We start from the raw sequence: 115,343 nt of genomic DNA on the forward strand, positions 1-115,343 counted from the left end.
TTACTCACCCGTCCGCCGCTCGTCAGCAAAGAAAGCAAGCTTTCTTCCTGTTACCGCTCGACTTGCATGTGTTAGGCCTGCCGCCAGCGTTCAATCTGAGCCATGATCAAACTCTTCAATTAAAAGTGTTTGCTGCTATAAATAGCGGCTCAATGAAAAACTGTGTTGTTCATTACCGAAGTAACGAACGAATTGACTGTGCCAAATCATAAGTAAACTTATCATTTGTATTGGTCACTCAGTATCATTGATAATTCTTTTGTTGACTATCATTTCACGAGTGCCCACACAGATTGCATGGTCAAATTGTTAAAGAACAATACTGACTTACGTTGCCGGCTAGCGCCGCTGTCCGTGTCAGTGAGGTCGCATTATAGAGATATTGATCACATTGGCAATAGTGAAAATGCCATTTTTTCACAAAAAAAGCGCGATAGACCAAATATAAACCAACGAAAACAAAACCCGCTCAAAAAACAGACACGAGTTGTCTCTTTTATCTGTTCTCGACGCCATCAATTCCCTAATGTGCAATCAAGGATTCTCATTTATACCGATTAAGCCGCAACGTTAATTCACCAAACTTGAATCCACTAAATCAGGACGTAAACACAATGCCGAGGTACTTACTTGCGTACTGCTGCGCACACGAAGTTCAGGGGTGAAACACCGTTCACCTTGCGTCTCTGCATGGCACATTTGATCCATCAGCAATTCAACAGCTGAACGCGCCATGTCGCTAATAGGAAAATGCACAGCGGTGACGGCCGGATAAAGACTGGCACACAGATCAATGCTGTCAAAACTGGTGATCGCGATCTGATCTGGTATCGCCACCTCCTGCTCATGGAAGAATTGTACTGCTCCCATCGTCATCTCTTCGCTGCACGAAAATAACGCGGTCATCTCTCGGTTGAACTGATAAAGCTGTTGCGCCGCCACATAGCCACTCTGGCGTTTATAATCCCCCTCGACAGTCAGCAGCGGATCCCGTTCTATCCCTGCCGCCGCTAGGGCCTCTATATAGCCTTGATAACGCAGCACGCTGCTGACCCGGTTCTGAGGTCCTGTAATACAACCTATGTTTGTATGCCCTTGCGCAATCAAATGATTGACGGCTATCTTCCCCGCCAGTTGATGATCAAAGGTCACGCAGCGGGTTTCAAGCCCCGGCACACAACGGTCCAATAACACAAAAGGCGTCGGTTCGGCCGCGAGCGCCCTTAATTCGTCATCACTTAAATGACGGCTATTGAGCACGTACCCCTCACACCGCAGCTCATGAAAACGTCGAATCGCTTCCCTTTCTCCTTCAACACAGTGATGCCCCTGAGCGGTGATCAAAAACTTATTATGATGATCCAACTCCGATTGCACCTTATCCATTAACTCACCAAAAAAGCCGCCCGTATAATAGGTCACCAACAGTCCGGTCATGTTGGTCGAAGCGGTCGCCAATGAACGCGCAATGGCACTGGGGCGGTAGTTCAGTGATGCCATAGCTTGTTCCACCTTACGCCGCGTATCTGAACGAAATGTGCCTTCACCATTAATGATCCTTGATACTGTAGAACGATGGACACCTGCCAAGGCTGCAACATCCTTAATACTCGCCATATTTCTCTCTTCCTTTCGTTCTATACTTCTGGCACTCAACGCCACGGCTGTTTTTTCTCACGGGATTAAGCATAACGGGAGAGTGCAGAATAGTCCGCAATCCGTATCCCGAATTCGTTAAGCTGCGCCATTAAGCGCGTATCCGTTAAAATAGCCCGTTCTTGCGCCCGCTCATGGCTATAGCCACTCATCGCCACTAACCCATCATCCACATAGGCGGGATGACACATCACTTCTAACACATCGACTTCCCCCTGATACTGACGAGCTAATGCGATTACGCCTTCCACACTGAGTTCTCGCCCATAAAAGCGGTCAGTAAAATGGTAACGACACGATGACAACGCCCCACCGACGACGCCTGTACCGCGCAAGGGCACCTGATAATGGCGCGCGATGGCCTGAATGACAGGTAATATCTGCGGGTGAGTATGTGCGTGATGATGACTATCAATATGACTCAATGGCAGACCATGTGCGAGAAATGTCGCTATCTGTGCCATGGCTTCATCGGCAACCTGCCGCTGACAGATATCGGTTTTCTTCATCAATACACTTTTATCGACAAACAGCCCGTTGTCATCAATGAGCGTCGTCGCCCCGTGACTCATCGGGACACCAGCCGTAAAACGCAAATGCACGCCGACCTTCAATTGCGGCGTGGCCGATGCCAGCGCAATGGCGTGTGACTCTGCCGCCATCCCGACCATGAAGGTCGTCGAACGCACCACCCCGGCATCGCATGCATTGATAATTCCACGGTTTATCCCTTCGGTTAATCCAAAATCATCCGCATTAAAAATAATCTGCATGATAGGCCTCCTCTATATAAGAAGCGGGGATCCGACTACCGCCAGATCACCGCATTGCACGATATCAGGGAGAAAGACTACTGACGAAACTGCGGCAGGTAGTCGTGATTGGTTTTCAGGATTTCATCCAGAATCAACTTCGCTCTGGTAATATCGGGCACTAACGGGTTATTAGCGAGCGCCATCAAGCCTTGGTCATAACTCCCATGAACAGCGGCCTCAACCGTCAACTGTTCATAGGCTTTTACTTGGCTGATCAATCCCGTTATCGCCGGACTTAATGCCCCCACTTGTAAAGGCCGTGCCCCCCAACTGCCTATCACGGCACTGCATTCAATCACCGCATCATCCGGCAAACAGGCAACAGTACCGTTGTTACGTACATTCACGACATGAATGGTTTTTAAATCGTTATAAATGGCATCGACCAGATTCAACGAGGCATCCGAATAATACGCCCCTCCCCGCTTTTCAAGTTGCTCTGGCTTCTCTGCCAGATCTTCATTCTGATAAAGATCAAACAACTCTCGCTCTGTGATCATCACTTGCTCAGCACGGGTGCCTTCATTGAAGGAAGCCGCTTTCTCTTCTGCCAGCATGGCATCCGGTTGATAAAAGTAACGGTGATAAGGACAAGGAATGGCGCCCAACGCGTGGAGAAAATCCGGATCCCACGGCTCTTCACTGATGTTTTTCATGGTGTAACTGGCACCATCCCCCACTTTCTCCAGCACCTCAGCCGTAATGTCCTGCCCTTTCAGCCACGCGCGATGCGCCCACACCAGATGGTTTAAGCCCACGCACTCCAGTGACAAGTCTTCCGGCACACAATCCATCATCTCCGCAATCATCATCTTCATGGAGACAGGCACATTGCACAGTCCCATGGTGTTGACCTTCGTATATTTCTGTACCGCTTCCGTCACCAAGCCGGCAGGGTTGGTGAAATTCAGCATCCAGGCATTCGGTGCCAGCGCTTCAATGTCTTTGCAAATATCGAGGATCACCGGGATCGTCCGCAACGCTTTCGCAAACCCACCCGGCCCTGTCGTTTCTTGTCCGATCACATCGTATTTCAGGGGAATACGCTCATCATTGGCGCGGGCTTGTAGCCCTCCAACGCGAAACTGCGTCATCACAAAATCAGCATTTTCAATGGCCGCCCGTCTATCCATCGAGGCGCGAATCACAATATCCGCCCCCGCTTTGTCGACCATTCTGCGGGTCAGGGCTTCGATGATCGCCAACTTTTCTTGCCCGGCTTCAACATCGACAAAATGCATTTCTTTGACCGGAATACGGTCAAGGCGCTTGAGTACCCCTTCCACCAACTCCGGTGTGTAGCTGCTGCCACCGCCAATAATGGCGAGTTTCAGTGACTTTTTTGTCATCATCTCGCCCTCTACTGCGCCTTGTTGTCATACATAGCGACCATTTCACTCACCAATTCATACGCCAAAATGGTGGTCATCAGGTGATCTTGTGCATGCACCATCACCAAGGTCATTTTGACTTTGCCTTCCCCTTGATCTTCTTCAATCAACTGGGTTTGAATCAAATGCGCGCGATTTAAACACGCCTTCGCTTGTGTCAGTCGAGTTTGCGCGTCTGCCTGCTCGTGTTTCTTTGCCAAGGCAAGCGCTTCATAACATAGGCTGCGCGCTTCACCCGCATTCACGATGATTTCCATTACAACAGCTTCTTGATCCATGTCATTTCTCCTTAAATGAAAGCGGGGCAACGGACGTATCCGCTCCCCTGTGAGGTAACGTTATGCGGGCACACCGGTGCCTTGGGGGATGCGTGCTTTTTCTTCCGTTGCCGCCACGCCGGCTTCCTGATCAAGCAGTTGCTTTTCAAACATTTTGAAAAAGGGTAAATAAATAAACAGGTCGAGGATCAACAAGCCCACCACCAAAATGACCGGCGCCAGTGTCCACCCCGCCCCCCACGATGCACCGATCAATGCCGGGGTTGTCCACGGTGTGGTTGCCACACCCATGCCGACAAAGCCCGTATGCACCGCGATATAAGCAATGATGGCGTTGATAACGGGGGCAAACACAAACGGAATAAACAACATCGGATTCAGTACGATCGGCGTACCAAAGATGATCGGTTCATTGATTTGGAAGAAGCCGGGCACCGCACTCATGCGCCCTAAACTGCGCAAGTGTGCAGAACGGCTAAACGCCATTAAAATACACAAGGCTAACGTGGCACCGGAGCCACCAATGAAGATATAAAAGTCCCAGAACGGCTGCGTGAAGATATTCGGGATCGGCTCGCCGGCCACAAACGCATCAATGTTCGCGCCAATATTGGTCAGGAAGATTGGCGATAACAAGCCCACCACAATCGCGGCACCATGGATCCCCGCAAACCACAACAGTTGCGACACGATAAGGGCGCCAATAATGGCCGGTAATGAGTTCGATGCGCTGATCAGCGGCTTAAACATCTGCATCACCGCATCGGGGATCAGCATGTCATGCTGCCCCTGCACAAACAGGCTCAGCGGATAGAGCGTGACAAACACCACAAGCACCGGGATCAGCATTTCAAACGAACGGGCAATGGCAGGGGGGACCTGCTCCGGCATGCGGATCGTAATGTTGTGTTTTTTCAAAAAACGGTATAGTTCAACCGCAAAGAAGGCGCAAAGCACGGCCGTAAATATCCCCGTCCCGCCCATGTGAGCCGTCGGTAAGCCACCCTCGCCGGCTGGCGCGGCCACGAGCAGAAAGCACATCAACGACAAACAGGCACTGGTGATCCCATCCATTTTATAGGCGCGGGCCAAACTGTAGGCCACCCCTAAAGAAACAAATATCGTCATGATGCCCATCGACATATTAAAAGGCATCATGATCGTATCAAAATGCGTTTTCGATAAATCCAACCATGCACGCGCAAAACCGTTTTGGGTATCTTCCGCAAAAGGCGGAAACGCAAAGATCAATATAAAACTACCGACAATAATAAATGGCATTGAAATAATAAAGCCATCACGCATCGCTCTTACATGTTTCTGGGTTCCTATTTTTGCTGCCATGGGGGCGATATTTTTTTCAACAACACCCATGACTTTTTCATAAAAGCTCATATAACTCGTCCTTTTTTAAACAAGCAGTCCCGTTCCGCACAAGTCTGCGCAGATAACTATATTTATCAGAGAGGGGGGAACCCAATAAATATAATCAGGTTCCAGGCGTGATTATTCCGTCATTAATGCAAGCGCCTGCTCAAGCACTTCATCGCCTTTCATCATGCCGTAGGCCATCGGCGAGATAGCATCGACATGTTTCCCGTACGGCAAGGCCACCTTTCGTAACTCTTCTAATTGAAAGCGAACTTGAGGCCCCAGCAGACAGACATCAAACTCTTTAATCGCATCTTCAAACGTACTCACTGACTGCGCCTCAATATGGCATTCCATGCCCCGTTCATCAGCCGCTTTACGCATTCTTTGCACTAACATGCTTGTTGACATACCGGCACTGCAACACAATAAAATCTTCTTCATTTCATTCTCCAGCGTTATTTTTACGTTATTTAGTTCATACACAAAGTGTATATAAATATGAGGCAAACCAAAAGCGCAACCGGTTGCATTAACGTGAGGAATATCTCACCGCAGCAAGAAAATGCGTTTATCGAATATAATAAAAAACAATCAGAATAAATAAATGTTGTTATCAATAACGTAATTATTTCCACGTTTATAGATAGATTACGATCATCGGCACATTGAAATGAAACAAAACATTAAAGATATATTTAGATCGCAAGAACACTCACARTTATCACGATTAGTACTTTTATTTTATTTTTCGACCTCATTGTGCTCACAATGCATGACGGTATTCACTCATTAACAGAGTCATTCTGATGTTATTTTTCTCATGTCATTAAACCTTATTCAATAGCAATATAAATAATTTCACGCGATCATCAGCACGATAAAATAAAAATTCAATAAACTTCAGCGAAAAATATTACCGAGATAAATAAGGGAGAAAGTAGGAATATGAAAGAAGCCTTGTGGATCAAGCAGGGGTGATTGGCGCAGGTCTTTGGACTGGTAATCTGCGTGACAGATCGAACCTTCAGATACAACAAAGCCCCGACTTTCGTCGAGGCTTTATCATTTAAATATGGTGCCCGGGGTCGGACTTGAACCGACACGGTTATTCACCGGCGGATTTTGAATCCGCTGCGTCTACCGATTTCGCCACCCGGGCATGTGCGGCTCATTATACGTATAGAACGATGATGTGCAAGCACTATCCGCAATAATTATAAAATTAAGTTAATCAGTGTCTTGTTCTTCAATCAAGCGGGCTTTACGCAACGCCGCTTCTTCCATAACGGCATTGATTTCTGCCATTAGGCCATCAATATCGGCGTCTTCGTCACTTTCTGCAAACTCTCCCGTTAACACGGTGTCAGGGGTCAACTCTCCGGCTTCGAACAGTGCCCACATTTCTTTCGCGAACTGCGATCCCAAAAGTTCAGACGCATATTGGCCATAGTAATTCGTCATGTTTCTCACATCACGCTCTAGCATCCATTTGGCATTATTGTTCGCAGAGGCATCAACCGCCTGCGGTAAATCGATGATCACCGGACCTTGATCATCCACCAACACGTTAAACTCAGAAAGATCCCCATGTACAATACCGACACAAAGCATGCGCGCCACATACTTTATCATCACGTCATGGTCTTTTAACGCCTGCTCTTTCGTCAGGCTGACATCATTCAAACGCGGGGCCACCGCGCCTTCATTATCAGTGATGAGATCCATCAACAACACCCCATCAAAGCAACCGTAAGGCCTTGGTACACGCACACCGGCTTTCTGTAAGGTCGACAGCGCATCCACTTCCGCTTGCTGCCACACTTTTTCTTGCTCATCTTTACCGAACTTAGAGCCTTTTTCCATTGCGCGTGCGCGACGGCTATTACGCACTTTGCGGCCTTCACGATACGCCACAGCCTGCTTAAAACTACGTTGTTCGATTTCTTTATAGACTTTCGCACAACAGATCTCTCCTCTGCTGCGCACAACATAGACAGAGGCTTCTTTACCACTCATTAATTGGGATAACACTTCGTCAATTAAACCATCATCAACAAGTGGTTGTAGTCGCTGTGGGATTCTCATTGCACCTTCATTCTTTAAATTAACCGTTAAAATCAGCCTCTTTCACTGAATAGATACCCATTTTCGAGTACCGCTCATTGAGAGAATGATTGGATGATACCATCTTTGAGTTAACGCTTTTAACAAACAATAAAGCCGAGTGGAAGAAAGGGGGGACGCTAGATACAACAAAGCCCCGACTTTCGTCGAGGCTTTATCATTTTAATATGGTGCCCGGGGTCGGACTTGAACCGACACGGTTATTCACCGGCGGATTTTGAATCCGCTGCGTCTACCGATTTCGCCACCCGGGCTTATGCGGACGATTATACGTATCCATCGGGCATTCGCAAGCTTTTATCCTTAAGATTTTCCACTGAATTTACCGTTCGCGCAACATTTAACCACAAGCTAAATTTTCGTGTGCATTTTATACGGCCGTGCCACTTAGTACGGCTTGGGGGCTAGCGAAAAGTCCGCCACAACAACCTCGGGAGGACACTCAACCAGTAGGCTTTTTGTTGCGTTGRGACAGAGAAAGGGAGCCATCGACGCGAAGGATAAGGCATCACGATTAATGCCGCGTGTGAAGGAAGCGTAATGATCAAGGTGTAAGGGGACAGCACCCGCATGACCGTGGCGGCTTGCAGACGATACCGTCCTGACACTTGTCGGTAGAGCCGAAAAACATGCGAGAGCTGCAGCGGTGTGGTGAGCTGTAAAGTCACCGTCTGCGCATCCGCCGATAACGTCAACGTATCGGCGTCCACATCCAATGTCACTGTCCCCTGAAAATGAAGCACGGATTCAGTCAAGTGTGCGCCCACGAATACTGATACTGCCATTCACGGTCCACGTGGATTTATCGGACTTCTCCCCCGCCCCACTCGGTACACCGATTTCGACATTGTCAAAATCGTAGGTGAGTTCCGCATGGCGCTCTGTCAGCTTGTCATACAGAGCACCGGCGAGTTCAGGCCAGTTCGTTGTGTTGTCGTTTGCATCCGCCATTCTGTTTCTCCTGTGTGAGAGTCATTCACCTGTTCTACTGGCTGTTGCGGCATCGCGATCACTTTGAGCCATGCGATCCACCTAACAGTCTCCTAACTATAGTCACCGTCACTGGGCTCGCTGCCTTGTAGGCCTCTCATTTACAAGACACTTCCCATTCACCCTAACTCCGGAAGTTGTTACACTGACCCCGCGACCCCCTCACTGATGACGTTTGGAAGATAAAGTGAAAAAGAAACCACAACAGGAAGTGCCTTCCCACAAAGAATACCCGAGCCTTTTCCGCCGCCTTGGCGCCTGGTTCTACGACAGTTTAGTGATTGCCGCCGTCTTAATGCTCGCCGCTGGCGTCGCAACAGGGCTGATGCTATTGCTTGAGCGCGTTGGGCTGGTAGATACCACCGGCTATCTCGATATCAGCGCCTACATGACACAGCACCCCGTCGTCGGCATGATCTACACCGTGTACTTGGCTGTGGTCATCATTGGCTTTTTTGCCTACTTCTGGTGCAAAGGCGGCCAAACGCTGGGCATGCGCGCTTGGAAGCTGCGCCTGCAAAATAAAGACGGCAGTAATATTCGCGTGACACAGGCAATGATCCGCATGGGCACCTCTGCCTTTGGTCTGGGGAACTTGATGGCGCCAATCAGTCAGACTAAACAGTCGTTTCAGGACATCATGGCGGAATGTGAAATGGTCGTTTTGCCCAAAGTGAATTGATACAACGCAGCAAAATGCCAGATGGCAGGATCAAAAAAGGAGCCTTTCGGCTCCTTTTTCATACGGATTTTGCTGTCTCTGCGGGCGCTTACAGCTTCCGTCGCAGCAAATAGAGGGTAATGGCTAAGAACACCATACTTGGCCCTAATGCACCAATAATAGGGTGTAAGCGATACACCATACTCATCGGCCCGAACAGTTCATTGGAAATGTAGAACGCAAAACCAAAGATCACCCCAGACAAGACACGCGCACCCATGGTCACCGAACGCAATGGCCCAAACACGAACGACAACGCCAACAACATCATGACGGCAATCGACACCGGCTGCAGCGCTTTACGCCAAAATGCCAACTCGTAACGGGAGGCATCCTGCTTGGAGGCTTTGAGATAGCTGACGTAGTCATACACCCCCGACAGTGACAATTCTTCCGGTTTCACTGTCACTACCGCCAATTTATCCGGCGTTAATGCGGTTTTCCAAGGCAGCACAGCCACTTTCTCATCCGTCAGCTGCACCTTACCCATGTGAGTAATGGTCACGTCTTTCAGTTGCCAGCCTTTCTCGGCATTGAACTCGGCAGATTCCGCAAACGTGGTTTCAGTGAGGGTATTTTTATCGTCAAACTGCCAGATATTAATGGCATACAGTTCTTTCTGCTCATGGACACGACCAATATAGATAAAATCGTTATTGTCCTTCGCCCATACCCCGCGTTGCACCGATAGCATGTTGCCGCCTGATGTCCAAAAGGCGCGCAATTCACGCGCGGCCTTTTGCGCTTCTGGCGCGCCCCACTGGCCCAGTAGCATCACCATCAGCATCAACGGCACCGCCGTTTTTAATACCGATAAACCGATATCCAACTTAGAAAAACCGGCTGCCTGCATCACCACCAGCTCAGAGCTAGATGCCAGCATACCCAGACCAATCAAGGCCCCCAGTAACACCGCCATCGGGAAAAACATTTCAATGTCACGCGGCACACTCAGTAACACATAAATCAGCGCTTTCCACAGATCGTAGGTGCCATCGCCCACTTTACGTAGCTGCTCTACATACTTAATGATGGCGGATAAACCGACCAAGGTAGAGAGCGTTAACGCCGAGGTCGAGATAATCGTACGGCCAATGTATAAATCCAGAATCTTAAACATTAACCACGTCTCCGCATTTTTTCACGCAACTTACGCGCCGGAAGCGTATCCCACGCATTGAGGCCAACGGCCACCAAGAAAATCACAATATTAATTGACCACAAGCCGATAAATGATGGCAAAGCGCCATCTTCTACCCCTGATTTACCGGCGCTGATCGCCAAGAAGTAGGTCAGGTAGATCAACACTGCCGGCACCAATTTGGCAAAACGGCCCTGACGCGGGTTCACCGCCGACAGCGGTACCACCACCATGGTCAGTAACGGAATACACAACACTAACGACATTCGCCACTGAAACTCGGCTTTCGCCGCTAATTCCGGACGCTTCATCAATTCCAGTGTCGGCATTGCGTCCCAATCACGGCGCTTCTCTCGTACGGCACGCTGGCCAATCAACGCTTGATAATCATCAAACTCGGTGATCGAATAATCCAGACGGGTCGGAATGCCCTCGTAGCGCGCGCCGTTTTTCAGATCCAAGATCTGACGGCCGTCTTTTAGCTCACTAACGTAACCACGATCGGCCACCAGCACACTCGGGCGTAGGGTGTCTTTCGCGGTTAGCTGAGCGACGAAGACCTTCTCTAACCGGGTACCGCTGTCAGTGATATCATTGACAAACACCACACCTTTGCCATCCGGTGCGGCTTGGAACTGGCCTTTTACCAGCAACTCCAACCCCGAATCGGCTTCTACCTTCTCCATCACCTGCTCGGTTTTTTCCACCGACCATGGCGCTAGCCACAACGCATTGAACGCGGCAAAACCCCCAGTAATGAGGGCCAGACACAACGCGGCTTTGATCAGGAATTTGTTGCCAATCCCGGTCGCGTTCATCACGGTGATCTCACTTTCCGCGTACAAACGGCCGAAAGTCAGCAGGATCCCGATATACAAACTGAGTGGCAACATCAGCAATGCCATTGACGGCATATACAACCCTAACAGGGTTGCGATCAGGTCACTGGGGATAGACCCCTCTGTCGCATCCGCTAGAATGCGTATGAATTTCTGACTGATAAAGACAAGAAAAAGAACAAAGAGCACTGCAAATTGGCTTTTTAATGTCTCACGCGTCAAATACCGAACAATAATCACGCTTTAATTACCCATAGAAAACTTGTTTTTTTGCTGGAATCACTATAATTTTTCGGTTAGTTAGTTATTTTTTAATCTTTCGGTTAATTGTTAACCTGCACTTTAATCCTATACCGAATCTGCGGTCCAGCAAGTAAGTGCGGCATTATCTAACATTTAGCTTTAATTGTCTTTATTAGGATGTAGGAGTACGCATGGAGTTCAGTGTCAAAAGTGGTAGTCCCGAAAAACAGCGAAGTGCCTGTATTGTCGTCGGTGTTTTTGAACCACGTCGCCTTTCTCCAATCGCCGAACAACTCGATAAGATCAGCGAGGGCTACATCAGCTCGCTACTGCGTCGTGGCGATCTAGAAGGTAAACCTGGCCAAATGCTGCTGCTTCACCATGTACCAAACGTATTATCAGAGCGTGTATTACTGGTTGGTTGTGGTAAAGAGCGCGAACTGGATGAACGTCAGTATAAACAAATCATCAAGAAAACGATCAGCACCCTGAACGAAACCGGTTCAATGGAAGCGGTCTGCTTCCTGACAGAACTGCACGTGAAGGGCCGCGATACCTACTGGAAAGTCCGTCAGGCTGTAGAAACGACCAAAGACAGCCTCTACACCTTTAATCAGTTTAAGAGCAATAAGCCAGAAACGCGTCGTCCGTTGCGTAAATTGGTGTTCAATGTACCGACCCGTCGTGAACTATCTCTGGGCGAGCGCGCCATTTCTCACGGTCTTGCGGTTGCCTCTGGCGTGAAAGCCGGTAAAGACTTGGGCAACATGCCACCGAACGTTGCAAACCCTGCCTACCTCGCGTCTCAAGCCCGCCGTCTGGCTGACGATTTTGAAACCGTCAGCACCAAGATCATTGGCGAGCAAGAAATGAAAGAACTGGGCATGACCTCTTACTTAGCGGTCGGTCAAGGTTCGAAAAACGAAGCCATGATGTCGGTCATCGAGTACAAAGGCAACCCCGATCCTAACGCGAAGCCTATCGTATTGATCGGTAAAGGCCTAACGTTCGATTCAGGCGGTATCTCTATCAAGCCATCTGCACAGATGGATGAAATGAAATACGACATGTGTGGCGCGGCCACCGTCTTCGGTGCCATGAAGTCACTGGCCAAACTGAACCTGCCAATCAACGTGGTTGGCATCCTGGCTGGCTGTGAAAACATGCCAGGTGGCGGTGCGTACCGTCCGGGCGACATCCTGACCACCATGTCTGGCCAAACGGTTGAAGTGTTAAACACGGATGCAGAAGGTCGCTTGGTATTGTGTGATGCCCTGACGTACGTTGAACGCTTTGAGCCTGACTGCGTGGTTGACGTGGCAACCCTGACTGGCGCCTGTGTAGTGGCATTGGGCCATCACATCAGTGGTTTGCTTTCAAACCACAACCCACTTGCCCACGAGTTGATCAATGCCTCTGAGCAAGCGGGTGACCGTGCATGGCGTCTGCCAATGAACGATGAGTACCAAGAGCAACTGACGAGCCCGTTTGCCGATATGGCGAACTTGGGTAGCCCAGGCGCTGGCACCATCACCGCAGGCTGTTTCTTGGCGCGTTTTGCCAAGAAATACAACTGGGCCCACCTGGACATCGCCGGTACCGCATGGGTCGGTGGCAAAGACAAAACAGCAACGGGCCGTCCGGTTCCATTGCTGGTCCAATTCCTGCTCAACCGTGCTGGCCTAGAGAACCTCGAATAACAATGACAACAAGGGGGCCCATTGGCCCCCTTGTTTTATTGGAGTAATCACAATGACTCATGCTACTTTTTATATTATCGATGAAAAGCATTTGGCCGCAGACAATGACTATGCGTTGCATTTCGCTTGCCATCAAGCAGCCATGAGTTACCGTCAGGGACACAAAGTCTACCTGCTTGCAGAAAGCAAACACCAAGCAGAACAGCTAGATGAGTATTTATGGCAACAGGAACCCGATAACTTCGTGCCACACAATTTGATCGGCGAAGGCCCACGCGGCGGTTCACCGGTTGAAATTGGCTGGCCCGGCTTACGCCACAGTGGGCGGCGCGGCATGCTGATAAATTTGAGCCAAGAGGCACCAAATTTTGCCGTAACCTTCTCACAAGTGGTAGACTTCGTTCCTTGCGATGAAAAACTCAAGCAGTTGGCACGGGAAAGGTATAAGCAGTACCGACAAGCCGGTATTCAGCTTCAGACCGCCGCTGCCCCTGATACGCCCTAATTCCACAAAGATCCTTCTAAGAGCGCTATGGACAAGACATACAACCCAACTTCAATTGAACAGGCGCTATACCAGCGCTGGGAAGAGGCTGGCTACTTCAAGCCTCACGGTGATACCACTAAAGCTGCTTACAGCATTATGATCCCACCACCAAACGTCACAGGCAGCCTGCACATGGGCCACGCGTTCCAGGATACCATCATGGATACCCTGATCCGCTGCGAGCGCATGAAAGGCAAGAACACCCTATGGCAGGTCGGTACTGACCACGCGGGTATCGCAACGCAGATGGTTGTGGAACGTAAAATTGCTGCTGAAGAAGGCAAAACCAAGCACGACTACGGCCGTGATGCGTTCATCGACAAGATCTGGGAATGGAAAGCGGAATCTGGCGGTACGATCACCAAGCAGCTACGTCGCCTTGGCGCATCCGTAGACTGGGAGCGTGAACGCTTCACCATGGATGACGGTCTGTCTAACGCGGTACAAGAAGTGTTTGTACGCTTGTACGAAGACGATCTTATCTACCGTGGTAAGCGCTTGGTTAACTGGGATCCAAAACTGCACACTGCGATCTCTGACCTTGAAGTCGAGAACAAAGACACCAAAGGCCACATGTGGCACTTCCGCTACCCACTCGCTGATGGCGTGAAAACCGCAGACGGTAAAGACTACATCGTGGTAGCCACGACGCGTCCTGAAACCATGCTGGGTGATACCGGTGTGGCTGTTAACCCAGAAGATCCGCGTTACATGGATCTGATCGGTAAAGAAATCATCCTGCCGCTTGTTGGCCGTCGCATCCTTATCGTGGGCGATGAGCACGCGGACATGGAAAAAGGCACAGGTTGTGTAAAAATCACGCCTGCGCACGACTTCAATGACTATGAAGTCGGCAAACGCCACAGCCTACCGATGATCAACATTCTGACGTTTGACGCGAACATCCGCGACACGGCAGAAGTGTTCAACACCAACGGCGAAGCTGCTGACGTATACAGCGCTGAACTGCCTGCACAATTCCACGGTATGGAACGTTTTGCGGCACGTAAAGCGATCGTGGCAGAATTTGACGCTCTGGGTCTACTAGAAGAAATCAAAGATCACGACCTACAGGTACCTTACGGTGACCGTGGTGGCGTGGTGATCGAACCGATGCTGACTGACCAGTGGTACGTACGTACTGCACCGCTAGCAAAAACAGCGGTTGAAGCGGTTGAGAACGGCGACATTCAGTTTGTGCCTAAGCAATACGAAAACATGTACTTCTCTTGGATGCGTGACGTTCAAGACTGGTGTATTTCTCGTCAGCTATGGTGGGGTCACCGCATCCCAGCTTGGTACGACAACGATGGCAACGTCTACGTTGGCCGTACTGAAGAAGAAGTACGTGCAAACAACAACCTTGCCCCTGTTGTCGTACTAAACCAAGACAATGACGTACTGGATACGTGGTTCTCTTCGGCGCTGTGGACGTTCGGTACACAAGGCTGGCCTGAGCAAACTGATGATCTGAAAACCTTCCACCCGTCTGATGTACTGGTTACCGGTTTTGACATCATCTTCTTCTGGGTTGCCCGCATGATCATGATGACCATGCACTTCTGTAAAGATGAAAACGGCAAGCCACAAGTCCCATTCAAGACGGTTTACGTAACGGGCCTGATCCGTGACGAAAACGGCGACAAAATGTCGAAGTCTAAGGGTAACGTTCTTGACCCAATCGACATGATTGACGGTATCGACCTTGAGTCTCTGGTTGAGAAGCGTTGTGGTAACATGATGCAGCCTCAGCTTGCCGCGAAGATTGAGAAGAACACCCGTAAGACATTTGAAGACGGTATCGAACCTTACGGTACGGATGCCCTACGTTTCACCCTAGCAGCGATGGCTTCAACAGGCCGTGACATTAACTGGGACATGAAGCGTCTGGAAGGTTACCGTAACTTCTGTAACAAGCTATGGAATGCTAGCCGTTACGTGATGATGAACGCCGAAGAAAAAGATTGCGGCTTCAACGGTGGCGACATCGAGTACTCACTGGCGGACAAGTGGATCGAGTCTCAGTTTGAATTGACAGCGAAAGCGTTCAACAACCATATCGACAACTTCCGTCTAGATATGGCTGCGAACACCCTGTACGAATTCATCTGGAACCAATTCTGTGACTGGTACCTAGAACTGACGAAGCCAGTACTATGGAAAGGCACAGAAGCGCAACAGCGTGGTACGCGTCGTACATTGATCACTGTGCTTGAGAAGACACTGCGTCTTGCTCACCCTGTGATCCCTTACATCACTGAAACCATCTGGCAGAGCATCAAGCCATTGGTTGACGGTGTGGAAGGCGAGACCATCATGCTGCAGGCGCTGCCTCAGTTTGATGAAGCGAACTTCAACCAAGACGCGCTTGATGACATTGAGTGGGTGAAAGCCTTCATCACTAGCATCCGTAACCTACGTGCTGAATACGACATCAACCCAGGTAAACCACTGGATGTGATGCTAAAAGCAGCCAATGAGAAAGATGCCGCACGTCTTGAAGCGAACAAGCAAGTACTGATGTCTCTGGCGAAGCTAGAATCCGTACGCGTATTGGCGGACGGCGAAGAGACACCTGCATGTGCAACGGCACTTGTGGCGAAATCTGAGCTGATGATCCCAATGGCAGGCTTGATCGACAAAGATGCAGAGCTAGCGCGTCTGGCGAAAGAAATCACCAAAACAGAAGGTGAGATCAAGCGTATCGAAGGCAAGCTAGGCAACGAAGGTTTCGTCGCTAAAGCCCCTGAAATCGTTATCGCAAAAGAACGTGAGAAGCTTGACGGCTACAAAGAAACCTTAGTGAAACTGGCTGAGCAACAAGCGACTATCGCTGCACTGTAAGTCTCACGCGTTTCGTACGCTGACACACACTAAATAAAAAAGGTTGGTCTTCGGGCCAACCTTTTTTGTTTTCTACACTCTGCCCAGCCTTCTCTCACCATCACTTTCTCTGACTTTTCCCCTTTCTCTTTTATGTGTCGTTAACGTCATCTCTCTTCTGTCTGTTTGATAGTTTTCACCTATCAAACTAATCCCTACAACCCACTAGCTTAAATGAGAGTAATTCTCAATAATGTATTCATCGAAACAGGACACACCAACGACACATTCAACCATCGCCTTAAAGGGGACATCATCATGAAAAAGACACTGACCTTTGCTGCACTCCATTTCACCATTGCGTTTAGTGTCGCTTACATGCTGACTGGTGACCTGCTTATCGGTAGCTTGATTGCGATGATTGAGCCTTCCGTTAACACTGTGGCGTTCTATTTCCATGAGAAAGCATGGGCATCCGTTCCTGCATTGAAAGCCCGTCAAACCCAAACCCAATGGAAAACCGCTAGCTTTGCCACCGTCCATTTCACGGTCGCCTTCAGTGTGGTCTACCTATTAACGGGGGATGCCTTTATCGGTGGGGTGATGGCAATGTTAGAACCCGCATTGAACAGTGTGGCTTACTACTTCCACGAGAAAGTCTGGCTGCGTCATAGCAACACAGAACACACTCGCACCGCTGAACACACCGTGCACAATACGACGCCAAACTTCTGTCTACACCAACACGCGTAATACAGTCTGAAAAATAAAAAAGGGAGCCATAACGAAATGGCTCCCCCCCTTTTGGTTTATTCATCACACGATATTAGCGTGCCAGCGCCTCTATCCGCTCTGCTAATCCCGGATGCGTACTCAGCCATTGTGGGATAGTCTCGTCGTCTTCGTCTTCCGCGCTGTCGAGCAAGGCTTGAAACATCGCCTGCATAGGGGCAACGCTGCCGTACAGTTGCTGCATGTGCTCAGCGGCGTACGCATCGGCTTCTTCTTCCGCCGAGCGTGAGAAGCCTTGTGATATAACAAATACCCCCGCCCCACTGAGTGTATCAATCACGCCACCACTCTCTCCGGTGATCGCCATCATCGTGACTGACAACAACGCCGAGCGCACCAAGGCGACCATCACATGCTCATGCTGCACGTGCCCCAACTCGTGCAGTAAGATACCCGCGAGTTGCTCGGGCGTTTCCGCCATGGTGACTAAGCTATCGAGCACAATCACAGTGCCGTCACTCAACGCCATCGCATTCGGTCCCTGATCCCATGAGCGAAACAACAACCGCGGCGGCATCGGGAACGGGCCCAATGCCGCCTGCAAGGCATCAAACTGCGCTAACACGACTTGCTGTTTCTCTACACTCAACGTCGACGGAGACAAAAAGTGGGTATCGAGTGTGTCGAGTACCTGCTCACCCACATGTTGTGTAATGGGGGTAGGCACTACCACGACCAAGGCCCGCGATAGCCACGGGATACCATGGGTAAAAAACGCCACACACAACAGCACCGTGACGACCACACTCACCCCAATCATCGGGGTATGACGCTCTAAGCGGTGTAAGCGACGACCGAAGCTGCCGCGCGTATGCCCCGCAAAAGCGTGAGAGAGTGACGCTGCATCTTCTGGCATGAACAAGGTGCCATCAGGCAAGGTCACCTTCATCGGCACATTGCCCAGCGGCGGACTGATTATGATCTCGTCCATAGGGAGCATTTGCACACGTTCGTCCGACACAAAATGCACCTGCCCATCCGGCAACACGGTCAGTGTTGCCGGCTGTTTTTCAGCACGACAAGGGGGATAACAAATCCCGTGACTGATCATCCAATACCTATATCAAGATCAAAGGCATTGGCCATTTCATCCCCTAGCGCCGAGTCATCGCTATAGTCTTCTCCGTGCGCCGTGAGCTGCGACATATCCCCATACACGGCCGTGGTATCGGCCACATAACGGGCACTGCGTACCATCACCCATGGACGAGCAAAACCCAAAGTGATCACAGCCAAGAAGAAGTTGGTCAAATGCAACCACACCAAGCTGCCTGCCGTCATCCGCGATCCCAAACCGTATGGCGGCTCACCATCAGTGCTGATCTGCGAAAAGACATAATTCCGAATACGCGCATGGACAAACCCGCTGACCACCAGCATCGCCACAAACATGCCGATGTAGATGAAAAAACCAGCGAACATCATGGCGGCAATACCCACTGCCGTCGGATCTGTCGCCAGCAATGGCAAAGACGAGATCCCCACAACAAGGCTGATCACCAGCACCATCAATAGGCTAATCCCCCCGCCTAACAGCCCCGCTAACAAATACGTTTTCACGTATTCTTTGGTCATCAGCACGGCATTAAAGCGGCGATGACCGTAGCAGTAACCGTTAGCAAAATACGACGAGATACGCATACCGACCCACGCATACGCCACAAACGCCAGAGCGGCCACACCCAAGCCAAGCAGTCCGCCAACAATACTCGAAAAACCACTTATCACACGCGACAATGTGGCGCACACAGAAATCACCGCGAACGCAGCGATCGGCCCGCCCAGAAACACGATATAGGCATCTTTCAACGTCCCCACAAAATTAAACCGCACATTGCGGTAGCTCGTCATTCTCGCGTCAAAACGGGTATTGCTGTACACCAACCATGGCATGATGGCCATAAACAGCACAAACAAGATACCGGTCACCGTGGGAGACAACTTGGAAGAAAACAACCAGATCCACACGCACACAATGGCAACGATCCGCCCTTTTAAAATCTGAACCGGATCACCATGGTAATCAAACCGATCACCCGCGAGATCCGTATTGCCATAAAAATACTTCTTCGTGCGCACTTTCGCCCATGCGGAGTAGATCCCCAGCGTCACCACACTCAAAAGAATATTCACTATCCATATGCCAAAAAATTCCCCACCCCGACCATAAAACCGGATCTGATTTTCCATGTTTAACATCCTTGTTAATCTGCCATTTTTATCCTGTGGCATAGCATAATCCACGCCATTCATTGCATATATTTTAACCAAGCGGAGTGCGACTAACTTCACAAGGATTTCGCATTCTTTTCCCGTTGAGATTGACGCCAAAGAAGGGTTCCTTGCATAGTAGGGAAATATTCCTATCACACAGACACGCCCATGGATGCCTCCACCCTGCGTCAACAGTCCCGTTTACTCATTCGTCAGTTGGGCATGCTCGACAGCCAATGCGGGCAAATGGATCTCACCCCTGTCGAAGCACATACGTTAATCGAACTCGGCACGCAGCCTTTTTGTGCTCATGACATGGCAATACAGTTGCGGATCGACCAACCTCGTGCCAGCCGCACACTGGCTATTTTGCTCAATCAGGGCTTAGTCTGCACGGCAGCACACCCGGCCGATCCTCACCGCCAATGCTACCAACTCACGCTGGCTGGCCAGCACAAATTGACGATGCTTCACCAGCAGCTCAATCAGCAAGTTGACGATTTTCTCGATCAATTAGACAGTGATGAAATCACCCAACTGGGTACCAGCCTGAACCTATATATCAAGGCCATGCAAGTTACCAAGGTGCAACAAGGCTATACGTTCCGCCAGCTGACCCCACAAGATAACGCCGCCATGGCAGCAGTGGTACGCCGCGTGTCGGCGGAATTTGGTCTCACACCCGATAAAGGGTATGGCGTGGCCGATCCCACGCTCGATTGCCTCAGTGACGTGTATGCCAGCAACGAGTGTGCCTATTGGGTCATCGAAAAAAATAACCGCATTCTCGGCGGCGGTGGGATCGCCCCGTTGATCGGTGAGCCGGGGGTGTGTGAATTGCAAAAGATGTATTTCCTTCCCGAACTGCGTGGCAAAGGGTTTGCCCGTCGCTTAACCGCCACCGCACTCAAGTTTGCTCGTGCACAAGGCTTTGATGCCTGCTATTTAGAAACCACGGCCTGTTTACACGCGGCGCTGCGCGTCTATGAAGGGATGGGGTTTGCGCCGCTCCCCCACGCGCTAGGCACCACGGGGCACGATGCGTGTGAGATCCGCTTGTTGAAAGCCCTCTAACACCATAACAACGCCATTTTCTCCCCATGAATAGGCACGAATAACAGGCACAAAAAAAGCTGCCAATAGGCAGCTTTTTGCATCGATACGGGAAGATCGTCAAACGGGAAATTACTCCTCGTCGTCCTCATCATCTTCATCTTCGTCTTCATCAGACTCGAAGTACGTACCCCAACCATCGTAGTCGATGTTGTGCTTGTCAGCGAGAGCGATCAGCTTTTCAGCTTGCTCATCAATCACTTCTGCATTCAATGCTGATTCCATTACAGCATCGAAGCACACGATTTTACCGCCACCTTCTTCCGGTAACAGTTCAAGCTCTTCCGCTTCTAATACTTCAAAGCCCATCTTGAAAGCTTCAACTGCCGCAGCTTCTAGCTCTTCAAAGGTATCGGCTGAAAAGTGATGCTCAATCGTGTAAAGGGCATCTGGCTCACTGCCATCTTCAAGCAACGCTTCGATAATCTCGCGCGTTTCTTCCTTCTGCTCTGCAATCAGTTCTGCATAAGACATGGGGTAACTCCAACTGTGGAATAAATTCGATCGCAAATATCGCATGGATTGCCCAGAATTGCCATGTCAATTTTAGCCCTTTTCACACGCATTTATTGCGGCTTACACCGGCTTTTCCTCGCTGCTCCCCGCGCAATATCAATATATACTTGCAATAATAAAGAATAGTTATTCACTTTTTAGCAAAAATACGCTAACAATAGACCATAACATCAACAAACGGCCTTACCCATTGGGACAGATGGCCGTTTGCGAACTAGAGAGACACGATCAAAAAGGATGACATCATGGCTTTTAACCTACGTAACCGTAACTTCCTAAAATTGCTCGACTTCACCCCCCGTGAAATTCATCACTTACTGTCTCTGTCAGCCGAGCTGAAGAAAGCCAAATACAATGGTTATGAGCAACCGCGCCTCACCGGTAAAAACATCGCCCTGATCTTTGAGAAAAGCTCCACCCGCACCCGCTGTGCCTTTGAAGTGGCGGCCTTTGATCAAGGGGCGCGCGTGTCCTACCTCGGCCCCTCGGGTTCCCAGATCGGCCATAAAGAATCCATGAAAGACACCGCTCGCGTACTCGGTCGCATGTACGATGGCATTGAATACCGTGGGTTTGGTCAAGCCGTGGTGGAAGAGCTGGGCGCGTATGCAGGGGTACCGGTGTGGAACGGGCTTACCGATGAATTTCATCCGACCCAAATTCTGGCGGATTTCCTCACCATGCAAGAGCACGGACGAGGCAAGCAACTGCACGACATGACCTTTGCCTACCTTGGCGATGCCCGCAACAACATGGGCAACTCATTAATGGTCGGCGCGGCGAAAATGGGCATGGACATTCGTCTTGTCGCCCCACAAGCCTTCTGGCCGGAGGCCGAACTGGTCGCGCAATGCCAAGCCATCGCCGAAGAAACCGGGGCCAAAATCACTCTGACGGAAAATGTGGAAGAAGGCGTGAAAGGGTGTGACTTCCTCTATACCGATGTGTGGGTCTCGATGGGCGAAGCCAAAGAAGCATGGGATGAACGCATTAACCTGATGCTGCCGTATCAAGTCAACATGGCAATGCTCAAAGCCACCGGTAACCCACAGGTCAAATTCATGCACTGCCTGCCCGCTTTCCACGGCGAAGACACCACCATAGGTAAAGAGCTGGCGCAAACCTACCCCGTATTAGCCAACGGCGTAGAAGTGACGGATGAAGTGATTGAGTCGTCGCACTCGATTGTCTTTGATGAAGCCGAAAACCGCATGCACACCATCAAAGCGGTGATGGTCGCGACGCTCGGTCAGTAAACCAAACCTGGTATGAGGCTGCGTAAGATTTGTCTGCGCAAACGCTTGCGGTAACAAAAAATGGGGGTATAATCCTTCGCAATTTGTCTAAAGAGAAAGAGAAAATGCGCCCATTGGTTATCAACACCTTGATGCTATCTCGTCGCTGCGCGGCGGCGGTGCCATTTTTTGTTTTTCTTATTATTCGTAAAAAGAGCCTCCTTTTCTAAGGAGGCTTTTTTTTGCCTGTCCCCAAGGGGAAAGCAGGCGTGTATCATCATCGTGATTGTAGAGGGAAGAGAAGCCATGGCGAATCCGCTGTTTCAAAAGCACATTATTTCCATCCCGGAGCTAAGCCGTAGTGATCTTGAACTGGTCGTCGAAACGGCCGGCAAGTTAAAAGCCGATCCAAATCCAACACTGTTGAAAAACAAAGTGGTTGCGAGTTGCTTCTTTGAACCATCCACCCGTACCCGTTTGTCGTTTGAAACCGCGGTACAGCGTCTGGGTGGCACCGTGATCGGCTTTGATAGCCCAGGAAACACGTCACTGGCGAACAAAGGTGAAACCCTGTCGGATTCCATTCAGGTGATCTCATCGTATGTGGATGCGTTCGTGATGCGCCACCCTCGTGAAGGGGCGGCACGTTTAGCCTCTGAATTCTCTCACGGTGTACCTGTCGTCAATGCGGGTGACGGTGCAAACCAGCACCCGACACAAACCTTGTTGGATCTGTTCACCATCTACGAAACACAAGGCCGTCTGGATAACCTGAACGTGGCATTTGTTGGCGACCTGAAATACGGCCGTACCGTGCATTCCTTAACTCAGGCCCTGTCGAAATTCAACAACATCACATTTTACTTCATCGCGCCGGAAGCCCTGGCGATGCCAGATTACATCTGCGAAGAATTGGACGAAGCCGGTATCGCTTACAGCCTGCACAGCGACATGGAAGAAGTGATCCCTGAGCTGGATATTCTGTACATGACCCGCGTACAGAAAGAGCGCTTTGATGAATCTGAATACGTACACATGAAAGCGGCCTACATTCTAACCGCCTGCATGCTAACCGACGCCCGTACTAATCTGAAAGTGCTTCACCCGCTGCCGCGTATTGATGAGATCACGGTCGATGTGGATCATACCCCGCATGCCTACTACTTCCAGCAAGCCGGTAACGGGGTATATGCCCGTGAAGCCCTGTTGGCCTTGGTCCTGAACGAAGAACTTTAAGCCGGAGAGACGATACCCATGACAAAAGAAACCCAACTTCAGGTCGAAGCGATCAAAAACGGTACCGTGATCGACCACATTCCGGCAAACATCGGCATCAAAGTGTTGAAGCTGTTCAAAATGCACACCACGCAAGAGCGTGTCACCATTGGTTTGAACCTGCCGTCGTCACTGCAAGGCCGCAAAGATCTGATCAAAATTGAAAACACCTTCATCACTGAAGATCAGGCAAACCAACTGGCTCTGTATGCCCCGAAAGCCACCGTTAACCAGATCGAAAACTACGAAGTGGTAAAGAAACTGGCGTTATCACTACCAAGCCAGATCCGTGCCATTTTCAAGTGCCCGAACAGCAACTGTATCTCACACGGTGAGCCAGTCGACAGCAGCTTTATGGTGATCACCAAGCGTGATGACATTCAGCTTAAGTGTAAATACTGTGAGAAAGTATTCTCACGTGAAGTCGTGACCGAGCACATCTAAGACAAGCGCCAGCAGGCAAGCCTGTCTTAACTAAGCGGTTTTCCGCTTCTTAGCTAAGAAAGCCGACTCAACCTTGAGTCGGCTTTCTTATTCTCATTTCTAACGCGCCTTTCCCCTCCCCCCGCCCACTACCTTGAAAAAGAACCCGCCGTCGAAGGGCTAACGCTCACCACATGACGGCCCGTTGCTTCTTCATCACAACAATAAAAACAAGGTCAGTGGCATGCCGTTTTCTTTCTTTCGCACAATGCGATCTGCTTTTCATGATATTCATCGGGGGACTCGTCCGTTGCGGTCGCCCCTTCCCACCCTGTTACTCGTCAGCAGTGCTTGGCTGTGTGGCTGCATTGCCAGTAACGGCACCATTGAATCGGCGGCGCCGAACAGTGCCAATAAAATGGTGGTGATTGGTGTTCCGCTATTGTTAGGGGGCTTTGGCTCGGCCGTGCCAGTCAATGATCGCTACCTGATCACCGCGAAACATGTCGCCCAACTGTCGTGGGATGTGGGGATCATTTACCACCCGGATTGTGACTTAGCTTTGGTGCCTCGCGTTTCTAACAGCGTGCCGCGCTGGGGGTTGATTTACCCTGACCAATCCGTGAAGCACTTGGGGCATTCGCTGTTGGGTAACAGCATTCGGGGGGAAGGCAAATACTTGCAAGATGTGATTGATACCAACACCCGCTGTCTCTACTCCTTGAGCGATGCACCGGTGATGTCAGGCATGAGCGGTGGGCCTGTTTTCAATGCGGATGGCGAAATCGCCGGGATCACCATCGCCATTGTGCACAACCCCGAAGATTTACGTAACCTGCGCCCGGCCGCCCGTTACAGTCAGTTTCTGCCTGCGCCGCTCATTTTCGATTGGCTGGCGGCCTTAGGCATTGCCCCCAGCGAGGCAAGCCCAGCACTGCGTCAGGCGCAAGTCTCGGAGTATGTAACCCGCTTAAACCGCACCTCTCTCGCGCCAACCATGCCCGCTCAAAGCACACAGGTTCCGTCGGCAACGTCTGCCTCGCGGGCTGAAAGCACTACCCGTGCCGATAGCAACCACGCCAACAATACAGCCCGAACAAGCCATCTGTTTGCCTCGGATAGCCGAGCGTCATCCGCCGACGATGGCTCATCCACCGCTCACGATGCCTCCCTTGATCCTTCATCATCCACAAGCAAAGCATCCCCCCATCTTCACCAACACATGTGGTTCTAACCCCAAAATAGATCAGGCTAACCCACAGGGGTTAACCCATAAAACTGGTGATATATGCTACCAAGGAGAATTTGGCGTCAACAATGCCCTTCCATTGTCGAAATAAAGTGATAAAGATATTGCTTATGAGAGGTTCACACGGTGCCGCTCAGAAAACCCTTTGACCTTGATTGCATTGAGTAGCACACTAGCCTTCTCTGATTTTCAAACCCTGATTTACAAACTCTGATAAAGAAAGGATAAGCAATGACTCAAGTACTTCACACCGAGCAAGCACCTGCCGCAATTGGTCCTTATGTACAAGGTGTTGATCTTGGTAACATGGTACTGACTTCTGGTCAGATCCCAGTGAACCCACAAACGGGTGAAGTGGCTGATGATATCGCCGCGCAAGCACGCCAATCACTTGAAAACGTGAAGGCGGTGGTTGAGTCTTCTGGCCTGAAAGTGGCTGATATTGTAAAAATGACGGTATTCGTGAAAGATCTTAACGACTTCGCGACCGTTAACGAGGTATACGGCGCATTCTTTGATGAGCACAACGCCCCTTACCCTGCACGTTCTTGCGTAGAAGTGTCTCGCCTACCAAAAGACGTGAAAATCGAAATCGAAGCGATCGCTGTTCGCAAATAAGGCTGTTGCCTAACGCGTCCCTCGACCACAAAAAAAGCTGCCCATGGCAGCTTTTTTTATGACGTTTATTTCCGTGTTCGCTATCGCTTAACGCGCCGCCAACACCATCACCAACACTTGCGGAAACCACGCCGTAAACAGTGCAGGCTCTGCCGCCATCGCTTGTTGCAACTCGGCTTGTGGCCACCAGCGGTACGCCATCACTTCATCAGGATTGGGTACCACAGACACCGTCGAAGCGTCTGCCACCAGCACATGATCGAGCTCATGTTCAATCAGATCATTATCCAGCTCTGCCCGATAAATAAAGTGACCCATGTCGGTCAATGTGGTGACACCCGCTATCCCCATTTCTTCAGCTAACCGACGGATCCCCGCCTGCGCCAGCGTTTCATTCTGACGCGGGTGTGAGCAGCACGTATTAGTCCACAACCCGCCGCTATGGTATTTCCCCATCGCACGCTGTTGCAGTAAATATTCCCGTCCTGCGATGCCTTCTCGGTACAGCAACACTGAAAAAGCCAGATGCAGCGCCCCATCACGGTGGGCTTGCATTTTTTCCTGCATGCCCACAGCATGGCCGTGCACATCCACTAAAATTACGTGTTCTTCACTCATGCCTTCTACCACTACCCAATAAAAAAGGACATGCCATGACATGTCCTTATGGTACTTCACTCAGGCAACATCCTGGGCGGAGCGACTCAGTTTGCTGAACGGCTGGCCGCTTCGGCATTCAGTTCATTCAGCTTCTGCTCCATGATGGCACGACTACGGTTGGACAGCTCACGCACATCTTCCTTCGTCATACCTTCCGTTGATAACGGGGGCATGATTTCAACAATCACCACACCGTTATTCCAACGATTAAGTTTAACACCTTCGGTGCTGCTACACACAATCGGAACTACCGGCACTTGCGCACCAATGGCGGCATGGAACGCACCGGTTTTGAACGGCAACAAACCACGGCCGCGAGAGCGTGTGCCTTCAGGGAACATCCACACGGACACGTTGCGTGATTTGATCTTGTCCACGACCTGACCAATGGTACCCACCGCTTTGGTACGGTTTGCACGGTCAATCAAAATGTTACCGGTCAGCCAGTACAACTGACCAAATAACGGCAACCACACCAAGCTTTTCTTACCGACCGTCACGGTACGCGGCATCACCGCCCCTGATACGGTGAACAAGTCAAAGTTGTTTTGGTGGTTAGCGATGTACACACTCGGCCCGACTTTATCGGCACCCGGTGCGTAACGAAATTCCAGCGTGATCCCAAAAATACGGGACATTTTGCTGAACAGACGACCAAACGTATGAACGTGTTTGGGATTACGTGGACTCAGCAGGCAATAGCCACAGCCGAACACGAACATTAAAACGGCAAAAATCGCGACAGCGATCATGCGCAAAATAAAAATCATTGACTACTCCTCGGCGTACAAGCGTTCGCTAGTATACTCACGCAGCGGGAAAAAACACCCTTTATGTCGACAAATAAGACCACCTTGCTCACGCCTGTGATCATCGGTGCAACGTCCCGTCTTCATCGTCATTCCCACCGTGGATAAGAAAGACAAAAGCCCTCTAAAACAGAGGGCTTTGACAGGATCGAAGAACGCCGTTATTCCACGGTCGGCTCTGATGCGTCATCGAGTTCCAAGCGTGTGACGCGCTGCAAACCACGTGGCAACAAGGCCCCGCGTCGGCCGCGTTCACCACGGAAGTTCTCCAAGTCTGACGGCTTGAGACCCAACTTACGCTTACCGGCATGCAACGTAATGTGGCTGCCTTGTGGCAACACCGCCAAGTAAGACAAGAACTCTTCGCGGGCTTTTGATCGCGCCGCCGGAATGTTAATGATCTTGTTCCCTTTACCCTTACCGAGTTGCGGCAAGTCTTTGATCGGGAACAGCAACATACGGCCTTCGTTGGTAATGGCCAGAATTTCATCATTGTCCAAATCGGCAATGCGCTGCGGTGACATCACCGTGGCATTTTCCGGTACCGTCAGCAAGGCTTTACCGTTTTTGTTCTTCGAGACCATGTCGGTCCCTTTACAGATAAAGCCGTAACCCGCATCGGAGCCCATTAGCCACAACTGATCATCTTCTGACATCATGACCTGACGCATGCTGGTACCCGGCGTCAAATTCAAGCGACCGGTGACCGGTTCGCCTTGACTACGTGCTGATGGCAGGCTGTGTGATTCCAGCGCATAACTGCGGCCGTCAGATCCCAAGAAGATCGCCGGCTGATTACTCTTACCGCGTGCGTGGGCCAAATAGTTGTCCCCCGACTTATAGCTCAAGGTCGACGGGTCAACCTCGTGGCCTTTGGCGTGACGAACCCAGCCTTTTTCTGACAATACCACGGTGATCGCTTCTGACGGGATCAACTCGCGCTCTGTCAGGGCTTTGGCTTCTTCACGCTCAACCAATGGCGAACGACGATCATCGCCGTATTTCTCGGCGTCGGCCAAAATTTCTTTCTTGATCAGGGTATTCAAACGACGCTCTGAACCCAGGAGTTTTTCTAGCTGATCACGCTCTTTTGCCAGTTCGTCTTGCTCACCGCGAATTTTAAACTCTTCCAGCTTCGCCAACTGACGCAGCTTGATTTCCAAGATAGCGTCAGCTTGAATGGCGCTCAGGTCAAAACGTGACATCAACTCGGCTTTCGGATCGTCCTCGGTACGGATGATCTCAATCACTTCATCAATGTTCAGGTAAGCGGCCAGCAAACCTTCCAAGATATGCAGACGCGCAGTCACTTTGTCCAAACGGTACTGCAAACGACGGCGAACGGTGTCACGGCGGAACACCAACCATTCGTTCAAGATCTCCACCAAACCTTTCACTTCTGGGCGACCATCCAGGCCCAGCATGTTCAGGTTCACGCGGAAGCTTTTTTCCAGATCCGTCGACGCAAACAGGTGATTCATCAACTGTTCGCTATCAATACGGTTAGAACGCGGGACAATCACGATACGGGTCGGGTTTTCATGATCCGACTCATCACGTAAGTCTTCGACCATTGGCAGCTTTTTCGCGCGCATCTGCGCGGCAATTTGCTCCAACAATTTTGAGCCCGACACTTGATGCGGCAAGGCCGTGATCACGATGTCGCCGTTTTCTTTATGCCATACCGCACGCATGCGAATGCTGCCTCGCCCCGAGCGGTAGACCTTCTTAATGTCCACTTTAGAGGTGATGATTTCGGCTTCTGTCGGGTAGTCTGGTCCCTGGACAAAACCCATTACCTCATCGAGATCGGCTTTCGGGTGTTCAAGCAAATGCACGGCGGCATTGGCCACTTCACGGACATTGTGCGGCGGAATATCCGTCGCCATACCCACGGCAATACCGGTGATACCATTGAGCAAAATGTGCGGCAAACGCGCCGGCATCATTTTTGGCTCTTTCATGGTGCCATCGAAGTTCTGACCCCAATCAACAGTGCCTTGACCCAATTCGTTCAGTAATATTTCCGAAAAACGGGACAAGCGCGATTCGGTATAACGCATTGCGGCGAACGATTTCGGATCATCCGGTGCACCCCAGTTACCCTGACCATCCACCAACGGGTAGCGGTAAGAGAACGGCTGCGCCATCAGTACCATGGCTTCATAACACGCAGAGTCACCGTGTGGGTGGTATTTACCCAACACGTCACCCACGGTACGGGCGGATTTCTTGTATTTCGCAGTTGCTGACAAGCCCAGTTCTGACATCGCATAAATAATACGACGCTGTACTGGCTTGAGGCCATCACCGATAAACGGCAAGGCACGATCCATGATCACGTACATGGAATAATTCAGATAAGCATCTTCGGTAAACTTCCGTAGCGGAAGCTGCTCGACGCCATCCATTGAGACATCAGTCATCGTTGGGTATTCCGTTTCATCTTGCTCGGTGCAGGCCGGCTTATTGCGCCCACCTGCCCATGATTTTGATTGCGATAGACGCACACATCAGGCTGTCACGCAACGCGCGCGTAAACGCGATCACGTGACGTCCCACGGTTACATGTCCGCTTTGTCGCCTTTGCTCTGCAACCAATGACGACGATCTTCTGCGCGCTTTTTGCCCAATAGCATGTCCATCATTTCATTGGTCTGGCTATCGTCATCGATCGTCAACTGCACCAAACGGCGCGTGTTCGGATCCATCGTGGTTTCACGCAGCTGCAGCGGGTTCATTTCACCCAGCCCTTTGAATCGCTGCACGTTCACTTTGCCACGTTTGCCACTCAAGCGCACCAGTACCCCTTCTTTCTCGGCGTCATCCAAGGCGTAATACACCTCTTTGCCCAAGTCGATACGGTACAACGGCGGCATCGCGATATACACGTGACCGGCACGCACCAAGGCTTCAAAGTGCTTCATGAACAAGGCACACAGCAGGGTCGCGATGTGTAGACCATCGGAGTCCGCATCGGCAAGGACACAGATTTTACCGTAGCGCAGGCCGCTCAAATCGTCGCTGTCAGGATCAATCCCCAAGGCCACAGAAATGTCGTGCACTTCTTGTGACGCCAATACCTGATCGGCAGAAACTTCCCACGTGTTCAAGATCTTACCGCGCAACGGCATGATCGCTTGGAACATACGATCACGGGCCTGCTTGGCCGAGCCCCCTGCCGAGTCCCCTTCCACCAAGAAAAGTTCGGTGCGGTTCAAGTCTTGCTGCGAACAGTCCGCCAATTTACCCGGCAGTGCTGGGCCTGAGGCGATTTTCTTACGCACCACTTTTTTGCTGGCACGCAAACGGCGGTGGGCGTTGGCAATACACACCTCGGCCAATTGCTCAGCCAATTGCGGACGCTCGTTCAGCCACAAGCTGAAGGCATCTTTCACTACGCCGGACACAAACGCCGCACACTGGCGCGACGATAAACGTTCTTTGGTCTGACCGGCAAACTGCGGATCCTGCATTTTCACCGACAGCACGTACGCACACCGTTCCCAGATGTCATCGGCCGTCAGTTTCACGCCACGTGGCAACAGGTTACGGAATTCACAGAATTCACGCATCGCATCAAGCAAGCCCTGACGTAAACCGTTGACATGGGTACCGCCTTGCGCGGTTGGGATCAAGTTAACGTAACTCTCACCCACCAACTCGCCCCCTTCCGGCAACCACAACAGCGCCCAATCAGCCGCTTCTGTCTGGCCGCTGAATGCACCGGTGAACGGGTCTTCCGGTAACAGGGTGTAACCTCTGACACCCTCTAACAGGTAGTCTTTCAGGCCATCGTCATAACACCAAGTCAGGGTTTCATTGCTGTTTTTGTCGGTAAAGACAATTTCCAGCCCTGGGCACAGTACGGCTTTGGCTTTCAGGTTGCTCTTTAGGCGTGATACGGAGAATTTCGGGCTGTCAAAGTACTTGGGATCCGGCCAAAAGTGCACACTCGTGCCTTTTGCGCGGCGGCCACAGGTGCCAATGACTTCCAATTCGGAGACTTTATCGCCATGTTCAAAGGCGATTTGATAAATTTGGCCATCGCGTTTTACCGTGACTTCAACACGGGTCGACAGGGCGTTCACGACCGAGATCCCTACCCCGTGCAAACCACCCGAGAACTGGTAGTTTTTGCCCGAGAATTTACCCCCGGCATGCAGTTTACACAGGATCAATTCGACCCCGGACACGCCTTCTTCTGGGTGGATATCAACCGGCATACCCCGGCCATCATCAATCACTTCAAGGGATTGGTCCGTATGGAGAATGACTTCAACTTTACGGGCATGGCCAGCCAAGGCTTCATCGACACTGTTATCGATGACTTCTTGGCCAAGGTGGTTTGGCCGAACCGTGTCGGTATACATACCCGGACGGCGGCGGACTGGCTCAAGGCCATTTAGAACCTCAATGGCTCCAGCGTTATAGCTTTGCTCTGTCATAATTACGGAAAGTACGGAATGTTTTTGTCACAATAGTCAGTAACCCCCACTTGGTTGTCAAGCGAGGGTCGAGAATGCGGCCCACTGTCGTGAGTCGAGCTTGATCAAAAAAGGGCGTTAAAGCCCTAAAAAATCGATGATTTGTGCTGGGTAGCGGTCAAAACCGATAAAACTGTGATCGCCATCAGGTTCAATATTTGACCGGCAAGTCGCGTACTTCTGCACCGCTTGGCGATAGTCTAAGACTTCATCCCCTTCCTGTTGTAACAGCCATAGCTGCTCAGGGTAAGCGATGTGAGTCACGTCAAGTTGGCGCAAGGCATCCATGTGATGCGGGGCTAACCAGTAGCGCTCACCCGTGTACGGGTTTTCCTGCTCACCCAAGTAGTCTTGCAGTAATTCATACGGTTTTACGGCCGGATTCACTAATACCGCCGGCAATTGGTAACGCGCATTAAGCCAGGTGGATAAGTATCCGCCAAGCGAACTGCCGACCAATCCAATGCGGTATTCTCCCGCCAATGACGTCACTAACTCATCCAGAAACGCAGCCGCGTCAGCGGGATAACACGGGATCTGCGGGGCTTCAACCCGAATGTCCGGTCGCACGCGTTGGCAATAGTCGGCCATCAATGTGGCTTTCAGCGACTTCGGTGAGCTGTTAAACCCATGGATATAGAGTAGCAACGGTTTCATTTAATATCCTGCAGCATCAAAATGCGGTGTGAAAGCGTGCCCTTCTAAGCGCTGCACGTGCGTCTCCAACTCGCCATTGGCCTTGAGGGTCAGTAATCGCCAACCGGGGTTTTTCTGATCCAAGGCAAAGTCATGGGAATCGGGCTGGAACTGAATACACGTTGACGGCGTGGCTAACACGCGGACACCCTGATGGTAACGATCCAATTCTTGGTGAATGTGGCCACATAATACGGCGCGCGCCTGCGGGTGGCGCGCCACGACCTGCCAGAATGCGTCGGCATTGTGCAACTGGTGCTGATCGAGCCATGTACTGCCCGCAGGCAACGGATGGTGATGGAGCAACACCACGGCATGGCGTTCAGGGTAACGGGTCAGTACCTCATCCAGCATCGCCAGTTGGCTGTCACTGAGCTCACCGTGCGGCACACCCACCACTTGGCTGTCGAGTAAAATGACCTGCCAATGGTCGCCGGCCAAGACATGATGGCACGGTTTGATTTGCGGTGACGGCAACATCGCCTGCATGCTGGGTTGGTAATCGTGGTTACCCGGCAGCCAGAAACACGGCTGCGACCAGCGTGCGATACCCTCGCTAAAGCGCTGATAGGAGGCCTCGGTGTGATCTTGCGAGATGTCGCCCGTGGCAACGATAGCGTCAAACGGGCATGCACTGGCCGCGATCCCATCCAGCACGGCATGGAAACTGTCTTTTGTCGCGACGCCCAGTAAGCTACCGCCATCATTGGCAAATAAGTGGGTGTCGGTAATTTGAAGTAGCACCACGCTAGCGGGGTCCGCCTGTGGCAGCGTGTAGTTCTGCAAAACGTCAAAAACCTTGTTTATCTAAATTAACATACCGACTGTCTGCTGATCCCGTTCTTAAGACAATAGGCTAACCAATCACCCAGAAAACGATTCACTTGATGTTTTTCGTCTTTCTGATGCATACGTAAATTAGGGTAATCATACCGCGCCTTCAAGCGGGAAGTCTGCTGAGCAGAACACACTTCTGCGACCCTTGCATCATGGTACAAGCGAATCGTCATTTTTGGGATCAGGTAATCAGGAACGATCTCGCCTGTCTCGCTCGTGACCAAATCCAGTGTGATCACCGTGGTATAGCGGGTCGATTCTGTCACAGTCAGGTGATATTCCTGATCCAAGACACGGTAAACGCAGCGATCCCCCACCTGATCGCTCTTTGGCAACAAGGGGAGCAATTTCGCATAATTGGTTTCGTAGAGCCGCATGATACCAGCAAAATCAACAGAGTATCGCTTATTCAATCGTTTTCCTTTGGGGTTGTCTAGGCAGGATTGGCTCCTGCTTGCAAACGTGCATAATTCAATTGCAACCATTGTAGCGCAATGATGGATGCCGCATTTTCAATTTTACCCGATTCGACCCACTGATAGGCTTGATCGCGAGACAGAACGTGCACACGAATGTCTTCGCCTTCTTCTGCTAACCCATGAATACCTTTGGCCGTAGTGCTATCGACCCGACCGACAAAGATATCCAAGGTTTCCGAGCAGCCACCCGAGCTGGACAAGTAACGGGTAATTTTATGCAGCTCACTGACCGTGACACCGGCCTCTTCCACCGCTTCACGGCGCACCACCTCTTCCGAGATCTCATCAGTTTCAATGATGCCCGCCACAATTTCCATCTGCCACGGTGAACACTCAGCCGCCAAGGCACCCACACGGAACTGCTCAACCATCACCACACTGTCGGTGATCGGATCATACGGCAATAATGCCGCGGCATGACCGCGTTCAAACAACTCGCGTGTCATTGGCTCGCTCCAGCCCCCGGCAAACAAGCGATGACGAAAACGGTACTGCGCCATGGTAAAAAAGCCTTGGTACAACGGCGTTATCGACAAAACATCGACATCGTCACGGGTAAACTCTGGATGGGATACGTCTGTGTTCACCATGATTTTCCTCTCATTCCCTGCGAAATATGGGCTTCCTTGCTGGAAGGACGGGTTATTTTTTCATCCCTCTTGCCAAGCAGCAATGATTTAATTCAACATTAGTGACAATTATTATGATTTTATTTAAGTCAATTTCAATGGCCGATCGAGTAGAATTCAATTAGCTGCATTAAAAAGATGTAAATTAAAGTAAAATCGTAAATTGATCAGTTTCTGGCAAGGAAACATACGTTAAACTGACTCCTTGCTCTTAATTTTTATCAGGACCAGGAAAGGCATACATGAAAAAATTGCTTCCGCTTATTGTTAGCGTTGCGCTTGGTGGCTTCAGTCACATGGCACTGGCTGATGATCTCGCCGAAATCTATCAACAAGCCAAACAAAATGACCCTCAACTGTTGCGTTCAGCAGCAGATAAAGATGCGGCTTTTGAAGCCATCAATTCAAGCCGAAGTGCCTTGTTGCCACAGATCAATCTGACTGCCGGTTATAACACCTTTTTCCTTGACGGCGATAATGCACCGGATGGATTCAATGGTGGCGTTAACCTGAGCCAAACACTGTACAACCGCACCAGCTGGATCAATCTAGATATCAGTGAAAAAAGAGCGCGTCAAAGTGATGCCTCTTACGCTGCATCCCAGCAAGGTTTGATCCTACAAGTCGCGGATGCATATTTTGCTGTCCTGCGTGCGACCGATGATTTGGCGTTTGTACGCTCAGAAAAAGCCGCGGTCGGCCGTCAATTAGAGCAAACCAAACAACGTTTTGAAGTCGGCTTGTCAGCGATCACTGACGTGCATGACGCTCAAGCTCAGTATGACAGCGTATTGGCCGATGAAATTTTGGCTGAAAATGCACTGACAAACAGCTACGAAGGCCTGCGTGAAATCACCGGTCAAGAGCATCGCGACCTGAGCATTCTCGACACCAACCGTTTTGCCGCTAGCGCGCCACAAACGCAAGTGGTCGATCTGATCAAAAGTGCTGAGCAACAAAACCTCACTTTGCTAACGTCACGCATTTCACAAGACATTGCGCGCGATAACATCTCCGTTGCTCAGTCGGGTCACCTGCCAACCTTGTCGTTCAATGCAGGCTACAACTACGACGAAAAACAAAATGCGGATGACGGTACCATCAATGCGGGCATCCAGTTAGACCTGCCTGTGTACACCGGTGGCCGTACCACGTCAGAAGTGAAGCAAGCACAATACGCCTATGTGTCGGCGAGTGAAGGCTTGGAAGGCGAATACCGTACCGTTGTGAAAGACGTGCGTGCCTTCTACAACAACATTAACGCGTCTATCGGTGCATTGCGTGCTTACCAACAGTCTGTGGTTTCCGCGAAATCTGCACTGGAAGCAACAGAAGCCGGTTTCGATGTGGGTACCCGTACGATCGTTGATGTACTGGACTCGACCCGTCGTTTGTATGATGCCAACCGTCAGCTTGCCAATGCACGCTACGACTACATCATCAGTCAGCTTCAGCTAAAACAGGCGGTCGGCTCACTGAACGAGCAAGACATTCTGGATGTGAATGCAGGTTTGAAAACCGCCAAGAAATAAGCATTAACACCGTGTCGTGACCCATCACAACGCACAAACAAAAACGCCCTCATCATGAGGGCGTTTTTTTATCGTTAATTTAAGGCGCGCGAGGCTTAACCGCGACCACCGCGGATCGCTTCAATGATTTCAGTGGTTGAACAGCCGTCTTCAAAGTTCAGCACCAACACTTGGCCACCAGCAGCAATCACTTCCTGTCCACCGGCAATATCTTCCGGCTTGTAGTCACCGCCTTTCACGAGAATGCTTGGTAACACTTCACTGATCAAACGCTGTGGGGTGTCTTCGCCAAATGGCACCACCCAATCCACGGCGCCTAACCCGGCCAATACCGCCATACGGCGATCTTCCGGGTTCACCGGACGACCAGGGCCTTTTAGCGCCTGTACAGAGCGGTCAGTGTTCACTGCCACAATCAGGCGGTCGCCCAGTTTTGCCGCTTCATTCAAGTACGCCACATGGCCAGCATGCAAAATGTCGAAGCAGCCATTGGTCATGACGACTTTTTCACCGCGAGCACGTGCCGCACGTACTGCATGCTTAAGTTGGGTTTCGTTGATCACACCAAAACCGCTGTCTTGGCTACCGTGGATCGCTTCGGTCAGTTCAATGGTCGACAAGGTCGATGTACCCAACTTACCGACAACGACGCCTGCAGCGGCATTCGCCAGCTTACACGCATCCGACAATGATTTGCCCGCCGCCAGCGAGGCCGCCAGTACCGAAATCACCGTATCACCGGCACCGGTCACGTCATACACTTCTTTGGCCTGCGTGGGCATGTGCAGCGGCGTGCGATTGCCTTTTTGCAGCAAGGTCATGCCTTGCTCACTGCGGGTGACCAGCAGGGCTTCAAAATCAAATTGGTCGATCAAGGCCAAGCCTTTTTCCACCAACTCATCATCGCTACGTACCTTACCGACCACGGTTTCAAACTCCGACAAGTTCGGTGTCAGCAGCGTGGCGCCACGGTAACGGGCAAAGTCCGCGCCTTTCGGATCAACCATGACAGGCAAACCGTGTTCACGCGCCAACTGGATCATGGCTTGTACGTGCTCAAGCGCCCCTTTGGCGTAATCAGACAGTACCACCACCGAGGCTGACGTTAACGCCTGCGCCATACGCGGCAAAATCGTCTCTGCCGGTACATCGTGGAAGCCTTCTTCAAAATCCAGGCGGATCATCTGCTGGCCACGGCTCATCACGCGTAGCTTGGTGATCGTCGGGTAGGCTGCCAAGGTCACGAAATCACACTGCACATCCAGTGAGCTGAGTTTTTCAGTCAGCGCTTTGGCTGGCTCATCAATCCCGGTCAATCCGACAAGGCGCGCATGGCCGCCCAACGTGGCAATGTTCATCGCCACGTTCGCGGCGCCACCCGGACGTTCTTCAACCTGATCAACCTTGACCACGGGTACAGGGGCTTCGGGAGAGATACGGCCCGTCGGCCCATACCAGTAACGATCCAGCATGACGTCACCCACAACCAGCACACCGGCTTGATCGTAATCAGGAAGAGTCAGTTTCATTTTTTTCTCCGGGAATAGAATAACCTTGAAATATTAACACAAAGCCAATTTAGCATGCATCACAGCCGCGATAATTCCTTCCCCTCGCGCCACGTTACAGCTTCCCGTGGCAGTATAGGGCAGGATCCATGGCGTATCATCGCGCATAATCACGGATCCATAGGCCGAATGGCCGGTTTTGCTGATGTACCTGCCCGTCTAACGGCCACTCTAGCTATATACCTGTCTATGTATCTCCGCTATGACTCGGCCGATGCGTCAGCCTCGTCCACCAGCAATTGCTGCTGCCAAATCGTCTGCACGGCAGCCCGCTCTTCCAAAAAGGTCTCGTTGTTCACGTAAGCCGGCAGGCCTAACAAACTCAAACGGTGGATTTCATCGCGCATCACACAGTAAGCCTGTTTCAATTGCATGGCTTCCTGCGGCGCCAAGATGGCGTATTCCGCCATGATTTCAAACAACCGCATATTGTCAGACCAACGGGTCAATGCGCGTTCGTTGGCGGCATGGCGCAACACCAAATATTGCGCGAGAAACTCAATGTCGGTGATCCCGCCTTGGTCTTGCTTCAACCCAAACATGCGCGCCTGTTTGCCCCCCAGATGTTCACGCATTTTATGGCGCATGGTCACCACATCATGACGCAAGCGTACCGCGTCACGGGGGTGCATTAAGATTTGCTCACGCACGGCGGCAAAACCCTGTTGCAATGCGTGATCACCATAAATCATCCGGGCACGTACCAAAGCCTGATGCTCCCACGTCCACGCTTCGGTTTCCTGATACTCGGCAAAGGCTTCCAGCGTGCTGACTAACAGGCCCGATGCACCCGACGGACGCAAGCGCACATCCACCTCGTACAACACCCCAGATGCCGTGCGGGTCGAGAACAAGTGGACGATGCGCTGCGCGAGGCGCAGATAAAATTGGCGGCCATCGATTTCTTTCGGGCCGGTGGTATAGACGCTATCCGGGCAATCGTGCAGGAACACTAAATCCAAATCGGATCCGTAGCCTAACTCCCAGCCGCCGACCTTGCCGTAACCCAAGACACCAAAGCCACGCCCATCGCGTTCCAGTACATGGCTCGGCTCACCGAATTTCGCCACCATCTGTAACCACGCTTGGTGCACCACGGCTTCAACAATGGCTTCCGCTAAATAGGTTAAGTGATCACTCACTTTCATTAAGGGCAACACATCGGCAATGTCTGCCGCTGCAATCCGCAGCAGCTGCGTTTGCTTAAACTGACGGATCGCCTCCATCTGTTGTTCCATGTCTTCTTCAGGGATACGCGCTAAATACTCGCGCAACTCATCGCCGTAATTGGTCAACGGCGTCGGGCTGTACAGGTGCTGCGGATCCAGCAATTCATCGAGCAAAATCGGGTATTGCGACAACTGCGCAGCGACCATCGGACTGGCCGCACACAGGCGCACCAACTGATCTAAGGCTGAAGGGTGTTCGCTCAGCAATTCCAAATAGGTGGTTCGGGTGGCAATGCGCACAATCAGCTTGCTGACGCGCTCTAACACGGCCGCCGCATCTTCCCGATTCACGATCAACGCCAACACCGTTGGCATTAAACGCGCTAACACTTCACGTCCGCGTGGGCCTAACGTGCGTTTGGACAGCTCGGTTTTCATGTTACCCAGCAGCGTGACTTGGGCCTTCGCATCCGAGGCTTGTAGTTCGGTCAAAATGCTCAACACCACATCGGGATCTTTCACCATGTTCCACATTTCATGGTATTGCGCTGCCGCCTCACAATGACCTTCGTCTTCATCGGCACCGATAATGTCGTCAAAGACCGCATGAATGGCCTGCATGTGCTGGTCGGTCGCGACCATCAGTGCCGCCCAATCGTCGAACCCCATCGCCAACGCCAACCGGCATTGATCCAACGGTTTATCCGGCAGGGTTTGGGTTTGTTTGTCATCAATGGCTTGCAGCAAATTTTCAAGTCGGCGTAAAAACGCATAGCCTTGTGCCAGCTCATCGACTTTCGCGCACGGCAACAAGCTTTGCTCGCGGATCGCACTCAAGGTTTCCAATAAGCCGCGACCACGGAGATCGGGGCTACGCCCGCCACGAATCAACTGAAACGACTGCGCAATAAACTCGACTTCGCGGATCCCGCCGGCACCCAGCTTGATGTTGTTGTGTAACCCGCGGCGACGCACTTCGCTGCTGATCATCGACTTCATACGACGCAATGACTGGATCGCACTAAAATCAATATAGCGACGGAACACAAACGGGCGCAGCATCTGGCGTAACTCTTGGTACTGGGTAAAGCTTTCGCGCCCCATCACACGGGCTTTGATCATGGCGTAACGCTCCCAGTCCCGCCCCTGCTCTTGGTAGTAATCTTCCAGCGCAGCGTAGCTCATCACCAATGGGCCACTGTCGCCAAACGGACGCAAGCGCATGTCGACCCGATAGCAGAAACCGTCATAGGTTTGCTGATCCAACGCTTTGATCAAGCGTTGCCCTAAGCGGGTGAAAAATTGGGCATTGGCCAAACTGCGACGTCCCCCTTGGGTTTCGCCGTTTTCAGGGTAGGTAAAGATCAGATCGATATCGGACGAAAAGTTCAATTCGCCGCCACCCAGCTTTCCCATGCCAAGGATCAGCATCGGTTGGGCTTCCCCCTCGGCATTAGTTGGCGTACCCCACTCCTGACAACTTTGCGCATACAGCCAGTTATAGGCCTCCATGATCATGGCTTCCGCCAATTGCGACAGGTGCGCCAAGCTGGCGGTCAGTGTGCCGTGCCCGGTGAAGTCATGCCACGCAATCCACACCATTTCTCGGCGGCGGAATTGACGTAAGGCACGATGCAGACCGTTTTCATCGGTCACCTCGGCCAATAGCTGTGCCAAGGTCTCTCGGTATCCCGCCTGACGATCGGTGTCATCCAGATGGGCATCCAGCCAAGGCAGCAAGGTGGCATCGCGGGCGATCGAAGCGGTAATAAAATCGCTGTAGCCCAACACTTGTCGCAACGCCGTTGCGCGATGGGCAGGCCATTGACGCAAGCTGTCGGGCTGCGCGTCGCTTACCTTCTCCCAAGCCTTTTCCATCGCGGCACTGATCAGATCTTGCGGGGTCATAGTGTTTCCTTTTCTATCGAGACACCTGTCGAGACAACAGGTTGGTGTTATCGTCCCAACATAGCATATTGATTACCAAGGCGTGCGTGGAATCGCAGAGCATGCTGCACGGCCAGCAAGACAAAATGCAAAAGCGCGATCACTTACGCGAAAATTTGCCCTTTCCCCTCTCTTGAGGGTGTAGGATAACGGTTCCATTTTTCGGCTTAATCGATCGCACACCATGATACCAACGCCCCCAGAGCCTCACGAGCCTGATCCCCACACAGTCGCGACCCACTATGAATTGAACCCCATGAGCCTGATGGCCTTGGTGCTGTCTTTTCTGTCACTGGCCGTGGTCTCGACCATGATTTTTCTGCCCAAAGGCAGCGATGCCTATCTGCTGCTGTTTGGGATCGACACCTTCATCTGCCTGCTTTTTTGGTGCCAACTGCTGACCGACTTGTGCCGCAGTCCGGCCAAAATCGCGTACTTGAAAGCCCACTGGATTGATTTCATTGCCAGTATTCCGGTGATCGAGCCATTCCGTTTTGCCCGTTTACTGCAAATTTTTCGGGTGATCCGCCTGCTGCGATCCAGCCGCCATGTGTTACAACAAATTCGCCAAAACCGCCGAGAAGCGACACTGGCCAGCATCTTCCTCTTGTTAACGGTGTTGGTGTCGGTCGGCTCGGCGATGATCCTGTTGATTGAAGGCGGGGCGACAGGCAGTAACATTCACAGTGCCGGGGATGCGCTGTGGTGGGTGTTTGTCACCATTTCGACCGTCGGATACGGCGATCACTACCCCGTCACGGTAATGGGTAAGGTGCTAGCGGCGGGCATTATTATTTGTGGGGTTGGCTTGTTCGGTATGGTGGCGGGACTCGTCACCACCTTCATTTCAGATCCCGAACAACAGAAAGAGCAGTTGGCCAAACAACATGAGCAGGAATGGCAACACCTGTTGTTACGGCAAGAGCAATTGCTGGCGCGTTTGGAAGCCATTGAACAGCGACTCGCCGGCACAGACAAGCAGGATGCGGAAAAAGAAAACGCAGGAAAAACATAAACCGCGGACACAAAAAAGCCCGATAGCAGAACGCATCGGGCTTTTTACGGACTATCTCGCGCACGGTATCACACGGTATAGCGCAATGGCATCACGGCCAATACGGCGACAAATCAATCCCCATCTGGCGGGTTTGATCCATCGCGTGGATCAATGATTCTTCTTTACGCTGCAACCATTTTTCCATCTGACGACGATCTTCGTCGTCCGCTTGAAGCGGGATGAGCGCACGAATCGGCTCTAACTGACGCAAGTCATCAATCCCCTGCAGGAGATCCAGCCACGGCATTCTGAATGTCTGACGCTTATCAGCATCATACAGTTCAGCAAAGCTTAGGCCACTCATCAGATTACGCAATAAACGCGGGTGCTGGTCGAGGTAGTCAATACGGTTCAGCTGACGCTCGGTCGGAAACACATCTTGCAGTTCCTGCCATGAACGCGCCAGCATGGTATCAGCAAATCCTTTGACCGGCTCTGCCAGACGGTGGCGGGCTTTGTCGTCAAGGAACGGCTGCCAACCACGGCTAAGGATCCAACGGCTCAGATCCAGCAGCAAGCCACAGTAACGCGCGGATTCAATCAGCAGCAAGGTATCTTCCGGCGCCGGCAAATCATCACGGTGCGCTTCGATCTGCTTGATGAGCGCTTTTCGGCAATCGAGCTTGCGCAAGGCATAACCTTTTTCTGCCAGCAAATCCCCTAATCCTGCGGATTCCGCGAGCCAATCCAGTTCGCCTTCCAGCCATTGCAATTCTTGACGCAACAGGGCGCTGGCACGACGCGGGATCATCCCGCCGAAGGTCACAAAGGTTTGGCGTAATAACCCAAGCGCTTGCTGGATTTGATCCAGAGCGGCTTGTTCTTGGCGTTCGGCAAAAATTTGTTCGTGGTAATGCCAGTGACCCAACGCATGCTCAAGGGTTTTGACGAACACCGTTTCCACGTTGTCCTGCTCACCCAATGGCACACTGCTCAATGGCTTCACTTGATCGCCAGCGTAGTCGGCTGCCAACCGGTAGCCACGCGCCGCTTTGCTCAGGTTACCCAAGCGCATACCGCCTTCGGTACACAACTCACGCGCCAGCGTAAATAAAGCGTCCGTTTGCCCGGATTTCAGCTCCAGTTCGACTTCACAGATCGGGAAGGTCTTGCCATTCGCCTTGACATCCCCCTGATCGAAAGCCAGTTCCACTTGCGAGCCATCAGGCATCGCAACCAGCCATTGCTGGCGGACAAAGTCGGTGGAAAACAGCGGATTAAGCTGCTGCTGAACCTGTGCAATCTCGAATCCTTCAGGCCACGCATCGGCGGGGTGAAGCATCAGCTCCGGCGTGGTACCGGTGGTTTCAGCATTGTATTCTGGGCGCTGGTGTAAGCCAGCCACCACTCGCCCTGCGGTTTTCAATGTTTGAACAAACACATCGTCGAAACGACGAATACGCAGGCCGATATCGTGCTGGCGAAGAATTTGGTCTGGGGTGTCAAAGTAGACGTTACCAAGGGCACGACGACTTTGTTGCAGAATTTTGAGTGCTGCGATCTTGCGCAATAATTGACTCGAAAATTCTGGCGAGACGAAAAACTTCAGTTCTATCTCGGTTTCCATAGTTATACCTATAAACAGTGGCAAACCAAGGATATTGGCAATTTCATTCGGGGGCAAGCACGAAATTTAATCAAATCGTTGATCGAAATTAGTTCCCCTATACAGACTTATGCGTTACCATTCGCGCCTTAATGACCATCGCTCAAGAATTCGCCAATCCGGCTCTTTCTAGGTTATTCGGCTATGCCTGTAAATACAATTATGGGGCTCTTTGCTAAATCCCCAATCAAACCGCTGCAACGCCACGTTACTCGCGTAAATGAGTGTTGCGAACTGCTTGTCCCTTTCTTCGCTGCCTGTGAGGCGGGAGATTGGAATAAGGCGTCCATTTTACGCGAACAAATCTCGCAGATTGAAAAAGATGCGGATGTACTAAAGCGTGAGATCCGTCTGAAACTTCCTCGTGGTCTGTTTATGCCAGTCGACCGCACTGACATGCTCGACCTCCTTACCCAGCAAGACAAATTGGCGAACCTCGCCAAAGACATCGCCGGCCGCGTTTTGGGTCGACAATTGCAAGTCCCTTCCTCTATGTACCCTGACTTTGTGGCATACGTACAACGTTGTCTCGACGCGGCGAATCAAGCCAGTCGTGTCATCAACGAATTGGACGAACTGCTAGAGACAGGTTTCAAAGGTCGTGAAGTCACGCTAGTGGCGGAAATGATCAACCAACTAGATGTTATCGAAGATGATACTGACAGTATGCAAATCATCCTTCGTCAACAACTAATGGCCATCGAAGACCAACACAGTCCGGTGGATATCATGTTCCTCTACAAGATCCTCGAGTGGGTTGGCGGAATTGCCGACCAAGCGCAACGCGTGGGCTCGCGTCTTGAAATCATGCTATCGCGCTCGTAGCGAGAGAATGTAACTAAAACAAGGTTTTACAATGGAAATCCTGACTAACTATGGCACCATGATTATTTTGGTGGCGGCTTTCTTTGGTCTTTTGATGGCGATTGGTATTGGTGCGAATGACGTTGCCAATGCGATGGGTACCTCTGTCGGTTCTAAAGCGCTGACAGTCAAGCAAGCAATTATCATTGCGATGATTTTTGAATTTGCGGGTGCTTACCTTGCCGGTGGTGAAGTGACTGACACCATCCGTAAAGGCGTAATCGACATGTCTTACTTTAGTGCCCAGCCTGAAGTGCTGGTGTACGGTATGATGTCTGCCCTGCTGGCTGCAGGTACATGGCTACTATTGGCGTCTTACATGGGCTGGCCGGTTTCGACCACACACTCCATCATTGGTGCCATTATTGGTTTCGCGTGTATCTCTGTCGGCCCAGAAGCAGTGTCGTGGAGCTCTGTACAAGGTATCGTAGGTAGCTGGTTGATCACACCGTTGATCTCTGGTCTGTTTGCTTATGGTATTTTTGTCAGTGCGCAGCGTCTGATCTTCGACACGGATAACCCATTGGTTAACGCTAAGCGTTTCGTGCCTGTCTACATGTTCATTACTGCGATGGTTATCGCGTTGGTGACCATCAAGAAAGGCCTGAAACACGTTGGTCTACACCTTTCTAACGGCGAAGCATGGGCTGCCTCTGTGGTTGTTTCTGCGATTGTGATGGCCTGTGGTTACATCTACATCAGCCGTAAGTACAAAGATGACGATGGCGCTTCATTGGACAGCAACGGCTATGCCGGTGTTGAACGAGTATTCAGCGTGTTAATGGTTGTGACAGCGTGTGCGATGGCGTTTGCTCACGGCTCTAATGACGTAGCGAATGCGATCGGTCCATTGTCTGCTGTTGTATCCACGGTACAAAACGCGGGTCAGCTTGCCGCTGAGTCGACGATTGCATGGTGGATCCTACCACTGGGTGGTATTGGTATCGTGGTCGGTCTTGCGACCATGGGTCACAAAGTGATGGCTACTGTCGGGACAGGTATTACTGAACTGACGCCAAGTCGTGGCTTTGCCGCGCAGCTAGCCACCGCATCAACCGTGGTACTGGCATCGGGTACTGGCTTACCAATCTCAACCACACAAACCCTTGTGGGTGGCGTGATCGGCGTGGCATTTGCTCGTGGTATCGCAGCATTGAACTTGGGTGTGGTACGCAACATTGTGGCTTCTTGGGTGGTTACCCTCCCAGCAGGCGCACTACTTGCGGTCATCTTCTTCTATGTAATGCAAGCAATGTTTGGTTAATCCACGTCAAATCTGGCTTGGGTTCAAAAGAGGGAGGCTTTGCCTCCCTCTTTTCTTGCACCTGTGCCGCAAAGTTTTTAGACTTTGTCCTCTCGAGAAAATAGGCTCTCCCAAGGAATCAAATTGTGAAGCACTTAATCCGCTTACTCATTCTGGCATGCGCTGTTGCTGCCCTGCCAGTCAACGCAGAACAAAGTCGGTATATCTCCGATGACCTGTTCACTTATATGCACAAAGGTCCAAGTACACAGTTCCGCATCATTGGCAGCGTTGACGCTGGCACGAAGGTGGTACTGTTGGAAACGGACAGTAAAACGGGCTACAGCAAAGTTCGTGATAGCCGTGGCCGTACCGGTTGGGTTAACGCGGATTACCTGTCTAAGCAGATGGGCCTGAAAGAACGAGTTCCCGCGCTGGAAAAAGAACTGATGGAAGTCAAAGCCTCACTGGCCGATGCACTGCAGTCTGGCGACACCAAAACCGCCAGTCTTCAGAACACGGTGAAGCTACGCACTGAGCAAATCACTGACTTGGAAACCAAGAACAGCGATCTGAATACGCAGCTGATGGCCTCCCAAGCAGAAATCCGCGAACTCCGCGCCAAGATCGACACGCAGAAGAATGACTTGCTGATGCGCTGGTTCACTTACGGCGGCATGGTTGCCGGTGGTGGCTTGCTGTTCGGTTTGGTCTTGCCACACCTGATCCCTCGTCGTCGCAAGCGTAACAACGGCTGGGCATAAGCCTGACCACTCGCATCCCCTTGCAACAGACGTAAAAAAGGCAGCCTTCTTGGCTGCCTTTTTATTATCTGTATCCTGCCGTTATCACAGGTATCCCGGGATTATTATCGCTATCCCGTGCAAGATCGCCCTCTTACCAAGACGATAACGCGGGCATCGAGATCAAAAACTTCTCAAAGGTGAACGCCACATTACGCGGTGAAATTTGTTTCAATACCACGCCTGGGGCAATCTCATCCCCTTCATACGCTTCTTCCCCGTTCACTTTCACCCAACGGCTGTCCGGGGATGAAGAGTAAATGTGGGTTTGGAAATCCAGCTTAGGAATGCGGTTTTTCATCGCCATGGGCATGTCGGCCAAATCAATGGCTTGATAGTCGACCTTCCCTCCGATAGGAATACCCGCTCGCTCATTTTCCAGCAGCTCAGGCATCGGCGCATCGCCCTCTTCCGTGGCGGCAATGGCGGAACGCAATTGCGCGGCCAGCTCCGGGGAAATGTCGGTGTAATCTAACGCGTCCAGATCCCACGTTTGAGTGGCCGGTTTCGTCGGCGGCACAAATTGGGGCGTCTCATTCATCCCAAGGTTATCGCCCCCTAACGGCTGGTGTGTCGCGGCAATCACGTCAGGATCGGCCGGATGACGGGGCAGCGGCTCGGTATACAAATCCGGGTAACTCAGGCGTTCAATTCCGGCGGGGAAATACGGCTCATCCTGAATCACTTCCACCACCGGCGTCGCGCTCGCTTCTTTGTACACCGGCGGCGTGTCGTCAGACATCGCCGCCACAGACGCAGACACTGTGGACGGTGTCGTCTCAGAAGACGCGCCACTGTACATGCTATACCCGACTAACCCTACCACAGGCAACATCACTAACAACGCCGTACGGTAGCGCTGAGCGCCCCGTTTCGCTGCGGCACGCGGGTCGGTCATCAACTCCGCAAACAGCGAAGAGGAAGCACCGGCTACGCCGCTATTTTGCGATTCCGATTGCGCAATCGCAGATAACAATTTAGACATTAGCTTCTCTCCGCCTGCAATTTCGGCCCGGGTAAATTCAGCGCAGAATCAATCATCATAAGGGTACGTGGGCCGGCAATGCCGTCCACTGACAAGTTCTGCTCTTGCTGGAAACGACGCAGCTTATCCAGCAGGCTTTGACCAAAGGTCTCTTGGCTTTCTGGCAGCGCCCCTAACAAGGTGCTCAACTGGTGATCCAGCCAAATCACGCGCGGGCCGGCTTGCCCATAGCGGATGGCGGCACTGTCACCCAATGGCGGACGCCATAACAAGGTGTAGCGGCCGTCCCAACGGGCATCAAACCACGCCGATGACACCGCAATACGTTCCCCGCTGAGTAACAGCTCCACCTCGTCATCGCGCGTGGCATACACGGTCGCGTAATACTGCGCCCCATCAGGCTCACGCAACGCCACGACCGCTGGGCGGTTGATCTGGCTGAGTTGCGCCAATGTGCCTTTACCGTCGTAACAGCGCAAGGCAATGCGATCGCTGGAGTCACACGTGGCCAAATTCAGCGCCGGATCATAGCCCCATAATCGGTAAAGGGTCTGCATCGCACTCGATTCTGACTGTGCCTGCAACACGGTATAACGCCAGTTCTGTACCGGATCAAGTGGCGCTTGCACCACAATCGTCGGCTCAACGGCGAGCGAGGTTTCGGCAGCGTCAGGTAACAATACCGGAGTCAGTGTGCTATCTGTCGTTGCTGGCGCCACGGTGCTCGCACTGATAGCCGTTGACGGCGTGGCCGTCGCAACCTTGTCACTCGGGCGGGTCGGCAAATCAATCCAGCCTTGCCACCAGCCCACACCCAACGCGATCACAACCCCAGCGGCTAACGCCGACACCGGGAAAGCCCCACGGCGTGATGCGCTGATTTTCTGCGTCGGGGCTTTGCGTGGCAATTGCCAGCTCAGCACTTCGTCACAGGCACGGGTCACAATGTGCTTGTCCAATTGGTGACGCATCGACTGGAAGCCATACAACATGGCTTTGTCACACACCAAGTTGATCAAACGCGGGATCCCCCCTGTGGCGCGAGCAATCTGCAGATTCAACGCCGGGGTAAACACTTGGTGTAAACAATCCACCGCCCGTAAGCGGTAATTCACGTATTCACTGACTTCTTCTTCGTTCAGTGGCAACAGGTGATAACGCGAGGTGATCCGCTGCGCTAACTGGCGCAGGTTTTCTTGTTGCAACAGTTGCTGCAACTCAGGTTGCCCCACCAATACCACTTTCAGCAGTTTGGTGCTGTCCGTTTCTAAATTCGTCAGCAGACGCAGTTGCTCAAGGGCGTCAGGCATCAAATGCTGCGCCTCATCCACCAACAACAGGGTTTGCTTACCGGCTTTGTGGTTGGCCAGCAAATGCTGGTAAATACCGTCGGTTAACTGCTTAATGCTGCTTTGCTCGGTATAACTGATACCCAGCTCATCACTTAAACCGGCCAGCAACTCATGCGTTGACAATGACGGGTTCAGGATCACGGCGACCTGCGTTTCTTGTGGCAATCGCGCCACAAGGCCGCGTAATACGGTGGTTTTACCGGTACCGACTTCACCAGTCAGTAGCCCGAAGCCACCGCCGCCACCCAGACTCGCCAGCATATGCGTCAACGCTTCACGGTGACGCTCGCTTAAATAAAGAAAGCGCGCGCTAGGGACAATCGAAAACGGCGATTCCGAGATCCCAAAAAAATCCTTGTACATGCTGTAATTCTCGCAATGAGTCGAAGGAGATAAAAAGCAACGTTACCTTTACCGCCGCTGAATGTATAGGGGGAAGGCGATTGCGATCACGACAATTCATATCAGGTCGCGGGATGTTAGTGATAATTGTGCAGTTTGATATAATTCTTACACAAAACTATGGCACTCCCTCAGAAAAGGTGACAAGCGTGGAGAAATATTTAGTCGGCGGAGCGGTGCGGGATGCACTGCTTGGCCTACCCGTAAAAGATCAGGATTGGGTCGTGGTTGGCACCACACCGGCAGAGATGCTGGCTCAAGGGTACACCCAAGTCGGCAGTGATTTCCCCGTCTTCCTGCACCCGAAAACCAAGCAAGAATACGCCCTCGCCCGCACCGAACGAAAATCCGGCGCAGGCTATACCGGCTTTGTCTGCTATTCCGCCCCCGACGTGACACTAGAGCAAGACTTGATGCGTCGGGATCTGACCATCAATGCCATCGCGCAAGCCAATGACGGCACCCTGATTGATCCGTATCAGGGGCAACAGGACCTCGACCAACGTGTCCTGCGCCACGTCTCTGACGCGTTTGTGGAAGATCCGCTGCGCGTCTTGCGTATTGCTCGCTTTGCCGCACGCTTCGCCCATTTGGGCTTTACCATTGCGCCCGAAACCATGGCGTTAATGCAGGACATGGTGGTTGCCGGTGAACTGGCGGCCTTAACGCCAGAGCGCGTCTGGCAAGAATGGGAACGCTCACTGCATACGGCTAACCCGGAAGTGTTTCTTACCGTGTTACGCCAATGCGGGGCTCTGGCCGTGATCATGCCGGAAATCCACGCCCTGTTTGGTGTGCCGCAACCGGAAAAATGGCACCCAGAAATTGACTGCGGTATCCATACCTTACTGGTAGCGGCGCAAGCCGCACAGCTGAGTGCGTCCCCGATCATTCGTTTTACCGCGCAGGTGCATGATTTGGGTAAAGCCCTGACCCCGGAAGCTGAATGGCCGAGCCACAGAATGCATTGCCAAACCGGGTTAGGCGCCATTCGTGCATTGTGCCAACGCTTGCGCGTCCCCAATGAGTACCGCGATACCGCGTTAATGGTGTGTGCCCAGCACACCAAAATTCACACCGCCGCCGAACTACGACCGTCAACCTTCATCAAGATTTTTGATCAGATGGATGCATGGCGTAAGCCCGAGCGTGTCGAACAACTGGCGTTGTGCTGTCGGGCCGATGTCCGTGGCCGCACCGGGTTTGAAGAGGCGGAATACCCGCAGGCTGACATTCTGCAGGCCGCGTTTCTTGCCGCGCAAAGCGTGGCCGTCAAGCCCGTCATTGATGATGGGTTTACCGGCCAAGCGATCAAAGAAGAGCTCGGCAAGCGCCGCGCGATCGCTGTACAAGCGGCGCTGGGACGTGACCGCGTCTAGTCCCGTCATCTCAGTAACAACAAAAAAGCCCAGCGATACACGCTGGGCTTTTTTTATTCTCAACACGGCCTCTTAGCCGACCGTTGTCATTACTGGCTGATCAGGAAAGCAATCAAACCGGCGCCCAGTAGCAAGCGGTAAATCACGAACGGCAACATACCAAGACGCGTCACCAACTTCAGGAACACGTGGATACACGCGTATGCGCTCACAAACGACACCGAAATACCGATCGCCAACACATTCAGCTGGATCGGTGTATCACTGCTCACCAAGCCAAGGCTCAGGTAGCTACCCGCCAACAAAATGATAGGAATAGACATCAGGAACGAAAAACGGGCTGCCGCTTCACGGGTGAACCCCAAGTACAACGCCGCCGTCATGGTCGCGCCGGAACGGGAGGTGCCCGGGATCATCGCTGCCGCCTGTGACAAGCCAATGAACACGGCACGTTTCCAATCCGCTTGGTATTCGTCGTCTTTTTGCGTGGCGCGGGCATCGACCCACCACAACAACAAACCAAATACGATGGTTGTGATAGCAATCACCCACGCTGATCGCAGGTACAGTTCAATGATGTCTTTCATGAACAGGCCGAAAATACAGGCCGGAATGGTCGCAATCACAATCATCCATGCCAGTTTGGATTCGGCATTGTGTTGTTTCTTGAAGATCGATCCAATCCACGCTGACAACAGTGATACCACTTCTTTACGGAAGTAGCCGATCACGGCCAACAGGGTACCGACATGCACCGCGACATCAAACACTAAGCCCTGATCGGCCCAGCCGAAGATAGCAGAGGGTAAAATTAAATGGGCAGAACTGGAAATCGGCAAAAATTCGGTCAGCCCCTGGATCAAGGCCAGGATAAAGGCTTCAAAATGACTCATAACGGTTTAACTGTCCTTAAATAACAAAATCGTCCACTGGCCACAGGGCCTGTTCACGATGAAATGCCTGCCACACTTGACGTACTGTGCGGCCATCTAGCGGGATCACCCGCTCCGGGCACAGTTCCATCAATGGACGCAGCACAAACGCGAATTTAAATATATCGGCACGGGGCAACTGCGGCGCAACGTCACTGACGCACTCCCCATAGAGCAGAATATCAAGATCCAAGGTGCGGCTTTGATTCTTCTGCGCGGTCGGGGAACGGCCATACTGCAACTCCAGCTGCTTGAGCGTGTACTGCAGATCGGCCAGCGACAATGATGTGGTAATGGCCACCACTGCATTGTAGAAATTGGGGCCTTCAAAGCCGACCGGCTCAGCCTCATAGATCGTCGACACCGCACACGCCGTCCCTAACTGCTTGAGTTCGGTAATCGCAGCGTGAACATGGTAGTCCCGCTCGATGTTCGATCCCACGCTGATATAGGCGGTGATCACCGGTTGCCTCGTTCAATCTGCACACCCACGCCACGCGCGGCTGGAACGGCACCCGGTTTGGTCACGCGAACACGGATCCAAGGCACGCCAAACTGTGTCATCACCAGCTGGGCGATGTCTTCTGCTACGCGTTCCACCAACAAAAAGCGACCCCCTTCAATGTGCTGAATAATCGCGCCACTCACCGCGGCATAATCCAACGCCAAAGTCACATCATCGTGCGTTGCCGCAGGACGGTTGTCATGTGCCATTTCAACATCAAGCACCAGTTTTTGCTTGATCGTTTGTTCCCAGTCATACACCCCAATGGTGGTGATAACTTCGAGATGTTCGATAAATACTGAATCCATGTTCAATCGCTAATTATGTTAGAGGTCGGATACCTAATTTGAGCCAAAACGCGTATTATCAGGTCGTAAACGTCGATATAGTATGACGTTGATTTAAAAGCTCATCAGGTTGCCTATGAGCCCAAGGGTTTGCACTATACCATATGCCCACAAAAGCAACATAATAGACCAAGGATAATTCGGCGATACTCTCGCCCGTAACGGGAATCCTGCATGACACCATTCGTCCTGTTGATCATCATCAGCGCCTATTTGCTGGGGTCCATCTCCAGCGCCGTGCTGATCAGTCGCCTCTACGGCCTGCCTGATCCACGCGAGTCCGGCTCCGGTAACCCCGGTGCCACCAACGTGCTACGCCTCGGTGGGCGCGGCGCAGCAGCCGCTGTGCTGATCTGCGATATTCTCAAAGGCATGCTGCCGGTATGGCTGAGCTATTTGATCGGCGTGAACCCTTTCATGCTGGGCATCATCGGTATTGCAGCCTGCCTTGGCCACATCTACCCCATTTTCTTTCATTTTCGCGGCGGCAAAGGGGTCGCCACCGCACTCGGTGCCTTAGCCCCGATTGGCTGGGATCTCAGTGGCATGCTGATCGGCGCGTGGCTGCTCACTGTGCTCGTCTCGGGTTACTCGTCTGTCGGAGCAATCACCACCGCACTATTCGCGCCGTTGTTCACATGGTGGGTAAAACCGGAATACACCATGCCGGTCGCTATGTTGTCGTGCCTGCTCGTCTTTCGTCACCATGACAATTTGCGTCGTCTGCTGGCGGGCGAAGAACCGAGAATCTGGCAAAAATTCGCCCGCAAAAACAAAACAACCCCGCCACAGGAGTGATCCTGCGCGGGGTTGTTCATTCTGACTCACCGCACACCGATGACTCGGTGCAGGGAGGCATTATTCCGTTTCGTGGATCGGCTTAAGCTGATCAATCGGCCAACGCGGATGCGCTTTCACGCTCAAATCCATGCTTTCCTGATTTTTCAAACGCTGCATACCCGCATAAGCGATCATCGCCCCATTATCCGTACAAAATTCTGTACGTGGGTAGAACACTTCGCCTTTTAGGTTTGTCATTAGCACGGCAAGCTGCTCACGCAAGTACGTATTCGCACTCACGCCACCCGCAATGACTAAACGCTTGTAGCCCGTTTGCTTCAACGCACGCTTACATTTGATTGCCAACGTGTCCACAACGGCTTCTTGGAAAGCAAAAGCGATATCAGCACGCGTCTGCTCGTCCTCATCATTCGCTCTCACCGTGTTCGCGGTGAAGGTTTTCAAGCCTGAAAAACTAAAATCAAGCCCAGGACGATCGGTCATTGGACGCGGGAACTTAAAGCGCCCCTTCGTGCCCTTTTCTGCCAATTTCGCCAAGCGAGGACCACCCGGATAGTCAAGACCCATGAGCTTGGCCGTTTTATCAAACGCCTCGCCAGCCGCATCATCGACCGACTCGCCCAAGATCGCGTATTCGCCGATCCCTTTGACGTCAACCATCATGGTATGGCCACCCGACACGAGCAATGCCACAAACGGGAACGCCGGTGGATTCTCTTCCAACATCGGGGCCAACAGGTGACCTTCCATGTGGTGAACCGCAACAGCAGGAAGGTTCCATGCATAGGCCAGGCTACGACCAATCGTTGCGCCGACAAGCAGTGCACCGACCAGTCCCGGTCCCGCCGTGTACGCAACACCATCTAAATCAGCCGGCGTTAAACCCGCCTCTTTCAATGCCGCTTTGATCAACGGGATTGTCTTCTTTACATGATCGCGTGAAGCCAATTCAGGCACCACACCGCCATAATCAGCATGTAACTTTACTTGGCTGTAAAGTTCATGTGCCAGAAGGCCTTTTTCATCATCGAAAATAGCCACACCTGTTTCGTCACAGGAGGTTTCGATGCCCAGTATACGCATAACAACCTCTATACTTATGGTAATTGAGGGCAATACTACCGCCCTTGACAGAAATTAACCAGTTCAGGGTTGCAGAATGCTTTACAAATGCCCCCAGATCAGATTAGAATTTCGCACCATTTTTAATCAGCTGACATTATATGATCGTCAGCGTTAATGAATCACTCTGAGGTGAGTATTACATGCCAGTAATCAAAGTACGCGAAAACGAACCGTTTGACGTAGCACTACGTCGTTTCAAGCGCTCTTGCGAAAAAGCAGGTATCCTTTCTGAAGTTCGTCGTCGCGAACATTTCGAAAAGCCTACAACTGTACGTAAGCGTGCGAAAGCAGCGGCAGTTAAGCGTCACCTGAAAAAATTGGCTCGCGAAAACGCGCGTCGCGTTCGTCTGTACTAATCTAACGATTAACAGAAGGATTGCGTAATGACTCTGATCGAACGTCTTAAAGACGAACAAAAGGCAGCAATGAAGGCGAAGGATAAACCTCGTCTTGGTGCTATCCGTTTGGTTTTAGCCGCCATTAAACAGCGCGAAGTGGACGAAAAGATCACTCTTTCCGAAGACGACGTGCTGGCTGTTTTGACCAAAATGGTTAAGCAACGCCGCGACTCGATTGCTCAATATGAAGCAGCGAACCGCCAAGATCTGGCCGATGTTGAACATGCTGAAATCTGCGTATTAGAAGAATTCATGCCCCAGCCATTGAGTGACGACGAAGTCGTTGCCCTATTGGATGCGGCAATCGCTTCTACTGGCGCAACCAACATGCAAGACATGGGCAAACTGATGGCTGAGCTTAAGCCTCAACTTCAGGGTCGTGCCGATATGGGTAAAGTTAGCCAGCTCGTGAAAGCGAAACTCGGTTAATCCCTTACTCAGTTTCTGCAACAAGCCGTGCTCTCCGATTTCGGAATGCACGGCTTGTTTGTATTCTCCTCTCCGCATTTTGACACGACTATCAAACCAAAGCGTTATTCCCTAAATAACCTTTTGCTTTGATGCATCTTCTCTCATCACTTTCAGGTAACACGCGCACTATGGCAGGTAAAATCCCACGTACTTTCATCGATGATCTGATTGCCAGACATGACATCGTAGATATCGTGGATGCCCGCGTGAAGCTCAAAAAGAAAGGCAAAAACTTCGGTGCTTGCTGCCCGTTTCACAACGAGAAAACCCCCTCTTTTTCCGTCAGCCAAGAAAAACAGTTCTACCATTGCTTCGGCTGTGGTGCGCACGGTAACGTCCTTGATTTCGTGATGGAATTCGATCGCCTTGAATTTGTTGAGGCGATTGACGAGTTGGCGTCTCAAGTGGGATTGGAAGTGCCTCGAGAAGAAGGCTCGGGCGGTGGACAACCTATCGCTCGCAGCAAAGAAAAACTCGGCATGTACGAGATGATGGGGCAAATCGGCCAATTCTACCAATCCCAACTGCGCACCCAAGAAGGCAGCGTCGCGATTGATTACCTCAAAGGCCGTGGCCTGTCTGGGGAAATCGTCCAGAAATTCGGGATTGGCTTTGTGCCGGATCAGTGGGACCTTGTTCGCACCCGCTTTGGCCGCAATAACGAGGCGCAAGACACCCTCGTCACCGCAGGCATGTTGATCGAAAACGACAACGGCCGCCGTTACGACCGCTTCCGTGGCCGTGTCATGTTCCCAATCCACGACCGCCGTGGCCGTGTGATCGGCTTTGGTGGCCGCGTACTGGGTGATGGCACCCCCAAGTACCTCAACTCACCGGAAACCCCCATCTTCCATAAAGGGCGTGAACTGTACGGCCTGTATGAAGTGCTGCAAGCCTATCGGGAACCCGAGAAGCTTCTGGTGGTCGAAGGGTATATGGATGTCGTGGCATTGGCGCAGTTTGGCGTCGATTATGCCGTGGCCTCACTGGGTACCGCGACCACCAGTGATCATATCCAAACCTTGTTCCGTCAAACCAGTACCGTGGTGTGCTGTTACGACGGTGACCGCGCCGGACGCGATGCCGCATGGCGTGCCATGGAGCAAGCGCTGCCGTATCTCAACGACGGCCATCAGCTCAAGTTCATGTTCTTACCCGATGGTGAAGATCCGGATACCTATATCCGCCAGTTTGGCAAAGACGGCTTTGAACAGCAGATCAACGAAGCGATGACGCTGTCGGAGTTCATGTTCAACTCACTCGTTGCCCAAGTCGACATGAGCAGCAGAGAAGGCAAAGCGAAGCTGAAGACACTCGCCAAGCCACTGCTTGAGAAAGTCGCTGGTGACACGTTGCGTGAGTACCTCCTCAACACACTGGGCTATAATTTAGGGCTACCGCCTGATCAAATTCGCATCGAACTCAAGCGGGATGAAACGCAACGACATCGACCACCTCAGCAAGAAATTAAACGCACCCCGATGCGTGAGGTGATTGCACTGCTCATCCAGCATCCCGATTTTGTGAACAGCCTTGAATTTGAGATGACGGCATTTGAAGGGATCGAGGTTGCCGGACTAAATTTATTGATATCAATAGTTGAAAAGTGCCGTACGAACCCCAATATCACTACAGGCCAGTTACTAGAGAACTGGCGCGGAAGCAAGAACGAAGGCATGTTGGCCCGCTTGGCCGCCTGGGAGCTTCCCCTCAGCAAAGATGAGGATAACACTCTAGATGTATTTTTAGACGCAATGGATAAAGTATTAGACCAGTGCGTTAAACAACAAATCGAAAAGTTGCAGGCTAAATCGAATACCGTCGGCTTATCAGTCGAAGAGAAGCGGGAATTGCAGTTACTCATACTCAACCGTCCCGGCTAGTACGTAGTCATCAATTAAGAAATTTGTTATAATTAATGGTTTGCATCTCTGCATACTACTCTCYCAATCAGACCCTAAGTTGGATATCGTCTATGGAGCAAAATCCGCAGTCACAGCTAAAGTTACTTGTTGCTAAAGGCAAGGAACAAGGCTATCTGACCTACGCCGAAGTAAATGACCACCTACCAGAAGACATCATTGATTCTGATCAGGTGGAAGACATCATTCAGATGATTAATGACATGGGTATCAAGGTAGTTGAAACTGCCCCTGATGCCGATGAACTGATGATGACAGAAGACAATGCGGACGAAGACGCGATTGAAGCCGCGGCGCAAGCCCTTTCGAGTGTAGAAAGCGAAATTGGTCGCACTACCGACCCAGTACGCATGTACATGCGTGAAATGGGTACCGTAGAACTCCTGACCCGTGAAGGCGAAATTGATATCGCAAAACGCATTGAAGATGGTATTAACCAGGTTCAGTGTTCAGTTGCCGAATATCCAACCGCTATCGCATACCTGCTTGAGCAATTCGATAAGGTTGAAGCCGACGAACTGCGTCTGACGGATATCATTTCAGGCTTCGTTGATCCAAACGAAGAAGAAAGCACGGCGCCAACAGCTACGCACATCGGCTCAGAGCTGAGCGGTTCGGATCTTGAAGATGAAGATAAAGATCTTGAAGACGGTGACGATGACGACGCAGAAGAAGAAGAAGATTCAGGTATCGACCCTGAACTCGCACGTGAAAAATTCACGGAACTGCGTCTAGCGTATGACAAAATGGCGCTGGCCATTGATACTAACGGTCGTCAGAACCCAATCACTGAAGTGGCGATTGAAGAGCTTTCTGATATCTTCAAACAGTTCCGTCTGATCCCTAAGCAATTCGATAAGCTGGTTAGCTCACTGCGCGAATCGATGGACAAAGTGCGTACCAACGAACGTCTGATCATACGTATGTGTGTCGACAACAGTAAGATGCCGAAGAAAACCTTCGTCAACCTGTTTGCGGGCAACGAATCATCAAGCGAGTGGATCGACGAAGCGCTTAATTCAGGTAAGCCCTACGCAGAGCGTCTGAAAACGTACGAAGAAGATCTTCGTCGTGCTTCACTGAAACTGCGTATTCTAGAACAAGAAACCGGTCTGTCTATTGAGCGCATCAAAGACATCAGCCGTCGTATGTCTATCGGTGAAGCGAAAGCCCGCCGTGCGAAGAAAGAGATGGTAGAAGCAAACTTGCGTCTGGTTATCTCTATCGCGAAGAAATACACCAACCGTGGCCTACAGTTCTTGGATCTGATCCAAGAAGGTAACATCGGTCTGATGAAAGCGGTTGATAAGTTTGAATACCGCCGTGGTTACAAGTTCTCGACGTACGCAACATGGTGGATCCGTCAGGCTATCACGCGTTCTATCGCGGATCAGGCACGTACCATCCGTATTCCAGTACACATGATCGAAACCATCAACAAACTGAACCGTATCTCTCGTCAGATGCTTCAGGAGATGGGTCGTGAGCCACTGCCAGAAGAATTGGCAGAGCGCATGCAAATGCCGGAAGACAAGATCCGTAAAGTACTGAAGATTGCGAAAGAGCCAATCTCAATGGAAACCCCTATCGGTGATGATGAAGATTCACACCTAGGTGATTTCATTGAAGATACCACGCTTCAGCTACCAATGGATGCAGCAACGGCGACCAACCTACGCATGGCAACCAACGACGTACTCGCAGGCCTTACACCACGTGAAGCCAAAGTACTGCGTATGCGTTTCGGTATCGATATGAACACTGACCACACCCTAGAGGAAGTGGGCAAGCAGTTCGACGTAACGCGTGAGCGTATTCGTCAGATCGAAGCCAAAGCCCTACGTAAACTGCGTCACCCAAGCCGTTCAGACGTGCTACGCAGCTTCCTTGACGAATAATCGTCTCGGATAAAAAAACACAAAAACGGGCCTTGTGCCCGTTTTTTTATATCTCGCCTCCATCCACCATTTTCTCCGTTATCACGCATGTCTTTTCAATGTGTTAGCCTACATGCGATCCACACCTAACTGCGGCACAACCGCCTAAAAAGCAAGCAAAACAAACACTTTATTCGCTAGACAACCCGCAAGCCATCCCATATAATTTCCCGCACACTGGCCCCTTAGCTCAGTTGGTTAGAGCAGGCGACTCATAATCGCTTGGTCGACAGTTCAAGTCTGTCAGGGGCCACCAAATTCGTTCGTAAGAACAAAAAAGGCCGAAGCGGTGAATAACCGCTTCGGCCTTTTTGTATGTCTTTTTTCATCTCGAGAAAGCGACCTGCTGCACTGCAAGCCGCTCATGCTGTCATGACAGGGTTACATTTCCTTCATGGCTGACACCACCGAGGGATCATTAATGAGATTAAACAGCAGGCTCTTTACTGATGAGCGCTGGGCATCCGATAATGCTTTCTTCGGGTTCTCTCTCGATTGCGTCAAAATGTTTTTGATGAACTTACTGTTCGTACCGGAGATTTCATACACAAACCGGAGCGTGTCGAGCAACTCCCCTTGAGGCAAGCTATAAACAGCCATCTCACAACTTAAGCCATCCATGGAAAGGAAGTTATTCACGACCTCCTTGCGCTCTGCATTGAACTTCTCTTTCGCCTCATGGGCGTCAATCAACGCCTGCACTCTCTCGGCGATTGCCACTGGCACTTCCATTATTTTGGTTTGATGATTCATTACAGATTCTCCTGATCTCGCAGAGGGTTAATCACTGGGTCATTGCAGACGGCCGATATGCATTGGCGACATTTACCCATTGTTTTCACCTCCTTATTATAGCGGTATGGTGAACGAGGTCACCAGAATAGCGGTGCTATGATACACCGCATCACTCAGCGGGTAACACAATAACTCGCCACAGCCGCAAAACATTCAGCGTAACCTACGCGCTGACTGTTCTATCAGCATTTTTCTCTGCCACATATTCATCCATGATCCAGCGTCTTGTTCATCTTCACCCTCTCAGCTTCCCTGCTACGTAAAAATGCCCCATTTTTTCCCTCTGCACGCAGCAAATGGTCAACGACAGATCATGATGCTTTACTTAATTAACACAAACAGAACATTTAACACCAATATTACAGGATAATTCACTACCTTAGATCAAATTAGGCAGTTGATTATTTTTTACTTGAATTTAGTTTTGGCATTTAATTTGTGATACGAACCGCAACACACGAGGTTCGTATCGCGTATATTTAAAAACACAGAGAAGATAAAGGAAGCATCATTTTGGTAAAAATAAAAATGTAATCAGCCGTCATAATCATTCAGTTTTGAAATATCACTGCGTTCCTATTCAATCGATTAATAATAATCGGTACGTATTGCTATTTTCATTTTTCCAGCACTTATTTATTTAGATAAGAACCATTTCTTATCTAAATAAATAGGTTAACGATGCTCTACCCTACATAAAACAGTTAACCATAATAAAAAGAGGAAAAAATGGATATTACCCTGACCAGAGCGATTACGCTTAATGATATTAAATTAGCCAAACAACGGTTAACGGGGAAAGTGTATAAAACCGGTATGCCTAAATCAAACTATTTAAGTGAACATTGCCACGGTGATGTTTATTTAAAGTTTGAAAATATGCAGCGTACCGGTTCGTTTAAAATCCGTGGTGCCTTTAATAAATTAAGCGCATTGAGTGACGAAGACCGGAAGAAAGGGGTCGTTGCATGTTCCGCCGGAAACCATGCACAAGGGGTCTCACTCTCCTGCGCCATGCTGGGTATTGATGGCAAAGTGGTGATGCCAACCTGTGCCCCGAAAGCGAAAATTGCGGCCACGGAAGGGTATTCCGCTGACGTGATCTTACATGGCGAATCGTTCAATGAAACCATCGCGAAAGCCAAGGAAATCGTTGAAGCAGAGGGCCGTATTTTCATCCCGCCGTTTGATGATGCGGAAGTCATTGCCGGCCAAGGCACCATTGGCCTTGAGATCCTTGAAGACCTGTATGATGTCGACAATGTGATTGTGCCTATCGGTGGCGGCGGCTTGATTGCCGGTATTGCTACGGCGATTAAATCCATCAATTCAAAAATTAAAATCATCGGCGTACAGTCCGAAAATGTACACGGCATGACCGCGTCTTACCGTGCCGGTGAAATCGTGAATCACCGCACCCAAGGGACATTGGCGGATGGTTGCGATGTCGCACGTCCTGGTGAATTAACATTTGAAATTGTCAAAGAGTTGGTTGACGACATTGTATTGGTCAATGAAGACGAATTATTAAATAGCATGGCTATCTTAATTCAACGAAATAAAGTCATTGCCGAAGGGGCCGGTGCATTATCCATTGCCGCGTTATTAAGTGGGAAATTAGATAACTACATTCAAAACAAAAAGACCGTCGCCATTATTTCGGGCGGTAATATTGATTTGTCTCGCGTATCTCAAATCACCGGATTGGTTAGCATGTAAAAGGATGAACGACAATGAGTGTAATGGACAACGTTATTGTTAACCAGTCAGAAAAATCAGACTGGAGAAAATCAGATACAACGTGGACTTTAGGTTTATTTGGTACCGCGATTGGTGCGGGCGTTCTCTTCTTTCCTATTCGCGCCGGATATGGGGGTTTATTCCCGATATTGATCATGGCAATGCTGGCGTTTCCTATCGCCTATTATTGTCACCGTGCATTAGCTCGATTATGTCTGTCTGGCACCAATATTTCAGGCAATATCACTGAAACCGTTGAAGAGCATTTTGGTAAAACTGGGGGGATTGTGATCACCTTCCTCTACTTCTTTGCCATCTGCCCACTGTTGTGGATCTACGGCGTGACCATCACGAACACCTTTATGGCGTTTTGGGAGCACCAATTACAATTACCGGTCATAAACCGTGGCATCGTGGCTTTCGGCCTGCTGCTCGCCATGGGTCTGATTATCTGGCTGGGTAAAGATCTCATGGTCAAAGTCATGAGTTGGCTGGTCTTCCCTTTCATTGCGAGTTTAGTACTGATTTCATTGTCACTGATCCCGTATTGGAACGCCTCTGTGATTGAGCAAGCCAGTTTCAGTGATATTTCATTGATGGGTAGCGATGGATTATTGGTCACCGTGTGGCTGGGTATTTCCATCATGGTGTTCTCCTTTAACTTCTCACCGATTGTCTCTTCGTTCATTGTTTCCAAACGTGAAGAGTATGAACCGACGCAAGGTAATGCATACACCGAGCGTAAGTGTTCAAAAATCATTGGTCGCGCCAGTTTCCTGATGGTTGCCGTGGTGATGTTCTTTGCCTTTAGTTGCCTGTTTACGCTGTCACCTGAAAACATGGCTGAAGCCAAAGCGCAGAATCTACCGGTTTTGTCTTACTTAGCGAACCACTTCTCCTCATTATCTGGTTCACAATCAGGCTTTGCGACCGTCCTTGAGTACAGTGCCTCGATCATCGCATTAGTGGCGATTTTCAAATCCTTCTTTGGCCATTACCTCGGCACCTTAGAAGGGATGAACGGGTTGATCCTGAAGTTCCGTTACAAAGGCGACGCCACAAAAGTGTCAACGGGCAAACTCAATGCGATCAGCATGGGTTTCATCATGGGGTCAACGTGGTTTGTTTCTTACTTAAATCCCAACATTCTTGATCTGATTGAAGCCATGGGCGCGCCGATTATTGCCTCGCTACTGTGTCTACTGCCGATCTATGCGATTCGTAAAACACCGTCTTTAGCCAAGTACCGCGGTATCGATAATATTTTTGTTGTCGTGATTGGCTTAATGACCATCTTAAACATTGTTTACAAACTGTTTTAATAAAAAAGATTAGCGATAAGCGGAGTATATAGATGATTGAATATCCGATTGTATTGGTGATTAACTGCGGTTCATCGTCAGTCAAATTTTCAGCCTTCGATGTCGAAAATTGCGATGAACTACTGTCTGGTATCGTGGATTGTGTCAATACAGAAAAGGCCTGCATTTCCGTCAATGGAAGCCCTGCTGCCTTGCTGACACGTCAGGATTATGAAGGCGCACTTACCGCCATTGCATTGGAATTGAAACAACGCGATCTCATCAATAGCGTGGCCTTAATCGGCCATCGCATTGCACACGGTGGCAATGTGTTTAAACATTCCACCGTGATCACCGATGCCGTGATTGAACAAATCCGCGCTGTATCAGCGTTAGCACCGTTACATAACTTCGCCAATTTAACCGGCGTTGAAGTGTCACAAAAGCTGTTCCCAAGCGCACAACAAGTCGCTGTTTTTGATACCAGCTTCCACCAAACACTCGCTCCCGAAGCCTATTTGTATGCCCTACCGTGGCACTACTATGAAGAGCACCATGTGCGCCGTTACGGTTTTCATGGTACGTCACACCGCTACGTCGCACAGGAGGCTTATCAACTGCTGAATCTGCCACAAGCCGACAGTGGCATCGTGATCGCTCATCTGGGCAATGGTTCTTCCATTTGTGCCGTCCATAACGGGTGCAGTGTGGATACCTCTATGGGCATGACACCGCTGGAAGGGCTCATGATGGGCACCCGCTGTGGGGATGTGGATTTTGGCGCATTGGTATGGATAGCCAAGCAAACGAATCAATCACTTGATGATCTTGAACGCGTGGTCAACACCGAATCAGGCTTACTGGGCCTGTCCGGTATCTCCTCAGATTTACGCGAACTCGAAAAAGCCTGGCACACCGGTCATGAACGCGCGGTATTGGCCATCAATACCTTTGTTCATCGTATCGCACGTCATATCGCGGGCCATGCGGCTTCCTTATCTCGTCTTGATGGCGTGATTTTTACCGGTGGCATCGGGGAAAATTCGCAGTTGATCCGCAGTCTCGTGATCAAACACTTGCAAGTGTTTGGTATCACGCTAGATGACGAAAAAAATGCCCTTCCGGGACGTGCCGGCCAACGCATTATCTCCACCGCGCAATCGCGCGTGGCGTGTGCGGTGATCCCGACCAATGAAGAAAAAATGATTGCGCTTGATGCCATCCATCTGGGTGAGATGGCACTCGCGACGATTGACGCTTACTAAGAGAATGACTGACATGGAATTAACACACGATCTTAACGCTGCTCCGTTTCACGATGCATGGGCAGGCTTTCAAGGTACTGACTGGAAACGCACTATCGATGTGCGCGCCTTTATTCAGCAGAACTACACCCCCTATGAAGGCGATGAAACGTTTCTGGCTGACGCGACCCCAGCAACCCATGCGTTGTGGGAAAAAGTCATGGAGGGCATTCGTCAAGAGAACGCTACCCACGCGCCGGTCGACTTTGATACCAACGTGGCCACCACCATCACGGCGCATGCGCCGGGCTACATCGACAAAACGTTAGAAACCATTGTGGGCTTACAAACAGATAAGCCACTCAAACGCGCACTGCACCCGTACGGTGGGGTCAACATGATCCGCAGTTCGTTTGACGCGTACGGGCGTGAGATGGATCCGCAGTTTGAGTATATCTTTACGGATCTGCGCAAAACCCATAACCAAGGCGTGTTCGATGTGTATTCACCGGAGATCCTGCGCTGCCGTAAATCCGGTGTGCTGACAGGCTTGCCGGATGGGTATGGCCGTGGACGCATTATCGGTGATTATCGCCGCGTCGCACTCTACGGTATCAGCCACTTGGTGAAAGAGCGTGACGCACAGTTTGCATCGCTACAGCCGGATCTGGAAGCCGGTCGCGATATTGAAGCGGTGATCCGTTTACGTGAAGAGTTATCCGAACAAAAACGCGCCCTGATGCAAATTCAGGAAATGGCGGCCAATTATGGGTTTGATATTTCTCACCCAGCCATGAACGCGCAAGAAGCGGTACAGTGGCTGTACTTTGCCTACCTTGCGGCCGTGAAGTCACAAAATGGTGGCGCGATGTCACTGGGCCGCACCGCAACGTTCCTTGATGTGTACATTGAGCGTGATATTCAGGCTGGCCGTTTAGATGAAACGCAGGCGCAAGAGCTGATTGACCACTTCATCATGAAGATCCGTATGGTGCGTTTCTTGCGTACCCCTGAGTTCGATACGCTATTCTCTGGCGATCCGATTTGGGCGACTGAAGTGATCGGGGGAATGGGGCTTGACGGGCGTACACTGGTCACGAAAAATGCCTTCCGTTACCTGCATACGCTACACACCATGGGGCCTGCGCCTGAGCCAAACCTGACGATCTTGTGGTCTGAGCAATTGCCGGTCGACTTCAAGAAGTACGCCGCACAGGTGTCAATCGTGACCTCCTCGCTGCAGTATGAGAATGATGACCTCATGCGCGTTGACTTCGACAGCGATGATTACGGTATCGCCTGTTGTGTCAGCCCAATGGTGATCGGTAAGCAGATGCAGTTCTTTGGCGCACGAGCCAACATTGCCAAGACGCTTCTGTACGCCATCAATGGCGGTGTCGACGAGAAGCTAAACATTCAAGTCGGCCCGAAAACCGCGCCGTTAATGGACGAGGTGTTAGACTACGATACCGTGATGGCAAGCCTGGATCACTTCATGGATTGGCTGGCGGTACAGTACATCAGTGCCTTGAACCTGATCCACTACATGCACGATAAATACAGTTACGAAGCCTCACTGATGGCCCTGCATGATCGCGATGTGTACCGCACCATGGCCTGTGGCTTGGCCGGTTTATCCGTCGCGGCGGACTCCCTCGCGGCCATTAAGTACGCTAAAGTGAGCCCGATCCGTGATGAATCCGGCTTGGCTGTCGACTTTACAATTGACGGTGACTACCCGCAGTTTGGTAACAATGATGACCGTGTCGATAGCATTGCGTGCGATCTGGTTGAACGCTTTATGAAGAAAATTCAGGCGCTGCCAACCTATCGCAACGCGGTACCCACGCAGTCCATTTTGACCATCACCTCGAACGTGGTGTACGGACAAAAAACCGGTAACACGCCAGATGGTCGTCGCGCAGGCACCCCGTTTGCGCCGGGGGCAAACCCGATGCATGGCCGTGATCAAAAAGGCGCAGCGGCGTCATTAACCTCTGTCGCGAAACTGCCGTTCGCATACGCTAAAGATGGGATTTCGTATACCTTCTCTATCGTGCCGCAAGCGCTGGGCAAAGAAGAAGGCGTCCGTAAGGCGAACTTAGTGGGATTATTGGATGGGTATTTCCATCATGATGAGGCCATTGAGGGCGGCCAGCACCTGAATGTGAACGTGCTTAACCGTGACATGCTGCTGGACGCGATCGAGCATCCTGAAAACTATCCGAACCTGACCATTCGTGTGTCCGGTTATGCCGTGCGGTTTAATGCCTTAACGCCAGAGCAAAAACAAGATGTGGTGTCTCGGACATTCACAAACGCGCTGTAAATGCCGCCAATCGGAAAAACGGCATCATAGAAAATAAGAGTGAGCATTTGCTCACTTTCATTGAAATTCAACGGGGAAAGGTGACTTTCCCCGTTTTTCCTGACGTAGCCCCGCTTATTCGCAAACCACGACCTGCCCTTTACCACGGTGCTTCGCGGCATAAAGCGCTTCATCGGCCTTGCCAACCAAGGCATCCACAGTACGTATCTCTGGGGTGATCGACGCCACACCAATACTGACCGTAAACATGATCGCGTGTGCATCAAAATAAACCGCCAGCTCCGCTATCGAACGACATAAGCGTTCAGCAATCGGCTGCGCTTGTGCCACTGGCGTATGCGGTAAGACGAGCACAAACTCTTCTCCACCCCAACGTCCGATGAAATCAGATTGACGTGTCACGCGCTGACAGCACAACGCAAACTGCTGCAACACCTTATCACCCGCTTGGTGACCACACGTATCATTGATCGCCTTAAAGTTATCAACATCAATCAACAGGCAACTTAAAGGGGCTTCTTGGGTGCAGGCAATCCGCACCTGCTGATCAAGGTGTTCAGCCAGTGCACGGCGGTTCAGCAGGTTCGTTAAGCCATCAAAGTTGGCCTGATATTCTAACCGCTCGCGTAACTGATATTGCTCCGTTATATCCATGGCTGTCACTTGCACCACCCGCTCGCCATTCCAGAGTACAGGGCGTGATAATAGGCTGAGCCAAACAGGCAGCGCATCTTCCCGTAACCCTTCTGCTTCCGTTTTAATAAACGCACACTCCCCTGAGAGCAATACATGGTTATCTTCCCACGCTTGCGCTTGATGCGACGGATTAATGCGGGGCAACATTGAGCCCGCCGCAATCAACGCGTCACTATCAGCAAAGCCAAACATCGTGGCGTACGCTTGGTTACAGAACAATGGCTGGAAATTTTTATGTACCACGATGCCTTGAATGGACCCGTCAACCAACTCGCGGTAGCGCTCTTCACTGGCTTGCAGTTGACTCTGCATCGCCATTTGACGGCTCAGATCCACAACAATGATCTGCATCGCGGGCTCACCATTCCATTCAATGATACTATCCACCGTCAGCACCGTTAAACGCTCGCCCGTCTTATTCACGTTTTCAAAGGTACGCACACCAGGCAGATCCAATCCTGACATCACGCGTTGATAGGCAATCTGAGCTATTTCGCGTTCATTGGGGGCAATCAAAGGTAGCAGGCTAGGCATGGCCATAATCTCTTCGCCTGCGTCATAACCAAAACAGCGTGCATAGGGATCTGTAGCAAATAGAGGAACGAAGTTTCGGTGGATAACAAGCCCATAATGCGTATCAATCGCGAGGGGGGCGAGCGTCGTGATGTTGTTAGACACAGCGTGACATTTTCCTATAAAACCAAAGCGGCAGGCATGCAGGCCACGCGCCACATCACCAACTCAATTGATGGCAACCACAGGAGGGTAATCGGCGTGTCACACGCATTTATATATTCTCAAAAGCAATATAATGCCAACATTGCATACAGCCAAGCACTATCCTCACAAGGAGAAGAGATGCCAACGTTAAGAGATTTATTTATTTTGGAGCTAAAAATTAATCCTCCATTGATAATAAACAAAAAAAATCTGTGAAATAGGTAGATAATCTCACTTTATCTTTGGGCATCCGTTAAAAATTTGCACACTCTCACAAGGTGATCAAAGACTTGAACTATGCTAGTATGCGTCGCTTGTTTGGCAAGCACATTTATGTAAGCCGGACATATTTTCGTCATCCCTTCGCGGTACGCTTGGTGATGACACAAATCAAGCCACAATCACCAGCACTAACAAGAGTCCCCTTTTCAAAGCAAACCGATGCTTTGGTAAGGCACTATTTTTGTTATTTTTTGTATTATCACCGTGTTCTGTAAGGTGAAAAGACAATCGTGTGAAGGCCATCACACTTGGTGATGCCAATTGACACTATTGCCCCTGCATTTTCAGGTATAACACAGTGATTCCATTTTCCCTTGGGTAAAAGTTCGTCTGGAGAGACTTCTCAATGAAAAAGACTAAGATCGTATGTACGATTGGACCGAAAACAGAATCAGTAGAAATGCTTACTAAACTGGCTAACGCTGGTATGAACGTAATGCGTCTTAACTTCTCACACGGTGACTTCGCTGAGCACGGCCAGCGTATCAACAACGTACGTGAAGTAATGGCTAACACTGGTAAGCAACTGGCGATTCTTCTAGACACTAAAGGTCCTGAAATTCGTACAATCAAGCTTGAAGGCGGTCAAGATTTTTCTCTTGTTGCAGGTCAGGAATTCACATTCACCACTGACACATCAGTGATCGGCAACCAAGACCGCGTAGCGGTAACTTACCCGGGTTTCGCAAAAGACCTAGCAAAAGGTAACATCATCCTTGTGGATGACGGCCTGATTGAAATGGAAGTTATCGACACCACTGATGCTGAAGTGAAGTGTAAAGTACTGAACAACGGTGACCTTGGCGAGAACAAAGGTGTTAACCTTCCAGGTGTTTCTGTGAAACTACCTGCCCTGTCTGAAAAAGACAAAGCAGACCTTAAGTTCGGTTGTGAGCAAGGCGTTGACTTCGTTGCGGCTTCTTTCATTCGTAAAGCAGAAGATGTAAAAGAAATCCGTGCGCTATTGAACGCGAACGGCGGCGAAAGCATCCAGATCATCTCTAAGATTGAAAACCAGGAAGGCGTTGATAACTTCGATGCTATCCTTGAAGCGTCTGACGGCATCATGGTTGCTCGTGGTGACCTAGGTGTTGAAATCCCAGTTGAAGAAGTTATCTTCGCACAGAAGATGATGATCGAGAAGTGTAACCGTGCACGTAAAGTGGTTATCACTGCAACGCAAATGCTTGATTCTATGATCAAGAACCCACGTCCAACACGCGCAGAAGCGGGTGACGTGGCGAACGCCATCATGGATGGTACTGACGCAGTAATGCTGTCTGGTGAATCAGCGAAGGGTAAATACCCAATCGAAGCTGTGACTATCATGGCGCAAATCTGTCAGCGTACTGACGGCGCACTAAAAGCAGAGCTAGGTTCTCGTCTAGACAGCGCTCGCCTACGTATCACTGAAGCGGTATGTAAAGGTGCAGTAGACACATCTGAGAAACTAAACGCTCCGCTAATTGTTGTTGCGACTGAAGCGGGTAAATCTGCGCGTTCAATCCGTAAGTACTTCCCAACAGCAAACATCCTAGCGGTAACCACTAACACTAAGACGGCGGCTCAACTTGCGCTAACTAAAGGTGTTACACCAGTGATTGTTGACTCTATCGACAACACCGATTCTTTCTACCTTCGCGGTAAAGAGCTAGCGCTAGAAACAGGTCTGGGCGCGAAAGGCGACATCGTGGTAATGGTTTCTGGTGCACTAGTACCATCAGGCACAACTAACACCGCATCTGTACACGTACTATAAGTCTTCGGATTCATACAACGTGCACTCGCATCGTAAACGGGAGCCTTCGGCTCCCGTTTTTTTATTCTGCCGCAGTGACACCTCACCGTAACGTCTCACAACGATTTCTCCGTCCAGCACTTCCCTGCATGATCCCCCCCTTGACCTAAACGATTCCCCGTCTCGCTTCCAGTTCATTCAGACTATCGCGTCGCCTTGCCTACACGGCGATAGAGCCACTGTTTTTCTAGCATAAGCAACTAGATACACAAAAAGCGTAGGGACTCACACTTCTGCATGTTGGCATTCGCCGTACTTTTTGTTCGTGGGTATACTCGCTCCCAGAATCATCCCCTAAAAGGATGATTGTGAGCGCCGAACATTGACAGCAAGGAAAAGTAAATCGTGTCCAGCCCAACCCTTAGTGAAAAAGTGATGGAGATGATCCGTCAGGACATTCTCTCTGGCATTTTGAAGCCCGGCCAAAAACTGGTCGTAGCCGAATTAACCAAGCAATATCATGTAGGCGCATCCCCCATTCGAGAAGCCTTGGTGCAGCTCTCATGGCGCAAGTATGTGCAGTTCGCCCCGCAAAAAGGCTGCTGGGTGTCTCCAATCTCGGTGACAGAACTCGACGATCTTTATCAGACCAATTTAGAACTGTCTCGCCTTTTACTCTCACAAGCTATACAAGCCGGCAATGAGGAGTGGGAACTGAATATCGTCACAGCCTACCACCGTTTAAGCCGCCTTCAGCCTGCGGATGTTGCGACGGAATTTACCCTGTGGGAAAAATATCACCGCGACTTCCACCTTGCCTTACTGATGGGCTGCCAATCAACCGTGATGCTGTCGCTCTATCACCAAGTGTATGAGCAAATCGGCCGCTATCGGCACATCTGGCTAAGCCACCATCGCAGCAATGATGAGCGTTATCATGATCATGGCGAGCATGAGGCCATCATGAAAGCCGTTCTCCAGCGTGACAGTGAGCTGGCGTTGGCGTTACTGGGACGACATTCACAGCGCGCTCTGGACCATATAAAACGCTATCTATAAGTGCGGATATCGTCGCCTCAGTAGCGTGAATAACAACACCGACGGCCTTACCAGAAGATTTCTTTGTGATGGGTGTTAAGCAATAATATCGCCAGCAGGAAGTACAAGGCACTGACGTAAAAACCAAGGCAAAACAGGCTTAATACCGTCAGCCTTGCCATCCATTTGGCATGCATTTTCGTTAACATGGCCCCCCCCTCTGTGATCACGACTGCGGACATTATTAGACTTTAGTCTAAGAGCAGCGGATTTTCAGGTTGCCATGACACACATCACAGGCACAAAAAAGCCTGATGTTTCCATCAGGCTTTATCAGGGTTCCCTCTCATCACACAGGGGAAAATGTCGAGGTTAAACTTTCAGAGCGCGCTCTCCGCGAGCGACGCCAACCACCCCGCTACGGGCCACTTCAATGATTTCAGTGGCTTCGCTGACAGCCGCAATAAATGCATCCAACTTGTCACTCGCACCAGCCAATTGAATGGTGTAGATCTGGCTGGTGACATCGACAATCTGACCACGAAAAATGTCAGCCGTGCGCTTCACTTCGGCACGGGCGAAGCCACTGGCTTTCACTTTCACCAGCATCAATTCACGCTCAACATGCTCACCTTCCGTGACATTGCTGACCTTAAGAATATCAATCAACTTATGCAGTTGTTTCTCTATCTGCTCTAACGCCGCGTGATCTTCCACGTGGGTCGTGATGTTTAAGCGCGATAACGTCGGATCTTCCGTTGGTGCCACCGTGAGTGATTCAATATTGTAGCCGCGCTGGGAAAACAAGCCGACAACACGTGACAAGGCACCCGGTTCATTCTCCAGTAATACCGATATAATCCTGCGCATTATGTTCTCTCCGTTTTACTTAGCCACATTTCACTCATTGCACCGCCTCGGATCAGCATCGGGTACACGTGCTCCGTTTCATCCACACTGATGTCGATAAAGACCAAACGGTCTTTCAATGCCAGGGCTTTTTCAAGCTCCCCTTCCAGCGCATTAGGATCAGAAATACGTACACCCACGTGGCCATACGCTTCGGCAATGGCAGCAAAATCGGGCACCGAATCCATGTAAGAATGCGAATGGCGACCTTGATAAATCATGTCTTGCCACTGTTTTACCATGCCCAAGAAGCGGTTATTGAGGTTAATGATTTTCACCGGAATATCGTATTGCAACGCAGTAGACAGCTCCTGAATATTCATCTGAATACTGCCATCACCGGTGACACACACGACCTCGGCATCCGGCAGAGCAAACTTGACCCCCATCGCCGCAGGCAGACCAAAGCCCATGGTGCCAAGGCCACCGGAGTTGATCCAACGGCGCGGCTTATCAAACGGGTAATACAACGCCGCAAACATCTGGTGCTGACCCACATCAGACGTCACATACGCCTCACCATCAGTCAAACGGTGCAGCACTTCAATCACCTGCTGCGGTTTAATGCGCTCACTGGTGGTATCGTAGTTCAGGCACTGACGGGCACGCCACGTAGCAATTTCACTCCACCAGCTGTCCAGCGCCGTCTCATCATGCTCGGCGCTTTGCTCATCGAGTAACTTCAGCATGCAGTTCAGCACCGTGTCGGCTGAACCCACGATCGGGATATCCACGGCAATGGTTTTGGATATGGATGACGGATCGATATCAATGTGCATGATGGTCGCGTTAGGGCAGTATTTCTCTACGTTATTGGTGGTACGATCATCAAACCGCACCCCAATGCCGAAGATTAAATCCGAATTATGCATGGCCATATTGGCTTCATACGTGCCGTGCATCCCCAACATACCGAGGTTATGGGTGTGGGTCCCCGGGAAGGCGCCCAGCCCCATCAAAGTGTTCACAACAGGTATATTGAGCGTCTCTGCCAACTTGAGCAACTGTGGGCTACAGTCGGCCATGATCGCCCCGCCACCGACATACAGCACTGGCTTTTTCGCCGCCAATAGCGCTTTCAAACCGCGTTTTATCTGGCCTTTGTGGCCGTTCGTCGTGGGGTTGTAAGAACGCATCGCGATCTGCTCTGGATACTGATACGCATAGCTTTCAGCAGGGTTTAGCATGTCTTTGGGGATATCAATCACCACCGGACCCGGACGGCCACTGGCGGCAATATAGAAGGCTTTTTTGATTATTTCAGGAATGTCTTCGGGCTTTTTCACCAAGAAGCTGTGCTTTACAACCGGACGGGAGATCCCGACCATGTCACACTCTTGAAAGGCATCGTTCCCGATCAGGTTACTCATCACCTGCCCGGAAAAAACAACCATTGGAATAGAGTCCATGTACGCGGTCGCGATCCCTGTGATGGCATTGGTCGCCCCAGGGCCTGACGTGACCAGCACGACACCGACCTCACCGGTCGCGCGGGCATAGCCATCAGCCATGTGCACGGCGGCTTGTTCATGCCGGACGAGGACATGCTCAATGTCACTCTTTTCATGCAGCGCGTCGTAAATATCCAGCACGGAACCGCCAGGGTATCCGAAGATGTGCTTTACGCCTTGATCGATCATTGAACGTACGATCATCTCAGCGCCGGACAACATTTCCATATTTCTGCCTCCAGGTCGCGACTACCACCCTGCATAGCTAATTCATTCCACGACCGACATTGGCTCGCCGATAACATGCCAACCTGACTGGAGAACAGGGTGACAATACCTAGCACGGGATGGGTCAAGGCCTTCGTGGAAATACAGCAAAGACATGCTTATGCTTTACTTTCAATTAGCTATACAGGCTAATAGTACATAGTTAGGGCTTATTTTTAGCCTAATGAATGAAAACTTCTCTCGTTATCATGCTATGTGTCTACCACATGCCATAACACACCATGGCAGACTGCAACAACTGTAACGCTTTTTTATCAACCCCGTCTATCGCACATAGGCAGTTAACACGATTCCACTGAAATGGGTCATTGTTCACCGTATTTATGGCTTTATCACCACCTCACTCACCATCATTCGCTACATGTAAAGACAAAGCCAGAGGATCACACTGGTCTGATCGGATGAAAAATCACCACTCTGATCCCGCATCAACAAGAACCGGAGACAATAGCGGTAAATACAGGCATAAAAAAAGAGAGTGCCTAAGCACTCTCTTATCCGTTCAACGCGATGATTTGTTCCGGCACAAAGGGCTCAACACAAATGCTCAGCCGCGAGCCTCACAGGCGCTTATCGCGCTTTCTTGTGGCTCTCTTCGTACATGCGTTCAATTTCTTGATGGTAGCGGTCCTGAATCACTTTACGGCGCAATTTCTGCGTCGGTGTCAGTTCCCCTTTGTCCATCGAGAACGCGCTTGGCAGCAGGGTGAATTTCTTCACTTGCTCAAAACGCGCCAAATCTTTTTGCAGCTCAATCACACGCTTTTCGATCAGCTCAACGATCTGGCTGTTTTTTACCAACTCCAAGCGATCGTGGTACTTGATGTTCAGTTCACGCGCATGTTCTTCCAGCGTGTCGAAACAAGGCACGATCAACGCCGACACAAACTTACGCGTATCAGCGATCACGGCGATCTGCTCGATGAAGTGATCTTTACCGATCGCCCCTTCGATCACCTGTGGCGCAATGTATTTACCGCCCGAGGTTTTCATCAACTCTTTGATGCGATCGGTAATGAACAGGTTGCCATTATCGTCGATGTAACCCGCATCACCGGTTTTCAAGAAACCGTCAGCGGTAAAGTTATTCGCGGTTTCTTCTGGCATGTTGTAGTAGCCGCGCATCACCATCGGACCACGTACGAGGATCTCGTTATCGTCGCCAATTTTCACTTCTGCGCCCGGCATCGACATACCGATAGAATCAGGATTAAAGCACTTGTCATCCCAACACGACACGGTCGCGGTGGTTTCGGTCATGCCGTAACCCAGCTTCACGTTAATACCGATGGCGTGGAAGAAACGGCCAATGGTCGCGTCCAGTTTCGCGCCACCACATGGCATGAATTTGATTTGTCCGCCTAACAGCGCACGCAGCTTCGACAGCACCAGCTTGTCTGCCAAGGCGTAGCTCTTTTTCAACATGAACGAGGGTTCACGGCACTCTTGACGTGCCAGCGCCATACGGGCGCCCATGTTCACCGCCCACGTGAAGATCATCTTACGGTGGATCGGTGCACGCGACACTTTATCGTGTACCGCAGAATACAGCTTCTCGTACACACGCGGCACGGCTGCCATCACGTTCGGCTTCACTTCCACCAAGGCTTCTTTGAGCAGGTTAGTGTCTGACAGGTAGCAGTTGATCCCGCCACGGTGCAGGACATAGAAGGTCCATGCACGTTCAAACACGTGTGACAGCGGCAAGAAACACAACGACACGTCACCTTCTTCCAGCGCCAGATTCTGATCATGGCCTTCTAGCTGTGACGCAATGTTACTGTAATCCAGCATCACGCCTTTCGGTGTGCCTGTGGTGCCCGAGGTGTAAATCAGGGTTAACAAGTCATCCATCGCACACTGCGCAAGACGCTGCGCTAACTCCGCTTCGGCCTCGGCACTTTGCAAACAAGCAAACGCATCAAAGCTGATCACTAATGGATGTTCAGTCAGGGTCACGGCATCGCCCATCACAACAATGTGCTGTAGCTGCGGACACTCTGGCGCAATCGCAATGGCGGCATCCAACTGTGCTTGCTCACCCACAAATAGAATGCGGATCCCTGCATCATTGATGATGTAGGCGGCTTGTTGTGGGGTATTGGTTGGGTAAATTGGCACGGTTACGGCTCGGTTGTAGAGCGTAGCAAAATCCGCCACGGTCCAACGCGCCATATTGTTGGAGAAAATCCCCACTTTGTCCTGAATATTCAGGCCATGCTCAAGCATTGCCACGGCCAGTTGGTGGATTTGCTCACCAAACTCGGTCCAGCTAATATCTTGCCACTTACCTTCAACCTGATGACGCAATGCGACCTGTCCCCCGAGACGTTCAATCTGCGAACGAAGACGGTTGACGATATGAAATTCACGTTTAGCCATAACTACTCTGCCAATCTAGCTTACACCTGTAAGCCTATTCCGCAGGGAGTCTACCTTTGATGGAAAAAAAGGCAACTCCGGAATCTCACAATTTTATCATTATGCTGGTAAGACCAGAATTGAAACCCAGACGCCATACCGAGCGGCGTACCACAGGCAATCCCCTAAGCAAATGTAAGCAAATACGACAGTGTTATTGTCGCCAATGTGAGGCCGTTTCTTTGAGTATAGCGACCCACGTGTGCCTCGCCGTCTTTGCCTGATGCCAGCCCCACAATGACGCCCTTTACAAGGTCATGATCGCCGAGCGACGCGACGGTGTGGTGCCATGAGAAAAATCGGCCAACGCTTCGTGCGTGACATCGGGAAATTCCACCTGCTGCCACAAATGCCGCCACAGTGTGTCATGGTTTCCCCATTCACCTTGTTGTACCCATTGGGCTATCGCCATGGCCACATCGGGAAACTGTACCTGCCCCACCGATTCACTGCTCAGCCAGCGCATAAGGGCGGCCGAGTCGAGGTAACTCATCGACTGTGCGAGCCCCATCATCTCCAGCGTCATCACATTGCTTTGCTGTTCATACTGGCCTTGTAACGGTTTGAGCAACAACTTCTTCCCCAAACTGATCGCTTCCGACGGCAGTTCAAAGCCCCCGTTCGCAATCACCCCGGCACAGCGATGCATAGCAGCATGAAACCCCTGACGATCCAACCGGCGTAAACGCACGTTGCCTTCCTCGCGATCGGCAGCAACCGCGGGGTGATAACACTCAAAGGTGACCGATGAAAACCGCGATAACCACGTCAGCACCAGAGCCAAGTCTTCAAACGGCAGATACACCAAGACAGCGGGCGAATGCTCCCTGCCCAATGACAACGATGGCAGAGTGTGTTTAAAAGAATCTGTTTGCGTGGGAGGCACAATCGGCGGCAGAATCTTTTGATTGAAATGAAACCAGTGCAAGCCAAGCGCATGTTGGGTCGGGGCAAAGTGCCGCGTGATCAACGTATCGAGCCAAGACTGTCCGAGCGTGGGGACATCGTATAAAAACGCATTTTGATGGCTCACCCCGATGCTGGGTACCCGCTGTCGCTGCGCCGCCCATGCACTGACAGGCTCAAAATCATTGAGCACGAGATCATAGCCTGACACATCTAACCGGCTGACATCCTGCAGAAAGTGTATGGGCCGGTTATGGCGGAAGGTTTTCCATTGGTTAATTTGACCATGTTCCGAAATGAAACTTAACCCTTCCCATGCACGGTAGTCACCAAAACACGCCATATCAAAGTACTGGCTACTCGCGCGGCCCGTAAACAAGTAGTCCACCTCCATCCCCAGCGCCGTGAACGCCCGTGCCATTTCTCTTGCCCGCGAAATATGCCCATTCCCCGTGCCTTGTACGCCATACAGGATCTTCATCGCCGCTCCTTACCCGCTCACGAGCGCAAAACACGCCAGCCCTAATGCTGCACCCGCCACAATGTCGGTGATGTAATGCACGCCCAGTAACACACGGGAAAAACCGATCGCGATGGCCCACGGCCAAATGAACCACGCGGTATCAGGATAGAACGCGGTCAGTAGCGATGCCATGACAAACGCGGCCGCTGTGTGCCCCGACGGCAAACTGTATTGATCAGAAGGTTGGATAAAGCTGGGTAAGGTGGCGGGACGAGCGCGTTTCACGCTGTTTTTGAGTATCAGGTAAATGGGCAGTTCAAGGGCGAATGCCCACAGCCCGGTGGTTAAGACGGTTTTACCCTGTGCTTGATCGAGCCAGACGATCAGCAACGCAAACAAGACATACAAATGTCCGTCACCGGTATGGGATACCGCTCGACTGATTTGGGCAACTTGCTCATTGAAACGGTGGCATAAACAGCGCTCTGAGAACGCATAATCCCATCGCTGGATAGGTGTCAGTAACGTCATCATCATTCCCTCACTGGAAGTCATGCCAGTAAGCGTAGGGAAGGATGATGACAAGACCGTGACGCTTTCGGGGAGGGACAATGACAATCTCTACCCGTCCATTTTCGCTCACACGCCGTATTTTCTCACGCTGTATCACTCGTGCTTCCGTCGCTCTAGGCTGACAGCAATTTCTCATGACGATGGACCAACTTAAAGTCCGCCAAAATCACATAGGCCGCGGGGATCATGAACAACACCAACAAGGTCGAGGTAAAGATGCCAAACACAATGGAAATCACCAAGGGCTTGATCACCTGTGCCTGCAAGCTGGTTTCCAGCATCAAGGGCAATAACCCGGCGGCCGTGGTCAGCGAAGTCAGAAAGACCGCGCGGAAACGCTCCTTGCTCGCCATGACCACCGCTTGCTTGATGTCTTCGCCGTCATCCAAATGGTGGCGGATATACTGCACCAACAAGATCGAGTCATTCACCACGACGCCCGCCAGCGACACAAAACCCATCATACTCGGCATACTCAGCGGGTGCCCCAGCAGCCAATGACCCCAGAGCACCCCTATCAAGGCAAGCGGAATGGCCAGCAGCACCACGAACGGCTCTAAGTAGCTGCGGAACTGAAAACTGAGGATCACAAACACGCCGAAAATCCCCAGCAAGAAGCCGGTCATCATCGACTGGCCGGTTTCTGCGGTGTCTTTGGCGGCGCCTTCAAAATCAAACCGTAACCCCGGGTAGGTCTTGAGCAACTGTGGCATCAGCACCGTACGGAACTGCCGGAGCACCTCACTCGCACTGACCACGCTCTCTTGCAGATCCCCAAACACACTGAGGGTACGTAACCCGTTCACGCGCTGGATCCGAACAAAATTGCGTTGATGCGCCAACACCGCCACCGATGCCAACGGAATTTGGCTGCCGTCGGCCAAGATGATCGGAAAGCTGGCCAAGGTTTGCAGATCCGCCGCCTGTGTTTTATTGAACATCACTTCAATGTCGATGTTTTCCGGCCCAATCTGAATTTCATCTGCGGTCTGGCCAAAATACGCCGCTCGTAACTGCGAGGCGATCATCTGGCCATCGACACCAAAAGCTTCCGCCCCCGGCCGCAAACGGATCAACACTTCTGGCTTGCCCATGCGCATGTCATCCAACACACCGGACACCCCCGCGAAGGTAGTAAAGAACGCCTGCGTTTCAATCGAGGCCGCTTTGAGCATCTGTAAATCGTCATGCTGCATCCGCACTTCAATTTCGCGCCCCCCCGGCCCCATCATCGGTTGCTTAAACACCAAGGCCACTGGCGCAGCCAACACGCCCACGTCTTGCTCCCACGCCACGAGAAAGTCATCAATCAAACTCTCACGCTGTTCGGCACTGAGCAGATCCAGCCGCACGGTCGCCACATGAGGGCCATTTTCATCGGCATCCGCATTAAAATTGAATTGCTCGGTGATGTTTTTCACCAACGGCACGCCCCCTTCATTGCGATCCCCCCACGCTAGGCTCAGGCGGGTGGCCGAGGCGACCACGGTGCTCACCACCGCTTCAGTTTGTGCGAGCGTCGAACCCGGCGGCAGAATGATCCGCGCTTCGGCAATATCCCCATCCAATTCAGGAAAACCGACAAACTTCAGCCCGCCGCCGGCCAACAGCGCGACGGAGGCAAACAACAGCCCAATCACGCCCCCCACAAAGGCATAACGCCATGTCACGGCCCACTCGACGCCACGCACCAAACGTCCATGGCGAAAATGCTCAAAGCGCGCCAAAAAGCGTTGTTTCCAACGGGGCGGCGGGGCGGCCTTTTTCTCTTTTTGCAGCGAGTGCGCTAAATGGTTAGGCAGGATCAAGAAGGCTTCCACCAAGCTCAGCGTCAGCACCAAAATCAACACTTGTGGCACCACCCGCAGCACCGCGCCCATCTCTCCTTGCAAAAAGATCAGGCTGCCGAAAATACAAATCGTGGTCAGGTACGACGACACCACGCCGGGCAAGACTTTCTTCACCCCGTTATACACCGCATCCTGTACTTTCTGGCCGCGATCCAAATGCGAGGCAATGGACTCCGAGATCACGATGGCATCATCCATCATGATCCCGATCGCCATCAATAACCCCACAAGCGTCATGATGTTGATGGACAAAGAAAACGCGGACATCAAATACAGACTGCCCAGAAAAGCAACCGGTAAACCGGCGGCGATCCAAAACGAGTAACGCAGCGAGAAGAACAACCACATCACCGCAAACACCAACACCACCCCCTGCCAACCATTTTTGACCATCATGGTCAGGCGATCCCACAACAGGGAGGAGAGATCATTGGTCAGGGTTAGCGTCACACCGGTCGGCGCACGGGCATTTTCCGCGTCGACAAACGCGGCCACGCGCGCTTTGATCCGCAGTGCATCATCGGCTTTGTTTTTGCTGATCTTCAATAGCGCTGACGGGGTGCCATCAAACAGCACTTTCTGTTCATCCAACGCAAAGCGATCGGTGATCGTCGCGACCTCCCCCAAGCGGATCATCGCGCCCATGCTGTCTGCCCCAATCACTGTCTGCGCAAGGGTGCCCGGGGTGATCTTCTGCTCATCAAAACGCAACAAGACATTACGGTCACGGGTTTCGATACTGCCACTGGGCAGTTTGATATTTTGTCGGCTGATAATATTGGCGATGTCATTCACACTCAGCCCCAGTTGGCGCAGTGCAATTTCATCGAGCTCAACCCGCAGTTGGTGATCGGAAAAGCCACTGACGGTCACCAGCGACACGCCATAATCCAGCTTCAAGGTGCGCTTGAGCTGCTCGGCATAGACTTTCAGGTGCGGCAAACTGGTGTCTGCTTTGATCGCCACATCCACCACCGGCTCGTTCCAATCCAACTCGCGCACCACGGGGGATTCAATCTCAGAAGGGAAATCATTGATCGCGTTGATCTGGGTCTGCACATCCACCAGCATGCGCGACACCACCTCACTGTTGGTGAGTTTTAAGATCAACGACGCCGATCCTTCCACCGCTTCACAACGGGTTTCGACGATATTGGCTAGCCCGTCCACGGCATCTTCCATTCGCATGCACAGGCTTTCTTCCACCTCTTGCGGCGAGGCGCCGGGGTAAACCACCGAGGCGGTGATATAAGGCGGGGCGAATTCAGGAAAGGTTTCCCGTTTGATTTTAGGCAATGATACTAAGCCAAACAGCAGTAAGCTCAGCATCAACAAATTGGCGGCGGTCGGATGGCGAGAGAAATAACGGATCATGGCAGCGACTCCTGCTTCTCTTCCGCGGGCGCCTTCGCCGCTGGGAGCACAGGCCGTCCGTTGCGTGTGACCGCGTGCAGCGCCATCCCCGCCACGGCAGGCAGCAGATCATTGAGCACCACGGCTTGACCATCGCGCAAATCCCCCGAAATCGCCACCTGCCCAGCACGGCGGAACAACACCGCCACTGGCACAATAACCAGCTCCTGCTCGGGTGATATCAGGTACACCGTGTTACCGTGCAAAGCGCGCTCCGGAATCACCCAATGGGTATTCGTTTGCCCTGTCAGGTGCGCTTGTACAAACATCCCATTCACCAGCGGTGGCGCCGATTCCGGTGACAGTTGGCGGTAGTTTTGCTGCACTTCTAAGATCACCCCGACGGTGGCCTGATTGGCATTCACCGTGTCACTGATACGGGTCACGCGTGCGGGCCAACGCTGCATAAAGTCACCACTGGAGAGCGCAATCGAGGCGGTGATATCGAGCTGATCAGCCCGGGGATAACCGTCGCTGTGGGCGGTATATTGGGTTAAGCTTGATGCCAGCACCTGCATATCATGCAGTGCAATTTGGGCGTCAATTTCCACCGCATCAATGCCGTGAGCCAGTACCATGGTTTGCTGACTATTGACCACCTGATCTTGTTCAATGTGCACACTGGAGATGCGCGCATCGATCGGCAAGGTGATCACCGTTTTCGCCAAGGCCCGCTTGGCTTCATCCACACGGGATTGATTCACATCTAACTGCGCCTGCGAGACGTTTTTCTCATTGGGCAGCACAATCAATTGGTTCTCAATGTTTTGTAACGTTTGCTGATTGGCCAGCATGGTTTGCTGCTCCAAATCGACCGCCGATTGCGACGCCAACCCTTTGCGTTTCAGCTCTTGCTTACGAGCGAGTTCTTTTTGGCTGAGCGCCAAACGGTGCTTTTCGATCTTGAGGGTGGTTCGCAGGTTTTTCTCTTCTTGCGTCCATTGGGCAAGCTGGGCACGACTGGCACTGACATCGGCTTGGGCCTGTGCGAGGCGCAATTCATAGTCGAGCGGGTCAATTTTCAACAAGACGGTGCCGGCATCCATCACCCGCCCTTTTTCTAAATCGGGATGGCGATACACCACCTTGCCCGTGACCTCAGCAATGGCTTGCCACTCGACCTTGGGAGCCACTCGTCCAAAACCGGCGGCTTGCGGCGCCAATGGCTGCGGTTGCAAAGTGATCACATCCACCGCACGTGCACGTTCCAATGCGGGCTTACTCGCGGGGGTCGGGCGTAATAAGATAGCCCCGACAAGGATCAGGATGCCCAGCAAGACAGCTGGCACAAATAAGCGTTTTCGGGGGGTTAGCATACTGATCACTCTTCCTTGGGTTTAGCCCGCGATGATTGAGACAACAGACGGTCGTTAATCCTATGTGTGAGTTTACCCCTGACAGGGTGATAAAAAACCGGATTAATTCCTCACCTTTTAATCACGTGATTCATTTTACTCTATACCAACTTCCTCCTCTGTGTTGCTCCTCCCTGCTTTATCCCCCCCCTCTCCGTACTTAAGGTACGGGTCTGACCAGTCACTTATTTTATTAACAATCAGACGAATAACCATAAAAGTAAAATAAACATGCAATTAACAGTTGACGATATAGCGTTCGATTTGATATTCATTTGTTAACCAACCAGTGGTTTTTTTCAACGCCTCTGTTTCAGTAAAACAACTCAACGGAACAACACAACGATGAAAACACGTTTCTCTCTTCTCTTAAGCCTCCTCCTTATCGTGACTTAAATCGCGCGGGTAGCTTATGAGTGGGAAACACCACTAAGACTTCAAAAAAACCCGCGCAAGCTGCGCGGGTTTTTTCATATTACAAAGCCGGCGCAAGCGGATGCGGACCACGCCATGATTGGCAGGCTAACGAAAGGATGTAGCAATGAAAGATCAGGTCATAATTTTCGATACCACGCTACGAGACGGGGAGCAGGCACTGTCAGCCAGCCTGACGGTAAAAGAAAAACTGCAGATTGCTTACGCCCTTGAGCGCCTCGGGGTTGACGTGATTGAAGCAGGTTTCCCGGTGTCTTCGCCAGGGGATTTCGAATCGGTACAAACCATTGCTAAGCACGTTAAAGACAGCCGCGTGTGCGCCCTGTCCCGTGCCGTTGCCAAAGACATTGATGTCGCCGCTGAATCACTGAAAGTGGCAGATGCCTTCCGTATCCATACCTTTATTTCCACCTCGACCATTCACGTGCAAGACAAGCTGCGCCGCAGCTACGACGACGTGATCGAGATGGGTGTTGCCGCCGTCAAACGCGCCCGTAACTACACTGACGATGTCGAGTTCTCGTGTGAAGATGCGGGCCGTACCCCGATCGACAACCTGTGCCGCATGGTGGAAGCTGCGATCAAGGCCGGTGCCCGCACCATCAATATTCCCGACACCGTGGGCTACACCCTGCCCAATGAATTTGGCGGCATCATCGCCCAGCTGTTTAACCGCGTACCGAATATCGACCAAGCCATTATTTCGGTCCATTGCCATGACGATCTGGGCATGTCGGTGGCCAACTCCATGGCCGCTGTCCAAGCCGGCGCCCGTCAGGTCGAAGGTACCATCAACGGTATCGGTGAGCGCGCAGGCAACTGTTCGCTGGAAGAGATCGCCATGATCATCAAAACCCGCGCCGAATTTCTTGGGGTACACACTAACCTCAAGCATGATGAAATTCACCGCACCAGCAAGATGGTCAGCCAACTGTGCAATATGCCGATTCAGGCCAACAAAGCCATTGTCGGTGCCAATGCGTTCAGCCACTCGTCCGGCATTCATCAAGACGGCATGCTGAAGAACAAAAACACTTACGAAATCATGACACCGGCCTCTATTGGCCTGAAAAATCAGGTGCTGAACCTGACGTCACGCTCTGGCCGTGCCGCCGTGAAAAGCCACATGGACAGCCTGGGCTACACCGATAAAGAGTACGATCTGGACACCCTGTACAGCGACTTCCTGAAACTGGCGGATCGCAAAGGCCAGGTGTTTGATTACGATCTCGAAGCGCTGATGCACTTTGCCAACCTGCGCGAAGAAGACGACTTCTTTAAGCTGAACTACCTCAGCGTGCAATCTGGCACGGTCATGGCCACCACCACCATCAAGCTACAGTGTGGTGACGAAGAGAAATGTGAAGCCGCTGTCGGTAACGGCCCCGTCGATGCGCTGTACCAGTGTATTTATCGCCTGACGGGCTATGACATTGTGCTGGATAAATTCGATCTCACCGCCAAAGGTGAAGGGGAAGATGGCCTCGGCCAGGCCGACATCATTGCCAACTATAAAGGCCGCAAGTACCACGGTACCGGTCTGGCTACCGACATTGTCGAAGCCTCTGGCCAAGCCCTGCTTCACGTGATCAACAGTATTCATCGCGCCGATCAAATTGCAGAAATTAAACAGAAATCCCAAATGGAGACAGTATAACCATGGCAGGTACATATAACATCGCCGTTCTACCGGGGGACGGTATCGGTCCCGAAGTGATGCAGCAAGCCCACAAAGTGCTCGACGCGGTACAAGAAAAATTTGGCTTTACGCTGGCGTGTCACGAGTTTGATGTCGGCGGTATTGCAATCGACAACCACGGCTGCCCACTCCCTGAAGCCACCATGGCAGGCTGTGAAGCCTCGGATGCGATTTTGTTTGGCTCTGTCGGTGGCCCGAAGTGGGAACACCTGCCACCGAACGATCAACCGGAACGTGGGGCGCTACTGCCTTTGCGTAAGCACTTCCAACTGTTCTGCAACCTGCGTCCGGCACAGATCCACAGCGGCCTTGAAGCCTTCTCTCCGCTGCGTGCAGACATTTCTGAACGTGGCTTTGACATCGTGGTTGTGCGTGAACTGACGGGCGGCATTTACTTTGGCTTGCCAAAAGGCCGTGAAGGAGAAGGCGCCCAAGAGAAAGCCTTCGACACCGAGGTGTACCACCGTTTTGAGATTGAACGCATCGCCCGCATCGCGTTTGAATCAGCCATGCTGCGCAAGAAAAACGTCTACTCGATCGATAAAGCCAACGTCCTACAAAGCTCCATTCTATGGCGTGAAGTGGTCGAAGCGGTCGCCAAAGACTACCCAGAAGTGACGCTAAACCACATGTACATCGACAACGCGACCATGCAGCTGATCAAAGATCCGTCGCAGTTCGACGTGATGCTGTGCTCGAACATTTTCGGCGACATTATCTCGGATGAGTGCGCCATGATCACCGGCTCGATGGGCATGTTGCCGTCTGCCAGCCTGAACCAAGACAAGTTCGGCATGTACGAACCGGCCGGTGGCTCAGCGCCGGATATCGCGGGTAAAAACATTGCAAACCCGGTGGCACAAATTCTGTCGGCAGCACTGATGCTGCGTTACAGCTTGGGCGAAGAGCCTGCAGCACGCGCCATTGAGCAGGCAGTGTCACAAGCGTTGGAGGCCGGCGAACTGACCGCGGATCTGGCCGGTGGCCGTCCGGCCCTCACCACCAGCGAAATGGGTGACAAAATCGCCCAGTACATCCGCCAAGCCTAACCGCCGCAAGGAGCAATGAGACATGTCGAATAATAAAGCGCCCAAGACGCTGTATGAAAAAGTCTACGATGCCCACGTGGCGGTGGCAGCCGAAGGGGAAACCCCGATCCTGTACATCGATCGTCACTTGGTGCATGAAGTCACCTCGCCGCAAGCCTTTGATGGCCTGCGAGAAAAAGGCCGTCCGGTGCGGCAGGTGAACAAAACCTTTGCCACCATGGATCACAACGTCTCAACCCAGACCAAAGACATTAATGCGTCGGGCGAAATGGCACGGATCCAAATGGAAACACTGGCCAAAAACTGTGAAGAGTTTGGCGTCACCCTGTACGATCTTAACCACCCGTATCAGGGCATTGTGCACGTGATGGGGCCAGAACTGGGGATCACCCTGCCGGGCATGACGATTGTGTGTGGGGATTCTCACACCGCCACGCACGGCGCCTTTGGCTCGCTGGCCTTTGGGATCGGCACTTCAGAAGTCGAACACGTGCTAGCGACCCAAACCCTGAAACAAGCCCGCGCCAAGACCATGAAGATCGAAGTCAACGGCAAAGTCGCTGACGGCATTACCGCCAAAGACATCGTACTGGCGATCATCGGCAAAACCACCGCCGCTGGTGGGACCGGTTATGTGGTCGAATTCTGTGGGGAAGCCATCACCGATCTGTCGATGGAAGGCCGCATGACCGTGTGTAACATGGCCATCGAACTGGGGGCCAAAGCCGGTTTGATCGCCCCGGATCAGACCACCTATGACTACATCCAAGACCGTAAATTCTCCCCGCAAGGTGACGATTTTGATGCGGCAGTGGCGTACTGGGATACCCTGAAAACTGACGAGGATGCGCAGTTTGATCACGTGGTGACACTGGATGCCAAAGACATCAAACCACAAGTAACATGGGGCACGAACCCCGGCCAAGTTATTGCAGTCGATCAACCGATCCCATCCCCGAGTGATTTCAGCGATCCGGTTGAGCAAGCCTCTGCCGTGAAAGCACTGGCTTACATGGGGCTGGAAGCAGGCAAAACCCTGGCCGATTTCCGCATTGATAAAGTGTTTATCGGTTCGTGCACCAACTCACGCATCGAAGACATGCGTGCTGCTGCTGCGATTGCCAAAGGCCGTAAAGTGGCCGCCAATGTGCAAGCTTTGGTGGTACCGGGATCGGAGCAAGTGAAAGCACAGGCTGAAAAAGAAGGGCTGGATACGATCTTTATCGAGGCCGGTTTTGAATGGCGCCTGCCGGGCTGCTCCATGTGTCTGGCGATGAACAACGATCGCTTGGGACCGCATGAGCGTTGTGCGTCCACCAGTAACCGTAACTTTGAAGGCCGTCAGGGCCGTGATGGTCGCACCCACTTGGTGAGCCCGGCCATGGCCGCTGCTGCCGCGTGTGCGGGCCACTTCGTTGATATCCGTGAACTTGAACCTGCGGCAACGCCGGCCTAACAGAAGGAACGCACAATGACAGGATTCCAACAGCATACTGGCTTGGTCGTCCCACTGGACGCCGCCAATGTCGATACCGATGCCATTATTCCCAAGCAGTTTCTGCAAAAAGTCACCCGCACCGGGTTTGGCAAACATCTGTTTCATGACTGGCGCTTCTTGGATGATGCCGGTCAGCAGCCGAACCCCGCGTTCATCATGAATGCGCCGCGCTATCAGGGTGCGAGCATTTTGCTCGCCCGTGAAAACTTTGGCTGTGGATCATCCCGTGAACACGCCCCGTGGGCATTGGCAGATTACGGTATTCAGGTCATGATCGCGCCGAGCTTTGCCGATATTTTTTACGGCAACAGCATCAATAACCAAATGGTGCCGGTACGCCTGACTGAGCAGGAAGTGGATGAACTGTTCCAGTATGTGGACGCGAACGAAGGCGCAACCATCACGGTGGATTTAGAAGCGATGACGGTCACCTCCAATGGCAAAGTATATACGTTCGAGATCGACGCCTTCCGTCGTCACTGCTTGCTTAACGGTCTGGATAACATCGGTCTGACGCTGCAACATGAAGCGAAAATCGCGGATTATGAGCGCAATATCCCCGCATTTTTAGCCTAACCTCGATTCACAAAACGCGCCTCAGCCAGATAACATCATGGGCTGCGGCGCATTTTTTATCCTCCCGAAAGCTTTTCTCTTCTTTGCCGGTCTGATGTCTTAACCCTATATAGGCTCATCAGCCCACTTTTCAAGGAGATCGCCATGCGTTTGATCTTGCTCGTCAGCTTGTTACTCATCCCCTCGCTATCGTGGGCTGCGCCCAAGGCCGACCTCTGGCCATATTGGCAGGCGACCCAAGCCAACAGTACGCAGACCGTCGATCATCAACGCTGGCAACAGTTGCTGGATCGTTACTTGGTCGTCGCGCCCTCACAAACCCGCTTTCGCTATAGTGCCGTCACCGACAACGATCAGTACGCACTGGGCCGCTACCTGCGCGATCTGGCTGCTATCGATCCGCGCCAACTCAATCGCCGTGAGCAGTTTGCCTATTGGGTGAACCTGTACAACGCGCAGACTGTGAAGCTGATCCTCGCTCATTATCCGGTGTCGTCTATCACCAAGATCGGCGGCTTTTTCAGCTTCGGTCCGTGGGATGACGACGTCGTGACCATCAACGGCAAACCACTTTCCCTCAATGATATCGAACACCGGATCTTGCGCCCTATCTGGCGTGATCCGCGTATTCACTACGCAGTCAATTGTGCCAGCCTCGGCTGTCCTGATTTGCTGCCGCGCGCCTTTACCGCCAATAACACCGACACCTTGTTAGAGCAGGCTGCCAAGCGCTTCATTAATAGTGACAAAGGCGTCAAGATAGACAGCGATCGCGTCCAGTTATCCTCCATTTATGACTGGTACGGGAGTGACTTTGGCACGCAAGCGCAGCTGCAACAGCACCTCAACCGCTACCGTACCGGGACGCCTGTCACCTTACAACATGTCCGTTACGACTATGACTGGCGACTCAATGCTGCCCAATAAGTGATTGTCTTCCTTGCTGAGCACTAGCCACGCCAGCATCCCCCTATTACAATATGCTCGTTCTCATTGGGGAGCCCGAACACAAAAAAGGGCTGAGATTGCACCGCAAAACCCACTGAACCTGATCCAGTTAGCACTGGCGTAGGAATTGAGACCGAGTCATGCACTTTCTGCCCAGATCAGACACATTCGACTGACAGGCAGATCTCAACCCTGTGCCCTCTTATTTATCTCGTTTGCCGGATGCAAACGTAGCAGGAGCACACCGTGAAAAAAGCCCTTTCCCTTTTTGCTGTCTCATTGACGAGCGCGATCGCCACCAGCCCAGCATGGGCCGCAGAAAATGCCAACGCGAACAGCGATAACACGCTGACCGTGTACACCTACAGCTCATTCGCCTCTGACTGGGGACCGGGACCGGCGATTGAAAAAGCCTTTGAAGCGCAGTGTGATTGCGATTTGCAATTCATCGCACTGGATGATGGGGTATCCATTTTGAACCGCGTGCGTCTGGAAGGCAAAAATTCAAAAGCCGATGTGCTATTAGGACTGGATAACAACCTGATCAGCGAAGCGAAAAAAACCGGCCTGCTGGCCGAACACACCGTGGATACCCGTCAAGTCACCATCCCGAATGGCTGGACAGACACCACGTTCGTGCCGTATGACTTTGGCTATTTTGCTTTTGTGTATGACAGCAGCAAACTGACTAACCCACCGAAAAGCTTGGATGAACTCGTCAAGCGCGATGATCTCAACATCCTATATCAAGATCCTCGCACATCCACGCCCGGCCAAGGCTTAATGCTGTGGATGAAGTCCGTCTATGGCGATAAGGCCGCAGACGCGTGGCAACAACTGGCGAAGAAAACCGTCACCGTCACCAAGGGCTGGTCGGAAGCCTACAACATGTTCCTGAAAGGCGAAGCGGACATGGTGCTGTCTTACACCACGTCACCGGCTTATCACCGGATCGCAGAGAAAGACGCGAAATACAAAGCCGCGAATTTCAGCGAAGGGCATTACCTGCAAGTGGAAGTGGCCGCCAAGCTGAAAAGCAGTGATAACCCGGTACTGGCGGATCAGTTCATGGCCTTCATTTTGACGCCGGCATTCCAAGACCAAATCCCAACGGGCAACTGGATGTATCCGGTGATCAAGCAAACGCTACCCGAAGGCTTTGAACAATTAACCCTGCCAAGCAAGGCACTGGAATTTAACGCCGATGAGGTCGCGAAACAGCGCCGCAGTTGGATCCGAGAATGGCAATATGCGCTGACTCAGTAACTCATCCCGATAGTAGGCACTTACCTTGCATTCCCGCCACACCGCTTTATTGCCCGGCCTGTTTAGCGCCGGGCTCATTATCGCCATCGTGATCTGCGCCTTAGGGGCGTTAATCGTTGAAGCGAACACACTCGATATCCTGCCGTTATGGCAGGATCCGTATTTACGCCATGTAACGGGCTTTTCCTTTACTCAAGCCCTACTTTCGACACTGCTAAGTGTCGTGCCGGCGATCCCTGTCGCCTATGCACTGTCACGCCGCCAATTTCCCGGAAAAGCCCTGCTTTTGCGGGTATTTGCCATGACGCTGGTGCTGCCGGTGCTGGTCGCGGTATTCGGTCTGTTGGCCATCTATGGCAATAACGGTTTACTGATGCATGGCCTACATGCGTTAGGCTGGCAACCGGATGTGTCCCTGTACGGATTGCAAGGCATTTTGCTCGCTCATGTATTTTTGAACCTGCCGTTAGCGACACGCCTGTTGTACCAAAGTCTGGACAGCATTCCGCACGAACAACATCAACTCGCGACCCATTTGGGGCTATCCAGTGGGCAGCAGTTCATGTTTGTCGCCTGGCCGCGTTTGCGCCAGCAATTACCCCATGTAATTGGCTTGGTGTTCATGCTGTGTTTCACCAGTTTTGCCGTCATCATGGCACTGGGTGGCGGCCCCCAAGCCACCACCATTGAGCTGGCGATTTACCAAGCCTTACGTTACGACTTTGATTTAGCCGGCGGGGCGATACTGGCACTGTGGCAAATGGTGCTGTGTGGCAGCTTAGTGCTGCTGACTCAACGGTTTGCCAAACCGTTAGCCACCACGCACACGTCGGCTAAACAAGCTCGCCAACCACAGTTTGATTCCTTAGCCAGTCGCTGCTGGGACGGCGTGTGGATTGGCCTTGCGCTGCTGTTAGTGCTACCGCCGCTGTTTGCCGTCGTGCTCGCGGGGCTGAATCCCCACACCCTGGGTCAATTACAAGCCCCTGCCTTGTGGCAAGCGGTAGGACAATCGCTACACATCGCCATCATCGCCGCCCTGCTGGCCGTGATCGGCGGCGTCGCGATATTGCTCACCAGCCGCCAATGGCGCTTACGCCGTCAACGTTGGGCCGCCGATGGCATCGAGTTGATCGGTACCATCATTTTGATCACGCCGGGGCTGGTACTGAGTACCGGGATCTTCCTGTTATTGCGCCAGTTTACCGATGCATTTTCCGTCGCGTTCTGGGTTGTGGTGGCTGTGAATGCTCTGATGGCGCTGCCGTATGTACTCAAAACCCTGAGCCAGCCCATGCTGCATATTGCCCAACAATATGACCCGCTGTGCCAAAGTTTGGGGATGCACGGCCTCACCCGCTTGTGGCTGGTGGAATGGCGGGCATTACGGGCGCCAATAGCCCAAGCACTGGCGATCGGCTTTGTGCTCTCACTGGGTGATTTAGGGGCCATCGCCCTGTTTGGCAGCAATGATTTCCAAACCCTGCCACTGTATTTATTCCAACTACTGGGCAGCTACCAAATGGACGCGGCCGCCGTCACGGCATTGATCTTATTACTTTTGAGTTTGGGCTTATTCACACTGGTGGAAAAGCTGCTCATACGGAAACCGTTATGCTAACTCTGAGCCAACTCTGTTATCGCTATCCACGTCTGGATCACCGCACGCAAGACACCGCGCTGTGCTTTGATTTACAGGTCAATCAAGGGGACATCGTGGCGCTGATCGGCCCAAGCGGCGCCGGTAAAAGTACCCTGCTGGCATTGATTGCAGGCTTTCTGACCCCAGCCAGCGGTGCGCTAACCATCGCCGGTGAACCGATTGACCAACAACATCCGTCACAACGCCCGCTGTCGATGCTATTTCAAGAACATAACCTGTTTCCGCACCTGAGCGTGCACGACAACATCGCGCTGGGACGCCATCCGGGACTGCGCTTAACCACGCAGGACAAGGCGGATGTGGCGGCGGCGGCAACCCGTGTTGGGTTAGCGGACTATCTGACCCGTTTACCGGAGCAACTCTCCGGCGGCCAGCGTCAACGCGTGGCATTGGCGCGTTGCTTGCTGCGTCAGCGCCCATTGTTATTACTGGATGAACCGTTTTCCGCCCTTGACCCCGCGCTGCGTAAAGAGATGCTGGCACTGGTGCAAACACTGGCGCGCGAACAGCACATCACGGTGTTGATGATCACCCACAGCCCAGACGATGCACTGACGATCAGCGATAAATGCGCCTTCATTGAGCACGGGGAAATTACGCTGTTTGGGGACACGCAAGCCATGCTGACCACGCCCGAGCATGACGGATTAAAGCGGTACTTAGGGATGAGTTAGCGAGCACTACCGTTCAATCCCAGACAGACAAGGGCGATGCACTGGTGCATCGCCCTTTTTTATTTATGCATTGTTAGGTGTGCTTAGATTACAGATTTTCTTCGGCAAATTCTGCCAAGCGACTGCGCACGACCCCATTGAGATAGATATTGGCACTGCCCTCGAAGTTTTTGAAACGCTCAACGATGTACGTTAAGCCCGAGGTGACGGGAGAAAGGTAACTGGAATCAATTTGCGCCAAGTTGCCCGAACACACCAACTTGGTGCCTTCACCGCAACGGGTGATGATGGTTTTAATTTGTGAGGCGGTCAGGTTCTGACACTCATCCAGCAGAACAAACGCATTTTGGATTGAGCGACCGCGCATAAAGTTAATCGATTTAAATTGAATATTGGCTTTATCGAAGATGTACTTCATTGAGCCATCGGTACAGACATCGTTTTTGTGCAGTGCCTCCATGGTGTCGGTGACCGCCGCCAGCCACGGCAACATTTTTTCTTCTTCTGTGCCGGGTAAAAAGCCAATGGATTCAGCAATTTCCGGTGTGTTACGGGTCACGATGATCTTGTCATACATGCTCTTTTCAATCACTTGCTCGAGCGCGGCAGCCATCGCCAAAATGGTTTTCCCGCAGCCCGCCGGGCCAGTCAAAATCACCAAGTCAATATCCGGATCCATCATGGCATCGAGTGCCATGCCCTGATAAATGTTTTTCGGGTGGATCCCCCACGCCTGACGGTGCATCAACCGCTCATGCCCAATGTCTTTCAAGGTCACGGTATCGCTGTCCAGCGTCTGCACTCGCGCCGCAAAGTCCGCGCTTTCATCAATCAGGTATTGGTTAATGAACGGCGTCTCAAACAGCGCGATCGGTAAGGTATGCAACGTTGCACGCCCGCGGTTTTCAGAGTGACACTCACCGACCTGAGCCCAGAAGCTCCCCGTGAATTGATGGAACCCTTTGGTCAGCAGCTTTACATCGTCAATCAACTGATCGCTGCGGTAGTCATCCACATGGCAGACCCCCGCCCCTTTGGCGCGCAATCGCATGTTGATGTCTTTGGTGATCAGTACCACTTCCCGCGGCGCGTAATGGGCCTGAAGATACAGTACCCCGTTAAGGATCCGGTTATCACCGGCTTTATCAGCAAAGGCGTGCACGGTTTCCGTGATTTCATAATCAGCGAAAATCGCCACGGAGCCTTCGACTTGTGGGTTAATGGGGATCCCTTCGGCAATTTGCTCAGGGGTGGCGTCGTGGAAGATATCCTCTAACGCGCGAATCGCAACACGGGCATCACGCGACACATCGCGTTTGCTGTCTTTGATGCGATCGAGCTCCTCTAGCACGGTCATCGGAATGACCACGTCGTGCTCCTTGAAGGAGTAGATGGCGAGGGGTTCATGAAGCAGAATGTTCGTGTCTAGGACAAAGACTTTCCTTTCAGCGTCATCCATAAGGACCTCCTTGGTAACGAAGTAACGGGGTTGCCCACCGCTGTGTTGCTGACCGAAGTCGGCATGGGGTTGTTACTATTAAAGACCGGAGACAATGAACTAAATGTGACACACCCAGTTTGTAATTTTCTTGCTACTTTGACCGTGACCTTGCTCACGGCATGCAGTAACATATCCTCCCTTTTTTACCGGTGCGAATTCTGGCTTACACTTATATACCAACGACAACAGCCGACACCGGCTGCGCTCAACTTATCGTACGGTATATCTTTGAGTGTAGATCAAATATGTGAGCGCACCGGCTTCGCATTCTCCTTAATTTCAAATAATTAGAAGGTTTTAACCACTATGCCATTTGCTTTGGGTCAACGTTGGATCAGTGATACTGAAAGTGATCTCGGTTTAGGGACAGTCATGGCTGTCGATACCAGAACCGTGACACTCATGTTCTCCGCCTGTGATGAGAACCGTCTCTACGCTCGTAATGATGCGCCCGTGACCCGTGTAATGTTCAATGTCGGTGATGTGGTTGAAAGCCATGAAGGCTGGTCACTCAAAGTAGAACGCGTCGATGAAACGGGGGGCGTTTTCACCTATATCGGTACCCGTACGGACACAGAAGAAGAAGACGTGGTGCTGCGTGAAATATTCCTCAGCCACCAGATCCGTTTTAACAAACCGCAAGACAAACTGTTCGCCGGTCAAATCGACCGTATGGATCGCTTTGCCCTGCGCTACCGTGCGTTGAAGAACCAGTACGAACAACACAAGAGCGCACAACGCGGTCTGTGTGGCATGCGTGCTGGCCTGATCCCCCATCAGCTCTACATCGCCCATGAAGTGGGTCGTCGTTACGCGCCTCGCGTCCTGTTGGCCGATGAAGTGGGTCTGGGTAAAACCATCGAAGCCGGTATGATCATCCACCAGCAAGTGCTGGCAGGCCGTGCCGAGCGTATCCTGATCGTGGTGCCAGAAACCTTGCAACACCAGTGGCTGGTCGAAATGATGCGTCGTTTCAACCTGCACTTCTCGATCTTCGATGAAGAACGTTGCGTAGAAAGCTTTGCCGATGCAGCTAACCCTTTTGATACGGCTCAGTATGTGCTGTGTTCGTTGGACTTCCTACGTAAAAGCCGTCGTCGCTTTGAACAAGCCTTGGATGCCGATTGGGATTTGATGGTCGTCGATGAAGCTCACCACCTTGAGTGGAGCGAAGACAAACCAAGCCGTCAGTACCAAGTGGTCGAAGCACTGGCAGAGAAAACGCCGGGCGTATTGCTGTTAACGGCCACGCCAGAGCAATTGGGCCATGAAAGCCACTTTGCCCGTCTGCGCCTGCTCGATCCGGATCGCTTCTACGACTACGAAACGTTTGTCGAAGAAGAGCGCCAGTATGCCCCGGTCGCCGATGCGGTATCCCGTCTGCTATCTGGCGAAACGCTGGATAACGACGCCAAGAACACCTTGGTGGAACTGCTGCCCGAGCAAGACATTGAGCCGATGCTGCGTATTATCGAAGCGAGCGATGTCGACACCGAGCAACAGGAAACCGTTCGCCGTGAGTTGATCGATAACCTGATGGATCGTCACGGTACCGGCCGCGTGCTGTTCCGTAACACCCGTGCGGCGATCAAAGGCTTCCCACAACGTCACCTGAACATGTACCCGCTGCCATTGCCGACGCAATACCAGACGGCCATGCGTGTGGCGGCCATGATGGGCGGCAAGATGAGCGACGAACAAAAAGCGGTGAAGCTGCTGTACCCAGAAGACATCTTCCAGGAGTTTGAAGGCGAGTCAGCAACGTGGTGGCACTTTGACCCGCGCGTGAACTGGTTGCTGGATATGCTCAAAGCCAACCGTCAGGAAAAAGTGTTGGTGATCTGTGCCCGCGCACAAACCGCCCTGATCTTGGAACAAGCCCTGCGTGAACGTGAAGGGATCCGTGCCACCGTGTTCCACGAAGGCATGTCGATCATCGAGCGTGATAAAGCCGCCGCGTACTTCGCCCAAGAAGAAGCGGGCGCGCAAGTACTGTTGTGTTCAGAGATTGGTTCAGAAGGCCGTAACTTCCAGTTCGCCAACCAGTTGGTGATGTTCGATTTGCCGAACAACCCGGACCTGCTGGAGCAACGTATTGGTCGTCTTGACCGTATTGGCCAGAAGCGTGACATTGAAATTCACGTGCCGCACCTTGAAGGCACCTCACAAGCCTTGTTGGCGCGCTGGTACAACGAAGGCCTGAACGCCTTTGAAGAAACCTGTCCAACCGGCCGTGCGATTTACGATGCGTTCTGCGACACCTTGATCAGCCTGCTGGCCAGCGACAAGCCAAGTGACGAGGCGCTTAATAGCCTAATCGAAGACAGTGCTGCCATGCACCAAGCGCTGAAAGCGAAGCTAGAACAAGGCCGTGACCGTCTATTGGAAATTCACTCCAACGGTGGCGACAAAGCGCAGGCTTTGGTCGAGCTGATCAGCAGCAAAGATGGCGACACCAACTTGGTGACCTTTGCCCTTGGCTTGTTTGATACCATCGGTTTGAACCAAGACGATAAAGGCGAAAACGCCATTGTGGTGACGCCGTCAGAGCACATGATGGTCGCGAGCTACCCGGGTCTGCCGTATGACGGTTGCACCATTACGTTTGATCGTAATACGGCGCTATCACGCGAAGATCTGCACTTCATCAGCTGGGAACACCCAATGATTCAGGGCGGTATTGATCTGCTACTGAGCGAAGGCGTGGGCACCACCGCAGTGTCTCTGCTGAAAAACAAGGCATTGCCTGTCGGCACCCTGTTGTTAGAGTTGATCTACGTGGTCGATGCACAGGCACCGAAGCAATCCGGCATTGGCCGCTTCCTGCCTGCCACCCCTATCCGCGTCCTGCTGGATGGCAAAGGCAACAATCTGTCGAGCAACGTCGAGTTTGAAGGCTTTAACCGTCAGCTCAGCCCGGTGAACCGTCACCTTGGTAGCAAGTTAGTCAACTCGGTACAAAAAGACATTCACACGCTGATCGCCTTTGCGGAACAAGCGGTAGAGAAAGAATTGGGCGGCGTACGCGAAACCGCGCAAGCGGAGATGGAAACCACGCTGCGTGCCGAATTGGATCGCCTACTGGCACTGAAAGCGGTGAACCCGAACATCCGTGATGATGAGGTGGAACTGCTGGAAACCCAGATCGCCGATCTAACAGGCTACATTGCCAAAGCGCAAATCCAATTGGATTCATTACGCTTGATTGTGGTCAGCCACGGCTAAGCCTGCCTAGCGCTTAATAGCACACTGCTAAGCCGCCGATTTTCGGCGGCTTTTTTTTGCTTTTTTTTCCGCTCTCATTGTCCCCCATTTTTCCCCTCTCGGCCTCTTACGGCCCCTCTTCGACACAGCATAATTCTGACAAAAAATGCCATACGGGGAAACATTGGGAGGGGGTCACAAGTGTGCTATCATCGCCGCCCTTCACTCCCTGATGGTCACACGCGCGATGAGAAAATTACCTGAACTTGATTACAATCCCCCTAAAGATCCGTGGCTAAATGTCCTCTATTTGGACGACGATATTATCGCGGTCAACAAACCGTCAGGGCTACTGTCCAACCCGGGACGCGATCCTGCGTTTCATGACAGCGTGTTCTCTCGCGTACTGCGCGATTATCCGGAATCACAAATCATCCACCGTTTGGACATGGCGACCTCTGGCCTGATCGTCTTGGCGCTAAACAAAGACGCTGAGCGTGCGCTCAAGGCACAATTCCGCGATCGCCTAACTGAAAAAGTCTACTACGCCCGCGTATGGGGAGCGATGGCACAAGACACTGGCACCATTGATCTGCCGCTGATCTGTGACTGGCCTAACCGCCCAATGCAAAAAGTCTGCTTTGACGACGGCAAGCCATCCGTGACGCACTATCAGGTCATGGAACGTGGCGACAACACCAGTTTGGTGCGTTTACGTCCTATCACCGGCCGCTCTCATCAGTTGCGCGTACACTTGCTGGCACTGGATCACCCGATTCTGGGTGACGGCTTCTATGCCCATGACGATGCGCTCGCCATGGCCACACGCCTGCAGCTGCACGCGGCTGAGTTAAGTTTCTTCCACCCACGTACTGGCGAGCCGATGCATCTGTTCGCCCCGTGTGAGTTTTATTCGCAAGCGTCAGAAAAGACCCTGCCGGATAGCCATTCCAAGGGCTGATCCTTGATGGCTGAGGCCGCGTAGTCAACGCGTAAAGACAGCCGCAATACGGTGTTTAACAGGCATAAAAAAAGCGAGAGTCAGACTCTCGCTTTTTTGAACGTGCATTGTTCGATCTCGCCGTTTCTTGCCTGCCTCTACCCGACTCTGCCCGAAGAAGACACGCAGAGGTTATTTCACCCCTTTCTCTTTGCGGATCAAATCATACGCCGCTTGCAACTCTTGGGTTTTCTGCTTGGCCAGCTCCATCATTTCTGGTGGCAACCCTTTGGCGGCCAATTTATCCGGATGATGTTCATTCATTTGTTTGCGGTAAGCGCGTTTCAGCTCTTGTCCCGTCGCGTTTTCTGTTACGCCTAGCACATTGTATGCATCCGCCAGCTGATCGCGGGTCGGTGCTTGACGAAAGCCCCCCTGCTGCTGGTACTGCTGGTGGAAGCCCCCTTGCTGGAAACGGAACGCGGCTTCTTGCATACGCAGACGTTGCTCTAGCTGCTGCTCAGAAAAGCCCAGCGTACGCGCAATGACATGCAGTAACTGACGCTCACTCGGGTGCAAATTGCCATCGGCAAAGGCGGCTTGGATCTGCAGTTCTAAGAAAAATTGCAGTAAATCACTGCGGCCAGCCGTGGTCTGTCGCACACGTGACAGCTCCTCTTCCAGCGGAAAATCGTCCTCTTTGCCATCACGAAACGCATCTTGCGCTTGGCGGCGCGATTCGCCCTGTAACCCCATTCGGTCCATAATGGCACTAGCCACACGAATTTCATCCGAGGTCACTCGCCCTTTGGCTTTGGCCACATGCCCCATCACGGCAAACGCCGCATGGAAAAAAGCGGCCTGACGATCCGCCTGATTGCCGCCACTCGTTGAGAAGGCACCAAATTGGCCTCGGCCATAAATATTTGCGCGTGCCTTATCGAACTTATAGCCCAAAAAGAGACCTAACAACAGACCAAACGGCCCGCCAAGGAGGAAACCAAAAAATGCCCCCAGAATTTTGCCCCAAACCTGCATTCGCTACTCTCTGGTAATTTGCTAAATTTAGAAATATTTCTACCGCGTGTAACCCGATTCCATGACGCCAAAAGATGCCGTCGGGTTGAATTTGCATTATGATAGCTGGCATTTATCGGGAATGCTTGCGAAAACCCGAGCCGCGATAATAAATGCACGAAAACTTTTTTTACAGGAACGTTTAGTTAAATGTCATCAACCTCCCGCAGTCTATTAGCCACCATGATCAGTCTGGCACTCTTCGGCCCGGCCATGGCGTATGCAACTCCGGCCTCCCATGATGAAATCAGTGGCGACCCTGCGATCAGTGATGACACTGACGAGCTGGCCACGATCCGCGGGGTGTGTATTGCCCCGAAAGACAGGCCGGCCGATCCGAATAATGAACCCGTGACCGTCACTGCCGATCACGCGGAAGCACTGAACGAGAAAAAACTGACCTATTCCGGTGATGTCGTCGTACGTCAGGGAAACCGCACAGTCGCCGCAGACACCGCCACGCTCCATCAACCGGAAAATATCGTGACCGCTGAAGGCAACGTGTATTTCAGTGATGGCAGCATGGAGGTGTATTCCGATCGTGTCCAGAGCAATCTGGATACTGAAGATGCTGAGATGGAAAATGCGGTCTACAACATGACCTGCGAAGCCGGACGCGGTGAAGCCGAGCGCATTGTGAAAAATGGCATTGCGTACTATCGCTTAAAAAACGGGACCTACACCACCTGTCCGCCGGGTGACCGCAGCTGGCAGTTCTCCGCCACCAGCATTGAGCGTGAAGCCGACTCCCCGTTTGCCGATCTCTACAATGCCCGCTTTGAAGTGGCGGATGTGCCTGTGCTGTACATGCCATACCTGCGTGTACCTGTGGGTAAAGAGCGTTTGACCGGTTTCCTTTATCCGTCAATCAGCTATGGCTCGCGCGATGGCTTTGAACTCGAGACGCCGTTCTACTGGAACATCGCCCCTAACTACGACATGACCATCACGCCCAAGTACATGACCAACCGTGGCTTGCAGCTGAATTCAAAGTTTCGTTACTTAACCGAATTCGGTCAAGGCCACTTGGAAGGCGAATACTTAGCCAACGATCAGAAAGCGACCGATGGCGACCCGCGTTGGGGCTTTAACTGGTCACACCGTGGCGTGTATGACGCCCACTGGCTGTTTGAAATTGATTACAGCAAGGTGAGCGACCCGACGTATTTCTCGGACATTGATTCCGGCATTGGTGAGCGCGAAGACAACAACCTGCTACAAACCGCCGAAGTGTCTTACCGTGATACCAACTGGGACTCTACCCTGCGTGTGCGTAACTTCCAGCCACTGACGCTGGGCGTGTCGTCCAACTACCGCCTGATGCCGCAGTTGGATTTGAACTATTACCATGACGATCTGCCGTACGGACTGGATTTCCACCTGTACAGCCAGGCCAGCCGTTTTGAAAACGACAACCCTGATAAGCCGTCAGCCGATCGTGTCCACCTTGAGCCGACATTAACCCTGCCGTATGCCACACCATGGTGGTCTGTGACCACCGAAGCCAAGCTGATGTACACCTATTACAATCAGGAATTTGATCCGAACAGCCAAGAGTTGCAGGACAAAAACTTGGATCTGGAAAGCAATGTCTCGCGTACCGTGCCAAGCATCCGCATTCACAGTGGCTTGTACCTAGAGCGTGATACCTTGCTGTGGGGCGATGCGTATACTCAAAGTTTGGAACCACAAATCCAATACTTGTACGTGAAAGATGTGGATCAAAAACACATCTATGACGCCTACGACACCACCCTGATGCAAACCGACTACTACGGTTTGTTCCGGGATCAGCGTTATTCCAGTGTTGACCGTATTGCGGCGGCCAACCAATTTACCGTGGGGGCAACAACCCGTTACTTCGACAGTAACTTTGTGGAACGCTTCAACGTATCGGCGGGCCAAATTTTCTATCTCAACGATGCCGGACGCAACCTGCAAGACGGTAACGAAGCGAGCCCGAACTACTCGGCCACCGCATTTGAGTCTGACTTCAACTACGATGACTGGCTTTTCTTCCACGGCAGTCTGCAGTACGACGCGAGTAAAAAAGATCTCCAGTTCGTGAACGGCGCAGTGGAATACCGTGAAAATGCCGTCTTCAGCCAGTTGAACTATCGCTACATCTCTAAAGAATATTTACTTGAAAATATTCAGGATGAAAGCCAGCTCAATCAATACACCGAAGACGGGATCTCGCAACTGGGCTTTTCGACCGGTTTCCCGATCACTGACGGGATCACACTGCGCGGCGATTACTACCATGATTTGACCGAAAACCAAATGCTTGAAGGCCAGATCACACTGAACTACCGCAGCGCCTGTTGGATGATCAGTTTGGGCTATAACGAATACCTCAAAACGCGTTCTAACGTCGCCAGCAGTCCTGCCGAATACGAGCAGAACTTCAGTATCTCGTTCAGCTTGCTTGGCCTCGCCGGTGTCGCACCGATTGGCTCCACCAGCGACGGCAATGCCATCGGATATGGCCGCCCGTTCTACCTTAACAACTGATTGTGCCGGAGGGCATCGCCCTCCCGCCTTTTGCTGATACGCGCCCAGCGCACTATGGAAACGAAGAATGAAAAATTGGAAGTCTAGCTTACTCGGTATCGCCTTACTGGGCCTTTCCGCCGGCACCGTGGCCGCTCCACAGGAATTGGATCGTGTGGTCACGATCGTTAACGACAGCGTGATCCTCAAAAGCGATGTCGATGCCATGATCAAAACCGTCCGCATGAATGCGGCCAGCGATCAGAGCAAGCCATTGCCGCCGGATAATATCCTGTCACAGCAAGTGATGGATCAGCTGATCATGGAAACATTGCAGCTACAGCAAGCCAAACAGTTTGGGATCCGCGTTGATGATACCCGTCTGGATCAGGCTATCGCGCAAATCGCAAAAGAGCGCAAAATCACCCTCGCACAATTGCAAACGCTGTTGGCTCGTAACGGCATCAGCTTCCCGATGTTCCGCGAACAAATTCGCCGCGATATCACCGCCAGCGAAGCCCGTACCATTCAAGTCCGTCGTCGCATCAACATTTTGCCGCAAGAAGTGGAGACGCTGGCGACCCAATTGAGCCAACAAGAACAGCAGGGCGTGCGCTATAACATCAGCCACATCCAGCTACGCTTAGAAGACGGTGCCACGGCACAAGAACGTGAAGCCGTCGCAGATGAAGCCAATACCTTGGTGAAAGAACTGCAAGACGGTGCGGATTTCGCGAACTTGGCGTACAGCTATTCAAAAGGCCCGAAAGCGCTGCAAGGCGGTGAGTGGGGCTGGCTGCGCAAAGAAGAAATGCCGACCATTTTTGCCGACCAAATTACCTCGCAAGGGAAAGGCGCTATCATTGGCCCGTTCCGCAGTGGTGTGGGTTATCACATCATCAAGGTCAATAACGTAGAAGGCCTTGAAACGGTGTCCGTCACGGAAGTGAACGCACGCCATATTTTGGTGAAAACCTCGGTGATCTTAAGTGACGACGCGGCGAAAAAAGAACTAGAAGAAGCTCGCCAAGATATCTTGTCGGGTAAACGCACCTTCGCAGATGTCGCCCAAAGCTTGAGTGCTGACCCGGGTTCTGCCGTCAATGGCGGACAGCTAGGCTGGCAAACACCGGATTTGTACGTACCGGAATTTAAAAACAAGGTCGAAACCTTACCCACTGGCGTGATCAGCGAACCATTCAAAACCGTCCATGGCTGGCACATTGTCGAAGTGACCGGTCGCCGTGATGTGGACCGTACCGATGCGGCAGTGAAAAACCGTGCGTACCGTATTCTGTTCAATCGTAAGTTTAACGAAGAAGCCCAAGCCTGGTTGCAAGAGCTGCGTGCCGGGGCCTTTATCGAGCAACCGGAAGCAACTAATGACCAAGGTTAAACGACTCGCCATTACCCCGGGCGAACCCGCGGGGATCGGGCCGGATCTGGTCTTAGCGATCGCGCAACAGGACTGGCCGCACCAATTGGTCATTTGTGCTAACGCTCAGCTTATGGTAGAACGTGCAGCCCAATTGGGTTTGCCGATCACGGTAAGTGCCTATGATCCGACACAACCAGCACAACCGCACACCGCGGGGACACTGGTCGTGGCCGATCACCCTTTGGCAACAACGGTGATCGCGGGCCAATTGGATGAACACAATGGCCAGTACGTTCTGGACACCCTTCGCCATGCCGCCGAGGGCTGTTTATCCGGCGAATTCGCCGCGGTCGTGACCGGTCCCGTCCATAAGGGCGTGATCAACCGCGCAGGGGTACCTTTCAGTGGCCATACCGAGTTCTTCGCGCAACAATCTGATACCGCACAAGTGGTGATGATGTTGGCCACCGAAGGACTACGCGTGGCACTGGTGACGACGCATATTCCGTTAGCGGCCGTCTCTGAGGCCATCACGGCAGAGCGACTTCAGCAGGTTATTCGTATCCTGCATGCCGATTTAATTCAAAAGTTTGGCATCGCCCAACCGAAAATTTATGTGTGCGGACTGAACCCGCACGCGGGTGAAGATGGCTGCTTGGGGACCGAAGAGATCGATGTGATCAGCCCGGCCCTAGCGCAACTTCGCCAGCAAGAAGGAATGGCACTCATCGGCCCTTTACCGGCTGATACCATTTTTCAGGAAAAATACCTGGCAGACGCCGATACGGTACTCGCCATGTATCACGATCAAGGGTTACCAGTGCTAAAATTCAAAGGCTTTGGTAAATCAGTCAACATTACGTTGGGCCTGCCCTTCATCAGAACTTCAGTAGATCATGGTACCGCACTGGAACTTGCCGGTACCGGACAGGCGGACACCGGTAGCCTTTGGACAGCGCTATCGCACGCCCTTGAATTGGTAGAAAAACAAACATGAGCAGCGATCAAGTCCACCTAGGCCACCGCGCGCGTAAGCGCTTTGGTCAGAACTTTTTAAACGACCCATACATTATTGACGGTATTGTTTCATCCATTAACCCGCGTCCAGGCCAAAACCTGGTAGAGATCGGCCCGGGTCTGGGTGCGATCACTGAGCCTGTGGGCAAGATGGTCGACAAGTTCACCGTGATCGAGCTTGACCGTGACTTGGCAGAACGTCTGCGTAATCACCCTGATCTAAGCAGCAAACTGACCATTCATGAAGGCGATGCCATGCGCTTCGACTTCACGCAGCTGATCAAAGAAAACAACAAGCTGCGTATTTTCGGTAACTTACCATACAACATCTCAACGCCATTGATGTTCCACCTTTTTAGCTTCCATGAGCATATTCTTGATATGCACTTTATGTTGCAAAAAGAAGTGGTTAACCGTTTGGCAGCCGGTCCTGGCAGCAAAGCGTACGGCCGCCTAACGGTGATGGCGCAATACTATTCACGCGTGATGCCTGTATTGGAAGTGCCGCCTGAGTCGTTTGTTCCAGCACCCAAAGTTGACTCTGCGGTTGTCCGTATTACACCGTATGAAGTCCTGCCGCACCCATGTACTAACCTTAAGTGGCTAGACCGTGTTTGCCGCGAAGGCTTCAACCAGCGCCGTAAAACGATCCGCAACTGCTACAAAGCATTACTGACGGAAGAGCAGTTAATTGACTTAGGGGTTAACCCGACACTGCGTCCAGAAAACCTTACGCTTGAGCAATTCGTTGCGATGGCAAACTGGCTGGATGCCAACCACAGCAACTAAGCGCGTGCTGTAGCAACACCGTTGACACACCCGGGTATCAGGGCAACCTGATACCCTCGTCAGAAAGGAATCACACGATGACAGCAAATGTGACGCCAACAATCAAATGCCGAGTGGTCACCCATTATGTGGAAGATCAATCCGAGCCCGACCAACAACGCTACGTCTTCTCCTACACCATCACCATTGCCAACCTCGGGCAAGGTGCAGCCACGCTCCTCAGTCGTCGCTGGCTGATCACCGATGCCAATGGCAAAAAGCTGGTGATTGAAGGCGAAGGTGTCGTTGGTGAGCAACCAACCATTGCTGCGCACGACGAATACACCTATACCAGTGGCACGATTATCGAAACACCGCTTGGTGTCATGCAAGGCCACTACGTCATGACCAATGAAGCGGGGACGGAATTCCACGCCGAAGTGGAGCCGTTTCGCCTTGCGGTTCCCAATATTCTTCATTAAGGATACTTATGTCGACCTACCTTGTCGGTGACATTCAGGGGTGTCTGGCTGATTTACAGCATTTACTGGACGATGCCCAGTTTGATCCCACGGCAGACACGCTGTGGCTCACTGGTGACTTAGTCGCGCGCGGCCCGCAGTCGCTTGAGACCCTGCGTTTTGTCAAAAACCTAGGCAAACGCGCGACCACCGTACTGGGTAACCACGATTTACACCTGCTAGCGGTCACCAACGGCATAGCCAGAAACAAACCGAAAGATAAACTGCAGCCAATTCTGGATGCACCAGATTGCGATGCACTGATGCACTGGTTGCGCCACCAACCGCTATTGGCGGTTCACGCCGACCATGATTTTGTGATGACCCATGCGGGGTTACCTCCCCAATGGGACTTAGATCAGGCACAGCAGTACGCCCGCGAAGTGGAAGCCATTCTGCAAGGTGACCGCTACCTGTGGCTACTGGAAAACATGTATGGCAACGGCCCCGAACAATGGGATCCGTCACTAACGGGGATTGAACGCTACCGCTTTATCATCAATGCCTTTACCCGTATGCGCTTTTGCTACCCCGATGGCCGTCTCGACATGGACTGTAAATTGGCACCTGAGCACAGCGGTGAAACCGGGTTAGTGCCATGGTTCGCCCTAGAACGCCCTCATATCGACAAGAAGATGATATTTGGCCACTGGGCTGCCCTTGAGGGCTACGAGGATGATAACGTCATAGGGTTGGATACAGGCTGCGTCTGGGGCAACAGCATGACACTTTTACGTTGGGAAGACGGTGCGCGATTTGAGCACGCCTGTCCGGTGCACGCGAGCTGACCCCTGCATATACCAGCCAGCTCACGCCAAAGAAAAAGGCTTGCCCATGGGCAAGCCTTTTACATGGTAAGTCGTACTAAACGAATAACCGTCTAGGCATTCCGTTCGAGGATCACAAAGCGCATGTCATGGGCGTTTTTCTCATCCGCCACATACGTTTCACTGTGCACTTCCTGCCAATCACGCCCCCAATCAGGGAAGCAGGTATCGCCGTCTACCGTCCAATCAATGAACGTCAGGTACAAACGCTCCGCCTCTGGCAAGCACGCGGTATAAATCGATCCGCCGCCGATGATCATCAGCTCGTCAACCTGACCGGCCGCCGCTTTAGCTGCCGCAATATCCGCAACGACCGTGATCCCATCAGCTTGATAAGCGGCGTTACGGCTGATCACGATATTGTGGCGACCCGGCAACGGGCGACCAATGGACTCATAGGTTTTACGCCCCATGACCACAGGCTTGCCCATCGTGACGTGTTTGAACCAAGCAAAGTCGGCCGGTAAATGCCACGGCATCGCATTGTCTTTGCCAATCACGCGTTCATGAGCCATCGCGGCCACCATACTGATTTTCATCTGATCTTCCCCGTCTTCAATGTGTCCCCGTTATATCACAGGACAATGGCTAAACGACAGGCCGACGGCGATAGAATAACAACCCCGGCATGGCTAAACCAATGGCCAGCGAGGCAATGATAAACACCGCCTTGAGCATGTTGTCCATCAGCATCGCCCACAGCTCAGGGGTAAAGCCGCTGTGATTGATCTCCACCAAGGCGATCATGGCCTTAAACGCAAACACCCCTGGCACCATCGGGATCATCGCCGCCACGGTGAACACTTTCGGGTGGGCGAGAAAACGGTGCGACCAATGCACGCCGATCATCCCCACTAACGTTGCGGCGCCCAGCGTCGCCCACTCAATCGAAACGCCCCAGTGCATAAGCGCAAACCGAAAGCCGTGCCCTAACGCCCCGCCAATGGCGCAATATTTCAACGCTTTCGGTGGCACATTGAACACCAACGCAAACCCGATAGCCGGGATCATGGCAAAGAACATGTCGTGAAGCAGAGCCAGCAAAAAGGTGACAGAAAACATTATAACCACCCCCACACACCCAACACGTTCATCGCCGCGATAATCCCCATACTGGTGGATAACGTCAGCAATGACGCCATCGTCCAACGGGCAATCCCCATATTTACGTAGCCTTTTACCATGTCAGAAATGGCATTGATGAGCGGGAAGCCCGGCACCAACATCAGCACCGATGAGGCCATCGCGATAAAGGGCGTTTCCCCGATCTGATACACCTCACCAAAACCGGAAATCAGGGTGGTGACAAACGCGGTGATACCAAAATTCAATAAGGGATTAAAATGGCAATGTGCGATCTCTTGACGCACGAACATGCCAATCGCGGAGGCAAAAAAGGTCAACACAAACACCGGCCAATCCCCGCCAGCTAAACGGCTAAAAGAGGCGCAGGACAACCCAATCATGACGATCACCAAATAGCGGTTGTATCGCCACGGCTGGATCTTCTCAAGACGCTGATGCACACCGTCGATATCAAGCATCCCGCGCTCAGCCAAAATACACACCCGTTGGATCTCGGTCACCACCTGCATGTTGATCCCGCGATCCTGACATTGGCGCGTGGTGGTGATACACCGATCACGGCTCAAGGTTGTCAGTACCATCGAACTGGCTGACAGTGACACTTCCACACTGTCGACGCCTAAGGCGAGCCCTAACCGCCTGGCCACATCCATCACTAACGCGCTTTCTGCCCCGTGCTGCAACAAACGTTGCCCTGCTAACACAGATAACCGTGAAACTTCCCGTTGCATGGGTTCTGATAAGGGTGCTGTTTCCACCTGCATTGCCACTCCTGTTAAATGCTATGATCCCGTCGATGGTGAATTATCATACAAAATAATGAGAGTGGGTTTGATTAGACACAAAAAAAGCCGCGCTAATGGCGGCTTTTCATCATGGACCTTCATCAGGTCAACAGCAGACTTACGGCTTGTAGATGATCTCTACGTCGTAATCGTCTTCGTTCCAGTCGTCCCAATCATCGTCATCATCATCCGATTCTTGCGCTTTCTTCAGCTGTTCAGTGTGGTAATCATCCCACTTGAAGTCCACTTTCTCGACTTTATTTTCTTCAGCTTCGTACTTAATCTTCGGCATCGCATCAATCGCGCCCATCAGATCAAACGTCAGCTCTTTCGTGCCGATGCGGTTCAGCGCAGAAATACTGTAGTACTTGTCTTCCCATGCCAACGCTTCAAGCACGTCAGTGATCTTCTCTTGCGCTTCTTCTTCAGAAAGCAGATCCGCTTTGTTGAAAACGATCCAACGTGGCTTATTGCCTAACTTGTCACTGTATTGCTCAAGCTCGTTGATGATCGTAAAGGCATTTTCTACCGGATCCGAACCATCAGCTGGCAACAAGTCGATCATGTGCAAGAGTACACGACAACGCTCAAGGTGCTTCAAGAAACGAATACCCAAGCCTGCACCATCAGCAGCGCCTTCGATCAAGCCTGGAATATCAGCGACAACGAAACAACGATCAGAGTCGACACGTACCACACCCAAGCTTGGTACAAGCGTGGTAAATGGATAGTCAGCCACTTTTGGCTTCGCCGCAGACACAGAGCGAATGAACGTTGATTTACCGGCATTCGGTAGACCTAGCATACCCACATCAGCCAGCAACAACAGCTCCAGACGAAGGTGACGTATCTCGCCCTTACTGCCCATTGACTTTTGACGAGGCGCACGGTTTACCGACGATTTGAAACGGGTGTTACCCAAACCATGGAAACCGCCTTTAGCGACCATGATTTTCATGCCGTGCTCAGTCAGATCGGCAATGACTTCGCCCGTATCTTCATCAATCGCACGCGTACCCACAGGGACAGTCAACACGCTGTCAGCACCGCGTTTACCGGTACAGTTACCACCACGACCATTTTCACCACGCTCTGCCGCGTGGAAACGCTCGAAGCGGTAGTCGATCAGGGTGTTAAAGTTTTCATCGGCCAATAGGTAAACATCACCACCATCGCCGCCATCACCACCGTCAGGGCCCCCTCTCGGGACGTACTTTTCAGTACGGAAACTGACTGTACCGTTGCCACCGTCACCGGCGTCAACGCGGATTACCGCCTCATCAATAAACTTCATTTTTTTCTCCGCACTGTGGCGTTAAAACTTTTCATCTGGCGGCCTATACCACCAAAATACTATTAACCTATTGTACAACCAAACGTCGCGCTTATCTGGCCTTTCCTGCAAGATCCCCGTTCAGGGATCCTACCAGCATTATTGCTTACGCAGGAAACGGTGACCTGTTGCGCTGAACATCGCGCTACCGACCACGACCATTGCACCCATGTAACCGAGGCTATTTAATGCCACCGAGGCCACATGCGCCGGCCAAATCAAGCTCGCAAGATCCACAAACACAATCGTGAACAGGGGTGTTAACGTAATCACCGCACTCACTTTTGAGGCTTGCCAGCGTGCCATGGCTTCAGCAAACGCGCCATACCCCACCAAGGTGTTGATACAGCAGAAGAGCAGCATGCCCACTTGGCGAGGATCCATCAACTGGATCTGACTCGGTGTCGCCAGCGGTGTTAGCATCACTGCGCAGATCACATAGATCGTCAGCAGGATCTGCGGGGAACTATAGCGCTTAAGCATCGCTTTTTGCGCGAGGGCATAGATCACCCATACCACCGCCGCTAAAACGGCCAACAATACCCCTGTTGTGTACCCATTCAGGCTGGTAAATAACTCCGCCAGGCGTTCGTTAAAGAACAACAGCAAGCCGGATAATAAACCCACAACACCGATCTTCTGATGCCGTCCAAGCGTTTCTTTAAAGCAGACTACACTGGCGAGCAACAACATAACAGGTGCGAGCTGGATAATGACTTGTACGACAGGAGGATTCAAATATTCAAGTGCGCTGTTAAACAGGACAAAGTTACCGGCAAGGCCGATACTGCCCAGCAGCATGATACCGCCTCCAGACACGCCTAACGTACTGACAGCAGGGAGTTGGCGGCGATAGCTCAACCAGAGGCCAAGCCCTAACGAGGCGGCGACGAAACGGTACCAGACGATGGTAAAGGGATCCATCACTTCTACCGCCTGCTTCATCGCAATCGGTAGTGCTCCCCAGAAAACCGCAGTCAGCAATGCCAGCGCCATCCCCATGAGGGGATTCTGTTGTGGCATAGTGCCTCCAATAACAAAAAGCCCCGCCAATTGGCAGGGCTTTTATCATTTATGTCGAGACTGAATTATTCAGCTTCGATAGAAATGAATTTACGGTTCTTAGGACCTTTCACTTCAAACTTAACTTTACCGTCAGTTAGAGCGAATAGAGTGTGGTCTTTACCGCAACCTACGTTAGTACCAGCGTGGAACTTAGTACCACGTTGACGAACGATGATGTTACCTGCAAGTACAGATTCACCACCGAAACGCTTAACACCTAGGCGTTTAGCTTCTGAATCGCGACCGTTACGAGTAGAACCGCCAGCTTTTTTATGTGCCATCTTTAAATTCTCCTGTTATTAAGCGCTGATGCCAGTAATTTTGACTTCAGTGAACCACTGACGGTGGCCCGCTTGCTTACGAGAGTGCTTACGACGACGGAACTTAACGATTTTAATTTTATCGCCACGACCGTGAGTAACTACTTCAGCAGTTACTTTACCGCCAGCCAGGAAAGGTGCGCCTACAGTTACTTCTTCGCCATTAGCTACTAGAAGTACTGAGTCGAATTCAATGCTAGCGCCAGTTTCAGCGTTTAGCTTTTCTAAGCGTAGGGTTTGGCCTTCGCTTACACGGTGTTGTTTACCACCACTTTGGAAAACAGCGTACATGTCTTACTCCGCTTGTCCGCATAGGCCATTTGCCACGTAAATTTTGGGCAATGGGTATGCGCTTAATCTTGTCATCAATAGGGCGCGAATGTTACGTGAAAACAGATCTTCTGGCAAGTGATTGTGCAAAGAAAATTGGTGAAAAGGTGCTCAGGAATAAAACTCACTGATTTAAACACAATCGAGGTTATGAAGATTGCGCGCTTTTAGTGTAATATTCGATAATTAATTTTAGCTACTGATTAACAAATCAAGGCGCTGACATCCTGCTTCCGACAAGGCTTAAGCCTTGTGTGCCCTGCACTTAAGTCGCACGATGACACATTCATCCACGAATGGCCTCGCGTTTGATGATCAGTCAGCTCGCTCAAAATTCCGCCGAATTACCGGCGCACTATTTTTGCTGGATGTACAATGGATTTCAAAGCTATCCAAGCGCTCACTGCCAGTGATATGGCAGAGGTTGACGCGAAGATACTGGCGCAGCTGAACTCAGATGTCGCCCTCATCAATCAACTCGGTTTCTACATTGTCAGCGGTGGAGGCAAACGCCTACGTCCAATGCTGGCCGTTTTGGCGGCGCGTGCGCTGGGCTATGACGGCGATAAGCACACCACAGCGGCCGCTTTTATCGAATTTACCCATACAGCAACACTGCTACACGATGACGTTGTGGATGAATCCGATATGCGCCGCGGTAAAGCTACCGCCAATGCCATGTTCGGCAATGCCGCCAGCGTTCTGGTGGGCGATTATATCTACACCCGCTCTTTCCAAATGATGACGAGCCTACGATCTTTAAGGATCCTTGATATCATGAGTGAAGCGGTGAATGTGATCGCCGAAGGAGAAGTGCAGCAATTAATGAACTGCAATGATCCTAATACCACCGAAGATAACTACATGCAGGTGATCTACTCAAAGACGGCCCGCCTGTTTGAAGCCGCGACGCAGATCGCCGCGATCCTTGTCGACGCACCACAAGACGTCGAAACCGCACTGCAAGACTACGGCCGTTACTTAGGGACTGCCTTCCAGTTGATCGACGATGTCTTGGATTACACCGCTGACGGTGACGAGATGGGCAAAAATGTGGGCGATGATTTAGCAGAAGGCAAACCGACCCTGCCGCTATTGCATGCCATGGCACACGGTAATGCCGAACAACAAGCCATGATCCGCGAAGCGATTGAGCAGGGTGACGGGCTTGATAAGCTTGCGCCTATCCTCGCCTGCATGCACGACGTCGGCTCACTGGCTTACACGCAGCAACGCGCTGAAGAAGAAGCAGAGAAGGCCATTGCAAGCCTCGCTTGCTTGCCTGAGAGCGATTACAAGACAGCATTGATTGCCCTTGCCCATTTGGCAGTGCATCGAAACAAATAAGCCAGCACGCGATACCGTTCGGATCATCCCGATGGTGATCTCTTGGCCCCCAAAAGCCTGCGTTTATACGCAGGCTTTTTTGATCTTTTCTGCCCCGTCATACGTTCCTTGCCATAGCGAAAACCACGCTACGCTATATAAAGAGACACAAAACGATCATTAGGATCGTGACGGGAGGTGACCATGCAAGCGAAAGATCTTAAGCCGGGAATGTGGGTGGAACATCAGCAAGGAATCGCGGAAGTGGTGGAGGTAGATCAAGATCACAACACGGCGATCATTGAAAAACGCCATGATCATCGTCGCGTCAGTATTTGCTGTGATGATCTTGTCGACCAACCTCAGCTTCATAATGGCTGCGATAGCTATTATTAGCCACGCTGCTATTTATCATACGACACAAAAAAAAGCGGCCACTCAAGGTGTCCGCTTTTCTCTTCTATTTATCGTTCACTTACTTCACAGCAAACGCTTCGCCTTTCTCGATATCATCGTGCAAGGTCTCTAGCATGCCTTCCAGTGCCGCTTGCTCAAACGCGCTAAGCGGACCGTAATCCATCACTTCCTCAACCCCTTCTTTCCCCAATAGGATAGGCTGAGCGAAGAAACGGGCATGCTTACCGTCACCTTCAACATACGCACACTCAACAAGACCGGTTTCGCCTTGCAGTGCACGCACAAGCGATAGACCAAAGCGGCATGCCGCCTGACCCATAGACAGTGTCGCTGAACCGCCACCCGCCTTCGCTTCTACCACTTCCGTACCCGCATTCTGAATACGTGGTGTCAGTGCTTCAATTTCTTCTTGCGTAAATTCCACGCCTTTTACTTGCGATAGCAATGGCAGAATGGTTACGCCAGAGTGGCCACCAATCACAGGTACGCTCACTTGGCCTGGATCCAAATCTTTCAGCTCTGCCACGAACGTTTCAGAACGGATCACATCCAGTGTCGTCACACCGAACAGCTTACGCTTGTCATACACACCGGCTTTCTTTAGTACGTCAGCAGCAATGGCTACCGTTGTGTTGACTGGGTTCGTGATGATGCCCACACATGCTTTTGGACATACAACAGCAATTTTTTCTGCTAGGGCTTTTACAATCCCTGCGTTCACGTTAAAGAGATCCGCGCGATCCATACCAGGCTTACGCGCCACACCTGCAGAGATCAAAACAACATCCGCACCTTCCAATGCAGGCGTTGGATCTTCACCGGCATAACCTTTGATCGAGACAGGGGTTGGGATATGGCTAAGATCAGCCGCTACACCCGGTGTTACTGGGGCAATATCATACAGCGCCAGATCAGAACCAGCAGGGAGACGGTTTTTTAGCAATAATGCCAACGCCTGCCCAATACCACCAGCCGCACCAATTACAGCAACTTTCATGTTCGTTCTCCTTTACGATAGAAGTATAGATATATAATTTTCAGACCTAATCATATGAAATAACTATTAATTTGAATTAATAATTATTTCATATTTCGGCTAGATCAAACGTTATAGGAAGCCACAGTCAAATACAATCATATGCCGCACGCTTTGCGATATTACGCATGACTATGAATTAAATGTGCTACATCCGTATAACATTTCCCGCTATAAACTTGACCAATAGGCATTTTGCGACTTGCATAAAAGATCATATTTATGCATTTAAGCACGCGATTTGGGTGACACATGCACCAGTTTATTGGAACACCGTTTGCTTGCAGCCCAAAGGTTTGCCAGAATACCCCCCTCGTCCCTGTACATGAAATTTACTTATGCGAAATTCAGATAAACAAGAGCGCTTAGTCAAAGCGTTCAAAGCCATTCTAAAAGAAGAAAAATTCAGCTCTCAAGGCGAAATTGTCGATGCGCTGAAGGCCCAGGGGTTCGATAACATCAACCAATCTAAAGTCTCGCGTATGCTGACGAAATTCGGCGCTGTGCGTACCCGCAACGCCAAAATGGAGATGGTGTACTGCCTGCCTATGGAGCTCGGTGTTCCGACGACCAGCAGCCCACTGAAAGAGTTGGTGATGGAAATCGGTTATAACAGTGCATTGGTTGTGATCCACACCGGTCCAGGTGCCGCACAAGTGATTGCACGCCTATTGGATTCTTTGGGTAAAGCTGAAGGGATCTTGGGTGTAGTCGCGGGTGATGACACCATTTTCATCACGCCAACGAACAGCATTTCAACGGAAGATCTGTTCGACTCGGTATGTGAATTATTTGACTACAGTAAATAATTATTTACTTGTGCATTAATGCCAGACAGCCCTTTTCTGCCCTTGCGCACGACTGTCTGGTATTAGTGAGAGACTGATCACAATCAAACAATCTTTTCCTTCTCCCCTCGATAACAAACAACCCCATGATTTAAAAGCATAAACACTGCATGCCACACTCGATCCAATAAATCCCCCCTTATGCCTTACCCCCTCTTTGCATTAACAAACTTTTAAACTTCTCACTTATCTTTGGTATCATCTTATTCGCTGAAATGTGTACTACCTTGGTAGATAAGCCTTTTTCATCGTCGCTATTTTTGCTCTGAACAAACGGTACATGCGATAGCGATAAGCACGATAAAAACGCAAGGCTCTAGGAATAACAATAATCAGGAAGGGACCACTATGGCACTAAAGCAATTGATGACAGCCAGCGCACTCGCCGCCGCAATGATGACAGCCGGCATGGCTAACGCGCAAAACTTTATCACCATTGGCACCGGTTCGGTCACGGGGGTCTATTACCCGACAGGCGGCGCCATCTGTAAGCTCGTCAATAAAGACCGTAAAACCCATAACGTTCGCTGTTCGGTGGAATCAACCGGTGGCTCTATCTATAACGTTAATACCATGCGTGCCGGTGAACTCGACTTCGGTATCGTGCAGTCTGACTGGCAGTACCACGGCTATAACGGTACCAGTAAGTTTGAAAAACAGGGCCCATACAAAGACATGCGCGCGGTATTCTCTCTACATGCCGAACCGTTCAATATCATCGCCCGTGCCGAT

The 115,343-nt window shown here is 51.6% G+C and carries 100 protein-coding genes, 3 tRNA genes, 1 rRNA gene and 1 riboswitch (1 of these 105 running past the window's edge); of the genes, 50 read left to right on the forward strand and 54 right to left on the reverse strand.

Annotated elements, in window-relative coordinates:
- The 12 genes from L4C36_RS06295 to L4C36_RS06350 form a co-directional block, all read right to left on the reverse strand.
- Window positions 1–122, reverse strand: a 16S ribosomal RNA gene (locus L4C36_RS06295); the annotation flags it as partial.
- A 448-nt stretch (window positions 123–570) separates the two neighbouring features.
- Window positions 571–1,617: a LacI family DNA-binding transcriptional regulator gene (locus tag L4C36_RS06300; RefSeq protein ID WP_428476947.1), complete on the reverse strand. Its 1,047-nt coding sequence runs from the start codon at window positions 1,615–1,617 to the stop codon at window positions 571–573.
- 65 nt (window positions 1,618–1,682) lie between these two features.
- Window positions 1,683–2,429 carry a chitin disaccharide deacetylase gene (gene chbG, locus L4C36_RS06305; RefSeq protein ID WP_428476948.1) on the reverse strand — a complete coding sequence of 249 codons (747 nt, stop codon included), beginning with the start codon at window positions 2,427–2,429 and terminating at the stop codon, window positions 1,683–1,685.
- 77 nt (window positions 2,430–2,506) lie between these two features.
- Window positions 2,507–3,820: a 6-phospho-beta-glucosidase gene (locus tag L4C36_RS06310; protein ID WP_428477059.1), complete on the reverse strand. Its 1,314-nt coding sequence runs from the start codon at window positions 3,818–3,820 to the stop codon at window positions 2,507–2,509.
- A gap of 11 nt (window positions 3,821–3,831) precedes the next feature.
- Entirely contained in the window at window positions 3,832–4,140 is a 309-nt protein-coding gene (locus L4C36_RS06315) for a PTS lactose/cellobiose transporter subunit IIA (RefSeq protein WP_428476949.1), read from the reverse strand.
- Window positions 4,141–4,200: 60 nt separating this feature from the next.
- A complete protein-coding gene (locus tag L4C36_RS06320; RefSeq protein WP_428476950.1) occupies window positions 4,201–5,535 on the reverse strand; it encodes a PTS sugar transporter subunit IIC in 1,335 nt (444 codons plus the stop codon).
- 111 nt (window positions 5,536–5,646) lie between these two features.
- Complete coding sequence (locus L4C36_RS06325; RefSeq protein ID WP_428476951.1) at window positions 5,647–5,955, reverse strand: PTS sugar transporter subunit IIB; 309 nt, start codon at window positions 5,953–5,955, stop codon at window positions 5,647–5,649.
- A gap of 632 nt (window positions 5,956–6,587) precedes the next feature.
- Window positions 6,588–6,673, reverse strand: a tRNA-Leu gene (locus L4C36_RS06330).
- Between the two features lie 68 nt (window positions 6,674–6,741).
- The gene (locus L4C36_RS06335; RefSeq protein WP_428476952.1) at window positions 6,742–7,599 is read right to left on the reverse strand and encodes a PA4780 family RIO1-like protein kinase; all 858 of its coding nucleotides are present in this window, start codon (window positions 7,597–7,599) and stop codon (window positions 6,742–6,744) included.
- Window positions 7,600–7,806: 207 nt separating this feature from the next.
- Window positions 7,807–7,892: transfer RNA gene (locus L4C36_RS06340), tRNA-Leu, on the reverse strand.
- Window positions 7,893–8,042: 150 nt separating this feature from the next.
- Window positions 8,043–8,423 carry a hypothetical protein gene (locus tag L4C36_RS06345; protein ID WP_428476953.1) on the reverse strand — a complete coding sequence of 127 codons (381 nt, stop codon included), beginning with the start codon at window positions 8,421–8,423 and terminating at the stop codon, window positions 8,043–8,045.
- Complete coding sequence (locus L4C36_RS06350; protein ID WP_428476954.1) at window positions 8,386–8,589, reverse strand: hypothetical protein; 204 nt, start codon at window positions 8,587–8,589, stop codon at window positions 8,386–8,388. The genes L4C36_RS06345 and L4C36_RS06350 overlap by 38 nt, the downstream gene beginning before the upstream one ends.
- A 226-nt stretch (window positions 8,590–8,815) precedes the next feature.
- Here L4C36_RS06350 and L4C36_RS06355 point away from each other — a divergent pair, with 226 nt between their 5' ends.
- Window positions 8,816–9,310 carry an RDD family protein gene (locus L4C36_RS06355; RefSeq protein WP_428476955.1) on the forward strand — a complete coding sequence of 165 codons (495 nt, stop codon included), beginning with the start codon at window positions 8,816–8,818 and terminating at the stop codon, window positions 9,308–9,310.
- A gap of 88 nt (window positions 9,311–9,398) precedes the next feature.
- On the opposite strand, the gene lptG is transcribed toward L4C36_RS06355, so the two are convergent.
- Together lptG and lptF are read right to left on the reverse strand one after the other, a co-directional pair.
- Window positions 9,399–10,469 (reverse strand): LPS export ABC transporter permease LptG, encoded by a 1,071-nt coding sequence (gene lptG / locus L4C36_RS06360; RefSeq protein ID WP_428476956.1) that lies wholly within the window; start codon window positions 10,467–10,469, stop codon window positions 9,399–9,401.
- Window positions 10,469–11,569 (reverse strand): LPS export ABC transporter permease LptF, encoded by a 1,101-nt coding sequence (lptF, locus tag L4C36_RS06365; protein ID WP_428476957.1) that lies wholly within the window; start codon window positions 11,567–11,569, stop codon window positions 10,469–10,471. The genes lptG and lptF overlap by 1 nt, the downstream gene beginning before the upstream one ends.
- 194 nt (window positions 11,570–11,763) lie before the next feature.
- On the opposite strand from lptF, the gene pepA reads away from it, so the two are divergent.
- The 4 genes from pepA to L4C36_RS06385 all read left to right on the forward strand — a co-directional run bounded on the left by pepA (window position 11,764) and on the right by L4C36_RS06385 (window position 17,395).
- Window positions 11,764–13,272, forward strand: coding sequence for a leucyl aminopeptidase (pepA, locus tag L4C36_RS06370; protein WP_428476958.1), 1,509 nt, complete (start codon window positions 11,764–11,766; stop codon window positions 13,270–13,272).
- A gap of 52 nt (window positions 13,273–13,324) precedes the next feature.
- Entirely contained in the window at window positions 13,325–13,777 is a 453-nt protein-coding gene (locus L4C36_RS06375; RefSeq protein ID WP_428476959.1) for a DNA polymerase III subunit chi, read from the forward strand.
- 27 nt (window positions 13,778–13,804) lie between these two features.
- Complete coding sequence (locus L4C36_RS06380) at window positions 13,805–16,663, forward strand: valine--tRNA ligase (protein ID WP_428476960.1); 2,859 nt, start codon at window positions 13,805–13,807, stop codon at window positions 16,661–16,663.
- A 297-nt stretch (window positions 16,664–16,960) separates the two neighbouring features.
- Window positions 16,961–17,395 (forward strand): DUF2061 domain-containing protein, encoded by a 435-nt coding sequence (locus tag L4C36_RS06385; RefSeq protein WP_428476961.1) that lies wholly within the window; start codon window positions 16,961–16,963, stop codon window positions 17,393–17,395.
- Between the two features lie 73 nt (window positions 17,396–17,468).
- Here L4C36_RS06385 and L4C36_RS06390 read toward each other — a convergent pair whose 3' ends face one another.
- Together L4C36_RS06390 and L4C36_RS06395 are read right to left on the reverse strand one after the other, a co-directional pair.
- The gene (locus tag L4C36_RS06390) at window positions 17,469–18,485 is read right to left on the reverse strand and encodes a M48 family metallopeptidase (RefSeq protein WP_428476962.1); all 1,017 of its coding nucleotides are present in this window, start codon (window positions 18,483–18,485) and stop codon (window positions 17,469–17,471) included.
- Entirely contained in the window at window positions 18,482–19,624 is a 1,143-nt protein-coding gene (locus L4C36_RS06395; RefSeq protein WP_428476963.1) for a YjgN family protein, read from the reverse strand. Before L4C36_RS06395 ends, L4C36_RS06390 begins: the two co-directional genes overlap by 4 nt.
- A 192-nt stretch (window positions 19,625–19,816) precedes the next feature.
- Here L4C36_RS06395 and L4C36_RS06400 point away from each other — a divergent pair, with 192 nt between their 5' ends.
- Entirely contained in the window at window positions 19,817–20,722 is a 906-nt protein-coding gene (locus tag L4C36_RS06400) for a bifunctional helix-turn-helix transcriptional regulator/GNAT family N-acetyltransferase (RefSeq protein WP_428476964.1), read from the forward strand.
- Between the two features lie 111 nt (window positions 20,723–20,833).
- Here L4C36_RS06400 and rraB read toward each other — a convergent pair whose 3' ends face one another.
- Window positions 20,834–21,235 (reverse strand): ribonuclease E inhibitor RraB, encoded by a 402-nt coding sequence (gene rraB, locus L4C36_RS06405; protein ID WP_428476965.1) that lies wholly within the window; start codon window positions 21,233–21,235, stop codon window positions 20,834–20,836.
- A gap of 287 nt (window positions 21,236–21,522) precedes the next feature.
- On the opposite strand from rraB, the gene L4C36_RS06410 reads away from it, so the two are divergent.
- From L4C36_RS06410 to L4C36_RS06430, 5 genes are all read left to right on the forward strand, one after another.
- On the forward strand, window positions 21,523–22,533 hold the full coding sequence (locus tag L4C36_RS06410; protein WP_428476966.1) for an ornithine carbamoyltransferase: 1,011 nt from the start codon (window positions 21,523–21,525) through the stop codon (window positions 22,531–22,533).
- Between the two features lie 285 nt (window positions 22,534–22,818).
- Window positions 22,819–23,748: an aspartate carbamoyltransferase gene (gene pyrB, locus L4C36_RS06415; RefSeq protein ID WP_428476967.1), complete on the forward strand. Its 930-nt coding sequence runs from the start codon at window positions 22,819–22,821 to the stop codon at window positions 23,746–23,748.
- Between the two features lie 18 nt (window positions 23,749–23,766).
- Complete coding sequence (pyrI, locus tag L4C36_RS06420) at window positions 23,767–24,231, forward strand: aspartate carbamoyltransferase regulatory subunit (RefSeq protein WP_428476968.1); 465 nt, start codon at window positions 23,767–23,769, stop codon at window positions 24,229–24,231.
- Window positions 24,232–24,520: 289 nt separating this feature from the next.
- Complete coding sequence (locus L4C36_RS06425; protein ID WP_428476969.1) at window positions 24,521–25,444, forward strand: S1 family serine peptidase; 924 nt, start codon at window positions 24,521–24,523, stop codon at window positions 25,442–25,444.
- Between the two features lie 246 nt (window positions 25,445–25,690).
- The gene (locus tag L4C36_RS06430) at window positions 25,691–26,077 is read left to right on the forward strand and encodes a Rid family detoxifying hydrolase (RefSeq protein ID WP_428476970.1); all 387 of its coding nucleotides are present in this window, start codon (window positions 25,691–25,693) and stop codon (window positions 26,075–26,077) included.
- Window positions 26,078–26,164: 87 nt separating this feature from the next.
- On the opposite strand, the gene idi is transcribed toward L4C36_RS06430, so the two are convergent.
- The 8 genes from idi to nudF all read right to left on the reverse strand — a co-directional run bounded on the left by idi (window position 26,165) and on the right by nudF (window position 34,635).
- Window positions 26,165–26,695, reverse strand: coding sequence for an isopentenyl-diphosphate Delta-isomerase (gene idi, locus L4C36_RS06435; RefSeq protein WP_428477060.1), 531 nt, complete (start codon window positions 26,693–26,695; stop codon window positions 26,165–26,167).
- Between the two features lie 86 nt (window positions 26,696–26,781).
- Window positions 26,782–27,507 (reverse strand): 1-acylglycerol-3-phosphate O-acyltransferase, encoded by a 726-nt coding sequence (locus L4C36_RS06440; RefSeq protein ID WP_428476971.1) that lies wholly within the window; start codon window positions 27,505–27,507, stop codon window positions 26,782–26,784.
- Between the two features lie 200 nt (window positions 27,508–27,707).
- Window positions 27,708–29,972, reverse strand: coding sequence for a DNA topoisomerase IV subunit A (parC, locus tag L4C36_RS06445; protein ID WP_428476972.1), 2,265 nt, complete (start codon window positions 29,970–29,972; stop codon window positions 27,708–27,710).
- 138 nt (window positions 29,973–30,110) lie between these two features.
- A complete protein-coding gene (gene parE, locus L4C36_RS06450) occupies window positions 30,111–31,994 on the reverse strand; it encodes a DNA topoisomerase IV subunit B (protein WP_428476973.1) in 1,884 nt (627 codons plus the stop codon).
- Window positions 31,995–32,111: 117 nt separating this feature from the next.
- Complete coding sequence (yqiA, locus tag L4C36_RS06455) at window positions 32,112–32,690, reverse strand: esterase YqiA (RefSeq protein ID WP_428476974.1); 579 nt, start codon at window positions 32,688–32,690, stop codon at window positions 32,112–32,114.
- Window positions 32,691–33,515, reverse strand: a complete 825-nt coding sequence (gene cpdA, locus L4C36_RS06460) for a 3',5'-cyclic-AMP phosphodiesterase (protein WP_428476975.1) — start codon at window positions 33,513–33,515, stop codon at window positions 32,691–32,693.
- A gap of 26 nt (window positions 33,516–33,541) precedes the next feature.
- Window positions 33,542–33,979: a DUF1249 family protein gene (locus tag L4C36_RS06465; RefSeq protein WP_428476976.1), complete on the reverse strand. Its 438-nt coding sequence runs from the start codon at window positions 33,977–33,979 to the stop codon at window positions 33,542–33,544.
- A 20-nt stretch (window positions 33,980–33,999) separates the two neighbouring features.
- Entirely contained in the window at window positions 34,000–34,635 is a 636-nt protein-coding gene (gene nudF / locus L4C36_RS06470; RefSeq protein ID WP_428476977.1) for an ADP-ribose diphosphatase, read from the reverse strand.
- 281 nt (window positions 34,636–34,916) lie between these two features.
- On the opposite strand from nudF, the gene tolC reads away from it, so the two are divergent.
- Window positions 34,917–36,206, forward strand: a complete 1,290-nt coding sequence (gene tolC / locus L4C36_RS06475; protein ID WP_428476978.1) for an outer membrane channel protein TolC — start codon at window positions 34,917–34,919, stop codon at window positions 36,204–36,206.
- Between the two features lie 95 nt (window positions 36,207–36,301).
- Here tolC and hldE read toward each other — a convergent pair whose 3' ends face one another.
- Window positions 36,302–37,735 carry a bifunctional D-glycero-beta-D-manno-heptose-7-phosphate kinase/D-glycero-beta-D-manno-heptose 1-phosphate adenylyltransferase HldE gene (hldE, locus tag L4C36_RS06480; RefSeq protein WP_428476979.1) on the reverse strand — a complete coding sequence of 478 codons (1,434 nt, stop codon included), beginning with the start codon at window positions 37,733–37,735 and terminating at the stop codon, window positions 36,302–36,304.
- A 239-nt stretch (window positions 37,736–37,974) separates the two neighbouring features.
- A complete protein-coding gene (gene glnE, locus L4C36_RS06485) occupies window positions 37,975–40,851 on the reverse strand; it encodes a bifunctional [glutamate--ammonia ligase]-adenylyl-L-tyrosine phosphorylase/[glutamate--ammonia-ligase] adenylyltransferase (protein WP_428476980.1) in 2,877 nt (958 codons plus the stop codon).
- 223 nt (window positions 40,852–41,074) lie between these two features.
- Here glnE and L4C36_RS06490 point away from each other — a divergent pair, with 223 nt between their 5' ends.
- Window positions 41,075–41,905, forward strand: a complete 831-nt coding sequence (locus tag L4C36_RS06490) for a potassium channel family protein (protein ID WP_428476981.1) — start codon at window positions 41,075–41,077, stop codon at window positions 41,903–41,905.
- Between the two features lie 91 nt (window positions 41,906–41,996).
- Here L4C36_RS06490 and L4C36_RS06495 read toward each other — a convergent pair whose 3' ends face one another.
- A complete protein-coding gene (locus tag L4C36_RS06495; protein ID WP_428476982.1) occupies window positions 41,997–43,514 on the reverse strand; it encodes a CYTH and CHAD domain-containing protein in 1,518 nt (505 codons plus the stop codon).
- Window positions 43,515–43,697: 183 nt separating this feature from the next.
- Here L4C36_RS06495 and L4C36_RS06500 point away from each other — a divergent pair, with 183 nt between their 5' ends.
- The 3 genes from L4C36_RS06500 (at window position 43,698) to L4C36_RS06510 (ending at window position 46,424) form a co-directional block, all read left to right on the forward strand.
- Window positions 43,698–44,378 (forward strand): TIGR00153 family protein, encoded by a 681-nt coding sequence (locus L4C36_RS06500; RefSeq protein WP_428476983.1) that lies wholly within the window; start codon window positions 43,698–43,700, stop codon window positions 44,376–44,378.
- A gap of 31 nt (window positions 44,379–44,409) precedes the next feature.
- The gene (locus L4C36_RS06505) at window positions 44,410–45,681 is read left to right on the forward strand and encodes an inorganic phosphate transporter (protein ID WP_428476984.1); all 1,272 of its coding nucleotides are present in this window, start codon (window positions 44,410–44,412) and stop codon (window positions 45,679–45,681) included.
- 125 nt (window positions 45,682–45,806) lie between these two features.
- Window positions 45,807–46,424: a TIGR04211 family SH3 domain-containing protein gene (locus tag L4C36_RS06510; protein ID WP_428476985.1), complete on the forward strand. Its 618-nt coding sequence runs from the start codon at window positions 45,807–45,809 to the stop codon at window positions 46,422–46,424.
- Window positions 46,425–46,557: 133 nt separating this feature from the next.
- Here L4C36_RS06510 and L4C36_RS06515 read toward each other — a convergent pair whose 3' ends face one another.
- Both L4C36_RS06515 and L4C36_RS06520 read right to left on the reverse strand, forming a co-directional pair.
- Complete coding sequence (locus L4C36_RS06515) at window positions 46,558–47,448, reverse strand: general secretion pathway protein GspB (RefSeq protein WP_428476986.1); 891 nt, start codon at window positions 47,446–47,448, stop codon at window positions 46,558–46,560.
- Entirely contained in the window at window positions 47,448–49,163 is a 1,716-nt protein-coding gene (locus tag L4C36_RS06520; RefSeq protein WP_428476987.1) for an ExeA family protein, read from the reverse strand. Before L4C36_RS06520 ends, L4C36_RS06515 begins: the two co-directional genes overlap by 1 nt.
- A 188-nt stretch (window positions 49,164–49,351) precedes the next feature.
- Here L4C36_RS06520 and L4C36_RS06525 point away from each other — a divergent pair, with 188 nt between their 5' ends.
- The gene (locus L4C36_RS06525; RefSeq protein ID WP_428476988.1) at window positions 49,352–50,581 is read left to right on the forward strand and encodes a multifunctional CCA addition/repair protein; all 1,230 of its coding nucleotides are present in this window, start codon (window positions 49,352–49,354) and stop codon (window positions 50,579–50,581) included.
- Window positions 50,582–50,670: 89 nt separating this feature from the next.
- On the opposite strand, the gene L4C36_RS06530 is transcribed toward L4C36_RS06525, so the two are convergent.
- Genes L4C36_RS06530 through folB form a run of 3 tightly spaced genes read right to left on the reverse strand, consistent with a single transcriptional unit; the run spans window position 50,671 to window position 52,326 of the window.
- A complete protein-coding gene (locus L4C36_RS06530) occupies window positions 50,671–51,474 on the reverse strand; it encodes an undecaprenyl-diphosphate phosphatase (protein ID WP_428476989.1) in 804 nt (267 codons plus the stop codon).
- Window positions 51,475–51,490: 16 nt separating this feature from the next.
- The gene (gene folK, locus L4C36_RS06535; RefSeq protein WP_428476990.1) at window positions 51,491–51,976 is read right to left on the reverse strand and encodes a 2-amino-4-hydroxy-6-hydroxymethyldihydropteridine diphosphokinase; all 486 of its coding nucleotides are present in this window, start codon (window positions 51,974–51,976) and stop codon (window positions 51,491–51,493) included.
- Entirely contained in the window at window positions 51,973–52,326 is a 354-nt protein-coding gene (gene folB, locus L4C36_RS06540) for a dihydroneopterin aldolase (RefSeq protein ID WP_428476991.1), read from the reverse strand. The genes folK and folB overlap by 4 nt, the downstream gene beginning before the upstream one ends.
- A 213-nt stretch (window positions 52,327–52,539) precedes the next feature.
- Between folB and plsY the strand changes: the two genes are divergently transcribed.
- Window positions 52,540–53,163, forward strand: a complete 624-nt coding sequence (plsY, locus tag L4C36_RS06545; RefSeq protein WP_428476992.1) for a glycerol-3-phosphate 1-O-acyltransferase PlsY — start codon at window positions 52,540–52,542, stop codon at window positions 53,161–53,163.
- A gap of 60 nt (window positions 53,164–53,223) precedes the next feature.
- Here the strand turns inward: plsY and tsaD are convergent, their stop codons facing one another.
- Window positions 53,224–54,249, reverse strand: a complete 1,026-nt coding sequence (gene tsaD / locus L4C36_RS06550; protein ID WP_428476993.1) for a tRNA (adenosine(37)-N6)-threonylcarbamoyltransferase complex transferase subunit TsaD — start codon at window positions 54,247–54,249, stop codon at window positions 53,224–53,226.
- Between the two features lie 182 nt (window positions 54,250–54,431).
- Here tsaD and rpsU point away from each other — a divergent pair, with 182 nt between their 5' ends.
- The 5 genes from rpsU to L4C36_RS06575 all read left to right on the forward strand — a co-directional run bounded on the left by rpsU (window position 54,432) and on the right by L4C36_RS06575 (window position 59,275).
- The gene (gene rpsU / locus L4C36_RS06555) at window positions 54,432–54,647 is read left to right on the forward strand and encodes a 30S ribosomal protein S21 (RefSeq protein ID WP_005301411.1); all 216 of its coding nucleotides are present in this window, start codon (window positions 54,432–54,434) and stop codon (window positions 54,645–54,647) included.
- Between the two features lie 27 nt (window positions 54,648–54,674).
- Complete coding sequence (locus tag L4C36_RS06560; protein ID WP_428476994.1) at window positions 54,675–55,118, forward strand: GatB/YqeY domain-containing protein; 444 nt, start codon at window positions 54,675–54,677, stop codon at window positions 55,116–55,118.
- Between the two features lie 170 nt (window positions 55,119–55,288).
- Complete coding sequence (gene dnaG, locus L4C36_RS06565; RefSeq protein WP_428476995.1) at window positions 55,289–57,043, forward strand: DNA primase; 1,755 nt, start codon at window positions 55,289–55,291, stop codon at window positions 57,041–57,043.
- A 92-nt stretch (window positions 57,044–57,135) separates the two neighbouring features.
- The gene (rpoD, locus tag L4C36_RS06570) at window positions 57,136–58,980 is read left to right on the forward strand and encodes an RNA polymerase sigma factor RpoD (RefSeq protein WP_428476996.1); all 1,845 of its coding nucleotides are present in this window, start codon (window positions 57,136–57,138) and stop codon (window positions 58,978–58,980) included.
- A 218-nt stretch (window positions 58,981–59,198) separates the two neighbouring features.
- Window positions 59,199–59,275 (forward strand) — tRNA-Ile (locus tag L4C36_RS06575).
- A gap of 125 nt (window positions 59,276–59,400) precedes the next feature.
- Here the strand turns inward: L4C36_RS06575 and L4C36_RS06580 are convergent.
- A complete protein-coding gene (locus L4C36_RS06580; protein ID WP_428476997.1) occupies window positions 59,401–59,772 on the reverse strand; it encodes a hypothetical protein in 372 nt (123 codons plus the stop codon).
- A gap of 771 nt (window positions 59,773–60,543) precedes the next feature.
- On the opposite strand from L4C36_RS06580, the gene tdcB reads away from it, so the two are divergent.
- Genes tdcB through pflB form a run of 4 tightly spaced genes read left to right on the forward strand, consistent with a single transcriptional unit; the run spans window position 60,544 to window position 66,428 of the window.
- The gene (gene tdcB / locus L4C36_RS06585) at window positions 60,544–61,533 is read left to right on the forward strand and encodes a bifunctional threonine ammonia-lyase/L-serine ammonia-lyase TdcB (protein ID WP_428476998.1); all 990 of its coding nucleotides are present in this window, start codon (window positions 60,544–60,546) and stop codon (window positions 61,531–61,533) included.
- A 23-nt stretch (window positions 61,534–61,556) separates the two neighbouring features.
- Window positions 61,557–62,876: a threonine/serine transporter TdcC gene (tdcC, locus tag L4C36_RS06590; RefSeq protein ID WP_428476999.1), complete on the forward strand. Its 1,320-nt coding sequence runs from the start codon at window positions 61,557–61,559 to the stop codon at window positions 62,874–62,876.
- A gap of 32 nt (window positions 62,877–62,908) precedes the next feature.
- On the forward strand, window positions 62,909–64,120 hold the full coding sequence (tdcD, locus tag L4C36_RS06595; RefSeq protein WP_428477000.1) for a propionate kinase: 1,212 nt from the start codon (window positions 62,909–62,911) through the stop codon (window positions 64,118–64,120).
- Window positions 64,121–64,133: 13 nt separating this feature from the next.
- A complete protein-coding gene (pflB, locus tag L4C36_RS06600) occupies window positions 64,134–66,428 on the forward strand; it encodes a formate C-acetyltransferase (protein WP_428477001.1) in 2,295 nt (764 codons plus the stop codon).
- Between the two features lie 114 nt (window positions 66,429–66,542).
- Here the strand turns inward: pflB and L4C36_RS06605 are convergent, their stop codons facing one another.
- Window positions 66,543–67,664 (reverse strand): sensor domain-containing diguanylate cyclase, encoded by a 1,122-nt coding sequence (locus L4C36_RS06605; RefSeq protein WP_428477002.1) that lies wholly within the window; start codon window positions 67,662–67,664, stop codon window positions 66,543–66,545.
- A 72-nt stretch (window positions 67,665–67,736) separates the two neighbouring features.
- Between L4C36_RS06605 and L4C36_RS06610 the strand changes: the two genes are divergently transcribed.
- The 3 genes from L4C36_RS06610 to L4C36_RS06620 all read left to right on the forward strand — a co-directional run bounded on the left by L4C36_RS06610 (window position 67,737) and on the right by L4C36_RS06620 (window position 70,923).
- Window positions 67,737–68,060 carry a hypothetical protein gene (locus L4C36_RS06610; RefSeq protein ID WP_428477003.1) on the forward strand — a complete coding sequence of 108 codons (324 nt, stop codon included), beginning with the start codon at window positions 67,737–67,739 and terminating at the stop codon, window positions 68,058–68,060.
- Window positions 68,061–68,472: 412 nt separating this feature from the next.
- Complete coding sequence (pykF, locus tag L4C36_RS06615) at window positions 68,473–69,885, forward strand: pyruvate kinase PykF (protein ID WP_428477004.1); 1,413 nt, start codon at window positions 68,473–68,475, stop codon at window positions 69,883–69,885.
- Window positions 69,886–70,269: 384 nt separating this feature from the next.
- Window positions 70,270–70,923, forward strand: coding sequence for a GntR family transcriptional regulator (locus tag L4C36_RS06620; RefSeq protein WP_428477005.1), 654 nt, complete (start codon window positions 70,270–70,272; stop codon window positions 70,921–70,923).
- A 47-nt stretch (window positions 70,924–70,970) separates the two neighbouring features.
- Here L4C36_RS06620 and L4C36_RS06625 read toward each other — a convergent pair whose 3' ends face one another.
- From L4C36_RS06625 to L4C36_RS06660, 8 genes are all read right to left on the reverse strand, one after another.
- Entirely contained in the window at window positions 70,971–71,111 is a 141-nt protein-coding gene (locus L4C36_RS06625) for a hypothetical protein (protein WP_428477006.1), read from the reverse strand.
- Between the two features lie 163 nt (window positions 71,112–71,274).
- Window positions 71,275–71,772, reverse strand: a complete 498-nt coding sequence (gene ilvN / locus L4C36_RS06630) for an acetolactate synthase small subunit (RefSeq protein ID WP_428477007.1) — start codon at window positions 71,770–71,772, stop codon at window positions 71,275–71,277.
- Window positions 71,772–73,490: an acetolactate synthase 3 large subunit gene (locus L4C36_RS06635; RefSeq protein ID WP_428477008.1), complete on the reverse strand. Its 1,719-nt coding sequence runs from the start codon at window positions 73,488–73,490 to the stop codon at window positions 71,772–71,774. The genes ilvN and L4C36_RS06635 overlap by 1 nt, the downstream gene beginning before the upstream one ends.
- 630 nt (window positions 73,491–74,120) lie before the next feature.
- Window positions 74,121–75,932: an AMP-dependent synthetase/ligase gene (locus tag L4C36_RS06640; protein WP_428477009.1), complete on the reverse strand. Its 1,812-nt coding sequence runs from the start codon at window positions 75,930–75,932 to the stop codon at window positions 74,121–74,123.
- 286 nt (window positions 75,933–76,218) lie between these two features.
- On the reverse strand, window positions 76,219–77,358 hold the full coding sequence (locus L4C36_RS06645; RefSeq protein WP_428477010.1) for an MJ1255/VC2487 family glycosyltransferase: 1,140 nt from the start codon (window positions 77,356–77,358) through the stop codon (window positions 76,219–76,221).
- A 9-nt stretch (window positions 77,359–77,367) separates the two neighbouring features.
- Window positions 77,368–77,871: a phosphatase PAP2 family protein gene (locus tag L4C36_RS06650; RefSeq protein WP_428477011.1), complete on the reverse strand. Its 504-nt coding sequence runs from the start codon at window positions 77,869–77,871 to the stop codon at window positions 77,368–77,370.
- Between the two features lie 155 nt (window positions 77,872–78,026).
- A complete protein-coding gene (locus L4C36_RS06655) occupies window positions 78,027–81,137 on the reverse strand; it encodes an efflux RND transporter permease subunit (protein WP_428477012.1) in 3,111 nt (1,036 codons plus the stop codon).
- Complete coding sequence (locus L4C36_RS06660; RefSeq protein ID WP_428477013.1) at window positions 81,134–82,492, reverse strand: efflux RND transporter periplasmic adaptor subunit; 1,359 nt, start codon at window positions 82,490–82,492, stop codon at window positions 81,134–81,136. Before L4C36_RS06660 ends, L4C36_RS06655 begins: the two co-directional genes overlap by 4 nt.
- Before the next feature lie 580 nt (window positions 82,493–83,072).
- On the opposite strand from L4C36_RS06660, the gene leuA reads away from it, so the two are divergent.
- The 8 genes from leuA (at window position 83,073) to thiQ (ending at window position 92,339) form a co-directional block, all read left to right on the forward strand.
- Window positions 83,073–84,623 (forward strand): 2-isopropylmalate synthase, encoded by a 1,551-nt coding sequence (gene leuA / locus L4C36_RS06665; RefSeq protein WP_428477014.1) that lies wholly within the window; start codon window positions 83,073–83,075, stop codon window positions 84,621–84,623.
- 2 nt (window positions 84,624–84,625) lie between these two features.
- Entirely contained in the window at window positions 84,626–85,714 is a 1,089-nt protein-coding gene (gene leuB / locus L4C36_RS06670) for a 3-isopropylmalate dehydrogenase (protein WP_428477015.1), read from the forward strand.
- A 22-nt stretch (window positions 85,715–85,736) separates the two neighbouring features.
- Window positions 85,737–87,170 (forward strand): 3-isopropylmalate dehydratase large subunit, encoded by a 1,434-nt coding sequence (leuC, locus tag L4C36_RS06675; protein ID WP_428477016.1) that lies wholly within the window; start codon window positions 85,737–85,739, stop codon window positions 87,168–87,170.
- A 15-nt stretch (window positions 87,171–87,185) separates the two neighbouring features.
- Window positions 87,186–87,788, forward strand: coding sequence for a 3-isopropylmalate dehydratase small subunit (gene leuD, locus L4C36_RS06680; RefSeq protein ID WP_428477017.1), 603 nt, complete (start codon window positions 87,186–87,188; stop codon window positions 87,786–87,788).
- Between the two features lie 144 nt (window positions 87,789–87,932).
- Entirely contained in the window at window positions 87,933–88,715 is a 783-nt protein-coding gene (locus L4C36_RS06685; protein ID WP_428477018.1) for a DUF547 domain-containing protein, read from the forward strand.
- Window positions 88,716–88,772: 57 nt separating this feature from the next.
- A riboswitch (TPP riboswitch) is annotated at window positions 88,773–88,880 on the forward strand.
- Between the two features lie 102 nt (window positions 88,881–88,982).
- Window positions 88,983–90,002: a thiamine ABC transporter substrate binding subunit gene (gene thiB, locus L4C36_RS06690; RefSeq protein WP_428477019.1), complete on the forward strand. Its 1,020-nt coding sequence runs from the start codon at window positions 88,983–88,985 to the stop codon at window positions 90,000–90,002.
- Window positions 90,003–90,027: 25 nt separating this feature from the next.
- Window positions 90,028–91,623, forward strand: a complete 1,596-nt coding sequence (gene thiP / locus L4C36_RS06695) for a thiamine/thiamine pyrophosphate ABC transporter permease ThiP (protein WP_428477020.1) — start codon at window positions 90,028–90,030, stop codon at window positions 91,621–91,623.
- Window positions 91,617–92,339 carry a thiamine ABC transporter ATP-binding protein gene (gene thiQ, locus L4C36_RS06700; RefSeq protein ID WP_428477021.1) on the forward strand — a complete coding sequence of 241 codons (723 nt, stop codon included), beginning with the start codon at window positions 91,617–91,619 and terminating at the stop codon, window positions 92,337–92,339. The genes thiP and thiQ overlap by 7 nt, the downstream gene beginning before the upstream one ends.
- A gap of 88 nt (window positions 92,340–92,427) precedes the next feature.
- Here the strand turns inward: thiQ and L4C36_RS06705 are convergent, their stop codons facing one another.
- The gene (locus tag L4C36_RS06705; protein ID WP_428477022.1) at window positions 92,428–93,798 is read right to left on the reverse strand and encodes a PhoH family protein; all 1,371 of its coding nucleotides are present in this window, start codon (window positions 93,796–93,798) and stop codon (window positions 92,428–92,430) included.
- Window positions 93,799–94,146: 348 nt separating this feature from the next.
- Between L4C36_RS06705 and rapA the strand changes: the two genes are divergently transcribed.
- Both rapA and rluA read left to right on the forward strand, forming a co-directional pair.
- Window positions 94,147–97,065: an RNA polymerase-associated protein RapA gene (gene rapA, locus L4C36_RS06710; RefSeq protein WP_428477023.1), complete on the forward strand. Its 2,919-nt coding sequence runs from the start codon at window positions 94,147–94,149 to the stop codon at window positions 97,063–97,065.
- Window positions 97,066–97,291: 226 nt separating this feature from the next.
- On the forward strand, window positions 97,292–98,005 hold the full coding sequence (rluA, locus tag L4C36_RS06715; RefSeq protein ID WP_428477024.1) for a bifunctional tRNA pseudouridine(32) synthase/23S rRNA pseudouridine(746) synthase RluA: 714 nt from the start codon (window positions 97,292–97,294) through the stop codon (window positions 98,003–98,005).
- Window positions 98,006–98,176: 171 nt separating this feature from the next.
- On the opposite strand, the gene djlA is transcribed toward rluA, so the two are convergent.
- Window positions 98,177–99,022: a co-chaperone DjlA gene (djlA, locus tag L4C36_RS06720; RefSeq protein ID WP_428477025.1), complete on the reverse strand. Its 846-nt coding sequence runs from the start codon at window positions 99,020–99,022 to the stop codon at window positions 98,177–98,179.
- Window positions 99,023–99,211: 189 nt separating this feature from the next.
- Here djlA and lptD point away from each other — a divergent pair, with 189 nt between their 5' ends.
- The 6 genes from lptD to L4C36_RS06750 all read left to right on the forward strand — a co-directional run bounded on the left by lptD (window position 99,212) and on the right by L4C36_RS06750 (window position 106,026).
- Window positions 99,212–101,575: an LPS assembly protein LptD gene (lptD, locus tag L4C36_RS06725; protein WP_428477026.1), complete on the forward strand. Its 2,364-nt coding sequence runs from the start codon at window positions 99,212–99,214 to the stop codon at window positions 101,573–101,575.
- Window positions 101,576–101,642: 67 nt separating this feature from the next.
- Window positions 101,643–102,950, forward strand: coding sequence for a peptidylprolyl isomerase SurA (surA, locus tag L4C36_RS06730; protein ID WP_428477027.1), 1,308 nt, complete (start codon window positions 101,643–101,645; stop codon window positions 102,948–102,950).
- Window positions 102,937–103,929, forward strand: coding sequence for a 4-hydroxythreonine-4-phosphate dehydrogenase PdxA (gene pdxA, locus L4C36_RS06735; protein WP_428477028.1), 993 nt, complete (start codon window positions 102,937–102,939; stop codon window positions 103,927–103,929). Before surA ends, pdxA begins: the two co-directional genes overlap by 14 nt.
- Window positions 103,926–104,738 carry a 16S rRNA (adenine(1518)-N(6)/adenine(1519)-N(6))-dimethyltransferase RsmA gene (rsmA, locus tag L4C36_RS06740; protein WP_428477029.1) on the forward strand — a complete coding sequence of 271 codons (813 nt, stop codon included), beginning with the start codon at window positions 103,926–103,928 and terminating at the stop codon, window positions 104,736–104,738. Before pdxA ends, rsmA begins: the two co-directional genes overlap by 4 nt.
- Window positions 104,739–104,815: 77 nt before the next feature.
- The gene (gene apaG / locus L4C36_RS06745; RefSeq protein WP_428477030.1) at window positions 104,816–105,199 is read left to right on the forward strand and encodes a Co2+/Mg2+ efflux protein ApaG; all 384 of its coding nucleotides are present in this window, start codon (window positions 104,816–104,818) and stop codon (window positions 105,197–105,199) included.
- Between the two features lie 8 nt (window positions 105,200–105,207).
- Window positions 105,208–106,026: a symmetrical bis(5'-nucleosyl)-tetraphosphatase gene (locus L4C36_RS06750; protein ID WP_428477031.1), complete on the forward strand. Its 819-nt coding sequence runs from the start codon at window positions 105,208–105,210 to the stop codon at window positions 106,024–106,026.
- A 92-nt stretch (window positions 106,027–106,118) separates the two neighbouring features.
- Here the strand turns inward: L4C36_RS06750 and folA are convergent, their stop codons facing one another.
- From folA to rplU, 7 genes are all read right to left on the reverse strand, one after another.
- Entirely contained in the window at window positions 106,119–106,604 is a 486-nt protein-coding gene (folA, locus tag L4C36_RS06755) for a type 3 dihydrofolate reductase (protein WP_428477032.1), read from the reverse strand.
- Between the two features lie 49 nt (window positions 106,605–106,653).
- Window positions 106,654–107,127 carry a threonine/serine exporter family protein gene (locus tag L4C36_RS06760; RefSeq protein WP_428477033.1) on the reverse strand — a complete coding sequence of 158 codons (474 nt, stop codon included), beginning with the start codon at window positions 107,125–107,127 and terminating at the stop codon, window positions 106,654–106,656.
- On the reverse strand, window positions 107,127–107,915 hold the full coding sequence (locus L4C36_RS06765; RefSeq protein WP_428477034.1) for a threonine/serine exporter family protein: 789 nt from the start codon (window positions 107,913–107,915) through the stop codon (window positions 107,127–107,129). Before L4C36_RS06765 ends, L4C36_RS06760 begins: the two co-directional genes overlap by 1 nt.
- 139 nt (window positions 107,916–108,054) lie before the next feature.
- Window positions 108,055–109,230, reverse strand: a complete 1,176-nt coding sequence (gene cgtA, locus L4C36_RS06770; protein ID WP_428477035.1) for an Obg family GTPase CgtA — start codon at window positions 109,228–109,230, stop codon at window positions 108,055–108,057.
- A 138-nt stretch (window positions 109,231–109,368) separates the two neighbouring features.
- Entirely contained in the window at window positions 109,369–110,292 is a 924-nt protein-coding gene (locus L4C36_RS06775) for a DMT family transporter (protein ID WP_428477036.1), read from the reverse strand.
- A gap of 65 nt (window positions 110,293–110,357) precedes the next feature.
- Window positions 110,358–110,615, reverse strand: coding sequence for a 50S ribosomal protein L27 (gene rpmA / locus L4C36_RS06780; RefSeq protein ID WP_428477037.1), 258 nt, complete (start codon window positions 110,613–110,615; stop codon window positions 110,358–110,360).
- An 18-nt stretch (window positions 110,616–110,633) separates the two neighbouring features.
- On the reverse strand, window positions 110,634–110,945 hold the full coding sequence (gene rplU / locus L4C36_RS06785) for a 50S ribosomal protein L21 (protein WP_428477038.1): 312 nt from the start codon (window positions 110,943–110,945) through the stop codon (window positions 110,634–110,636).
- A gap of 414 nt (window positions 110,946–111,359) precedes the next feature.
- Here rplU and ispB point away from each other — a divergent pair, with 414 nt between their 5' ends.
- Together ispB and L4C36_RS06795 are read left to right on the forward strand one after the other, a co-directional pair.
- Window positions 111,360–112,331, forward strand: a complete 972-nt coding sequence (gene ispB / locus L4C36_RS06790) for an octaprenyl diphosphate synthase (protein ID WP_428477039.1) — start codon at window positions 111,360–111,362, stop codon at window positions 112,329–112,331.
- A 183-nt stretch (window positions 112,332–112,514) separates the two neighbouring features.
- Window positions 112,515–112,706, forward strand: coding sequence for a hypothetical protein (locus tag L4C36_RS06795; RefSeq protein WP_428477040.1), 192 nt, complete (start codon window positions 112,515–112,517; stop codon window positions 112,704–112,706).
- A 79-nt stretch (window positions 112,707–112,785) separates the two neighbouring features.
- Here the strand turns inward: L4C36_RS06795 and mdh are convergent, their stop codons facing one another.
- On the reverse strand, window positions 112,786–113,724 hold the full coding sequence (gene mdh / locus L4C36_RS06800; RefSeq protein ID WP_428477041.1) for a malate dehydrogenase: 939 nt from the start codon (window positions 113,722–113,724) through the stop codon (window positions 112,786–112,788).
- A 377-nt stretch (window positions 113,725–114,101) separates the two neighbouring features.
- On the opposite strand from mdh, the gene argR reads away from it, so the two are divergent.
- Together argR and L4C36_RS06810 are read left to right on the forward strand one after the other, a co-directional pair.
- A complete protein-coding gene (gene argR / locus L4C36_RS06805) occupies window positions 114,102–114,572 on the forward strand; it encodes a transcriptional regulator ArgR (protein WP_428477042.1) in 471 nt (156 codons plus the stop codon).
- 387 nt (window positions 114,573–114,959) lie between these two features.
- On the forward strand, window positions 114,960–115,343 hold the start of the coding sequence (locus L4C36_RS06810) for a TAXI family TRAP transporter solute-binding subunit (protein ID WP_428477043.1). The gene runs 585 nt beyond the window's last position; 384 of the gene's 969 nt are visible here — the first part of the coding sequence; the start codon lies at window positions 114,960–114,962; its stop codon lies off the right edge, out of view.

The sequence above is a fragment of the Photobacterium japonica genome, from assembly GCF_050337005.1.
Lineage (GTDB): Bacteria > Pseudomonadota > Gammaproteobacteria > Enterobacterales > Vibrionaceae > Photobacterium > Photobacterium japonica.

What these genes read in the sequence shown, in the direction of transcription:
- L4C36_RS06300 (WP_428476947.1), bottom strand. Translation starts at nt 1,617, where the DNA reads ATGGCGAGTATTAAGGATGTTGCAGCCTTGGCAGGTGTCCATCGTTCT.
- chbG (WP_428476948.1), bottom strand. Translation starts at nt 2,429, where the DNA reads ATGCAGATTATTTTTAATGCGGATGATTTTGGATTAACCGAAGGGATA.
- L4C36_RS06310 (WP_428477059.1), bottom strand. Translation starts at nt 3,820, where the DNA reads ATGACAAAAAAGTCACTGAAACTCGCCATTATTGGCGGTGGCAGCAGC.
- L4C36_RS06315 (WP_428476949.1), bottom strand. Translation starts at nt 4,140, where the DNA reads ATGGATCAAGAAGCTGTTGTAATGGAAATCATCGTGAATGCGGGTGAA.
- L4C36_RS06320 (WP_428476950.1), bottom strand. Translation starts at nt 5,535, where the DNA reads ATGAGCTTTTATGAAAAAGTCATGGGTGTTGTTGAAAAAAATATCGCC.
- L4C36_RS06325 (WP_428476951.1), bottom strand. Translation starts at nt 5,955, where the DNA reads ATGAAGAAGATTTTATTGTGTTGCAGTGCCGGTATGTCAACAAGCATG.
- L4C36_RS06335 (WP_428476952.1), bottom strand. Translation starts at nt 7,599, where the DNA reads ATGAGAATCCCACAGCGACTACAACCACTTGTTGATGATGGTTTAATT.
- L4C36_RS06350 (WP_428476954.1), bottom strand. Translation starts at nt 8,589, where the DNA reads ATGGCGGATGCAAACGACAACACAACGAACTGGCCTGAACTCGCCGGT.
- lptG (WP_428476956.1), bottom strand. Translation starts at nt 10,469, where the DNA reads ATGTTTAAGATTCTGGATTTATACATTGGCCGTACGATTATCTCGACC.
- pepA (WP_428476958.1), top strand. Translation starts at nt 11,764, where the DNA reads ATGGAGTTCAGTGTCAAAAGTGGTAGTCCCGAAAAACAGCGAAGTGCC.
- L4C36_RS06375 (WP_428476959.1), top strand. Translation starts at nt 13,325, where the DNA reads ATGACTCATGCTACTTTTTATATTATCGATGAAAAGCATTTGGCCGCA.
- L4C36_RS06380 (WP_428476960.1), top strand. Translation starts at nt 13,805, where the DNA reads ATGGACAAGACATACAACCCAACTTCAATTGAACAGGCGCTATACCAG.
- L4C36_RS06385 (WP_428476961.1), top strand. Translation starts at nt 16,961, where the DNA reads ATGAAAAAGACACTGACCTTTGCTGCACTCCATTTCACCATTGCGTTT.
- L4C36_RS06390 (WP_428476962.1), bottom strand. Translation starts at nt 18,485, where the DNA reads ATGATCAGTCACGGGATTTGTTATCCCCCTTGTCGTGCTGAAAAACAG.
- L4C36_RS06395 (WP_428476963.1), bottom strand. Translation starts at nt 19,624, where the DNA reads ATGGAAAATCAGATCCGGTTTTATGGTCGGGGTGGGGAATTTTTTGGC.
- L4C36_RS06400 (WP_428476964.1), top strand. Translation starts at nt 19,817, where the DNA reads ATGGATGCCTCCACCCTGCGTCAACAGTCCCGTTTACTCATTCGTCAG.
- rraB (WP_428476965.1), bottom strand. Translation starts at nt 21,235, where the DNA reads ATGTCTTATGCAGAACTGATTGCAGAGCAGAAGGAAGAAACGCGCGAG.
- L4C36_RS06410 (WP_428476966.1), top strand. Translation starts at nt 21,523, where the DNA reads ATGGCTTTTAACCTACGTAACCGTAACTTCCTAAAATTGCTCGACTTC.
- pyrB (WP_428476967.1), top strand. Translation starts at nt 22,819, where the DNA reads ATGGCGAATCCGCTGTTTCAAAAGCACATTATTTCCATCCCGGAGCTA.
- pyrI (WP_428476968.1), top strand. Translation starts at nt 23,767, where the DNA reads ATGACAAAAGAAACCCAACTTCAGGTCGAAGCGATCAAAAACGGTACC.
- L4C36_RS06430 (WP_428476970.1), top strand. Translation starts at nt 25,691, where the DNA reads ATGACTCAAGTACTTCACACCGAGCAAGCACCTGCCGCAATTGGTCCT.
- idi (WP_428477060.1), bottom strand. Translation starts at nt 26,695, where the DNA reads ATGAGTGAAGAACACGTAATTTTAGTGGATGTGCACGGCCATGCTGTG.
- L4C36_RS06440 (WP_428476971.1), bottom strand. Translation starts at nt 27,507, where the DNA reads ATGATTTTTATTTTGCGCATGATCGCTGTCGCGATTTTTGCCGTTTTA.
- parC (WP_428476972.1), bottom strand. Translation starts at nt 29,972, where the DNA reads ATGACTGATGTCTCAATGGATGGCGTCGAGCAGCTTCCGCTACGGAAG.
- parE (WP_428476973.1), bottom strand. Translation starts at nt 31,994, where the DNA reads ATGACAGAGCAAAGCTATAACGCTGGAGCCATTGAGGTTCTAAATGGC.
- yqiA (WP_428476974.1), bottom strand. Translation starts at nt 32,690, where the DNA reads ATGAAACCGTTGCTACTCTATATCCATGGGTTTAACAGCTCACCGAAG.
- nudF (WP_428476977.1), bottom strand. Translation starts at nt 34,635, where the DNA reads ATGGTGAACACAGACGTATCCCATCCAGAGTTTACCCGTGACGATGTC.
- tolC (WP_428476978.1), top strand. Translation starts at nt 34,917, where the DNA reads ATGAAAAAATTGCTTCCGCTTATTGTTAGCGTTGCGCTTGGTGGCTTC.
- hldE (WP_428476979.1), bottom strand. Translation starts at nt 37,735, where the DNA reads ATGAAACTGACTCTTCCTGATTACGATCAAGCCGGTGTGCTGGTTGTG.
- glnE (WP_428476980.1), bottom strand. Translation starts at nt 40,851, where the DNA reads ATGACCCCGCAAGATCTGATCAGTGCCGCGATGGAAAAGGCTTGGGAG.
- L4C36_RS06490 (WP_428476981.1), top strand. Translation starts at nt 41,075, where the DNA reads ATGATACCAACGCCCCCAGAGCCTCACGAGCCTGATCCCCACACAGTC.
- L4C36_RS06495 (WP_428476982.1), bottom strand. Translation starts at nt 43,514, where the DNA reads ATGGAAACCGAGATAGAACTGAAGTTTTTCGTCTCGCCAGAATTTTCG.
- L4C36_RS06500 (WP_428476983.1), top strand. Translation starts at nt 43,698, where the DNA reads ATGCCTGTAAATACAATTATGGGGCTCTTTGCTAAATCCCCAATCAAA.
- L4C36_RS06505 (WP_428476984.1), top strand. Translation starts at nt 44,410, where the DNA reads ATGGAAATCCTGACTAACTATGGCACCATGATTATTTTGGTGGCGGCT.
- L4C36_RS06515 (WP_428476986.1), bottom strand. Translation starts at nt 47,448, where the DNA reads ATGTCTAAATTGTTATCTGCGATTGCGCAATCGGAATCGCAAAATAGC.
- L4C36_RS06520 (WP_428476987.1), bottom strand. Translation starts at nt 49,163, where the DNA reads ATGTACAAGGATTTTTTTGGGATCTCGGAATCGCCGTTTTCGATTGTC.
- L4C36_RS06530 (WP_428476989.1), bottom strand. Translation starts at nt 51,474, where the DNA reads ATGAGTCATTTTGAAGCCTTTATCCTGGCCTTGATCCAGGGGCTGACC.
- folB (WP_428476991.1), bottom strand. Translation starts at nt 52,326, where the DNA reads ATGGATTCAGTATTTATCGAACATCTCGAAGTTATCACCACCATTGGG.
- plsY (WP_428476992.1), top strand. Translation starts at nt 52,540, where the DNA reads ATGACACCATTCGTCCTGTTGATCATCATCAGCGCCTATTTGCTGGGG.
- tsaD (WP_428476993.1), bottom strand. Translation starts at nt 54,249, where the DNA reads ATGCGTATACTGGGCATCGAAACCTCCTGTGACGAAACAGGTGTGGCT.
- rpsU (WP_005301411.1), top strand. Translation starts at nt 54,432, where the DNA reads ATGCCAGTAATCAAAGTACGCGAAAACGAACCGTTTGACGTAGCACTA.
- L4C36_RS06560 (WP_428476994.1), top strand. Translation starts at nt 54,675, where the DNA reads ATGACTCTGATCGAACGTCTTAAAGACGAACAAAAGGCAGCAATGAAG.
- dnaG (WP_428476995.1), top strand. Translation starts at nt 55,289, where the DNA reads ATGGCAGGTAAAATCCCACGTACTTTCATCGATGATCTGATTGCCAGA.
- rpoD (WP_428476996.1), top strand. Translation starts at nt 57,136, where the DNA reads ATGGAGCAAAATCCGCAGTCACAGCTAAAGTTACTTGTTGCTAAAGGC.
- L4C36_RS06580 (WP_428476997.1), bottom strand. Translation starts at nt 59,772, where the DNA reads ATGAATCATCAAACCAAAATAATGGAAGTGCCAGTGGCAATCGCCGAG.
- tdcB (WP_428476998.1), top strand. Translation starts at nt 60,544, where the DNA reads ATGGATATTACCCTGACCAGAGCGATTACGCTTAATGATATTAAATTA.
- tdcC (WP_428476999.1), top strand. Translation starts at nt 61,557, where the DNA reads ATGGACAACGTTATTGTTAACCAGTCAGAAAAATCAGACTGGAGAAAA.
- tdcD (WP_428477000.1), top strand. Translation starts at nt 62,909, where the DNA reads ATGATTGAATATCCGATTGTATTGGTGATTAACTGCGGTTCATCGTCA.
- pflB (WP_428477001.1), top strand. Translation starts at nt 64,134, where the DNA reads ATGGAATTAACACACGATCTTAACGCTGCTCCGTTTCACGATGCATGG.
- L4C36_RS06605 (WP_428477002.1), bottom strand. Translation starts at nt 67,664, where the DNA reads ATGGCCATGCCTAGCCTGCTACCTTTGATTGCCCCCAATGAACGCGAA.
- pykF (WP_428477004.1), top strand. Translation starts at nt 68,473, where the DNA reads ATGAAAAAGACTAAGATCGTATGTACGATTGGACCGAAAACAGAATCA.
- L4C36_RS06625 (WP_428477006.1), bottom strand. Translation starts at nt 71,111, where the DNA reads ATGTTAACGAAAATGCATGCCAAATGGATGGCAAGGCTGACGGTATTA.
- ilvN (WP_428477007.1), bottom strand. Translation starts at nt 71,772, where the DNA reads ATGCGCAGGATTATATCGGTATTACTGGAGAATGAACCGGGTGCCTTG.
- L4C36_RS06635 (WP_428477008.1), bottom strand. Translation starts at nt 73,490, where the DNA reads ATGGAAATGTTGTCCGGCGCTGAGATGATCGTACGTTCAATGATCGAT.
- L4C36_RS06640 (WP_428477009.1), bottom strand. Translation starts at nt 75,932, where the DNA reads ATGGCTAAACGTGAATTTCATATCGTCAACCGTCTTCGTTCGCAGATT.
- L4C36_RS06645 (WP_428477010.1), bottom strand. Translation starts at nt 77,358, where the DNA reads ATGAAGATCCTGTATGGCGTACAAGGCACGGGGAATGGGCATATTTCG.
- L4C36_RS06650 (WP_428477011.1), bottom strand. Translation starts at nt 77,871, where the DNA reads ATGACGTTACTGACACCTATCCAGCGATGGGATTATGCGTTCTCAGAG.
- L4C36_RS06655 (WP_428477012.1), bottom strand. Translation starts at nt 81,137, where the DNA reads ATGATCCGTTATTTCTCTCGCCATCCGACCGCCGCCAATTTGTTGATG.
- L4C36_RS06660 (WP_428477013.1), bottom strand. Translation starts at nt 82,492, where the DNA reads ATGCTAACCCCCCGAAAACGCTTATTTGTGCCAGCTGTCTTGCTGGGC.
- leuA (WP_428477014.1), top strand. Translation starts at nt 83,073, where the DNA reads ATGAAAGATCAGGTCATAATTTTCGATACCACGCTACGAGACGGGGAG.
- leuB (WP_428477015.1), top strand. Translation starts at nt 84,626, where the DNA reads ATGGCAGGTACATATAACATCGCCGTTCTACCGGGGGACGGTATCGGT.
- leuC (WP_428477016.1), top strand. Translation starts at nt 85,737, where the DNA reads ATGTCGAATAATAAAGCGCCCAAGACGCTGTATGAAAAAGTCTACGAT.
- leuD (WP_428477017.1), top strand. Translation starts at nt 87,186, where the DNA reads ATGACAGGATTCCAACAGCATACTGGCTTGGTCGTCCCACTGGACGCC.
- L4C36_RS06685 (WP_428477018.1), top strand. Translation starts at nt 87,933, where the DNA reads ATGCGTTTGATCTTGCTCGTCAGCTTGTTACTCATCCCCTCGCTATCG.
- thiQ (WP_428477021.1), top strand. Translation starts at nt 91,617, where the DNA reads ATGCTAACTCTGAGCCAACTCTGTTATCGCTATCCACGTCTGGATCAC.
- L4C36_RS06705 (WP_428477022.1), bottom strand. Translation starts at nt 93,798, where the DNA reads ATGGATGACGCTGAAAGGAAAGTCTTTGTCCTAGACACGAACATTCTG.
- rapA (WP_428477023.1), top strand. Translation starts at nt 94,147, where the DNA reads ATGCCATTTGCTTTGGGTCAACGTTGGATCAGTGATACTGAAAGTGAT.
- rluA (WP_428477024.1), top strand. Translation starts at nt 97,292, where the DNA reads ATGAGAAAATTACCTGAACTTGATTACAATCCCCCTAAAGATCCGTGG.
- djlA (WP_428477025.1), bottom strand. Translation starts at nt 99,022, where the DNA reads ATGCAGGTTTGGGGCAAAATTCTGGGGGCATTTTTTGGTTTCCTCCTT.
- lptD (WP_428477026.1), top strand. Translation starts at nt 99,212, where the DNA reads ATGTCATCAACCTCCCGCAGTCTATTAGCCACCATGATCAGTCTGGCA.
- surA (WP_428477027.1), top strand. Translation starts at nt 101,643, where the DNA reads ATGAAAAATTGGAAGTCTAGCTTACTCGGTATCGCCTTACTGGGCCTT.
- pdxA (WP_428477028.1), top strand. Translation starts at nt 102,937, where the DNA reads ATGACCAAGGTTAAACGACTCGCCATTACCCCGGGCGAACCCGCGGGG.
- rsmA (WP_428477029.1), top strand. Translation starts at nt 103,926, where the DNA reads ATGAGCAGCGATCAAGTCCACCTAGGCCACCGCGCGCGTAAGCGCTTT.
- apaG (WP_428477030.1), top strand. Translation starts at nt 104,816, where the DNA reads ATGACAGCAAATGTGACGCCAACAATCAAATGCCGAGTGGTCACCCAT.
- L4C36_RS06750 (WP_428477031.1), top strand. Translation starts at nt 105,208, where the DNA reads ATGTCGACCTACCTTGTCGGTGACATTCAGGGGTGTCTGGCTGATTTA.
- folA (WP_428477032.1), bottom strand. Translation starts at nt 106,604, where the DNA reads ATGAAAATCAGTATGGTGGCCGCGATGGCTCATGAACGCGTGATTGGC.
- L4C36_RS06760 (WP_428477033.1), bottom strand. Translation starts at nt 107,127, where the DNA reads ATGTTTTCTGTCACCTTTTTGCTGGCTCTGCTTCACGACATGTTCTTT.
- L4C36_RS06765 (WP_428477034.1), bottom strand. Translation starts at nt 107,915, where the DNA reads ATGCAGGTGGAAACAGCACCCTTATCAGAACCCATGCAACGGGAAGTT.
- cgtA (WP_428477035.1), bottom strand. Translation starts at nt 109,230, where the DNA reads ATGAAGTTTATTGATGAGGCGGTAATCCGCGTTGACGCCGGTGACGGT.
- L4C36_RS06775 (WP_428477036.1), bottom strand. Translation starts at nt 110,292, where the DNA reads ATGCCACAACAGAATCCCCTCATGGGGATGGCGCTGGCATTGCTGACT.
- rpmA (WP_428477037.1), bottom strand. Translation starts at nt 110,615, where the DNA reads ATGGCACATAAAAAAGCTGGCGGTTCTACTCGTAACGGTCGCGATTCA.
- rplU (WP_428477038.1), bottom strand. Translation starts at nt 110,945, where the DNA reads ATGTACGCTGTTTTCCAAAGTGGTGGTAAACAACACCGTGTAAGCGAA.
- ispB (WP_428477039.1), top strand. Translation starts at nt 111,360, where the DNA reads ATGGATTTCAAAGCTATCCAAGCGCTCACTGCCAGTGATATGGCAGAG.
- L4C36_RS06795 (WP_428477040.1), top strand. Translation starts at nt 112,515, where the DNA reads ATGCAAGCGAAAGATCTTAAGCCGGGAATGTGGGTGGAACATCAGCAA.
- mdh (WP_428477041.1), bottom strand. Translation starts at nt 113,724, where the DNA reads ATGAAAGTTGCTGTAATTGGTGCGGCTGGTGGTATTGGGCAGGCGTTG.
- argR (WP_428477042.1), top strand. Translation starts at nt 114,102, where the DNA reads ATGCGAAATTCAGATAAACAAGAGCGCTTAGTCAAAGCGTTCAAAGCC.